Here is a 115,343-nt window from a genome sequence, read left to right on the forward strand (position 1 = left end):
TCGCAAGGCCTGTCATCAAGACGGTCCTAATAGGTACGTTGATTCCAACCCCTAGGGTATCGGTGCCACAAATTACCTTGAGAAGACCAGTCTGGGAGAGTCTTTCCACCAAGCGCCGATACTTGGGGAGCATGCCGGCGTGATGCACACCGATTCCCATACGTACAAGCTTGGAAAGGACGCGGCCAAACGACGTCGTAAAGCGAAAGTCGCCGATTTCGGCGCGAATCTGTTCCTTTTCCTCTTTAGAGAGCAGTTTCAGGCCTGTGAGAGCCTGTGCCTGCTCTGCGGCCTGGCGCTGGGAAAAATAAACAATATAGATGGGCGCTTTGCCGGAGGACAAGAGTTCCTGGAGGGTCTCATGAACCGGCGTGTAAACATAGTGGAAGTCAAGCGGAACCGGACGTGTTGTGCCGGTGACGAGGTTGACATCGCGGCCAGTGCGCTCCTTTAGATCCTCTTCAAACATGGAGGTGTCCCCGAGGGTGGCAGACATGAGTAGGAACTGACAATTGGGCAGTTCCAAAAGGGGAACTTGCCAAGCCCACCCTCGGTCGGGCTCTGCATAGAAGTGGAACTCGTCCATGACGACCTGGTCGATGTCGGCTTGAGCCCCATCTCGGAGCGCGATGTTGGCGACAATCTCGGCAGTCGCGCAGATGATGGGAGCGCCGCCATTGACGGTTGCATCACCGGTCATCATGCCGACGTTCTCGGCGCCGAAGATTTCGCAAAGGGAGAAGAACTTTTCGCTGACCAGGGCCTTAATAGGGGCCGTATAGAAGCTGCGCTGACCGCGAGCGAGCGCACAGAAGTGTGCTGCAATAGCCACCATCGACTTGCCAGAGCCAGTCGGGGTCGCCAGAATGACGTGGTCGCCGCTGGCCAGCCCCAAGGCCGCTTCTTCCTGCGCTGGGTAGAGCGTTATGCCCTTGTCTCGGGTCCAGGCAGTGAAGGAGTCTAGAATCGCGTCGTCAAAGAGCGATTCTGGAACTTCGGCTAGGTCGGGGAGCATTGCAGAAAGTGACACACCCACCACACTAGCCGGAAACTCAGGCTAGAAACGGAACCAGGGCTTCCATCCGCGTTTACGCCTCGGATTCTGTTCGCCATCAGTTTTCGGTGAGGCTTCGGGCCCCTCAGTCTCGTACGGCTCCGGCTCTGCCATTCGCGAGTCCTCTCCATCGGCTCCCGGTTCGCCGACTGGCGGTTCAGTTTCGGATTCCCGCTGCAGGAAATCATCAGCATTAGATGATGTAGGTTCTACCGAGGAACCGTCATCCTGGTGATCCTGAGCGTCTTTGCGCGGAGGTTGAGCGGCCAGAAACTTCTCAAACTCCGCACCAATCTCATCGGCCGAGGGCATCGTGCCGTCAGGGCCGAGCAACGGGGAAGACTTCAGCAGCTCCCTGCGTTTAGTCTCCTCGTCGTACTGCTCTTCGAGCAGATTGACCAGCTGCGAGATTTCCGAGGACTCGTTTGTCTGATTGGTTAGCAGTTCAGCTACGCGCGCGGATTCCCTCTCAAGCGCCTTTAGTGGCAGGTCAAGACCGGCAATCCGGGATACTTCCTGCAAAAGCCGAAGTGATGCCAAAGGATACTCCGACTGCGCGACGTAGTGGGGAACCTGCGCAGTAAGCCCTATGGGGCTGCGGCCGCGCTTCTGTAGCTCGAACTCAATATTAAGGCTTGCAGATCCTGGCACCGTAACACGGTGCCCCCAACCGTGGATATTGGAATCGGAGGAAACTTCGTCCCCGTGGCCAATTACACCGAGCGGACGGGTGTGCGGGACCGTCATCGGGGCCGAGTAGAGCGAGACCGCTCGACCGATGTCATACTGCTCCGCTAGGTCCGCAACGGCCCGGGAGAAAGCCTCCCACCGCATGTCTGGTTCCGGCCCCGAGAGCAGAAGGAAAGGCTTGCCGACATTGTCTCTCACGACATCGATTGACAAGGACAACTCTGATACGTCGACAATCTCATCGTGGTTCAAGGTGACGGCGGGCCTGCGGGAACGATAATCGACCAGTTCATCAGTCGAGAAAGTGACCAATGGCCGGTTCTCTAACGCTTCCAGCAGGTACTTCGCCGAGTCCGTTACGGCATGGCCGGCATCTGCATAGCCGCCGAGGGCAATGACCAAAGTCAGTCGGTCTTCAGTACCTGTGACATCAGGAACCGGGAAGACGACCTCGTACATTGAGCGCCGAGGATTGTCGGATGGATTATTCACAGCGACGGCCTCCTCATTCTCATACAAACCACGTGTGTCGCGTACCTGACGCATTGCCTCAAGAAGGCAGATGAGCCGTGTACGTCCATACTCAAATTGAGAAACCAGTTTAGCGCATCGAATATTCCGCTTTTCCACAATCATGGATTTATCCACAGCGGGCCTTGATCGGACCGTCGGGACGGCGCCGCACGCGTGGAAAGCCGGTAAGAGTATTGCCTTGTACGGGTTTACGCCGTGTTGAGATGGGGTTAGGAATCTACGGCGTAGCCGACCGTACAGATCACCAATATGTGGGTCGAATCGTCAATTTGGGGGAAACATGAAAAGCGATGACAGCATGTCCAGCGTTGAGATTGAACCGAGTGTATTTCTGACAAACTTGCCTGGCATCGTGGGGTTCTACCCCAAGGGGCATGCGATTATTACAGCATTTTTCGACGTTGATTGCGTTGAAGCCTTCGCAGCTGCAGGCGCGCCGTTCCCTACAGACTACGTGGGGCCGATGATGATTAAAGATTTGGCGGAACTGGAAGATAGCCCTGAGGCAATCTCTGCCGCAGCCGACTTCCTGATTGAAGAGGGCTGCACGCGTGCCGATGTGTACATCATCGACGAATCGTGGGGTTATGTCAGGACGACTTCGCCAATCGTAGACGGGTTGCTCGAAGGCGGGCTTGAGGAAGTGCATCTGGCCGGGGTGAGCAATATCGCACCGGGCGAAGTGGTTACCGATGGTGATGGAAACATCGTCGGCATAGTGGGGGACAGCCTGCTCACTCCGAGTGCCAAAAATTTACACGCGAGCGGAGGAAAGATTTTCGATACCTACGAAGAGTATCGGCATTGCTTCGAACGAGGGCAGTATGAAAATGCGGAAGATGAAAGACGGTTTGCTGATTTCCAACTAAAGGCAACAAACACGATCTTGCCGAGACCCTTCCGAATTGGAACGCACAATGCGCAATTAATAAAGTATTTTCAGGACTTAGTGGATATTGCGAACAGCGTGGCATCCGGAGAACTGGATGTCCGCACAGCGCTGCGGGATGACAGAGCTGGCTACGTAATCGCCGCGTCACTTACTAATGTCACACTGCGTGATATGTCGATGATGCTCATTTCATCGCCACTGCAAGACGCAATCTCGAGTATTTGGCTATCGAGCGCAGCCGTCTATACAGGCGAGGTGAGAGCAAACGCCCTCTCTTGCTACGCAATTTCCCAGTTTGCCAGGGGAATCGATGCCTATGGGCAGACGGCACTAAACGAGGCGGCGAAGGAGGTTCCTGAGCACTCTTTGACACAGCTTTTGGACATTGCCGTCGCCAACAAGATTGTCAACCGTTGCGTCGGCACGATATTGAATGCCGCGCACGAGGTCATCAGAAGAGTTTATGGGGCCAAAAATGCCCCGCCACGATGAAATCGAACGGGCGGGGCATCAGGCGCAAGACAGCGAGGTGTCTTAATTAATCTTTCGCCGAGCGGAGTGCGCTCGGGAACCTAGTGCCCGGGTGTACTCCCAAGCGTCGGCCACAATTGTTTCAAGATCTGTGAGCTGCGGCTGCCAGCCCAATTCCTGCATGGCACGAGCGGATGAAGCAATCAGCGTTGCAGGATCTCCTGCACGGCGCGGAGCGTCTTCAGCCGGAATATTTAGGCCAGTGACCTTGCGGCACGTATCGATGACCTGGCGAACAGAAAAGCCATCGCCAGAACCGAGGTTAAAGATTCGGTGCTGTCCCGGTTTGTTGGACTCTAATGCAAGCAAGTGTGCATCAGCGAGGTCCTTGACGTGAATGTAATCGCGAACCGCAGTGCCGTCAGGAGTTGGCCAGTCATCGCCGAAAACCATAATCTTTTCGCGATGGCCGAGAGCAACCTGGAGAACGAGCGGGATAAGGTGGGTTTCTACCTCGCGATTCTCGCCCAAGCCACCCCACGCTCCGGCGACGTTGAAGTAGCGCAGGCTAGTTGCCCCAATGTTGTAGGCCTTTGCGTAAGAAGAAATCGCGTAATCCATCGCCAGTTTGGTGGCACCGTACGGGTTAGTGGGTGAGGTCGGCATATCCTCCGTAATGGGAGTCTTCTCGGGTTCACCGTATGTGGCAGCCGACGAGGAGAATACGAGGTTTCGAGTTTCCGTATCGCGCATTGCATCAAGCAGGTTAAGAGTCTGGCCAACGTTATTACGCCAGTACTCCGCCGGTTTCTCGACGGATTCTCCAACCAGGGACATTGCCGCAAAATGGATTACTCCATCGAAAGAATCAGAAGACAAGACTTCGAAAGCCTTGCCCTCGACGGTTCCTTCGACGAGCGTTGCCCCTTCCGGGACTGCCTCAGCATTACCGGTGGAGAAATTATCGATGATAGTTACGTCATGGCCTTGGTCCAGCAGGACAGCTGAACATACGCTGCCGACGTACCCGGCACCTCCTGTTACGAGAAGTTTCATTTGACAACCACCATAATTGCGTGCGAGAGGGAATCAGGAATGTCGAGGGAATGATCGCCACGGAGCAACGTAACTCGACCCAGCGAAACTTCGGCTTCGGCATCGGCCCCGGGGAGAATTCCGGCCTTGTGCAAGCGCTTCATGTAGCTCTGCTCAACCTGAAGAATCTCATTGATCTGGATAACGTGAATGGAGTGTTCACCCACCGCCAAATCAGATAGGCGCTGGACGTTGTCGGGTGCTTGGGTCTCGTTCTCTCCACCAATTTCAGAAAGTCCGGGGATTGGGTTTCCGAAAGGCGATTCGGTGTGGTTGTCGAGAACCTTAAGAAGTTTCCGCTCCACCTCGTCGCTCATAACGTGCTCCCAACGGCAAGCCTCGTCGTGAACCTTGTCCCATTCGAGCCCAATAATGTCTGTAAGCAGGCGCTCCGCCAGCCGATGCTTACGCATAACTGCGGTAGCCTGCTTCCGGCCCTGTTCCGACAACTGGAGGCTTCGGTCTGGTGCGACGACCAGAAGACCATCGCGCTCCATGCGGGCGACCGTTTGGCTAACCGTGGGGCCCGACTGCTCCAGCCGCTCAGCGATGCGTGCTCGAAGCGGGGTGATGCCCTCCTCCTCGAGCTCGAAAATAGTACGTAAGTACATTTCCGTGGTATCGACCAAATCCCTCACGTTGTCCTCCGATAACGCAGTACTAAAATAAAAAGACTTATGTATAGGATAACCAAATTCCCGGGTGCCGGGAGTGAGACACCGGGAAAACGCCAAAGCGACGGCCCGAATCCGGAAATCCGAGTGCCGTCGCGATAAAGATTTAAGGTTTTTACTTGGCGTATTCGCGCAGTTTGGCAGCGCGATCACCGTCACGCAACTTGGCCATAACCTCGCGCTCAATCTGACGAACACGTTCGCGCGAAAGCCCGAAGTGTCGACCAATTTGGTCAAGCGTCCGGGGGAGACCGTCGTCCAAACCATAGCGAAGTTTAATAACTTCCTGCTCCCGGATCTCCAGAGTGGAAAGAACCTTGCGGACATCGTGATGGCGGAGCGACGCAACCACGGCCTCTTCCGCGTCGGTAGCCTCAGAATCCTCGATGAAATCGCCAAGAGGTGCTTCCTCATCGGTGCCAACCGGCATGTCTAGGCTCACCGGATCGCGAGACTGGCGCAGAAGCATCTCAATCTTGTTCTCGGAAATGCCGGACTCTTCAGACAGTTCCTCATTAGTAGCTTCTCTGCCAAGCTGCTGGTAGAGCTCACGCTTAATCCGCGAAATCTTGTTGACCTGCTCTACCAGATGGACTGGGAGACGGATGGTGCGCGACTGGTCAGCCATACCCCGTGTAATTGCCTGACGAATCCACCAGGTGGCGTAGGTCGAGAACTTGAAGCCCTTGGTGTAATCGAACTTTTCCATGGCCCTAATCAGTCCGAGGTTTCCCTCCTGAATTAGGTCCAGCAGGGGCATTCCGCGGCCGGTGTAGCGCTTAGCTAGGGAAACTACCAGCCTGAGGTTCGCTTCCAGGAGGTGTGAACGAGCTGCCTTGCCTTCCTTGGCGATGATCTTGACATCACGCTTCATCGCGCGAGTCAGCTTCGCCCCGGACTCCAGCAGGTGTTCCGCGTAAACGCCAGCCTCGATTCGTTTGGAGAGTTCAACCTCCTCCTCCGCGCTAAGGAGGGCCGTCTTGCCGATTCCGTTCAAATAGACGCGGACTAGATCTGCCGCAGGATTGCTGTTGTTGCCACTACGGCGGCCGCGGTCACGCGGCTGCTCTTCCAGTTCGTCCGTTTGAATGTCGGCATTTTTCATGAATGTGCCTCCTGGATGTCGATGAACTCACTATGTCTAACGCGCGAGTTAGTTCGATTGTTCCCGTTGAAGAAACTAAAAGTCAATAAAAAGGTTTTGATAGAGAAAGGGGTGGGGGTGGTCAGCATTCTACAAGGACTGTAAAGGGACCATCGTTGACCGATGAAACTTCCATCATTGCGCCAAAGGAGCCAGTCTCGACCTGAAGGCCGCGCTTCCGAAGCTCTTCGACGATTTTCTCAATCACTGGTTCCGCAACCTCACCCGGTGCCGCATTAACCCACGATGGGCGGCGACCCTTCTTTGTTTCACCCATTAAAGTGAACTGGCTGACAACAAGGACGGGCGCTCCTGCATCCACCGCGCTCAGCTCTCCGTCCAAGATTCGCAGCTCGGCGATTTTACGGGTCATGATCTCCCATGCGTCATCGGAATCCTGCTTGCCGACGCCGACAAGGGCGAGGATTGCGCCCGTCTCTGCGCCATCGACGTGGCCGACAACCTCGCCGTCGACGGTTACGGTTGCGCTTTTAACTCGTGTCAATACGGCTTTCATCAGTCCAAAACCTCCATCGGCAAAACAATTCCGTGGCGAATCAAATCCACAATCAACGGCACGACCGCCTCTTTGATCTCAGCGACACCTGAGTCGCCAAACGCGCCCAGCATGTCCATAATGTCGATTACGGACTCAAGCGCGGCGTCGGGATGAAGAGAGCCGATAACGCTGGCTAGGACTTCATCGATGGAATGGCTCCACGCAGGGCCATCCGTACGTGAAATTCGCGTGTCGTATTCGTTGAAGCCCTGAGCGTTTACAGCGTCGGCAAGCGAGACTCTCTCTATGGCCACCCCGGGGCGAACGCGGTAGCAATCTGTGAGTATCGACGCGGGAGTTTGGCGGCGCAGCCAGGCGGCGCGGCCGAGGTATTCTTCGGCCTCCTGCGCGAATGGGCCGGCGAGAGGTTGTGGCATCTCCTCGCAGAGTGCGGACGTCGGGCCGTCGATTTGCTGGACGGTGATGTATCCGAACCCAATTCCCGTTACTCCTTCGTGCTTGAAGTGGCGGAGCCACTCGGCGGCTCGGCGGCGGCCCAGGGGTGAGCGCGGATCGATGGATTCGTCGCGGAGCCAGGTGTCGATGTACTCGGTAGGCGAGGCGACATCGCGCTGAGTAACCCATACTTCTAGGCCGTCGGAGGGCAGCCAGGACGCAAGCCTGCTTTGCCAGGGCTCGCCCTCCCGGTGAACCCACGCACCGAGAAGGTGAGCGGTGCCGTTGTCGTTGAGGTGATCGGCAAGCGAGCGGAGCATCAGCTCGGTTGCGCCGTCGAGGTTTAGGCCGGAATCGCGGTACACGTGCTCAACGCTCGGCATACCGACGACAAAAGGTGGGTTAGCCACTATACGGTCGAAGCGCTGACCCTCCACAGGTTCGAACCACGAGCCTTCCTTCACTTCAATGTTGTTCAGTCCGGCGGCGGCGAAAGTTGCCCGGGCGTATGAGTTAGCGCGCGGATGCACATCTGTGGCAGTAACGCTATCGGCATCGAACTGTCCGAGGCTTTGTACTCCGCAGCCTGCACCGAGATCCAGTACGGTACCGACGTGGGAGTTGGGTGAAATATCCAACAACGAACGCGACGCGCGGCCCACGCCCAGGACATGATTGGGGCCTGGAACATGGTCGGACATAGAGGCATCGCGGTCTGAAAAGACCAGCCGTTCACATCCTGAGACTGTTACCGGTCTGACATCAATGCAGGCTACATGGCTGTTTTCCTCGGTGGCCAGAAGGATGCCCGAATCGACGAGATTTTCTAGAAGGCCGCTGTCGAAAATTGCTGAGCAGTCGACGGGATCGCCGAGTATGAATAGTCGAAAAGCGTCGATTAGCTTCCGGTCAGCCGACGCGTCGTCGAAAGAGGCCTCTTGCGAAGCGCAATCCAGCACGTAGGAGACTATCCCCGGTTCGCCCCGATTAAGGGCGCTGAGCCCCTCTTCGCCAAGTAATCGTTGCAGCCCCGCGGAGCTATAACCAATGGCTCCAAGTGCCGATGCTAAATCGAAGGAGAATTCGGCGAAGCGGTCTACCTGCTCATCCGTTGGGGGAATAAAAGCCAGGGAGCTTGAGGGCGTGGCTGCGTTCCGGGTGTCGCTCATAAGTTCCTTTGGGGTATTACATCGGTGGTCGCCAGCTTGTACTGGTTGCTCTAGGCTGCGCGGGAGCAGTTAGGCTTAGTCCGTCGCCTCGCTACCGGGCCCCGGCAAGTCCTCTGGCATGTCGATGACCTCACAGTCAGGAGGCTGAATCGTGCGGCCGTCGCGAGGGAAAGACTCGGCTGAGAAACCGGCATCGGAACCGTCGTTAGGTGGGGGTGGGGTGGGATTATTGGTAGGGGAGTCAGAGTCGATGTAGCCGAGAGCCAACGGCGTCTGCGCGACGAGGCCTTTCTTCCGCTGCTGTTCCTCCCAACGGCGATTCTGTTCCCGGACCACCGCCGGTTTGTACACACGGGGCTGGCGCTTGTCCGCAGGCTCCCCGACGCCGTTGGCAATCACGACTGCGATCCAGGGCATCGGTATGGAAACAATCATGAAAATGGCGGCCAACCAAGGCAGGTGCCACCACATGTAGAAAACGCCGGAAAGGAGAAGTAGAGGAATGCGGGACCACTGCAAAATGGCGTAGGTGTGCTTGCGGTGGTCGTAATTGCGAATCAGGGAGCCGCGCGCGTCGGTAATCAACGCGGCGGTGCTCTTTCTCCCTCTGCGATTTCTGATTCGCGCCATGATTTCTAACCATACGCCCCGCAGTCGCATCTACCGAGTTAAGACCCGCGAAGTGGGAAGCGTTTGACAGATGGGGCAAAATACTAAGGTGTGAGCACTCCACTTAAGACCACCAAGACGATTGAACGCACCGATACCCGCGTCGATGAGTCGACGAGGGATGACACTCCTAAGTTCTTCCACTACGTGAAGAAGGACCAAATTGTGAGCTCGGCGGTTTCTGGTGCCTATGTGGTTGCTCTCTGCGGCGAGACCTTCCCCGTGAAGAAGTCAGCGAAACCAGGATCGCCGGTGTGCCCCGACTGTGAGCGCATCTACAAGTCCCTACGTCGCAAGTGAGCGGGCTACGTAAATGGCAGCAGGAAGCACTCGATAAATACTTAGCCACAAACCCAAAGGATTTTCTCGCGGTCGCGACGCCGGGTGCGGGCAAGACGACGTTTGCACTTCGGATTGCGAATGAATTGCTGTCCCGTCGCATCGTCGAGCGCGTCATTGTCGTAGTGCCGACGGAACACCTCAAGGTTCAGTGGTCCGCTTCTGCCGCATTTTCGGGGATTGCGTTGGATCCCAACTTCACCAACGCAAAGGGTGTGGTTAACCCGGCTTACCAGGGAATCGTAGTGACCTACGCTCAGGTGGCGGTCCACCCATACAAACACCATGCGGTCGCCAACGCGCGGCCTACCCTGGTCATTCTCGATGAGGTGCACCACGGTGGTGATGCCAAGAGCTGGGGCGAGGGTATCTCTGAGGCCTACGGCGATGTCGAGCGCCGCCTTTGTCTTACCGGAACCCCGTTCCGCTCGGATGATGCCGCGATTCCGTTCGTCCGCTACGTCCCGGACGCCGACGGACACCTGAAGTCCGCGGCCGACTACACGTACGGCTACTCGAACGCCCTTGCTGACGGCGTAGTCCGTCCCGTGGTGTTCTTGGCGTACTCCGGTGAGGCCCGCTGGCGGGACAGTGCCGGCGAGGAGTTCGCGGCTCGCCTCGGTACTGTCATGAGCCCTGAAGAAACCACAAGGGCGTGGCGCACTGCTCTGGATCCCAAGGGAGACTGGATGCCCTCGGTCATTCGCGCGGCTCACACGCGTCTAACCCAGATGCGACAGCATATCCCGGATGCCGGTGGACTCATTATCGCCACCGATGCGGCGACGGCTCGCGCGTATAAAAAAATTCTCGAACAGGTCGCATCCACTCCGGTTGCGCTCGTACTCTCCGACGAACCCGGCTCTTCCGAGAGGATTAAGACTTTCTCCGAATCGACAGACGAGTGGATGGTCGCGGTCCGCATGGTCTCCGAGGGTGTCGATGTTCCTCGCCTAGCTGTGGGGATTTACGCGACGAGCTCCTCTACGCCCTTGTTTTTCGCACAGGCCATTGGCCGATTCGTGCGAAGCCGGATGCCAGGGGAAACTGCTTCTGTGTTCCTTCCGTCCATCCCCGTTCTCTTGGACCTGGCCTCGCAGATGGAAGTACAGCGTAACCATGTCCTAGGCCAGCCGGACCGCCCCTCGGAGGGGTGGGAAGACGACCTCGTCGCAGAGGCCAATCGCACTAAGGATGAGCCGGACGAACTACTGCCGTCGTATGAGTCCCTCGGCGCCGATGCGGAGTTGGACTATCTAATTTACGACGGCTCCTCCTACGGCACCGCGACCATCGCGGGCTCTGCGGAAGAGGCTGATTACCTGGGTCTTCCCGGCCTGTTGGACGCGGAACAAATGCGGACTTTGTTACAGCAACGCCAAGAGGAGCAGCTTAAAGCGGCCTCGGCACGTGAAAAGGAAGCGCGTAACGCCGAAGGTTCGGGCGCGTCTGCGGCGTCGTCAAGCGAAGGCCCGGTAACCCGGATTGAGGGGTCCGCCTATCCGCGTCCCCAGAAGGTGGCGAGCGAAGTGCTGCCGAAGTTGCGAAAGGAACTGAACACCTTGGTATCCATGACCGCAGCGCGAACGGGGCGACCTCACGGACAGGTCCACAATGAGGTTAGGCGGGCGTGCGGCGGGCCACCGACAGCGCTGTGCAGCGAGCAGCAGCTACGTGACCGCATTGACTACCTGCGCAGATGGTAGGGTAGTGCGATGGCGATGAACCGAAACAGGTCGAACGAAGAGCAGCTGATCGACGTTCGCGATACGTATGGTCCGGATGGAATTGATGGGTCGGCGGTCGGCCGGAATCTTGGACTGACCGCGCTCGTGCTCGGCATAGGCGGCCTGCTACTTTCTTGGGCTCTTATCGGCGGAGTCATCGGCGTGGTGGCGATTGTCTTGGGCGTCATTGCCATCGTTAAGTCTGTGGGGGCGAAGCGACGAGTCGCCGCAGCGGGCCGAGAGGCGCGAACTGCAGGCGCCTTTGGCTTGGGCCTTATTGGCGTAATCACTGGCCTGGCGGCCATCGCGGTGTCGGCGGCACTGCTTGTTGTGGCGAACGCGGCACTGCAAAAGTGCGACCACCTGGACCACACCGCGGCCGAGTACCAGCAGTGTATCTCCAATGAAACCGGTACAGATGGCCCCAAAAGATAACCGCTGATGCTGGGTGTGCGCCTGTGCTGGGGGCGCTTTGTGCCCAATGGCCGAGGGGCTAGAGTTCAACAGTTTTAAATTTCTAAGTCGGCTACCCCCAAATTTGCGAATGAACCAATATAACCTGCCATTTTATTAGACGCCTTTAATCCGAAAACAATCTTTTTCACAGTGTCCGATATGGTTATAGGGTCAGGTTTTACCCTCATTGTGGTACCTCCGGACTACCCAGTTCCGGAGAAATGGTGAACCTCCTACGAACGCCGATTAGGGGAGTGCAAAGTGGCACAAATGTCAGTGCGTGATGACGCATCAGAATTGTCCGAGGGACAGCAGGATCGAGGAGACCTGCCCCGCGATCTGTTCCGGAAGCGCACGGGGCTCGGCCTCGGAATTGTCTTAGCGCTTGCGGTATTTTTACTCATGCCGAGCGACTTGGCATACGAACTGCGCGCAACCGCTGCAATAACCGTGCTGATGGCGGTGTGGTGGATGTCAGAAGCGATTCCGATTGCGGTCACAGCGCTGCTGCCGTTGGCGCTGTTCCCAATAATGAATATCGCTGATATCAAGGACTTCTCCGGCAAGTACACCAGCCCGACAATCTTCCTATTCATGGGCGGCTTTCTCCTAGCGCTGGCCATGCAGCGCTGGAATCTGCACAAGCGGGTTGCGCTCTGGGTTCTCGTCATCATGGGGTCCTCACCCAAGATGCTGATTCTCGGCTTCATGATTGCAACGGGCTTCTTGTCCATGTGGGTGTCAAATACGGCCACCGCGGTCATGATGCTGCCAATTGGCGTTTCGGTGCTGAGTCTCATCGTTCGACTTCTGCACTCTGAAAAGAAAGCAGAGAGCCCGACCGACGTCGATTCCTCGAATTCTGCAGGCACTTCCGAGTCCTACGATCCTATGCCAAAGTCGAATTTCGGTGTCGGCCTGATGCTGGGTATCGCATACGCCGCATCCATTGGCTCCTTAGGTACCATCATCGGCACTCCACCGAACGCGATGCTCGCGGCGTATATGTCCGAGCAGGGTGTAAATATCGGTTTCGGACAGTGGATGCTAATTGGCGTCCCCGTAGCGGTTGTTCTCATGCTGGCGGCGTGGTTTCTGCTCACCAGTGTTTTGTTCAAACCGGAAATTGATCATATCCCCGGTGGCCGAGATCTGATGCGCAAAGAGCTAAAACGTCTCGGCAAGATGTCGGCAGGCGAAACTCGAGTGCTGCTCGTATTCTTTGTCGCTGCACTGGCATGGGTGTTCGTGCCCGTTGTACTCCCGGATACCAAGATTGCAGATGCCGTGATTGCCATGGCCGTGGGCATCGCGCTGTTCATCATCCCCGGAGGCAAAGATGGCGTGAAGCTGATGCGTTGGGAAAACGCTCTCGAGTTGCCGTGGGGCGTGCTGCTGCTCTTCGGTGGCGGTCTAGCGCTTTCCCACCAGTTCGGCGAGTCCGGATTGTCCGATTGGATTGGTGAGCAACTCTCCACGCTCGGCTGGATGCCGGTTGTCGCACTGATTGTCATCGTCGGCGCTGTTGTGCTTTTCCTGACCGAGTTCACCTCGAACACAGCGACCGCTGCTACATTCCTCCCGCTCGTTGGAGCGATGGCTATCGGCCTGGGCTACGATCAGATGCTCTTCGCAGTTCCAGTTGCGCTCGCTGCGACCTCAGCCTTCATGATGCCAGTGGCAACTCCGCCGAATGCAATCGCTTACGGCTCCGGTTACGTCAGCATGGCGAACATGGTCAAGGCTGGCGTTTGGCTCAACGTCATTGCCCTGGTCGTTATCTCGCTCGCATCCATGACCCTGCTCCAGTGGGTCTTCGGCGTCGCGTTTTAGCGTACCGGCCGGTCGGCCTCGTTTGGGGCCGACCTGGATAGAAAAAGGTGCTCCTGCCTCGGAATCTTCCCGGGGCAGGAGCACCTTTTGCGTTGTGAAAGCGCTAGTAAGCGCTGATTGTCGGTGAACTACTCCAGATAGTCACGGAGTACCTGGGAGCGCGACGGGTGGCGCAACTTGGACATCGTCTTGGACTCAATCTGCCGGATACGCTCACGAGTGACGCCGTATACCTGGCCAATCTCGTCGAGCGTACGTGGCATGCCGTCGGTAAGACCAAAGCGGAGTCGAACGACGCCGGCTTCACGCTCGGAGAGCGTCTCGAGAACGTCACCAAGCTGGTCCTGCAGTAGTGTAAAGCTGACCGCATCGACGGCGATAACTGCCTCGGAATCCTCAATGAAGTCGCCGAGCTGGCTATCGCCCTCGTCACCAATAGTCTGGTCGAGAGAAATGGGCTCGCGGGCGTACTGTTGAATCTCGAGGACCTTTTCCTCGGTGATGTCCATCTCCTTCGCCAGCTCCTCCGGAGTGGGTTCACGACCCAGATCCTGCAGGAGCTCACGCTGGATACGACCGAGCTTGTTAATGACCTCGACCATGTGGACCGGGATACGGATAGTGCGGGCTTGATCTGCCATAGCGCGCGTGATGGCCTGTCGAATCCACCAGGTCGCGTACGTGGAGAACTTGTAGCCCTTGGTGTAGTCGAACTTCTCGACCGCGCGAATCAAGCCGAGGTTGCCTTCCTGAATCAAATCGAGGAAAGCCATACCGCGACCGGTATAGCGCTTAGCGAGTGAAACAACGAGACGGAGGTTCGCCTCGAGGAGATGATTCTTTGCGCGTTGGCCGTCACGAGAGATTTCACGCAAATCGCGCTTCTGTGCATAGGCAAGGCGCTGGCCCGAATCTTTGGCCTCATCAATCTTGTATTGAGCGTACAAGCCGGCTTCAATCCGCTTCGCGAGGCTTACTTCTTCCTCTGCGGTCAGAAGCGCTACCTTGCCGATCTGCTTCAGGTAAGCGCGGACGGAGTCTGCGGAAGCGGTAAGCGCGGCGTCTTTACGAGCCTGGCGCAGGCGGGCGGACTCGTCCTCATTCCAGACCTCCTCGCCCTCGTCCTCGTCCTCGTCGTCTTCTTCGTCCTCATCGTCGTCGAGGTGCTCATGATCGAGGTCGTCATCGAGATCGTCGTCATCGAGGTCGTCATCGTCGAGATGGCCATGATCCAGGTCATCGTCCAGGTCTTCATCATCGAGATCTGGCGAGTAATCCTGCTCCAGGTCCTCGTCTTCTTCCAACTCGTCGTTCTCAGTTGCCTCGAGAGCCTGCGAGTCCTTGGCCTTTGCGGAGGTGGCCTCAGCAGCGGCCTTCTTGGCAGCGGCCTTCTTGGCAGCAGTTTTCCTGACGGCCTTCTTGGTCGTCTTCTTAGCCGCAGCCTTTTTAGCTGTTGTCTTCTTAGCCGTCTTCTTTGCCGCAGACTTCTTCGCGACCGTCTTTTTGGCCACGGCCTTCTTAGCGGTGGTCTTTTTGACGGCCTTCTTGATGGCCTTCTTCACAGCTTTCTTTGCAGGGGTAGCGGAACCGGTGCCACCTTCGGCGGTCCGGTCTTGTGCCTGCTCCGGTTCGTTGCCTGCCACGAACGCCCTTTCACGATCTACGTTGTGCGCCCAGAAACGCTTTCCTAGTTTTTGGGAGCTGTCCCTGTGCTTAAACTTCGTCTTCGGCCAGTGTCAGAGGTCTATGATTAGCTCTTTCACTGGCTCTTTGTCGTGCCACGGATTGATAGTTGCATTATGTTCCCGAGGTTTATTCGGAACCTGTTGATTATTCAATGATTATTCAACCTTGCCGTGAGTCAACTCCCCATTGTAAACCAATTGAGTTATTTGGCGCAGGAAGCGGCCACGACTGCTGTGGCTTGCAGATTTTGGCTTAGGGGTAAAGTCCCTGTTCAGCCGCCAATGCTGCTCCTGCGATTCCGGCGTTATTGTGCAGTGTCGCCGGTTCTACTGGAGTCTTACAGGTCAGCAGAGGAACCCATTTCTCATGCTTACGGCTGATGCCGCCACCCACAATGAACTTGGATGGCCAGAAGAGTGCCTCATACACCGAGAGCACCTTCGAAACTCTCTTCGCCCACTTCTTGTAGCTGAGGTCTTTGTCCTCCTTGGCCTTGGAGGAGGCATAATGCTCAGCTTCTGTGCCATCGATCACCAAATGGCCGAGTTCGGAATTCGGGTACAATTTTCCATCGTGAATTAGCGCAGATCCGATTCCAGTGCCGAATGTCAGGAGCATTACGGATCCCGTTTTGTTCTCTGGGTTGCCGAACTGTACTTCGGCAAGGCCGGCGGCATCGGCGTCGTTAAGCACATGCGCTGGGTTATTGGGTAGGTGGGCAGAGAAAAGCTTCTGGCAGTCGGTATTTACCCAGGAACCGTCGATGTTTGCGGCGAGAAGTGCTGTCTGGTTCTGGACCACCGAGGGCAGTGTAATTCCGACGTGGCCATCCCACTGCGCAATCTTCACAATTTCCGCGATTGTTTTTGCCACAGCATCGGGGGTCGCGGGTTTTGGCGTCAAAATCTTGATGCGATCGCCAATGAGGAGACCCGTGTCGAGGTCAACCCGGCCTCCCTTAATCCCGGAGCCCCCGACGTCGATACCAAATCCAACTCGTTGTGTCATAGCTAAAATTGTACGAAAGAGGCCACAATGGGTGGCATGGACCCGAGAAAAGACACCCCTGAACTTCCTGCTACTGCCCTGCGCGATATCGCGGTGGTAGTCGCCGGCGCCGCAGCTCGTCATATTGCTTTACGACGGAACGAACTGGGGCACGATGGTGTCAGCGCGACTGCTGCCACTAAGTCGTCTGACGTAGATCCGGTGACAGTGGTCGATAGGGAATCCGAGCAGTTAATACGTCGTCTGCTGTCCAACCTCGCCCCGGGCAGCGAGATTCTCGGGGAGGAAGAAGGTCGGGGAAGCGCCTCGGTGGCGGGGCGGAAGAGCCCAATAACCTGGATCGTGGATCCGATTGACGGCACAGTTAACTTTTTGTACGGGATACCCGCCTATGCGGTAAGTATCGCCTGTGCGGTTGATAGCGAGATTGTCGCCGGTGTTGTCGTCAATGTCGCTACGGGAGAGACCTATTCGGCGGCTGCCGGCAAGGGGGCCACTCTCACGTTTCCCGACGGGCGGAGGGAAACTTTGGGCTGTGGATCGGCTCTGAGTCTCGGGCAGGCGTTAATCGCCACCGGGTTTAGCTACTCGAGTGATCTTCGCCGGGTGCAGGGCGAAGTAGCAGCGTACTTGCTTCCACGATGTCGTGATATTCGCAGAATGGGCTCAGCGGCCTTGGACCTTTGCGCAGTGGCGCGAGGTGCCGTGGACGCGTATTACGAGCACGGAATAAAGATCTGGGATTGGGCCGCTGGCGCGCTAATTGCCAAAGAGGCCGGGGCGCAACTTAAGACGCCTGTCCTAGCGGGGGCGCTCAACGCGAAGGGGATTGGCGACGGTGATGCCTTGGAAAACGGGGTATTTGCCTGTGAGATAGGTATCGCAGAAACATTTCTAGACACTTGTGAGCAAGCGATTGACCGGGCGCGAAGCGTCTCGACTGGCAGCTAAGGGGAGATTATCCGCAAGTGTTTGGCGCGAGGTTTTCTAATGTCGCGCTGTCCACCTGCTCGCCGCGGTTAAGAGCTGACATCGCATCGGAAATCTGGCCTCCGGTCGGTAGAGCTTCGAAGCCCTTTCCCAAGGATACGTCGACACTGGGGTCCTGTCGCCCATCCTGGATCAGTTCAAAGCAGGGCAGCAGGCTGTGGAGGGCGACTACCTGACTATCGTTGCCAGCTCCGAAGCGAAGCTGGCCGAAGCATTCGAGGTTCTGCTCAGGTACTTGTGGGTCATTGCCGAAGGGGGTTTCGGAATCGGGCGTGAAACCGAGAGTGCGTAGCTGATCGGCGACGGTGGTAGCTTGACCGGTTGCACCGTTCGCGTTGAAGACTCGGACAGGTACTTCTGAAGGCGAGGAAAAATTCACGCCAACGAGACTCGTTGAGGAAACTGGCGTGCCAGCGCTGGGCATAGAACAGGAGACTGGGTACGACTTAGGCTGCTGCGAGAAAGCGAATACCCAGCTAACTACTGCCAAAGCAACGCATATTGCTGCGACCGCAATGTAAGGCAGGGGTGCTTTTCGAGGCATCTTGCGTGACGTACCGGTGCTCATACGCTTCGATGTTAGTGCTAAGGCAGCCGAGACGGCTAAAAAGGCTTTTCGACCTGGAGAGATGACAGATTGAGTGAATTGGCTTAATATCCGCACAGAAATGTTAAAAGCCGGCGCAAATATTCGTCTCGGCGCACCGCAATGAAGTCGAGCCAAATTCACCTGGTCGGAGAGTGGAAAGTAGGTTAGAGAGATGCCCGTTGATTACGATGCCCCGCGAGGACGCGAAGCGGAAGAGATCGAAGCCGATTCCCTCGAAGGACTGCAGGCAGCGGCCGCGGATAAGGAAATCGACGACACGGACGACGGGGAAATTGTAGAGCCCTTCGAGCTGGCGATCGCCGATATCTCCGGCGAGGAGTTCGATATCGATGTCGCTCCAAAAGGTGCGGACGAATTCACCTGCGGATCTTGCTTTATGGTGATGCACCGCTCGATGATTGCAATTGATAATGGTGACGGCTTCCCAATTTGCAAGGACTGCGCCTAGCTTGAGTTTGCTCGTAGACCCCAGAAGCCCGACAAATACTGTCTGTGGGGCAGACAGAGCAGGGCTGGGGTTTTCGAGATTTTAGGGCAAGAAGGTTTCCAGTAACTTTTCTGGATTCCTGGTGGAAACGAGCCAATACGGGGTCGGGTCGTCCGGATCATCGAGTACGAGAAGTACCATGGCCGGAATCCAGGTGTGGGTTACGAGGAAGGCTGCCGGATCTAGCTGCCGTCCGAGTGCGTTGCGCTGAGCGGACTTCGGCACAACGAGTGACTTTTCGACTACAGAGGCCGGCAGAACAGCAGAACCGGCGTGCAGCCAGCGTTCGCCCGTCGGATCAACCTCGACAGAAACCCTTGTCTTGGACATCGCCAGGAGAATCCAGATTCCCACCGCATAGCAGATGATGCCGCCCACGAAGAGCCAGATAGGCGAGCGATTAAAACCGATTTGAGCAGTACACACGAAGGCGCCTACCGCGCCGATTACCCAATACCACCAAGGCACCCAAAGTTTCTCGGAATAGGCGATTGTAGAACCCCGGCCAACATCTGCCCCGGGTGCAACTGGATTCTGCTTGTTTTCGTTTCCACTCACAGAACTTCATTCTAGGCTACGGATAGACTGATGCTGCGGACGACCGCCGCTGAGTGCAATCTTTACAACTGCGATGGAGAAAATAGGAAGTGAACCCGAACATTTCAGGATACGAGCCAGTGAAGGTCAAGAAACTCGTCGACGACGCAGTCATTCCGCAGCGGGCCCATCACGACGACGCGGGAGTCGACCTCAGCGCTATCGAGCCAGTTACGCTCCGCCCGGGGCGGCGTGCACTGGTAGGCACCGGGATTGCCATCGCCTTGCCGGCTGGAACGGTGGGACTCGTGCACCCGCGTTCGGGTCTCGCGTTCAAAAAGGGGCTTTCAATCGTTAACGCTCCTGGAACCGTCGACGCCGGGTATCGGGGAGAGATTAAGGTCTGCCTAATAAACCTGGATCCCGAAGAAGACATTGTCATCGCAAAGGGCGACCGCATTGCCCAACTTGTTGTGCAAAAGGTTGAACTGACGCCATTCGAAGAAGTGGACAGCCTTGACGAGACCGAACGTGGCGAAGGCGGACACGGGTCGACGGGCGTCGATTCTCCCCTGTAGGTTTAGAAGCAAATACTTGAAAAATTTGGGTCCAGAAGAAAAATCGGGCTGAGGAGTAAATAGAAGTCATGTGGCCATTTGGTAAAAAGTCGGAGGGATCGGCGAAAGACGCTGCTGAAGTGGCATCTGATAATCAAAACCCCGTAGCGCAGTCAGCCGTATTGCAGGAAAGCGACGCGACTGCGGAGATGAAGCAGGCCCCCGGAACCACAGACTCGATGTATTCCTTGGAGACCGTTCCTGGAGCGGAAGACGCAGAGATGCCACGACTGACGAAGTCCGGTGGCGGTCCTTTTGATGTCGAGGACGCTCACCCGGACCAGTACGATTTCTCGGACTTCGCTAAGGCCCGGCTGAACCTGGGGTCCGTTCTACTTCCAATCCCGCACGAAGGCGATATCCAGGTGGAAATGGGTCCGCAGGGCCCGACAATGCTGCATGTTGCTACTCAGTTCGGCCGGGTGACGCCAGTGGCATTTGCCGCTCCGACATCTGGTGGCCTGTGGGAGTCTTCCGCACAAGAGATTCGCGAAGGCCTGGAGAAAGACGGCCTCGAAGCAGACGTCGAACGTGGCCCGTGGGGCACCGAGGTTATCGGTCGTACCGGAGACATGGAGATGCGCATCATCGGAGCTGACGGCTACCGCTGGATGCTGCGCATGACCGCGTCGGGTCCAGCCGAACACGCGCAAGCGCTCGCTCACGTGGCACGCGGAATTCTAGCGCGCAGTTTTGTTTCCCGGGGAGAGGACCCGATGCCGGCAGGCCAGGCGCTGCCCGTCACGCTTCCTTCCGCTATGGCGGAACAAATTCGCGCTGCTTACCAGCAGCAGACTGCCGCAGCTCAGAACCCGGGTGAAGTGCCCGGCGCTCAGGGTATTAATCCCGACGGATCGACGAACTAATTGGCCTTCGCCAGTGTGGCACCATTTGAGAAAGCACGCTAAGTGATTATTGAGGCTAGGGTCGATCGGCCTGCCGCGGGCGGAGAATTCATCGCGCTTTACGACGGGCGAATCGTCCTCATTAAGGGTGGCATTCCGGGCGAAACCGTACGAATTCGCATCGCCAACCCGGATGCCAAACTATGGCGTGGCGATGTCGTGGAAGTACTCGAAGCGTCCGCGGGCAGGGTAGAGCAGCCTTGCGCTGCGGCGAAGGCTGGGGCCGGCTGTTGCGATTGGGGCTTTATCTCGCCGGTTTTCGCGTCCGATATTAAGGGAGAAATCGTTCTGGATTGTCTGCGGCGTCTCGGACGCTTCGATTCTGACTCGCTGCCCGAAATTGCGGTGAGAGCCCTCGCTCCAGCTGAGCACTGGAGGACACGCGTCCGACTGGGAGTAGACCACCTTGGACGCGCTGGAATTCGAAAGGCCGCATCTCAAGAACTGGTTATAGGACGAGACTGCGCCCAGGCCGACGAACGGCTGCTGGAAGGTCTTGACCGGCCGGGTTCGGTACTGCTCGAGCAGTCGGCTGGTAAGAGCCGCAGGCATCGTAAACCAGGTGAACTGCATGTGGCTATAGATACAGAGGGGCACCGCAGCGCTGTCCATGTACAGGGTAACGGTCGGCACAGGCGTCAGCGTGTCATTGAAGGCGGTGCCTCGTTGAAGGAGAACATCCACGGCATCACCTTCGATATTCCGACGACTGGGTTTTGGCAGGCGCACAGAGCCGCTCCAGCCTACTACACCGACAGAGTAGCGGAGCTTTTGGCGCCGTTTGAGCCCAGAATTGGTTGGGACCTCTACGGTGGGTCAGGCGTTCTTGCTGCAGGCCTACTCACAGCGATGGGCTATCCGGAAAATTCTGAGGTCAGTGTTGTTTCCGTGGAGAATTACGCCGCATCGTCGGCGGCCGGGCGCAAAGCTTTTGCAGGTTACCCTGTCGAGTTCGTGACAGGGGAAGTTGCCGGCGCAGCCCGAAAACTCGCCGCAGAGGCGAAAGCGGAGCACTGCTCGGTCGATGTAGTAGTTCTCGATCCGCCCCGTTCAGGTGCTGGTAACGAGGCCGTGGCGGCGATAGCGTCGGCAAGCCCGAAAGCTGTAGTGCACATTGGCTGCGACCCGGCGACCTTCGCGCGGGATGCTCGATTCTGGGCCGACGCAGGATATCGGATGACTCGCCTAGAGGCGGTCGATGCCTTTCCACTTACGCACCACGTGGAGACTATTTCTCTGTGGGAGCGCAAGGTATAGGCCGACTGATAGCTCGAGGAGCAACCCTAGCGCTGGCGCATAGGAAGTAGCACCTGTGCCCCGATAACCTCGGAGAGACATTCAGCCTGCCACGGGCGGGCACCCCGGCCACGGAGATGGTCGTAGATGGCGGTGACATTGGGGAGGCTGCGGGAATAATCGCGGTTGATGTGCGGTGGCCGGGAGTTCTCGGCTATCGAATGCATCCACCAAACTAGGTCGCGGGTCTGTGCGGAGGTAATCAGAATATCAGCACGAATGCCCAGGAAGTCTGTCGCAACCGAGATTGCCTCGTGGACGTTGTCATATAGTGCGGCAGCGCGGGGCTCATGCTCGATCCACCGCTTAAAATGCATCTCGCCACCCCGCTTCGAACGCTCTGGTAGCGGCCAATCAGACTGAGGCTCCTGCAAAGCAGATTCGACGACTCGGAGCCAGGCTGTCGTAGCCCCGCGCTTACGTCGGGGGAACCCCTTGATGGACGAGATTTCGCCGGGGGAACGTGGAACCTGCTCCGCAATAGTGCGCAATACCTGGTGACCGAGGATTTTGGTGGGAGATACGTCGCGGGCGCGGGCTATGCGGTCGCGCTCCCGCCACAGAGCCCTTGCGATGTTCAACTGTTTCGGTTGACGCAGCTTGCCCATACCCTTGAGCCTGCGCCAATCCTGGTCGATATCCAGGCCTTGGAGGTAGCGCCTATTTTCGTCAAGAATGTGATCGCATTCCTGCTGTAGCCATTCGAAACGGTCACGTTCTCTGAGAGCGTCGGTAAGCACCTGCGCCAACTCGTCTAACAGCTCCACGTCGAGAGCGGCATAGTCGAGCCAGTCGGAGGGTAACGGGCGCAGGGACCAATCCTCGCGGCCGTGGCCTTTTGCCAAGCCGATTCCGAGGAAATCCTCGGTGAGGGCAGCTAAATTAGCCCGCTGAACCCCGAGAATTCTGCCGGCCAGCTCGGTATCGATGAGCGAGCTCGGATAGAGACCGAGAGCTGCGAGACAGGGCAAATCAGACGGTGCCGCATGGATAATCCAAGTCAACTTGTTGAGGTACTCCGCCAGCTTGCCGACGGCCGACCTGCCTTTTTCAGGGTCGATGAGGAAAGTGCCGGCGTTTCGCCTTCGCAACTGGATGAGAAACGCGCGGTCATCGTACCGATAGGCAGATGCTCGTTCGGTGTCAACGGCGAGCCATCCGGTGCCTCGCGCCAGAGCTTGCCCTGCGGCGAGGATATCCGCTTCCTCGACCAGCACCTCAGGAGTGCCGTCCACGGGCTTTAACCGAACGGGAATTTTACGGACAGAAGGGCCGCTTCGCTCGGAGTCTGCGTTATACAAGGCGATATACAGTCGGGCGGGGACTACTTGCCTAGGACCGTGACGCCGACCGGCGGCAGCCCCGCGACATTTGCCAGTACCTGGGCGAAGGACTCGACGTGAGCTGTGAGGTCATTATCGCCCGCGGTCCAGGACGCGCGCATCTCGACCTGAAAGGCCTGGGGCTTACCGCCGATGTCTCCGTAACGGACAGAGTTCGTGGTGGTAACCGTACCGCCCAGGCTGCTGTACGAGGCCCCGTTTTCCTCGAAGGCTTCAGTAAGCCACTGCCAGGCAACCTGGGGGAGAAGGGGATCTTCAGCCAGTGCTGCATCCATGTCTGCCTGGATGTAAGCAACGAGGCGCATGGAACCATCCCAAGTTTCTTCCGAGCGGGGGTCATGCAGGAGGATGAGTCGACCGAAAGCATCGCCCTCCGAGGTCTCGGGAATGGCAACTACTTCAGGCTGAGCAACCTCCAAGCCAATTGCGTGGCTATAGGGCGCCAACTTCTGCGGTGGCCGGATTGTGCCCAGAGAGATTTCGGGGCGCAGTTGGGCGGCGTGCATCGTCTCAACTGCGTCGAGAAATGCCTGTGGCGTTGAATCGGTTCCAGTCACGGGCATGAACTTAGCTATCTGTCAAGCCCGGTAGTGGGAGGCGCGCCGAAAGTACACCCCACGTCGGCTCGCCGTGAAAAACAGTACTAACAATCGTTGCGAGAGAAGTAAACTTCTTACCCACCTGTATAAATTTTCTAAGCTGTTTGGGGCATGATGGTCGATATGAATAACCGTCGTGCTTTGAAAGACGCACCGATTATCGATGCGGCCTACGGCAGGTCGCCATCCCGTCGCCCCGTGTGGTTCATGCGGCAAGCAGGCCGTTCGCTTCCGGAGTACCGGCAGGTGCGTAAGGATATCGCGATGCTGGACTCGTGCTTCCGTCCAGATCTGCTTGCGGAGATCACCATGCAGCCCGTACGCAGGCACGATGTCGACGCTGCAATCTTGTTCTCCGACATTGTCGTCCCGCTCAAGGCCGCTGGCGTTGATCTGGATATCGTGCCAGGGAGAGGGCCGGTTGTCGAAAATCCGCTTCGTTGTTCGAACGATATCGAGGCACTTCCAGATGTCGCTGAGGAGCAGCTGGCGCCCATTGCCGAGGGGATCGGCCTGATTCTTGGCGAACTGAACGAATCTCAGGCTCTTATTGGCTTCGCCGGCGCTCCGTTTACACTCGCCTCCTATCTCGTCGAGGGTGGTCCATCGCGCAACCACGAGCAGACGAAGGCGTTGATGCATTCGAATCCCGAGCTGTGGCACAAACTGATGCAGAAGATTACCCCGATGGTGATTACATTCCTCAAAGCCCAAATTTCAGCTGGCGTCGATGCGGTTCAGCTATTCGATTCCTGGGCCGGATTCCTCACGCAGCGTGATTATCGTCGTTTTGTCTTGCCGTATTCGACGGAAATCTTCGCCGCCGTTGCGGACGCGGGGATTCCCCGCATTCACTTCGGAGTCGGCACAGGCGAACTGCTCGGGGCTATGGCAGAGGCGGGCCCAGAAGTAATGGGTGTCGACTGGCGAGTTCCACTCGATGCAGCGGCGTCCAGGATTCGTGCATCGCTGGCTGAGGCGACACCGGGTGCGGACCCCGAGTCCACCGCGTTAGCGCTTCAGGGCAATCTCGATCCAGCGATTCTCTTCTCGGGAGAAAAAGCGCTCGAAGCAGAAATCAAGAGGGTCTGCAGCGAAGCCGACCGCGCGATTGCTCGAGGCAATGCCCGCGGACACATCTTCAACCTGGGGCACGGAGTTCTCCCGCAAACTGACCCAGGCATGATTACTCGGGCGGTGGAGATAATTCACAGCAACTAGCCCCAATTACTCAATAAAGCCAAAAACAAACTGACCGCGCTGCTATGAGTGGCGCAGATAGCGTATGAAAAACCGTGGTTGTCAAACCTCAAACCGTCGCTGTAATCGGTGCCGGTATTTCCGGACTCACAAGTGCGTACGAGCTTCGCCGAAGATTAGGCCCGGGCGCTCGAATCGTAGTGGTTGACGGGGCAGAAAAAATCGGCGGCAAATTGAAGACCGTCCTTACCGAACGCGGGCCGCTCGAAGTCGGTGCCGAGGCTTACTTGGCTTTCCGTAAAGATGCCACCGACTTCTTCACCAAATTGGGGCTTGGCGACCAGCTAGTGCCCCCGTCGACGTACCCGTCGCAGCTCTACGTCGGAGGCAAGCTGCGCCAGCTGCCTCGCAACACCATTATGGGCATTCCCGCGAGCCCCGGGGGTCTCGAGGACCTTTTGCCGGCTAAGACGCTCGAGACTATCGCGAACGAATCCAATCTAGAACTCTCAGCCGGAATCCACTGGGTCCCGGGAGACGATATGAATGTTGGCCAACTGGTGGCTGCTCGCTTCGGCCCCGATGTAGTCGATCGGATCGTCTCGCCTCTACTCGGTGGCGTCTACTCGTCGACTGCCTACGACTTAGGCATCCGGGCGACCATTCCCCAGTTGGCGAATGCTCTGGACTCTATGGCTAGCGCCGGTGAGTTTGTCAGCCTTGGCGGGGCGGTAAAGAGAGTCCTAGACGGCCGCAAGCAAGCGCAACAGCCAAGGCTCGGATCGGAGGCCGTGCATTCAGAAGGCAAGGAAGGCAAACCGATTCCGAAACGCCCGCCAGTCTTCAAAACCTTCCGAGACGGGTTCGAGGTGCTTTATTCGACGCTCGCCGAGGAGTCGGGCGCGGAATTGATTCTCGGCACTGTGGGAACTGCGATTCGCAGGGTAGATACAGGTTTTGAACTCTCGTTGGAGCCGACGTCGGCAAGCGAAGAAAGCCACGAGAGCTTGCTTGCCGACGGGGTGGTCGTTGCGGCGCCGGCGAAGTCCACTGCCCAACTTGTGGCGAAATTGGTGCCGGACGCTGGAGAAATCATCGGTGGTGTGGATGCCGCGAGTTGTGCAGTCGTCGCGATGTGTTTTGATTCTGCCGAGGGGTTGCCGGAAATCAACGGAGTGCTGTGCGAAATCAACTCAGGGCTGTGCGCCAAGGCATTTACCATCTCGTCCCGGAAATGGCCGCATATTAGCGAGGGATACCCAGCGGTTGTGCGTGCTAGCTTTGGCCGGCTTGACGACGATTCCGCTGTGCACCTCTCCGACGAGGAACTGGTAGAGCACGCGAAACGCGATTTGGCACAGGCCACTGGATTTGCGGTGGAACCGGCCGAAACAATTGTCCAACGGTGGTGGAACGGAATTCCCAAGTTCGATGTTGGCCACGGTCAGCTGATGGACTTTGCGACCGCGGATGTAGCTACGGTGCCGGGATTGGCCTTAACGGGGGCTTGGCTGAGTGGCCCCGGAATCCCCGAGTGCATTGCCAACGCACGAGAGGCTGCGGCGAAAGTCGCTGCGGAAATCAATTAATCTTCTATAACCTTGAATTAGTAAGGAGCAAAGATGGCGAAGTTGGATTTTAAGAAGCTCAACGAAACCGTGCGATACACCATGTGGTCAGCCTTTAAAGTCCGCCCTGGACAGCTTGGTGAAGACCGCGTGGACGCAATAGCGAAGACCCGGAAATTCCTGGAGCGCTACGAGAATGAGGACCTAATCATTCGCGGTTTTTACGATATTTCTGGCATGCGCGCCGAGGCAGACTACATGTTCTGGATTCACGCAGAGAAGATGGAGGACCTCCAGGCCTTCTACAACGCCTTCCTTCGTGAGACGCCTCTTGGACAGGCCTCCACTGCGCACTGGTCGAACGCTGGTCTGCATCGACCGGCTGAGTTCAACAAGTCGCACCTTCCGTCGTTCATTATGGGCGAGGAACCCGGCCGCTGGATCGCTGTGTATCCGTTCGTGCGTTCCTACGAGTGGTACGTGATGGATTCCGCGAAGCGTCGCAAGATTCTGGCTGAGCATGGAATGGCCGGCCGCGACTACCCAGACGTTCGTGCCAACACCGTCCCCGCATTTGCGCTCGGCGACTACGAGTGGATTCTCGCCTTTGAAGGTCCTGAGCTCGATCGAATCGTCGACCTGATGTGGAAGATGCGCTACACAGAAGCTCGACTTCACGTCCGAGAGGAGATTCCGTTCCACACCGGTCGTCGCGTCGACGATATTGAGGAGATTATTAACGTTTTGCCGTAGCCGGAAAGGCTTTGGCGAAAGCGCAAAATGCGACAAGCTGGGTGCTTGTCGCATTTTCTATATCGGCCATGCGCAGTTTAAAGGATTAACTTGAAAGTACGACCTACTCGGCTTCTTCCAGGGTCAGCGAAATCGAATTGATGCAGTAGCGCAGATCGGTTGGGGTATCGTAGCCCTCACCCTCGAATACGTGACCAAGGTGGGAGTTGCAGCGCGCGCACAGGACCTCAGTGCGCACCATGCCGTGGCTGGTGTCCCGGCGCTCGATTACGCGATCCCCAGCTAGCGGCGAGAAAAATGATGGCCAACCGCAATGGGAGTGGAATTTCTCCGTAGAGCGGAACAGTTCAAAACCGCAGGCGCGACAGCGGTAGACTCCCGCGGTTTCCGTGTCCGTGTATTCGCCGGTAAAGGCGCGTTCGGTTCCGGCTTCACGAAGCACCTGGTACTCCGCGGCTGACAGCCGCTCGCGCCACTGTTCGTCCGTCAGGTTCCAGTCTTCGAATGTTGAGTCAGGCATGGTCATTTGTCTCCTAGCTCGATTGGGCGTTGGATGAGTTTGCGCCCGGAATCCATTTTCCGAGCCAGTCGAATCCGGACTTAAAGCTACGCCCGTTACGGACATCTTCAATAGTCATCCTGATTGAAGCGCCTGCGATAGTAAGAATCAGCAAACCCCATCCGAACGCCGCAATCGCAATAGTGAACCAAGAGGTGAGGAAATCCCCGGTTTCAACAATCCAGTTAGCCAGGAAGAAGCAGAGGACCACGGCAAGCCCTGCAGGCCAATTGAGCATCACGGTTCTGGCGACCGTCCCTTCTTCGTTCTTAGTGCCCAGCAGCGGTGGCAGGATACTCAGCACCAGAGGGAATAGCATCAGAGAGTAGTACTGCTGCCCGAGGGAGGACAGGAAAAATGCGCCAGTCAGGAGCAGCCCTGAGGTCGTGGTAAGCCAAAACTTTTCATCGCGTTCGAGCCAACGAAGAAGAAGTACAAGTGCGACGATTACGAAGGCCGCAAAGAAAACCTGCCAAAGCAAAATCAATTTCGGGTTCGCGCCGAACCAAACCAGCTGGCCGGGGAGTGATGCGTTAGCATAATCGCGCACGATGCCCAGGTAAGGAATTGTGATATCAATATAATCCCGCGGCTGCACCATGACCGGCCAGGCCGCGGCGTTAGCAGCAGTTACAACGGCAATCGCGGCAATCACCGTGGAAAATTGCCTGCGCATAAACGGCAAAAAGAGTAGTGGTAAGAAAACAGGTTTAATCGCGATAGCAAGCCCGATGATCAAACCTGCCAGAAGGCTCTTCCTCATATCGAGGAGAATCAGGAAGGCAACGAGCGCTAGGAAAAGCGAACCGTTGACGTTCGTGAAGTCGAGAGTATTTGTGACCGGCTCAGTCAAAAACGCAATAGCAACCAAACCCGGAATCAGTGGGCTCTGCTTTTCGACTCCAAGCCAGCGCAGCAGCATAACCAACGCCGCGACGATGGCGATGGCCTGAATTATTGCGAACCATAGTCGCCCCGAATCAATATCCCCGAATAGAGCCATAGGGGACAGCAGTAGTGTCGCACCGGGCGAATAGAGGTAGTGCGGATCCGTTGTCAGATAGTTTTCGGAATATACCGGAACCCCGGAAACAAAGCGATCAACGGCGGACCACACGGTCGTAAAGTCATCCGTTGACGCGAGATTGCTCGAAAGAATCCAGGCGCGGTGAATGATTTCGACAATCACAATCGGCCACAGGAAAGAACACAGAGCTCTAGAAAGGTTCTGTGGAATCCATCGGGGAGCAAAGGCGCCGCCGGTGAGCCTTTCATCCGAGGGAGTGGGGCATTGCTGCTGTGTCGGCGAAGAAGTCGAATTCACACTGTTCAGGTTATCGTTAGCGCTGCCGAAAATAGCGGAGGAATGTATGCGAGTCGTCTATTAAGGCATCCGCCAAGGTAAATTCGCGTGGTCGAACTTTCCTCTTTTTATCGTCTGCGGCGGGAGCCTGCCCGAACGTCGTTGGCCCGGCTCCGACCCAAAAAGGTGACACCGTGAGCAGCAGCTCGTCTACACAGTCCAAGCGCAATGCTTCCGCATACATAGTCGGACCGCCCTCAAAAGAAATATCGCAGTAACCCCTCGCTCCCAGCTCTCCAAGTGCTGCGTAAACGCTTGGCTCTATAAGGGGGACCACGTTGGCCCCAGCCTGCACGAGTGCTTTACGACGCTCACAGAATCGCTCTCGGTCATCTTTCGCTACGTTGCTGATTTCCGCCGTGAAAATGATGGGCTCCGGAGAGAGGTCGTTTGCTGCGGAAAAGAATGGCAGCGATGGGTCGATATCTAAGGATCGTGACAGCGTAGCCATGACGACATGCTCACGGCGTCCTTGCTCTTGTCTAACCTCCATTTGGCTATCGGTGATTTCGACGGGGCCATATTCTTCTGCCGCGATTGTTCCGGAGCCGGCGAAAACGACGTCGGAGAGCGCGCGATGGGTATTAAAGATTTCCGCGTCCATGGTGTTGCCGAGGCCGCCAGAGGTTCCCTCCATAGCGCCGCGCCCATCCAGGCTGGTGACGGCGATGGCTGAAACACGTGTCTGACCAGGTAAAAAGTGGGTACGAGAAGTGGGCGATGCATGGCCTAGAAACTTGAGAATCTCGGAGAAGGGCGGTTGCGTAGGCATGAAACAAAGCCTATGCGTCAATTAACTTAATAGGCAAGGCCTGGCTAAATTGAGTAGGTTCATAGTCCTTGCCGATTGTATTTTGCGCAATTATTGTATGAGTTATGCGACTTACTGACACTCTTGAAAAGGCTTTCAACGATCAACTGACCATGGAGCTGACCGCTTCCCACGTCTACCGCCAGTTGGCGATCGAGCTGGACCTGCTGGACCTGAGCGGTATGGCTACCTGGATGCGTGCGCAGGCTGAAGAAGAAGTTACTCACGCGAACATGTTCATTGCGCACCTGGACAATCGCGACAACCGTCCGCAGATTGGCACTGTTCCGGCCCCGGAGGTCAAGGTCACCAGCGCTCTCGATGCATTCCGTGCGGCTCTCGAGCATGAAGAGCGGGTCTCCGCATCGATCAGAGCACTGCGTAAGCTCGCAGACGAAGAAGGCGACATTGATTCCCGGCCGCTCCTCGACTCTTTCCTTTCTGAGCAGATCGAGGAAGAGGACACTGTCCGCACAATTATCGGCCGCCTGGAGCTAGTCGGCGATGACGGATCGGGGGTCCTGCGAATTGACCGCGAACTGGGCGGTCGTTCGGACGGGGCTGCGTAAAGCGCTTGAGGCACTACCTAGTTGGCACGAAAGTTGGGTAACTAGGTAGAGAATAAAAGCCGCACCTACATTTGCGTGGGTGCGGCTTCTCGCGTGGGCTACCGAAAAATAAAAGCCCTCCCGGTGAGGGGAGGAATGTTTGAGCGGATGACGGGACTCGAACCCGCGACCCTAACCTTGGCAAGGTTATGCGCTACCAACTGCGCTACATCCGCGTAACGTTCACCAATCGAAGATTGGTTAGACGTTGTGCGCGATACTGGGATTGAACCAGTGACCTCTTCCGTGTCAGGGAAGCGCTCTCCCGCTGAGCTAAACGCGCTGATATGAGTAGAACTCATAAGCAAAAGCCCTCTAGAGAGGGCGTCTGCAGAGCGGATGACGGGACTCGAACCCGCGACCCTAACCTTGGCAAGGTTATGCGCTACCAACTGCGCTACATCCGCGTAACGTTCACCAATCGAAGATTGGTTAGACGTTGTGCGCGATACTGGGATTGAACCAGTGACCTCTTCCGTGTCAGGGAAGCGCTCTCCCGCTGAGCTAAACGCGCTTATTCATGAAAATCGATTGAATTTTCATGTTGAGGTGGAAACGGGAATCGAACCCGTGTACACGGCTTTGCAGGCCGTTGCCTCGCCACTCGGCCATTCCACCGTGAGACATATTCACGCCTCTTTTGGCTGCTCAAAATTTTATATCATGCGATAAGCCATTTTGAAAAACCAGAGCGGATGACGGGACTCGAACCCGCGACCCTAACCTTGGCAAGGTTATGCGCTACCAACTGCGCTACATCCGCATTGCTTTTCCGAAGTAAGTGGGCTGCCGCCAGTATGACGGGAAGTAGCCACTTCCTTGCGGTGCGAAGAAAACATTAGCGCGGTTTCCGGTTTGATTACAAATCGCCTGTTGAGTGTTCTTTTTGCATTGGCGATGCTGTAAGATTCGGGGAGTTTTCACGTGTGCAAATCTCTCCGGTGTAATTTAAAGTCCCGTGGGCATTCTCCGTCTAAACTTCTGTGGCTAATTTTGGCGGAATGGAGGGCTCGCAGGCCAAGTCGTATGGTTTTTGTTGTTGGTAGGGGAACGTGCTAGTTTCTTCTTCGGACCCGTTGCGCCGACGTTTCATTTGCCTGGTGTAATGGTTAGGCAAGTTCTCTTGTTTGAAGTCCCATAGCTCAGTGGAAGAGCGTTCCGTTCACACCGGAAAGGTCGCTGGTTCGATCCCAGTTGGGACTACCAATTAAAAACCCTGCGTAATGCAGGGTTTTTTCTTTTTGCTGGGGCTGTGTCTCTGGATATGCCCAATTGAGGATTGAAGGTCAAGATTGAATCGGGCCACCCTGGTGCATTTGTGGGAGCGCAGTAGAGGCGCATCGCAAATGTGATGTGTAACTCATTTATAGTTCTCGGGAACTTTAGAGGAGGTTCCCCCGACTATAACTATAAGGGCGTGATGGTCATTGCGCCCTAGGTTGGTTGTCTCACTTTTTAGGAGTTGTACTGCCCTCGTGAGTCCCCGGATCAATACGCAACTTAGTGGAGACAGGTTCCACGGTGATTGCCGCGCTAACGTGCGCCGCAGTGTGGTCGGCGCGTTTGTCGGCCTGGCTCTAGGCGCTAATGCGTTCTATGTTGCTCCTGCTGCGCTCGCCCATGACGCTGTAATCTCCTCGGTTCCTGCTGACCGTCAGGTCGTGCAGGAGTTTCCCCGCGAAGTGGTTTTGAGTTTCTCCGGCGACCCGAAGGAAAATTTCAATACGGTCGCTGTCAGTGACAGTGATGCCCAAAAAGTGTTGTACTCTCACGAACCCACCGTGATGGGAAACCAAGTCACGCTTCCAATTCCTGATGATGTTAATCCTGGTCCCGGTAATTACCTCGTAGGGTTCCAGATCACCTCATCCGACGGTCACTCCACCCGAGGAAAGATTACCTTTAAGGTCGCGGATGGGGCTTCGGCGGATGCCGAAGGAAATCAGACCGAAGTTCAGAGTCGCGATGGCACCGCCGAAGATTCATCCGCCGTCCCGCTATGGGCCTATGGTCTGGGCGGGGGCTTGATTGTCCTCATCGCCGTTGTCGTCGTCGTTATTAACCGAAAGGCAAGATCATAATGAAGCTCAATCGCACCGCTAGTGCCCTCGTCGCAGGTTCTGCCGCGCTCGCTCTCGTCCTGGCTGGTTGCTCCGCTGACGATAAGGCTGCTACGGCTACTGAGTCGGCCTCGTCCAAAGCGACCGAAGCTACCTCCGAGATGAAGGGCGACGAGGCAGCTGTCACCCTGAAGGATGCCTACATCAAGGAAAAGCCGGCCGATAAGATGATGACCGGTATCTTCGGGACTTTCACCAACAGCACTGATAAGGACATCAAGATTGAGTCCTTCTCTGTTGAGGGGCTGAAGGACGGCACCAAGTTTGAGCAACACGACACCAAGGATGGCAAGATGTTCCCGGTTGAGGGTGGCCTGACCATTCCGGCTGGCGGTGAGTTGGTATTGGCTCCGGGCAGCAAGCACCTGATGATTATGGACAACGACGAGGCCATGGAGTCCGGCGCCGAGTACAAGCTCGTCGTGAAGCTTGCCGACGGATCCTCGGTGACCCAGGACATCCAGGTTCGTGTCCAGGCTGCTGGTGAAGAGAACTACGGTTCCGACGGTCAGCTCGAGAACCCAGGCCACAATGGCAGCATGGAGGGCAAGATGGATGGCGAAAAGGGTATGGATCACGAAGGCCATAACCACTAAGAATCGCTGAATTTTTCATCGCATCACGCATCGTGTCGTGATGGATTAATACAAGGCGTCGAAGGGTAGGGTGTGAATAAAGCACCGCTTTCGGCGCCTTTTCGTATCTGACGCTGTTTTCGCGTTTATGGAAGTGAAAGGTAATAGAGCAAAGATGTCTCCCGATCTGTCCCGGCGTCATTTCCTCGGAGGCCTGGGGGTCGCCGCCGGAGCTAGCGCAGCTGCCGCTGCCGGGGCGTCCCAGGCACATGCAATTGGATTGGAGCGTGAGCCGGAAAAGCCAAAGAAGCCGCCGCTGCAAACTGCCACGGTGGCTTTTGATGGAGTACATCAGGCAGGCATTGACACTCCTTCTCAGTCGCACCTCTGGTTAATTGCCTTCAATATCAAGAAGGACGTGGACCGGACCCGGCTGCGAAACCTCATGCGTGTTTGGACTGATGATGCGCGTCGGATGACGGCGGGCAAGGCATCGCGTACCGATCTCGACTACGAGCTGATGCAGGCGCCGGCGAACCTTACTATCACTCTTGGCCTGGGGGAGAGGTTCTTCGAAGTCGCCGAAAAAGAAGCAGAAAAGCCCGATTGGCTGAAACCTCTTCCCGCATATAAGACCGACGAACTGCGCGAAGAGTGGAACGGTGGCGATCTTTGTCTGCAAATCTGTGCTGACGATCCAGTGGTGGTCTCGCATGCCGCTCGACTGATGATTCGGAACTCGGCGCCATATTTGGACGTTCATTGGATCCAGGAAGGCTTTCTCAATGCCAAGGGGGCGCTGCAAGAAGGGGAGACTCCGCGCAACCTTTTCGGGCAGAAGGATGGGACCATCAATCCGCGCGCCCGCGAAGAGTTCAAGGACCAGGTCTGGATTGAAAACGGTGCCGATTGGCTGCGCGGGGGCTCCGCGCTAGTCGTCCGTCGCATCGAGATGGACATGGACGGCTGGGATATCCTCGACCGGATTAGCCGCAAGGTGGCAACGGGTCGAGAGATTGATACAGGTGCGCCAATCGGAGGCAAAGACGAGTTCGAAACTGTCGACCTGTCCAAGACTGACGAGTACGGTTTGCCGTTGACCGATCCCCAAAGTCACGTGGCTCTCGCGATGCCTCCCAAAGAGTTGCCAAACCAAAAGCTCCTGCGCCGCGTGTATAACTACGACCTCCCGCCCGAAAAGGACGGTCGATTCACTTCCAACACGGGCCTGGTGTTCGCCTGCTATCAAAAGAACCCCCTGGAGCAGTTCCACCCTATTCAGCAGCGCTTGGCCGAAGGTGACCGGATGAACCAGTGGATTTTCCATATTGGTTCTGCTGTATTCGTGATGCCGAGGGGAACGTCGGAAAGCGAGTACTGGGCGCAGGACCTCCTCGCGGACTAAGCGCCGAGTGTGCGGTAAGGTGTGTGTTCGACTGAAGAAAGTCACCAGGTATGTGACCTTCTAAGAATTGTGAAAAGGAGTACACGCCCGCCGTGTCAGAAGTATCAGCAACCCCAGCCCCATTTAACGTGTCCGCAGGTGTGTCTGCGGGCGAGGCTATGAGAGACCTGGGTTACCCCAACAAGGGTGCCGACGCCATCGTTTGCGTCCGTGATCCTGACGGAACCCTCCGCGATCTGTCCTACGTTCCCGAGACCGACACCGTAATGGAGCCAGTTCCGGCGAACACCCCGGACGGTCGCGATGTCATCCGCCACTCGGCTACGCACGTGATGGCGCAGGCCGTGCAAGCAGAGTTTCCAGGCACGAAGTTGGGCATTGGCCCGGCGATTGACAATGGCTTCTACTACGATTTTCGGGTCGCCGAGCCGTTCACTCCGGAGGATCTCAAGCGCATCGAAAAGCGCATGAAGAAGATCATTAAGTCCGGTCAGCGGTTCGAGCGTTTCGCTTTCGATTCTGTAGAGGACGCGCAAGAGGCGCTCGCCGACGAGCCGTACAAGCTCGAACTCATCCTGGAGAAGTCCAAGGGGCAGGTGTCCGACGACGACGAGGCAAACGTCGATGTCGGCGGTTCGACACTGACCGGGTACCGCAACATCAACCCTCGTACCGGTGAGGTTGAATGGTTCGATCTCTGCCGTGGCCCGCACGTTCCGACCACTCGTTACATCCCCGCTTTTAAGATCACCCGTTCGTCGGCCGCGTACTGGCGCGGTGACCAGTCCCGTGATGGCTTGCAGCGAGTCTACGGCACTGCGTGGGAGTCGAAGGAGGCGCTGGACGAGCACCTCGATCGCATGCTGGAGGCGGAAAAGCGCGATCATCGTCGTCTTGGCCAGGAGCTGGACCTGTTTAGCTTCCCGGACGAGATTGGATCTGGTTTCCCCGTGTTCCACATCAAGGGTGGAATCATTCGCAACGAGATGGAGCAGCACTCCCGTCGCCGTCACATCGAGGCGGGATACGACTTCGTCAATACTCCGCACGTGACCAAGGGCGATTTGTTCAAGAAGTCTGGCCACCTGGACTTCTACGCTGACGGCATGTTCCCGCCGATGCAGCTCGACGGCGAATACGACGAGCACGGTAATTGCACCAAGGCGCCGCAGGACTACTACGTCAAGCCGATGAACTGCCCGATGCACAACCTAATCTATTCCTCTCGCGGCCGCAGCTACCGTGAACTGCCTTTGCGCATGTTCGAGTTCGGTACGGTGTATCGCTACGAGAAGTCTGGCGTTATCCACGGCCTGACCCGTGCCCGCGGATTCACCCAGGACGATGCGCACATCTACTGCACCGAGGATCAGCTCGAGCAGGAGCTTACCGATGTGCTGGACTTCATCATTTCGCTGCTGCGCGATTACGGTCTGGATGACTTCTATCTCGAGCTCTCGACAAAGGACGATAAGAAATTCGTCGGCTCCGATGAAATCTGGGAGAAGTCGACCGCTATCTTGCAGCGCGTTGCTGACGCCTCTGGCCTCGAACTGGTTCCGGATCCGGGCGGAGCCGCATTTTACGGTCCAAAGATCTCGGTTCAGGCGCGCGACGCTATTGGCCGTACCTGGCAGATGTCGACGGTACAGCTGGACTTCAACCTGCCGGAGCGCTTCGAGTTGGAGTACACCGCTCCGGACGGTTCCAAGCAACGCCCGATTATGATCCACCGTGCGCTGTTCGGTTCCATCGAGCGTTTCTTCGGAGTCCTTCTGGAGCACTACGCCGGTGCTTTCCCGGCATGGTTGGCGCCTGAACAGGTCGTAGGTATTCCAGTGGCGGATGACTGCATTCCGCACTTGCAGGAGTTCACCGCGCAGCTGAAGTCCCGAGGCCTTCGCGCACATGTGGATACCTCGGATGACCGTATGCAGAAGAAGATTCGCAACCACACCCAGGCGAAGGTCCCGTTCATGATTCTTGCGGGTGCTCGCGACATTGAAGCTGGTGCAGTTTCCTTCCGCTTCCTCGATGGCAGCCAGATTAATGGCGTCGCGGTAGACAAGGCGGTCGAGATCATCGCCGAATGGGTCTCGTCGCGCAACAATGAGCAGCCGAACAAGGAAAACGTTTCGGCCGATTAGTCGGCGGGAATGTGTAGGCTCCACGGGACTGCCCGCGGAGCAATAGCGAAGGGGTACGTGGTGGAGAGCTCGAAGCACACCGGGGCATCGTCGGAAAGCGAAACGCAATATGTTGACCGTGGCTACGGCGAGCCCGATCGGCTCGAGCGGCTGTGGGCACCGTATCGGATGAACTACATCGTCGACCGGGGCGTGCACGTCAAGGCTGCGCCCCATAACCCCTTCGTTGAACTGCCGTCGCGCTCGGATGAGGATGCCCTCATCGTGGCGCGTGGCGAGTTCGTCTACGCGATTTTGAACCTGTTTCCTTACAACCCGGGGCACATGATGGTGATCCCTTACCGTGAGGTCGCCAACCTTGAGGACTTGACGGCAGAGGAATCAATCGAGTTGATGCAGTTCGCGCAGCATGCTATCCGCACCCTTAAAACGGTGTCACGTCCGCACGCGATCAACGCTGGATTTAACCTGGGGAAGGCATCGGGAGGCTCGGTTGCCGATCACTTGCACATGCATATCGTGCCCCGGTGGACCGGGGACGCTAACTTCATGACCGTGATCGACGGGACCAAGGTTCTTCCTCAGACGCTAAAGGCAACCCGACAGTTACTAGCAGATGGCTGGCGCGAAATCGCGGAATCAGACGCTGAGCAGGCCTCCCATCAGGAGGGGAACTCCTAGTGCTGAGTGTGCGTGGGCGAGCGCCCATCAAACCAGTTGTCGAACCGATTGCGAGGGCATTCAACAAAGCCGGGATTAGCCCTAATGCGGTGACCCTAGTTGGAACGTTTATTTCCGTTGCCATCGCAGTGATTCTCATCCCGACCGGTCATTTGGTCGCAGCCGCGGTTTTGATGGCCATCTTCACCGCGTTTGATTTGCTGGATGGCACCATGGCGCGGTTGCGCGGCGGAGGCACTAAATACGGCGCCACGCTCGACGCCTCCTGCGATCGTATTACCGATGCGGCTCTGTTCGGTGCGATTGCGATGTGGATTGTCTATTCATTCGGTGCTCCGAAGGTGCTACTTGCGCTGACGTTAATCACCATGGGGGCATCGCAAGTTATTTCCTACGTCAAGGCCCGCGCCGAGGCGAGTGGACTCAAAGTCGAGGGCGGCGTGGTCGAGCGCGCTGAACGTCTCATTATCGCGCTTCTGGGCATCGGCCTGCAAGGGCTTGGTGTCAGTTTCGCGCTGTCTGCAGCGATGTGGATTCTGGCGGTCGGGTCTGTATTTACAGTTGGCCAGCGCCTTTACATGGTTGCCAAGCAACCCGGGGCGCTTGATCGGATCGCTCCGCCGAAGGGCGCTAGCGACTCCGCGACTAATCCGAACTAAAAGGAGACGCAGTCCATGCCGCGTCTATTCTTTCCTCGTACTAAAAAGGACCTGATCGCCCTCGGCTACATCGCGGGGTGGAAGTTTCTCGGCTTCGTCCCTGAGAAATTGGCCTATCGACTAGGCGATGCCGTCGCCGCCCGTGTCTGTTCTGGTGGCGGTCCTGCGCAGCTTCGCGCAAACTTGGCGCGCGTCCTGAGCTGCTCCGCGGAGGCGGTTCCGCAGTCGCTCGTGGAGGCATCGATGCGTTCCTATATGCGCTACTGGGTCGAGGCTTTTCGCTTGCCGACGATTGCGTCCCCGCGACTGGCGGAGGCCTTGGAGAACTCTGGTCACGGCCTAGAGCGGATTGGCGAAGCGCGCGCTGCGGGTGACGGGGTGGTGCTGGTGTTACCGCACAGCGGCAACTGGGACATGGCGGGGGTGTGGCTAGTTTCCCGCCATGGCGAATTTACGACCGTAGCGGAACGCCTGAAGCCGGAGGTCCTCTATGACGCTTTCGTCGACTTCAGGCAGTCGTTGGGTTTCGAGATTCTCCCGTTGACCGGCGGTGAATCCGCACTACCGACTTTGCGCGAGAGGTTGAAAGACGGCGGTATTGTTTGTCTGCTCGGCGATCGGGACTTGAACTCCTCCGGCGTTGAGGTGGCCTTCTTCGGCGAAACGACGACTATGCCTGTGGGGCCTGCTCTCCTCGCGCAACAGACTGGTGCCAGGTTGCATCCAGTAGGATTGTCCTTTTATCGAGAAGGCTGGGGCTTGAAGGTGCATCGTCAGGTTCCGACCGAGGGGCGTGAGCTCGACGAAATTACTCAGGATGTAGCGCGGGCTTTCGAGAAAGATATTGCGGCGCATCCGGCCGACTGGCACATGCTGCAGCCGTTTTGGACCGCAGACAGGAGGAAATAGGTGCGCATCGGAATGGTTTGCCCTTACTCCTTCGATGTTCCCGGCGGGGTGCAGGTTCATGCAATCGACCTCTGCGAGGAACTCATAAGCCGCGGCCACGAAGTCAGCCTCATCGGCCCAGCCAGCGAGGAATGCGAACTGTCCGACTTCGTTGTTAAGGGCGGCGCGGCGATACCCATTCCATACAACGGTTCCGTCGCCAGGTTATCCTTCGGTCCCCGTACACGCCGAAAGGTGCGAAGCTGGATGCAAGAGGGAAACTTCGATGTCCTCCACATCCATGAACCAAACTCTCCCAGTTATTCCATGTTGGCGTTGGCCAATGCCGTGGGGCCGATTGTGGCGACATATCACTCCGCTGCCACGAATTCGTTGGCCCTGAAGCTGGCGACGCCATTTCTGCGGCGCTACCTCGAACGAATTCGCGGAGGTATTGCTGTCTCAGAGGTCGCTCGCCGATGGCAGGTCGAGCAGCTCGGCGGGGATCCAGTCCTCGTGCCAAACGGAGTCCGCGTGGCGGATTACGAGTCGACACAGCCTTCCACAGCGTTCCCGGAAATCCCGGCTCGCAGGACCGGCCATCCCCGGATTGTGTTTCTTGGGCGCTTCGACGAACCCCGTAAAGGCTTCGACGTCCTTCTCGGCGCGCTGCCAGAAATTCGACACCGATTTCCCCAGGTTGAAGTATGTGTGGTCGGAGACGGGGACGCCGAGGCGAGCCGTCGTAAAGCGGGAGAGAATGCGTCGGCTCTGCGTTTCCTCGGCAGGCTTTCGGAAGAGGCGAAGGCCGCGATTCTCGGCGACTGCGAAGCCTACATCGCCCCGCAGAGAGGTGGCGAGAGCTTTGGAATCGTGCTGGTCGAAGCGATGGCAGCGGGCGCGCCCGTCATCTCCTCGGACATCGATGCCTTTAGACTGGTGCTTGATGACGGAACCTACGGCCTGCAATTTTCCAACGGTAAATCTTCTGACCTAGCAGATGCCGTCATTCGGTTGCTTGAGGATGAGGGCCTGCGGTCCGAATTGAGGCAGCGGGGGCATCGCCGTGCATGGGAATATGACTGGTCGACCATTGCAGATAAAGTGCTGCAGGTCTACGACACGGTGCGATTGGATGGGGAACGGGTCGTGGTCACACCCTGACAGTCGCTCAGCAGGCAATGAATCGCTGGGCCGGGGTCAACCAAAATGAGGTAAGGGAGTAGAACGAATGGTCACGTTGCCACTGTGGGTAATCGTCTTGGCGGTTGCGTTATTTTTGGCGCTGTTGTTGGCTGTCGTGGCTTCGGCGACCGCTACAAGGCTGAACCGGATGCATATCCGGACTGACCTGGCGAGAGCTTCACTCGAGGCGGCCCTGGGGAGGCGCGCGGCGGTGGCGAGAGCGACTTTTCCCGAGTTGAGCCCGGCAGTGGCGAAAGCTGAGGCCGCCCCGGTGTCCGCGCGGGAGCTCAACCGCAGGGCCGATGCGGAAAACGAGCTGACAAGGGAAATCGTTCGGCTATCTGAGCGCCGACCACCCGAGAGAGCCTTCGCAATCGAGCTTGCGGACGTGCATACGCGCGTGGAATTGGCACGGCGTTTCTATAACGATGCGGTGACGGACACCAAAGCGCTGCGTGCGCTCCCTCTGGTTCGAGTTCTGCGCCTTGCCGGCACAGCCCCTGAACCCGAATACTTCGAGATGTCGGACGTTCTCGCGACCAGGTCAGCGACTGAATCGAAAGGATAGCGCGTCGTTCGCGGAATTCCCGGTAGGTAATGAACTGGACTGTCTACCTCAACGGCTATAGTGGTGCCTAGGCTTTTACCCCTCAAATGCGGTTCGCAATCGCCGCGAATAGTGGTTTTCGGGGTAAACAGCCGCATTATTAAACCAAGTAGGGAAGTAGGGTTCGTTGAGCACTGTTGATAACAACTCCGGTCAGGGCACAGCTCGCGTCAAGCGCGGCTTTGCAGAGATGATGAAGGGCGGCGTCATTATGGACGTCGTTACCCCGGAGCAAGCGAAGATTGCCGAAGATGCGGGCGCGACCGCAGTTATGGCTCTGGAGCGAGTGCCCGCGGACATCCGCGCCCAGGGCGGGGTCTCCCGCATGTCGGACCCGGACATGATTGAGGGCATCATCAACGCCGTCTCCATTCCCGTGATGGCTAAGGCTCGTATCGGTCACTTCGTTGAGGCCCAGGTACTGCAGTCCCTCGGGGTCGACTTCATTGACGAGTCCGAGGTGCTCACCCCGGCGGACTACTCCAATCACATCGACAAGTTCGACTTCACGGTTCCGTTCGTTTGCGGTGCGACGAACCTCGGCGAAGCCCTTCGCCGTATCAACGAGGGCGCAGCCATGATTCGCTCCAAGGGTGAGGCCGGGACCGGCGATGTCTCTAACGCCGTTACTCATATGCGCACGATTCGCGCGGAGATCAACCGACTGAAGTCGATGGCCTCGGATGAACTCTACGTGGCGGCCAAGGAGCTTCAGGCGCCGTACGAACTCGTTCGTGAAGTTGCGGAAAAGGGCAAGCTCCCCGTCGTCCTTTTCACCGCAGGCGGAATCGCTACCCCTGCTGACGCTGCGATGATGATGCAGCTTGGCGCTGAGGGCGTCTTTGTGGGATCGGGCATCTTCAAGTCTGGTGATCCGGAAAAGCGCGCTAAGGCGATCGTCCAGGCAACGCAGCACTACGACGATCCCAAGGTCGTCGCCGACGTCTCCCGAGGCCTCGGAGAGGCCATGGTGGGTATTAACGTCGACGATATTCCTCAGCCGCACCGCCTCGCGGAGCGTGGCTGGTAAGACACCTAGCGTCCGGAAAGATTAAGGTTTTCCGGGCGTGTTTTTTAAAAGAGAGGAAATCATGGCGGACATTCGCGAAGTGCTAGACCTCGAGCGCATCGATCGGGACATTTTCCGCGGTCCGGTAATTAAGTCGATTCTGCAGCGCACCTTTGGTGGTCAGGTTGCCGGCCAATCCCTTGTGGCTGCCACGCGTACGGTCGGCTCTACGTTCGCCGTGAATTCTCTCCACGCGTACTTCGTCGGCCCCGGTCGGCCGCACATTCCTACAGTTTACGTCGTCAAGAGGATTCGCGACGGGCGCTCTTTCTGCCACCGCTCGGTGGAAGCAGTCCAGGATGGTCGCACGATTTTCGTCATGCAGGTTAGCTTCCACCGCAAGGGGGATACCGGCATCGAGCACTCGGATATCATGCGTTCGGTGCCGAAGCCTGAAGATGTCGTCACCGATACCTCGAAGATGACGGATACGCGGCGTCTCCTGCTACGTGAGTGGGCTGATTGGGATATTCGAGTTATCGACGAGGGCGATTTCGAACATAACAAGTATACGAATTCCCAACAGCTGGTCTGGTTCCGTGCGAAGGACCGGTTGCCCGACAACGACACGTTCCACGTGTGCACCTTGGCGTACATGTCGGACATGACATTGCTGTCCTCGGCGCTCGTTCCGCATCCCGGCGTCGAGGTTCAGGAGGCGAGCCTTGACCACGCGATGTGGTTCATGCGCCCCTTCCGCGCTGACGAGTGGCTGCTTTACGATCAGATTTCCCCGTCCGCACACGCTGGACGGGCGCTCACCCACGGTCGCATTTTTAACCAGGCTGGTGAGTTGGTTGCGGTGGTCACGCAAGAGGGCTTGACCAGGACCCTGGCGCCCGGTGTGGAATCGGTGCCGCATACTGCAAACTTCGACCCCCAAAGCGAGAACCTCGATTAATGGCGAATGAAACGATTGGTATCCTGGCTCTTCAAGGCAATGTCGACGAGCATGGATACGTTCTCGATCAGCTCGGGGTAGCCCACCGCAAGGTCCGGCTGCCTCGGGACCTCGACGGAATCGACGGCCTCATTCTCCCCGGCGGTGAATCGACGACCATGAGTAAGCTGATGGTCTTCAACGAGCTCGAAGCTCCGCTGCGCCAAGCGCTTGCCGACGGCCTGCCCGCGTTCGGCACCTGCGCCGGGATGATCCTGCTTGCCGACGAGGTCTTGGATACCCGGCCAGATGCAGTCAGCCTCGGGGCCGTTGACATGACGGTTCGACGAAATGCTTTTGGACGGCAGGTCGACTCCTTCGAAACCGATCTTGAAATGCCGGCACTGCGAATCGCCGAAGGGGAGAAACCACTTCATGCGGCGTTCATCAGGGCGCCGTGGATCGAGCGTGTCGGCGACGAAATCGAAGTTCTGGCCCATGTGCCCGAGTCTGCGGGAGAAGCAGCAGGGGCAATGGTCGCGGTGCGGCAGGGAACGGTAATGGCGACGAGCTTTCATCCTGAGTCGACCGGGGAAACTCGCGTTCACCAATTTTTCCTCCGTGAGCTTGTCGGGTTTTAGCCGCACACTTTGTATAATCGACGATTGACGTTTCCCACGCACGTGGGACTTTGATGAGAGGAAACTAGGTACTAGCAAATGGCGGGTCACTCAAAATGGGCAACCACCAAGCACAAGAAGGCTGCTAACGACGCCAAGCGCTCCAAAGAGTGGGCAAAGATGATTAAGAACATCGAGGTCGCGGCGCGTACTGGTGGTGGCGACCCAGCTGGTAACCCGACCCTCGATGACATGATTAAAAAGGCGAAGAAGGCCTCTGTCCCGAACGATAACATCGAGCGCGCCCGCAAGCGCGGTTCTGGCGAGGAGTCCGGCGGTGCCGACTGGGAGACCATTGTCTACGAGGGTTACGCACCCGGCGGCGTGGCAGTTATCGTCGAGTGCCTGACCGATAACCGCAACCGTGCGGCATCTGAAGTTCGTTCCTCCTTTAATAAGAACAACGGAAATATGGCCGACTCCGGTTCCGTGTCTTACATGTTCGAGAAGAAGGGTGTTGTTGTCCTTCCCAAGGGCGAACTGTCCGAGGATGACGTCCTGATGGCCGTACTGGATGCTGGTGCTGAGGAGGTCAACGACCTGGATGAAAACTTCGAGGTCGTCTCTGCATTTACTGACCTGATGGCAGTACGCACCGCTCTGAAGGACGCGGAAATTGAGTACGACTCCGCGGATCAGGATTACCGCGCCTCCACCATGGTAGAGCTCGATGCCGAAGGCGCCCGAAAGTTCCTGCGCCTGGTTGACGCGCTTGAAGATTCGGATGACGTCCAGAACGTATACTCCAACGCATCCATCAGCGATGAAGTGATGGCCGAGCTGGACGCCTAAATCGTCACAAAGAAAAATAGGGGCACCGCAAGGAATGGATTCCTGCGGTGCCCCTGTTTCGCGTTTCAGAAAGGGTGGGAGGCATGGGCTTCGCAGGCTGCGGGGACCGTTGCCTCCGAAGGCTTGAGTTTCTAAGAGAACCACTGAGTTGGCGGACCCGCCATAAGTAGCAGAGAGAAGACGACGGCGAGGATAATCAAGATTGCCAATGCAGAAAGGAACGGGCGTCGAATGATGGTGGCGAGTGCCCACTCGAAAATTCCGTTCGGGCGCTCAGAGACATCGGTGAAGCGCCAGGGGCCTTCCAGCAGTCCTGCCTTGAGGGTGTTTTGCTCGAAGGGGTAGGTCATAAACGGGATGATCGAGGAAAAGAGTCCTGCGACACCGCGACCAAAGGTCCACTTCTGGTTAATCCACACCAAAATGGTGGTCGCAACATAGCAGAGGAAGGTGAAACCATGGATACCGCCGAAGATGGTCGTAGCCATTTCGGTTACCTTGAATACGTACTTGAGTGCGAGACCGAGGATTAGTAGCGCCCAGGTCACCATCTCTGCCAGCGCGAGCTTGCCGTAAAGGCCCTTTGGAGTATTCATGGTCATTAACCTATCAAAGTTTGGCCCGACTGCGAGCCAGGCCCTTATGCAAACAAATGTTCGGTAGCTGTGGTATTAGTTTAAGGGTGAATGAATGTGTCGGTGCAGTCCGGGTAATGGGCATTGACCCGGGCCTTACCCGTTGTGGTCTATCCGTTGCGGACGGCGGTCAGGGGAGAAGAGTCGTGCCTATTGCGGTCGGCGTCGCACGTACACCTTCTGATGCTCCGCTGGAGGATCGACTCCTGAGGCTTTCCAATGCGGCCGAACAATGGATGGACGAATACCAGCCGGATGTGGTCGCGATGGAAAGGGTATTCGAAAGAGGAAATGTTTCCACTGTGATGCAGACTGCGCACGCGGTTGGTGTCCTGGTTCTAGCGGCAGCTCGGCGCGGCCTCGAAGTCCATATGTACACGCCCTCTGAAGTGAAGAAAGCACTTACTGGAAACGGTCGTGCGGACAAAAAGCAGATGACCGCGATGGTCACTAGAATTTTGGGGCTGGGAGAGCCTCCAAAGCCGGCCGATGCGGCCGATGCGTTAGCAATTGCAATCTGCCATTGCTGGCGAGCGCCGGTCCTAAGGCGCCAGCGAATGACTATGGAAGCATTAGAAAAGCAACGCAGGTTAGCAGGGAAGGACTCGGAGCGGAAATGATTGCATCACTACGAGGTGAGGTCGTCGACCTTGGTGGAAACTACTGCGTTATCGAATGCGCGGGGGTTGGATACCTAGTAAGCATCACCGCGAGGCTTGCCTCAAGGCTGACTCGGCACGAGGAAACATTGTTGCTGACAACAATGGCTGTCCGCGAGGATGCAATGACGCTGTACGGTTTCGAGAACACGCAGGAACGTGAAATGTTTGCGCTCCTGCGTACGGTCTCGACCGTGGGGCCAAAAGTTGCAATGGCCATTTTGGCGGTATTGTCCCCGGCGGACATCGCTCACGCTGTCGCCACGAAAAACGCGAAAGCACTTCAGGCTGCAAGTGGCGTCGGCAAGCGGTTGGCAGAGCGATTGCTTGTCGAGCTCAAAGACAAAGTCGAGGTTTTCGAGGACCGGGCAGAGATTGCTGGCGAGGATTCCCAAGCGGGCGCGGGAGGCATCGCGGCAGCGGGAGTAGCGCTGAAGGCGGACATGGCTCAGGTTGTTGGAGCTCTTGTCGGCCTCGGCTTCCCGGAGGTGGAGGCCAACTCGGCTGCGGAAGCAGTAGTCGCGGCAGATCCGACACTGGACACGTCGATGGCGCTGAAGGCTGCGCTCAAGGTGCTCGGCAACTAGGCGGCGAGTCCGGCGAATGGTTTTTGTGGAATAGGATTAGGGGACTATGACGGACATCGAACGCACCGAATTCAACGTGCAGGATACCTCCTTTCCCTCGGCGAATGACCGCTTCGGGCAGGCGGGGAGAGATGTCGACGCCAGGGCGCAGTTCGAAGAACTCGATGCGGAGTCGAATCTCAGGCCGAAATCCTTAGATGAGTTCATTGGTCAGCCGAAGGTTCGCAAACAGCTCGACCTTGTTCTGGCAGGAGCCAAAGGCCGCAAAGTGGCCCCGGACCATATCCTGCTTTCGGGTCCGCCCGGGCTGGGCAAGACAACGATGGCGATGATCATTGCACAGGAGATGGGCACGTCGCTGCGAATGACGTCGGGGCCGGCGCTAATTCGGGCAGGAGACCTAGCCGCGATGCTGTCGAACCTGCTCGAAGGGGACATCCTCTTCATCGACGAGATTCACCGCATAGCCAGGCCTGTTGAGGAAATGCTCTACATGGCGATGGAGGATTTTCGCATCGATGTCATCGTAGGCAAGGGGCCTGGCGCGACCTCGATACCGCTGGAAATACCGCCGTTTACCCTGGTAGGGGCCACGACGCGTTCGGGTATGCTAACTGGCCCGCTGCGAGACCGCTTCGGCTTTACCGCTCAGATGGAGTTCTACGAGGTCGAGGACTTAACCAAGGTGGTCACTCGTGCGGCGGGAATTCTCGGGGTGGAAATCAGCGCGGATGCGGCTGTAGAGATTGCATCTCGTTCCCGCGGAACGCCCCGTATCGCGAACCGGCTGCTGCGGCGCGTACGCGATTTCGCTGATGTGCACGCTGGCGGAGTTATTGACCTGGGTGCCGCACGGGCAGCTCTAATCGTATTTGATGTGGACGAGTCTGGTCTGGATCGCCTGGACCGCGCGGTGCTCACCACACTGATTAAAGGCCACGGCGGTGGACCTGTCGGAGTGAACTCACTGGCGTTGGCGGTAGGTGAGGAGCCATCGACAATCGAGGAAGTTTGCGAGCCCTACCTGGTACGTGCCGGCATGATTGCGAGAACCTCGCGGGGACGAGTCGCTACGTTGTCGGCCTGGCAACATCTGGGGCTGCAAGCTCCTCCCGGAACTCTTGGCTCTTAGTTTTTCAACTTGATAGTCGAGAAGTCGAAGCTAAAGGGCCTGTCTGGATGCAACCCAGGCAGGCCCATTGGTTAAACTCGTCATTTATGGATCCAATTATTCTTCTAGTGCTCCTGCTGCTGTTTTTGGCCCTGCCACTGTGGCAGATTGTCAAGCAGAACAAGCAGGTTCGCAATATCCGCGAAATGCAGTCTCGTCTGGTTCCCGGAGCTGAGGTCATTACGGGCTCGGGGATGCATGGCATCGTCGTCGACACCACTGAGACTACGGTCGACCTGACCATCGCCGACGGCGTCGTTACCCGCTGGGAAAAAGCAGCAATCGCGCGTAACCTCTCCGACGGTACAGGTGCTGACTACGCACAGCGTGATCTTCGCAAGACGGACAACTCGGAAGAATCAGCCGAGACCGCGGTATCGCCTTCGCCTCGTGACGGCGTTGAAGAAGAAAAATAGCCTTCGAGCATAGTCCACATATTCCTCATTAGTTTTCAGTCAGGAGCCTTGCTTTGAACAGCAAATCCAGAGGTGGCTCGAGTACTTTTCAGCGTCATTGGCCCCAATGGCTTTTGGCGCTGTTTGCTGCTTTCCTCGTCCTTACTTATGCCCTCGTCCTGTTTACGGGTGGGGGATCGCTTAAGCCCAAGTTAGGCATCGACCTTCAGGGCGGTACCCGAGTGACCCTGGTTCCGCAGGGGCAGCAGCCTACTCGCGAACAGCTAGACCAGGCTCGCACAATCCTCGAGAACCGTGTCAACGGTATGGGCGTCAGCGGAGCCCAGGTGGTCACGGACGGCGATACCCTCGTAATCACAGTTCCGGGCGAAGACTCGCAAGAGGCTCGTTCGCTCGGCCAGACTTCGCAGTTGTTCTTCCGTCCCGTCGCTCAGCCTCAGCAGGGGCCGGACGAGGCACGGTTCGCAGAGGTTGTGAAGAAAGTCGCCGAAGACTGGGTTTCGGTGGGCATTCTTTCTAAGGAAGAAGCGACCGAGCAGGTTAATAAACTCTTCGAGTCGATGAAGCAGCAGCAGGAGCAGACGATTAAGTCTCTCAAAGCACAGAACCCGGACCAGCCCATCCCACCGGAGCTCGAAAAAAGCCTGGGTGAGGCCCCGAAGCTGGACTTGAAGGAACCGGCGAAACCTGCGAACTCCATCGAGGCCGCAGAGCTTCGGACAAAGGTCCGAGACGTGCTGTTGGCTACGCGCCAGTCAGAAGATGAAACTACCCAGGTTGCTGCAGCGGCCATGATGCGCTGCACCGATCCAAATGCGCCTGACCCGCTGCAGGGTGCAGATGACCCGGCCAAACCGCTTGTTACCTGCTCCCCAGATGGTGGCCAGACTCTTGTTTTGGACAAATCGCCACTGCTTAACGGACAGACCGATGAGGTCAAGGGCAAGCGTCTTTCCGGTGACGATATCGATACCAATGCTCCCATCGTGGGCGGTTTTGATCAGCAGTCCGGCGAAATCCAGGTCTCCTTTAGCTTCAAGTCGGGCCCGAACGATGCAGGCGGCGCAACTTGGGCGAAACTGACCCAGGATTACCTGCAGCGCCAGGTCGCTATTGTGCTGGACTCGAAAGTAATTTCTGCGCCTGTTATCCAGGCTGCAACGCCAGTCGGTAATGCAACTCGAATCACCGGTGACTTCAGCGTCGACGAGGCTCAGACTTTGGCCAACAACCTCCGCTATGGCGCGCTTCCGCTGTCGTTCGCAGGAGAAGACGGCGAGCCAGGCGGTACGACCACGACGATTCCGGCGACTCTCGGTAGCGCCTCTCTCCAGGCTGGCCTCATTGCAGGCCTGATTGGTATCGCTCTCATTTTCGTCTACGCGTTGGCCCTCTACCGTGGATTGGGCGCGATTTCGATCGTTTCTCTTGCCGCTGCGGGCGCAATGATTTACGGCGTGCTCATCCTTCTCGGCCGCTGGATTGGTTACTCCCTGGATCTCGCGGGTATCGCAGGCATCATCATCTCTATCGGTACTACGGCGGACTCGTTCATCGTCTTCTTCGAGCGCATCAAGGACGAACTGCGGGCCGGCCGGACGTTCCGTTCTGCTGTCCCGCACGCATGGCGCCGTGCTCGCCGCACGATTCTGTCGGGTAACTTCGTTTCGATTATCGCAGCTGTGGTGCTCTACATTTTGGCGATCGGTGACGTTCGCGGTTTCGCCTTCACCCTGGGCTTGTCGACATTCTTCGACATCGTGACCGCGTTCTTTGTCACGGCACCACTGGTCATTCTGGCTACTCGCAAATGGCCCGCGCTTTCCAAGCCCTCCATGAACGGATTCGGTTCCGTGATGGAGTTGGCCCGAGCAACCCGCAGTAGCGACAAAGAGGGGAAGTAAGAGTCGATGACTACCAAGCAAGTTACGCAGACTCGCGAGTCCATCGCGGAGAAGAAGTCCTTCTTCCGTCGCCTCTATACCGGTGTCGGTGGCATCGATATCGTCGGAAAGCGGAAGCAGTGGTATCAAATTGCGGCCGGAGTAATCATCGTGGCGTTGGCCGCGATGCTGATCCGAGGGTTCAGCCTGGGCATCGATTTCGAAGGCGGAACCAAGATAACCATGCCTCCGGCCGAGGTCACGACGTCGCAGGCTGAAGACGTGTTCAAGGATGCGACCGGTAAAACTCCGGAGCTGGTGCAGATCATCGGCTCCGGCGATGGCCGCATCCTGGAGATCACATCCGAGCGTCTGACTCAGGAGGAGATCAATAACGCTCGGGTGGCGCTGAACAACGCCTTCAAGCCCGTCGACGCGCAGGGCACTCAGACACCGGACGCGATTGGTGACTCGACGGTTTCGGAGTCCTGGGGCGAGTCGATTACGAACCGTATGCTCTTGGCCGCGGTTGTGTTCCTGGCGCTGGTCTTCGCCTACATTGCCGTGCGATTCGAACGCGATATGGCTATCTCGGCGATTTTCTCGTTGCTAATCGACGGCATCGTGATCATGGGAATCTACGCCCTGATTGGACTCGATGTCACCCCGGCGACCATCATCGGTTTGCTAACGGTGCTGTCCTTCTCGCTCTACGACACCGTCGTGGTCTTCGACAAGGTCGACGAGAATACAGCTGGATACCGGCAATCGACGAGAAAGACCTACGGCGAGCTGGTGAATCTCGCAGTCAACGAAACGATTATGAGGTCGATTAACACGACCGTCTCCACCCTGTTACCGATTGCGGCACTGATGATTATCGCAGTGGGATTGCTCGGTGTGGGCACGTTGAAGGATCTTGCGCTCGTGCAGTTGATTGGTATTGTCCAGGGCACCTTCTCGTCAATCTTCCTCGCCGCGCCTTTCGTTGTGTCACTGAAGGCGAAGCAGCGCAAATACCGCGAGCATGACGAGGCGGTAGCAAGAGTGCGCGCCGCAGTTGCAGACGATCGTGCGGATGGGGAACAGGCGGTAGCCGAGAGCGTCGAAACTTCGACAACTGATACTGCTACGCCTGCTGTACCGCAGGGAGATACTAAGCGGGTAGTGACAACGCCGGAGCCTCCGGCGAAGCCATCGCGGAATTCCTCGGCAGGTGAAGGGCCTCTGACGTGGCGTCCGGGGAACCGCTAGATAAGCGGTCACCTCGGGGGTAAAAACCTTCAAACCTGCAGCTCGTGAAGTTGCAGGGGTTAAGGAAAAATATAGGAAACTATAGGGAATAGGCACAGTGCGGGTATCTTTTACATATACCCGCACTGTGCCTATTTGGAAGTGAGCTACCCCAGTGTCGTATGCGAACGCGCGCGAAGCGTTGGCCGAAAAGATTCGCCTCGTCCCCGACTTTCCAGTCGACGGTGTCCTCTTCGAGGATCTGACACCTGCCTTGGCGGACCCCGAGGCTTTTTCCCTGGTCGTGGATGAAGTCGCAGCGAAGGCGAAGGAATACGGTGCCGAACTAATTGGCAGCTTGGATGCCCGCGGATTCCTTATCGGGTCCGCAGTCGCGTACAAAGAGGGGCTCGGCGTGCTCGCGATTCGCAAGAAGGGCAAGTTGCCGCCGCCCGTACACACTGAGTCATACGCACTCGAATACGGTGAGGCCGCGTTGGAGATTCCGGCAGAGGGCATTGACCTTACTGACAGAAAAGTAGTACTGGTCGATGACGTGCTAGCCACGGGCGGAACCCTGTGTGCAGCCCGTAAACTGTTGGAAACAGCCGGCGCCAAAGTCACTGGACTGTGCTGTGTATTGGAGGTTGAGGGGCTCGGCGCGCGTGAGAGGCTGGCCGATCTTCCCCTTTTCATTGTCAATAAGGGGTGAATCAGATAATGGCTGACGTTTCTGCGCGCCGCTACGGAGCACGCCTCGCCCGTAGCCTCACTGGAAACCGGACTAAGATTCGTCCGGTGCTCGACCCTCTTGTGGCTGTCCACCGACAGGTGCATCCGCGGGCCGACCTCGCTGTTTTACAGCGCGCATATGACACCGCAGAACGTCTCCACGCGGGTGTCTTCCGTAAGTCCGGTGAGCCCTATATCACCCATCCGTTGGCGGTAGCAACGATTGCAGCCGAGATCGGTATGGATACAACCACGCTGGTGGCAGCCCTTCTGCACGACACAGTGGAGGATACCGACTACAGCCTCGAGGATCTGACTCGAGACTTTGGGCCGGAGGTAGCACGCCTGGTCGATGGCGTAACGAAACTGGACAAGGTGGCGCTCGGCTCCGCTGCAGAAGCGGAAACTGTGCGGAAGATGATTATCGCGATGAGCCAGGATCCGCGTGTTCTGGTAATCAAGGTCGCCGATCGCCTTCATAACATGCGAACCATGCGCTTTCTGCCGCCTGAAAAGCAAGCAAAAAAGGCGCGCGAAACCTTGGAAGTTATCGCACCCCTTGCTCACCGCCTGGGTATGGCTAGCGTCAAGTGGGAGCTCGAGGACCTCTCGTTCGCCATCTTGTACCCGAAGAAGTATGACGAAATTGTGCGGTTGGTAGCGGACCGAGCACCACAGCGTGACCGCTATATCCGCGAAGTTTCGGATTTGATTCTAAAAGACCTGCGCGAGTCTCATGTCGCCGCCGAGGTACAGGGACGCCCGAAGCATTATTGGTCGATTTACCAGAAAATGATTGTCCGTGGTCACGAGTTCGACGAGATTTTCGATCTTGTCGGCCTGCGTATTCTGGTGGACACCACAAAGGACTGCTACGCAGCGATGGGCGCGGTCCACTCACTGTTTAAGCCGATGCCAGGAAGGTTCAAGGACTATATCTCAGCACCTCGCTTCGGGGTGTATCAGTCACTTCACACCACTGTTATCGGTCCCGGCGGAAACCCGTTGGAGGTGCAGATTCGAACGCACGAGATGCACTACAACGCCGAATACGGAATTGCAGCGCACTGGCGCTACAAGGAGACGAAGGGCTCCCATAAGGGCGATTCCGCAGAGGTTGACCAAATGGCGTGGATGCGCCAGTTGCTGGACTGGCAGCGAGAGGCCGCGGACCCGAACGAGTTCCTCGACTCCCTGCGCTATGACCTCGCCTCGACTGAGACCTTCGCGTTTACGCCGAAGGGTGACGTCATCACCCTGCCGGCCGACGCAACTCCGGTGGACTTCGCCTATGCGGTGCATACTGAGGTGGGGCACAGGTGTATCGGCGCGAAGGTCAACGGCAAATTGGTTGCCCTCGAGTCTCACCTAAAGACCGGCGATCGAGTCGAGATTTTCACATCTAAAGACGCGCACTCTGGTCCTTCGAAAGACTGGCTTAAGTTCGTCAAGACTCCTCGCGCGAAAGCGAAGATTCGGCAATGGTTTGCGAAGGAACTCCGCGAGGAAGCCCTTGATGCAGGCCGTGACGCGCTGGCGGCCGAGGTCCAACGTGGTGGCCTACCTATGCATCGCCTGTTCACTCCGGCTTCCATTAAGCAGATTGCCTCGGAGCTGCATTATGGCGATGTCGACGCTCTCTACACCGCTATCGGCAAGGGGCAGGTGTCGGCTCGGCACGTGACCAACCGTCTTGTGGCGCAGTTCTCGGGCGAAGAGGATGCGGAAGACCAACTAGTAGAGCGCACCCCGATGTCGAAGATGCAGCCGCGTCCGGGTTCTCGCCGTGGTGACCGAACGGGAGTGCTTGTCGCAGGCGATGCAGATCTTGCCGCAAAACTCGCCAAGTGTTGCACCCCTGTGCCCGGCGATGACATCTTCGGCTTTGTCACCCGCGGTGGTGGCGTGAGCGTTCACCGCACCGACTGCACTAATGCTGAGAAGCTGCACCAGGAGCCCGAACGTATCATCGAGGTTTCCTGGGCCACGGATTCCTCCGGGGCAGTGTTTATGGTAACCGTCCAAATCGAGGCTTTGGACCGCCATGGTCTGCTATCCGAGATTACGCGCACGATTTCGGATCAGAAGGTCTCGATCCTGGCAACGTCTTCGCACACCTCCGATGACCGCGTGGCTGTCATGCGTTTTAGCTTCGAGGTATCGGACACTAAGCAGATGGGATACATCCTCAATGTGTTGCGCAGTATCGAGGGGGTTTTTGATGTCTACCGAGTTACCAGTGGCCAGTAATCGCTTTCCGACGACCACATGGTCTCGATAACCCTTCGCCCTTGGGGCGATGGTTGCATTGAAACTAAAAGCTCCGTGGCACTGAGGTAACTCCTCGTGCCACGGAGCTTCTGCGTTATCGCGCTGTTGCCCCTTAGGCCTTGACCTCGGCGGTCTGGATACGAACTTCCTTAGCGGGCTTGCCGTCGGAGGTTCCGCCTCCTTCGATGCCGTTCTTGGCAATGCCTTCGACCGTCTTCGTGCCCTCCTCAGTCATGGAACCTAGGATGGTGTACTGCGGGGGCAGCTGGGAGTCTGCCCAGTTGAGGAAGAACTGGCTGCCGTTGGCATCCGGATCGCCCGGGTTTGCCATCGCAATGGAGCCCTTCGGGTAGACGACCGGAGCATTCTGGTCCAACCCGGAGTCCTTGACCGGCCATTCGCCGGCGAACTTGAATCCCGGGCCGCCGGTGCCGGTGCCCGTCGGGTCGCCACACTGCAGCACATTGAGCCCGCCGCCGGTGACGCGGTGGCACACGGTGTCGTTGAAGTAACCGGACTGAGCCATCGTTTCGATTGCGTTTACGCCGCAGGGGGACAGGGAGCGATCGAGTTCCATAGGAATGTCACCTTGATTTGTCTTCAAAGTGACGGTCTTCGTGCCGGTCGCTGGGACGTTATCGGTGCGTGGCTTGTCGACTGCCTTCGCGGCCTCGCCATCATTCGGGTACTCGCAAGTAACGGTCTCGGGAAGGGCTTCAGCTCGTTTCATCGGGGCGGCGTCACCACTGACCGGAGTAGCAGTTAGAGCCACGGGTTGGGTTGCAGTGTCGGTAGCAGAGTCCGCTTCTGTTGACTCGTCGCCGCCTGCAGTGGTGAGCAGGTAGATGCCGCCGCCGATGGCGAAGAGAATCGCCAGGGTTGTTATGACTACGCCCAGCGGCTTTAGCTTCTCGTTGCGTTCGCGGCGGGACAGTTCCCGCTCCAGCTTGCGCATCGCGTCTTTGCGCCTCTGCTCGTTATTTGCCACTTGTTTTCTCCGTCTCTATCAATCGGTCACGATCGAAGGGTCTGTAATAACTAAACATCTATTATGCCCGTCGTTAGGCGGTAGTGGGGAAAGTGGTTCCCGTAGGAGTTTCTGCACAATTTTGATGACAGGCACTACAATTTAGGGCTATGGAGATTTTTGGTTTTCCCGCGGGCCCATTTCAGACAAACTGCTACGTTGCCACGGGCACAGCAGCTATGGAGGGAATTGAAACCCCGTGCGTCATCATCGACCCGGGTTTCGGTGCCTTTAACGTTGTGCGCGCCGAAGTGGAGAAGCGGCGTTGGAAGCCTGAGGCGATTCTGCTGACTCACGGCCATATCGACCACATTCGTGACGTCGCTGAGGCTGCGAAATACTGGGATATTCCGGTAATGATTCATAAGGCGGACAATTCCCTGTTGTCGGACCCGTCAAGTGGAGCTTCCTGGTTCGGTCACCTCTTCGACATGGAGTCGATGGAAGCGTATCGGGACGCGCAGTTTTTTGATGACGGTGACGAGGTCAAGTGGGCTGGGTTGAACTTCGCGGTGTCTCACGCCCCTGGGCACTCTCCGGGCTGTGTCATGCTGCGTGCTTTTGACGGCGGAGACGAGGTTCTCTTTGCCGGTGATGTTGTTTTCAATGGCTCGGTGGGGCGAACGGACCTACCGGGGTCCAGCCCGGAGCAGATGCGTCTTTCTTTGAAGAATAAGGTGCTCACTCTTCCGGATGAACTCATTATTCTCCCGGGCCACGGCCCGACCTCGACGATTGGGGATGAACGGAAGAATAACCCCTTCCTTCAGAACTTGGATTAAGGGGGGGCAAGGTTGGTGGGCGCCCGCTGCGCAATATCGGGTATGCAACCGGCGACGAATACCGCTGTGGAAATGACGGCCAGGTAAGGTGGTTTGGGTGAACTCGAGCCAGAAGCCCAAGAAGATTAAGCCCTTTTCCGCGCCGAAAGGCGTGCCGGACTACGTACCGCCGATTTCCCGTGAGTTCGAGGCGGTACGAAACTCTTTCCAGCACCGTGCCCGCCTCGCCGGGTACGAGCATATTGAGCTGCCTATTTTCGAGGAGACGGGTCTCTTTGCGCGCGGCGTTGGTGAATCTACTGATGTAGTCAGCAAGGAGATGTACACCTTCGCGGATCGCGGTGAGCGCTCGGTGACTCTGCGCCCGGAGGGCACCGCCGGTGTGATGCGCGCCGTTATCGAGCACAACCTCGACCGCGGCCAGCTCCCCGTTAAGCTTTCTTACGCCGGCCCCTTCTTCCGCTACGAGCGCCCGCAGGCTGGCCGCTACCGTCAACTTCAGCAGGTGGGTGTCGAAGCGATTGGCGTGGACGACCCGGCACTGGATGCTGAGGTTATCGCGCTTGCCGACGCCTGCTTCCGCGGCATTGGCCTGACGGGTTTTCGCTTGGAGCTGACCAGCCTCGGCGATAACACCTGTCGCCCGGAGTACCGCAAGAAGCTGCAAGAGTTCCTGTTTTCTCTCGATTTAGACGAAGAGACCCGGCACCGCGCGGACATCAATCCTCTGCGGGTATTGGATGACAAGCGACCCGAGGTTCAGGAACAGCTCGTAGACGCTCCGCTGATGTTGGACTACCTTTCCGATAGCAGCAGGGAGCACTTCGAAACGGTGACAGGCCTCCTCAATGCCATGGGGGTTGAGTACACCATCAACCCGCGCATGGTTCGCGGCCTCGATTACTACACGAAGACCTGCTTCGAGTTCGTGCACGATGGCCTAGGTGCGCAGTCCGGTATCGGTGGCGGTGGCCGCTATGACGGCCTGATGGCGCAACTCGGTGGTCAAGAACTTTCCGGTATCGGTTTTGGGCTAGGCGTCGACCGCGCGTTGCTGGCCTTGGAAGCGGAGCAGAAGCAGGCTTCGGATGGCCGCCGTGTAGATGTCTACGGCGTTGCACTGGGCGAGGACGCTGCCCGCGAGATGGCGATTCAGATTAACAAATTGCGCCAGGCTGGAATTCGCGCCGACATGTCCTATGGAGGCCGGGGACTAAAGGGCGCGATGAAGGGCGCAGACCGCGCCGGCGCGCGCTTTGCACTGGTTCTGGGCGAGTCCGAACTCGCCGAAGGTCAGGTGCAGGTCAAGGATCTCACCGAGCACGCTCAGCACGCGGTGGCGCTGGAAAATCTCGCAGAAGAATTGCGCGGCCTGCTCCAGTAATTTTGGGGAGCTAGGCGTGGGCGATTACTATGCTTAGCACTCCGTCATATTAACTCGCAGCCCCAGCGTCGCTGCGAGCCCGCCGGCTGCAGTCTCCTTGTACTTGCTGAGCATATCGCGGCCGGTCTCGTCCATAGTCTTCATGACCTGGTCCAGGCTGACGGAATGCGTGCCATCTCCGAGAAGGGCGAATCGAGCGGCATTAATGGCTCCCACGGAGGCCATCGCGTTGCGTTCGATGCACGGAATTTGAACCAATCCTCCTACCGGATCGCAGGTGAGCCCCAGGCTGTGCTCAAGCGCAATCTCGGCGGCGTTTTCTACTTGCTTCACTGACCCGCCGAGGAAGCTGCACAGGGCGGCGGCAGCCATTGCCGATGCGGATCCCACCTCGCCTTGGCAGCCGACCTCTGCCCCTGAAATGGATGCGTTTTCCTTGATTATGTTTCCCACGGCCGCCGCGGTTAGAAGGAATTTTCTCGCTGCTTCTCGGTTGAATCCGGGTCGGAAATTCTTGGCATAGTGCATCACCGCTGGGATGATTCCCGCTGCGCCGTTAGTCGGGGCAGTCACTACTCGTCCTCCCGCCGCATTCTCCTCGTTAACGGCGAGCGCAAAAACATTGACCCACTCCATTGCATGCAGTGGATCGAGGGAGGAGAAGGTGTTTTCGTTCCTCTCTCTTGCCGCTTCGCGTAGCTTAGCGACGACGGTTGGCGCCCGCCGAGGTACTCCGAGCCCGCCGGGCAGGACACCGTCGGTATGCAAGCCCCGATCAATGCACAGTTGCATGGTTTCCCAGACGGTGTCTAGGTGGGAGTGGATATGGTCGCGGGCGGCGGAGTCGGCCAAAAAATGGTCGTTGTCGCGAGCGAGCGCGATCTCATTGGCCAGCATCGTGTCAGCGATAGACAGATTCTCCCTCTGACAGACATCGACCAAATCGGCGGCGCATGTGAAGGGGAAGGGGACGGCAACCTCGGCGTCGTTTGCAAATCGCGCGCCGGGGCCGGCCGTCGCACTGTCGGCGTTGGCCACTGCGCGACGGTATTCAGTGTCAGAGACGATGAAACCGCCTCCGACCGAATAGTACGTTTCGGTGGGCTCTGCTGAGCCGTCGGCGAAAAAGGACACCGCGTTGGGGTGTGCCGGCATCGCGGTGGCATCGAATTCTATGCTGTATTCAAGTTGTCCGTTGGGCGCGTCCACTGATCCGGAAACTGGAATGGCGGCGCCAGGAGGGAAGAGCGCTTCGGGGTCGACGGATGCCGGTTCGTATCCTGCAAGGCCCAGGACCACGGCTCGGTCGGTGCCGTGGCCCCGGCCGGTAGCGGCAAGCGACCCTCGCAGAACAATGCGGCCGCTGGTGGGCGCATGTTTATGGACGAAAGCCCCCGCAGCCCTCATCGGGCCGACGGTGTGGGAGGAGGACGGCCCGATGCCGATACTGAAAAGATTCAGCGCACTAATCGTCATAGCGCGCAAGGTTACCTTCTAGTCTGCGTGTGCTCTAGCGGTACACGCCGCGGTCGAGAGTGTCGCACTGGGCCATCTGTCCGGACTTGTAGCCGGCGAGGAACGAGTTCATGCGGTCCTCTGAAGAACCGTGAGTCCACAGGTCGGGCTGGATGTCGCCGCCGTTGTGCTTCTGGATGGTGTCATCGCCGATAGCCCGGGTTGTTTCGAGGGCGTCGGAGACCTGCTCGTCGGAAAGCGGTTCGAGAATGCGGTCTGGGCCCTCGTCCGCGTAGTGGGCCCAAATGCCGGCGTAGCAGTCGGCTTGCAGCTCGAGCTTCACGGCATCGGATTCCGGGCCGGGATTGTTGTAGTCGATACGGCCGAGTGTGCCCTCCAGCTTCTGGATGTGGTGGCCGAACTCGTGAGCTACTACGTACTCTTGTGCCAGCGGACCGGAGCCGCCACCCATCTGTGCCAGAGTGTCGAAGAATGTCGCATCGAAATAGGCGGTTTCGTCGGCAGGACAGTAGAACGGGCCGGTGGAAGAGGAGGCGGTGCCACAGCCCGTACTCGTGCCGCCGGAGAAGAGGACTATCTTTGGCCGGGTGTATTCGATACCGGCCTGGTTGGCTAGTTGGTCTTGCCAGACGCGGTCGAGGGAAATGCCGGTAAATTCGATACGGCAATCGACGCTGTTGTTCGCGTCCTCGCCAGTTTTGCAGTTGTCTTGAGTCTGCGACTGCTCGATTGCGCCCTGGCTGCTGTCGCCACGCGTGAGCTGGTTGAGCTGGCCAGGGTCTCCTCCGAGCAGGAGGTAGAGTCCGATAAGCACGATACTTCCGAGGCCTCCCCCGCCAAGAGCGATGGTGCGCCCGCCGCCTCCGCGACGCTCCGCGCGCGCCTCAGTCTTTTCAAAGTCATTCCTGAAGGTCATAACAGCGATTATTCCATCTCACAGGTTGCATATCTGCGTAATGAAGCATCGGCGTGGGGTTGGGCTCACTAAGCCTTGAGCCATAAAGCACCTCGTGTTCATTGACGGTCGACGACAGGGTAGACTGCTTTGACGAAACATTAGGGACTTCCTGGAAAGGACTAGCCCCACACAAATCCTTGGCCGTTGGCACACCAGGTCCGCGGCCGGAGCTTGAAGACCTATTGGAAGGATCAATTCGCAGTGCTTCGTACGCATCTTGCCGGAGATCTCCGCGCTGACCTCGCAGGCAGCACAGTAACCCTGACCGGTTGGGTGGCGCGTCGCCGTGATCACGGTGGCGTCATCTTCATCGATATGCGTGACCGCTCGGGTCTCGCACAGGTCGTATTCCGCAATAGCGAGGTCGCGGAGCGCGCGCACCACCTGCGCAGCGAGTACTGCATCCAGGTCACCGGTGTTGTCGAAAAGCGCCCGGAGGGCTCCGAGAACCCGAACCTCGCGTCCGGTGAGATTGAGGTCAATGTCACTGAGCTGACCATCCTGAACGAGTCCGCAGCGCTGCCTTTCCAGCTCGAGGACGTTTCTTCTTCCGGCAAGGTGGGCGAGGAAGCCCGCCTGAAGTACCGCTACCTGGATCTGCGCCGCGAGGGGCCGGCGAAGATTATGCGCCTGCGCGCTGCCGTCAACCGTGCTGCGCGCAAGGTTCTGGACAGCCACGACTTCACCGAAATTGAGACGCCGACTCTTACTCGTTCGACCCCGGAAGGCGCTCGCGACTTCGTCGTTCCGGCTCGCCTGAAGCCGGGTACCTTCTACGCTTTGCCGCAGTCCCCGCAGCTGTTTAAGCAGCTGCTGATGGTCGCCGGTATGGAGCGCTACTACCAGATTGCGCGCTGCTACCGCGACGAGGACTTCCGCGCTGACCGTCAGCCGGAGTTCACCCAGCTCGATGTCGAGATGAGCTTCGTGGACCAGGAGGACATCATCGCCCTGGCCGAGGAGATTCTGGTCGCAATTTTCGCAGAGGCGGGCGTTACCGTCTCGACTCCGATTCCGCGCATGACCTTCAAGGAGGCCATGGAGAAGTACGGTTCGGACAAGCCGGACCTTCGCTTCGACATCCCGCTTGTTGAGTGCACGGATTTCTTCAAGGACACCACTTTCCGCGTTTTCCAGAACGACTACGTCGGTGCCGTAGTGATGGAGGGCGGGGCATCGCAGCCGCGTCGTCAGCTCGACGCATGGCAGGACTGGGCCCGCCAGCGCGGCGCGAAGGGCCTCGCCTACATCCTGGTTGGAGAGGACGGCGAGCTGGGCGGACCCGTCGCTAAGAACATCACCGATGCCGAGCGCGAAGGTATTGCAGCCCATGTCGGTGCTAAGCCGGGCGACTGCATTTTCTTCGCCGCCGGCGATGCCAAGTCTTCCCGCGCCCTTCTAGGCGCAGCCCGTGGCGAGATTGCCAAGAAACTCGACCTAATCAAGGAAGGCGACTGGGCCTTTACTTGGGTCGTCGACGCTCCGATGTTCGAGCCGGCCGCCGATGCGACCGCCTCGGGTGACGTGGCGCTGGGCCACTCGGCGTGGACCGCAGTCCACCACGCATTCACCTCGCCGAAGCCGGAGCACCTCGACACCTTCGACAAGGATCCGGGAAGCGCCCTGGCCTACGCGTATGACATCGTCTGTAACGGCAACGAGATCGGTGGCGGCTCGATTCGTATCCACCGCCAGGATGTTCAAAAGCGCGTCTTCGACGTGATGGGCATCGGCGAGGAAGAGGCGCAGGAGCAGTTCGGCTTCCTCCTCGACGCCTTCCAGTACGGCGCCCCACCACACGGCGGCATCGCCTTCGGCTGGGACCGCATCGTCTCGCTCCTCGCAGGTGTCGAGTCGATTCGCGAAGTTATCGCTTTCCCGAAGTCCGGCGGCGGCGTCGATCCACTGACCGACGCTCCGACCCCGATCACCGCGCAGCAGCGTAAGGAGACCGGCATCGACTTCAAGCCGAAGGCTGCAGCGGCAAAGGGCGATCAGAAGGCAAATCAGAAGGCAGAGCCGAAGTAACCCCGAAAATTGGAAGGGCATCCAATGACCTACCCGGATGAAACTGCTGAGGAGGCAGTTGCCGAGGTCGTCTCCGCGGCGGCGGAACTCATTTCCGCCCGTTTCGGCGGCCAACCCGTTCTCTCCGACCCGGAGATCCTCAGCGGTCAGTCCGACGCCCTCGTGGTAAGGGTTCGCGTTGGGGTAAACCCCTTTCTGCCGCACAGGTCAATCGTCGTCAAGCGGATTGCCAAGACTGGTGAGGGCAGTGAGCCCGCCATGCTGCGTGAAGTGGTCGCTTACCAGTTCGCGAACACCCTTCCGGACGAAGCGCGGCCTGGACCCGAGCTTCTCGCCTACGACATTTCGCAGCGGCTACTTGTGCTGAGCGATAGCGGGGTAGTCGATACGCTTGCCGACATCCTCGCCAACGGTGATGAGGAGCAGCGGCTGCGTTCCTTCCGCGCACTCGGGGCGGCGCTGGGCAAGATGCATATTCAGACTCATCACCGCGAGGATGGGTTTGAAACTCTGCGCCGTCGGGTTTGGGCTAAAGGCGGGGTAGAGCGGGAGTCGATTTACGCCCGCGATCGCGGCATCGTTTCCGCAATCCGTTTCGGCATTCGGGCGTTCGAAGGCTCGGGGCTGGAGGTTCCGGATGCCGTGAGATCTTTCGCCGGTGATGCCGCCCGCCGTATCGAAAAGGGCACTCATCGTGCGTTTACCCCATTCGATTTGGCCCCCGACAACATCCTGATGGCGGATAAGGTCCAATTCCTCGACTACGACTGGGCCGGTTACCGGGATGTACTCTTCGACGTCGCGAGCGTTGTAGCGGGCTTTCCGCTGCATGTGTTCGTAACGCGACCGTCGCGCGCCGAGGTCGAGGCCTTCATCCGGTCATGGACCGAGGAGATTCGCGATCACTGGTACCGCGCCACTGACGAACGCCGGCTTTTAGCCTTCATCGCAGCGGCTCTTGTTGGCTGGCTGTTCATCTCGGCGACGATTGCCTACTTCGGTTCTCCCGAGCGCGCCCTTTCCTTCGACAGTGAAACTGCGGCGAACGAGGAGCCCACGGTCGGTGGTCCTGCGCTGGTCTTGCGGGACATGGCTAATACCGCCCGTGCAGTAGCGGAGTTCGCCGAGCACTGTGAAGACGAACGTGCCGATCAATTGCGTGACTTCGCCATCAAAGTCATCGCTTACCTCGAGTCAGGGGAAGAGCTCGCCCAGTAAAATGCCCGCCGACGACCCCACCTCAGCAACGCCCGGCCTTTTCGACCAGCCTGACCCAAATGCTCCGGGGAGCGAATCCCCCTCTGGTGGGCAGGCCGCGGCCGACACCTACTTTCATCCGGGCGCGCACGCGCCCCTGGCGGTTCGAATGCGCCCCCGCAATCTCGACGAGGTCGTCGGTCAGTCGCATCTGCTGGGGCAGGGAACGCCGTTGCGGAGGCTCGTCGAGGGCGGAGGCGACACCTCGGTGATCCTTTTCGGTCCTCCCGGCACCGGTAAGACGACTCTTGCGAGCCTTATTTCCTCCGCCACGGGCCGCCGTTTCGAGGCTCTCTCCGCGCTCAACGCCGGCGTCAAAGAGGTTCGAGCGGTGATTGACACTGCTCGCAAGACCCTCGTGCGCGAGGGTATCCAGACCGTCTTGTTTATCGACGAGGTGCACCGGTTTTCCAAAACCCAGCAGGATGCGTTGCTCGGGGCCGTCGAGAATCGCACGGTTCTTCTGGTCGCTGCAACTACCGAGAATCCGTCCTTTTCGGTCGTCTCACCTCTGCTGAGTCGTTCTCTCCTGCTGCAGCTCCGCCCGCTTGACGACGCCGCAATCGGCGAAGTCATCGACAGGGCCATCGCGGATGACAGGGGCCTGGCCGGTCGCGTAAATATTGCTTCGGACGCCCGCGACCAGCTGATTGCGCTGGCGGGAGGGGATGCCCGGCGCTCGCTGACTTATCTGGAGGCCGCAGCTGAGGCTGTCGCTGACGGCGAGGAGATTAGTGTCGAAACTCTGGCAACGTCTATCAACCGCGCCGTGGTTAGGTACGACCGCGATGGCGATCAGCACTACGACGTCACCAGCGCTTTTATCAAGTCTGTTCGCGGGTCTGACGTGGACGCGGCGCTGCACTATCTCGCTCGCATGATTGAAGGCGGCGAGGATCCTCGGTTCATCGCGCGTCGCATCGTGATTCTTGCGAGCGAGGACATCGGCATGGCCGACCCTACCGCCCTGCAAACCGCGGTAGCAGCGGCACAAGCGGTGGCGTTAATCGGTATGCCGGAGGCGCGGCTCACGCTGGCGCAGGCAGTCATTCACCTCGCCACTGCACCGAAGTCGAATTCGGTAATCGCCGCAATCGATGCCGCTCTTGCCGACATCCGACAGGGCAAAACCGCGCCCGTCCCGCCGCACCTGCGGGATGGTCACTACAGCGGGGCGAAGGACCTGGGACACGCAGTGGATTACGTGTATCCGCACAATGACCCAATCGGCGTTGTGCCGCAGCAGTACGCTCCGGACGGCCTGCAGGAAGTTGATTACTTCACTCCGTCCAACCACGGTAGGGAAAAGGGTATGGCCGACTACCTCGCAAAGATTCGCCGCATCGTGAGAGGAAAGCGTCGGTAAGCGGGGCTTCTGGTCGGCGGGTCGGTTTTAAGCATGGTGGACTCTAACAGGTAGACTGCTAGTTTTGTACAAACATCTCGGACGCTCGACGTGAAACGAGGAATTAGAACACCGTGCAGACTCATGAGATTCGAAATCGCTTCATCCAGCATTTCGTGAAGGCGGGGCACACCGAGGTCCCCAGCGCATCGCTCGTTTTGGATGACCCGAACCTGTTGTTCGTCAACGCGGGTATGGTTCCGTTCAAGCCATACTTCCTGGGCCACCAGACTCCGGAGTTCAACACTGCCACGTCGATTCAGAAGTGCGTGCGCACCCTCGACATCGAAGAGGTGGGTATCACAACTCGCCACAACACGTTCTTCCAGATGGCTGGCAATTTCTCCTTCGGTGACTACTTCAAGGAAGGCGCCATTAAGCACGCCTGGTCGCTGCTGACCGGCTCCATCGAGGACGGCGGTTTCGGTATCCCGGCGGAGAAGCTCTGGGTCACTGTATACCTTGATGACGACGAGGCCCACGACATCTGGGCGAACAAGGTCGGCGTTCCCGAGGACCACATCCAGCGCCGCGGCATGGCGGACAACTACTGGTCCATGGGCGTGCCCGGCCCCTGTGGCCCCTGCTCCGAGATCTTCTACGACCGCGGCCCGGAATACGGCGTTGACGGCGGCCCGGAGGCGGACGAGGACCGTTACATCGAGATTTGGAACCTCGTCTTTATGCAGAATGAGCGGGGAGAGGGCACAGGCAAAGACTCTTTCGAGATTCTCGGCCCACTGCCGAAGCAAAACATCGACACCGGTATGGGAATCGAGCGCGTGGCTTTCCTGCTCCAGGGCGTCGATAACGTCTATGAGACCGACCTGCTTCGCCCGGTCATCAACGCGGCGGAGGAGCTCACCGGTTCTACATACAACGCCAACCACGCTGATGACATCCGCTTCCGTGTCATTGCGGACCACTCGCGCACAGGCCTGATGCTGATGCTCGACGGCGTGACTCCGTCGAACTCTGACCGCGGCTACATCCTGCGCCGCCTGCTGCGCCGCATCGTCCGCTCGGCCCGCTTGCTGGGCGCCAAGGGGGAGGTCCTCGACCGACTGATTGGCGTCGCCGCGGAAACCATGACCCCGTCCTACCCGGAGATTGCCGACAACTGGGAGCGTATCCGTCGCGTCGCTGTCGCCGAGGAGAAGGCCTTCACCAAGACCCTGGCAGCCGGCGAGGAACTCTTCGCCCAGGCCGCCACCAAGGCTAAGTCCGAAGGCAAGACGATTCTCTCCGGCCACGACGCCTTCACCTTGCATGACACCCACGGCTTCCCAATTGACCTGACCATCGAGATGGCCGAGGAGGCCGGTCTGACCATCGACCGTGCTGAGTTCGACCGGGAGATGGCCGAGCAGCGCGCCCGCGCGAAAGCCGACAGTCAGGCCAAGAAGAAGTCTCACACCGACCTCCATGTCTACCGCGAGTTCATCGACAACAACCCGACCGTGTTCACTGGATACGACCGGCTTGCCGACGAGTCGACCGTGGTCGGCATCGTCTCTGGAGGAGAGAAGACGTCCTCGGCTTCCGAGGGGGAGGAAGTTGAGCTCATTCTCGACCGCACCCCGCTCTACGCGGAATCGGGCGGCCAGATGGCCGACCGCGGCCGCATAGTCACCGCCGACGGCGCGATCGTTGACATTAACGACGTCCAGAAGGTCGGTAAGAAGCTCTGGCTGCATAAGGGCATCGTCACCGCCGGCGAGTTCGCCGCTGGCGTTGCCGCGGAGGCACAGGTTGATGAGAAGTGGCGCCACGGTGCACGCCAGGCCCACACCGCGACTCACCTGATTCACGCAGCGCTGCGTGAGGTTCTCGGCCAGACAGCAACCCAGGCTGGCTCGATGAACAAGCCGGGCTACCTGCGCTTTGACTTCAAGTACGGCGAGCAGCTGACCGCTGACCAGCTCCGCCAGATTGAGGAGATTACCAACGAGGCTGTCGACCGCGACTGGGCTGTCAATACCACGGAGATGCCGCTGGAGGAGGCCAAGGCCGCTGGCGCTATGGCTCTGTTCTCCGAGAACTACGGCGACGTTGTTCGTGTCGTTGAAATTGGTGGTCCCTTCTCCATGGAGCTCTGCGGTGGCACCCACGTTGCGCACTCCTCCCAGATCGGACCTGTTTCGGTGCTGGGAGAGGCGTCGGTAGGCTCCGGTGTCCGTCGAATTGAGGCCTACTCGGGCTTGGATTCTTTCCGCTACCTGACTACCGAGCGTCTGCTCGCTGAGCGCCTGGCGACGGAGTTCAAGGCCCCGTCCGCGGAGTTGCCGGATCGCATTGCGGCTCTGGCCGACAAGCTCAAGGCTGCCGAGAAGCAGCTCGCCGACTTGAAGGCCGGACAGCTGCTGGCCAATGCGGCTTCGCACCTTGACAGCGCTCGCACGATTGGTGATGTGACCTACCTCGGCCTCAACCTCCCGGCGGGCACCGGCATGAAGGACATTCGTTCCCTTGCTACGGATCTGTCGAAGCGCCTGGCGGACCGTCCCTCGGTCGTCGCGCTAATCGCTGACGGAGGCCAGAAGGTCCCGTTCGTGGTCGCTGTGTCGGATCAGGCGGTCGACAAGGGCGTCAAGGCCGGCAACCTCGTCAAGCTGATGGGCGAGAAGGTCGGCGGCAAGGGCGGCGGCAAGCCCTCTATGGCGCAGGGTTCCGGTTCCGACGCCTCTGGCATTGAGGCAGCGCTCGCAGCTATCGAGTCCGAGCTGGCTTAAGGCTAGAGGGATTTTCATTGGCTCGTTTAGCACTGGACGCCCCCGGAATTGATGACCCCGGTCGGGGGCGACGGCTTGGGATTGATGTAGGTGACGTCCGAGTCGGAGTAGCTGTGTCCGACCCGGACGGAATCCTCGCCACGCCCGTCGAGACTGTTGCACGTGCTACCCGCCGAAAAGATCCCGATGGGCCAGACATTGACCGTTTGGTTGAACTCGCCCAAGAGTACGAAGTAGTCGAGATTGTGGTCGGCTTGCCCATCATGCTGGACGGATCCTTCGGATCTTCGGCCCGTAAGGCTGGTGACGTGGGGTTTCGGCTGAAGCGGCGCCTTGGGGACGCCGTCGCAGTGCGTTACGCGGACGAGCGCATGACGACCGTACTTGCACAATCTCGGCTGCATGACGCCGGGATTGACGTCCGCTCCGGGCGAAAGGTTATCGACCAGGCGGCAGCGGTAGAGATTCTTCAAGCATGGCTGGATAACCGGAAAAAGTACTTGGCTGAGCAGACCGATTCGGAATAAAAAGCAGATTTTGATTTCCAATCGGACATGCCAAAGTAACGAAAAGGTGACAATTGCCCTAGAAATAGGGAATTATTGTAAGGGATTATGTCTGCCTTGTGGGCGGGCGTAGTACTACGTTGATTATTGGTGGATTGACCGTTCCCAGCAGTACGAGGCTTTCACAATAGGCGCTCGCGAGCTGCAAGCGATAACCAATCCGCGATCGAGGAGCTATCGATGACTAAAGATGCCTTGTCTGCGCGCCGCCCTAAGGCTCGCAAGGGGAAGAACCGCATTCGCCGCCGCCAGACGACTATGGCGATAAACGTCACCTCGATCCTCCTCTGCGTTTTAGTGGTCGCCGTGATCGGTCTGATTTGGAAGCGAGGCGGCATTGTGGACGACTACGACGGTCGCAATCCCGGTGAGGTAACAGTCGTTGAGGTCGCCGCGGGCTCCTCCCTGACGGATCTGTCAAAGGCACTCGTGGACAAGGATGTCGTTAAGTCCTCTCAGGCTTTCGTCGAGGCTGCCAATAACAACTCCCGTTCGAGCGAACTGCAGCCGGGCTTTTACCGTCTGCGGGAGCACATGTCGGCGGACTCTGCAGTCCAGGCACTGCTCGATACCGATAACCAGGCAGGGCGCGTAGACATCCCGACGGGTGCGCGCTTTGCCGATACACGCATCGTGTCCTCCTCGGATGTTCGCAAAGGCATTTTCAGCCTTATTTCCGAAGCGTCCTGCCTCGAGCAGGACAATTGCGTGACCAAGTCCGAGCTGGAGAAGGCGGCTGGAAGCGCAGACCTCGCAAAACTGGGTGTCCCTGAGTGGGCGATGCGGGAGGTCCAGGCCCGCGGAAATGACCCCCGTCGCCTGGAGGGCCTCATCACGCCGGGTATCCACCATATTGACCCGCAGCTATCTGCCGAAGAGATGATTGCTTCGTTGGTCCGCGAGTCCGTCAAGAACTACGAGTCGACCGGCCTAATTGAGTCAGCGAGCATGGTCAAGCTGTCTCCTTACCAGCTGATTACCGCTGCGTCTCTGATTCAGATGGAGTCTCCGGACGGTGACTTCGACAAGGTCGCCCGCGTCATCTTGAACCGTCTGGCCAAGCCGATGATGCTTCAGTTTGACTCGACAGTTAACTACGACCTGCCTGATCAGGAAATCGCTACAACCGACGAGGATCGTGCCCGAAAGACCCCTTGGAACACCTACGCCAAGGAGGGGCTGCCCGACACGCCAATCGCCTCGCCGTCGATTGAGGCAATCAAGGCGATGGAGAATCCTGCGGACGGTACTTGGCTCTACTTCGTAACCGTCGACAAGGACGGCCGGACTGTATTCAGCACCACCTTCGAGGAGCACGACGCCGCGATTGCCGAATCCCGTGACAACGGCGTTCTAGATTCGAACCGCTAGGGAAGTAGGACCCCGCCAATGCTTATCACTCACCGTGCCGCAGTTCTGGGCGACCCCATCGAGCATTCGCTGTCACCGGCGATTCATAACGCAGGTTACGCGGCCGCGGGGTTAACACAGTGGGAGTACTCCCGAATCCGCTGTAATGCCGAAGAACTGCCCGGCGTGGTAGGTAGCGCGGACGAATCATTCCGGGGCTTTTCCGTCACGATGCCCGGAAAATTTGCAGCACTCGAATTCGCTGATGTATCCAGCGAGCGGGCCAAACTGATTGGTTCGGCGAACACGCTCGTCCGGCAAGGCTCCGGATGGTTTGCGGACAACACCGACTGCGATGGGGTGCTGGGAGCCCTAGCTGAGATTGGTGTGACTGAATTGCCAAACGGCAGGGCGGTTCTCGTCGGTGCAGGAGGCACCGCACGCCCGGCTCTATGGGCGCTGGCCAAACTCGGCATGAAGCATGTCTCAGTCGTAGCCCGGTCGGAACGCGTTTACGCGCTGGAACCGTTGGCCGCCGCGTTGGGCATCGAATTCGTTTGGGTAAAGTTTTCTGCTCCGAATCTCCACGATATCGCGGGCGCGTCCGACGTTTTGGTCTCCACTGTGCCCTCGGCTGCGCTGGAATCCGTCTACACATTCCTCGCACGGGCGCCGAAGATTCTCGACGTCATTTACAATCCGTGGCCAACTCCGCTGGTCAAAGCTGCTAAGGACCGCGGCGCGGAGGCCGTGGGTGGGCTTTCCATGCTGTTGCACCAGGCTGTCGGGCAATTTGAGCAATTCACCGGCCGTAGACCGGACGTCGACTCGATGCGGCAAGCACTGCCTATGTAACGCGGGTACTGTAGCCTAGTCGGCTATGGGGTGGGGAAACGAAATTTCTTGTGTATCAGTCGACGGGCTCTTCCTTTTGGCCCTTGCGGTATGGATTATCGCGGGAGTCTGGTATGACTTTCGGTCCAGACGGCTTCCCAATCGATGGCTCCTGTTGGGCGCAGTTCTGTGGGGTGCCGCAGCAGCGGTAAGGGCGCTTGGCCTGTTCTGGCCCACTTTGAGTCACACCTATCTAGGGTCGCTCGCGCTCGTGCCGGGTATCGTAGGCGCCCTGACCTGGTTCGTGCTCTACCTCTCGGCATTTCTCTGGGCGCCGGAATCGATCGGGGCCGGCGACGTCAAGCTGGCGCTTCTCGCCGGTGCCGCCGTCGGTGCCCACTCCGCAAGGCCTGTGGGCGCCATCATCATGGTGCTCGCCGCGGTCGTGGCCGCCAGCTTGGCGACGCTCCTGCTCGCCGTTACCGCTCGAATCCGGAGTTCTGGACTTTCTACGACTGGTGCCGCCAGGCGGGAGAGCATGGCGATACCGCATGGACCGCCGATGTTGTTTTCCATGACACTGTGCGCCTATCTGGCGTCTACTTAGAAGCGGGCGTTCGCGCCGTCGGTAAGCGATGGCGAAGCTGCCCCTGTTTGCCGTGTTTCGACACGACTAGCAAAGTTAGTGCCCCTATTGCACAAAGTTTTAGGCAAACGTGCCATTATGTTACCTATGCTTCGTTGGACTACCGCAGGTGAATCGCACGGCCAGGCCCTCATCGCATTGATGGAAGGCGTTCCGGCTGGCGTTCCTGTCTCTACAGATGATGTATCGCACCACCTAGCGCGCCGTCGCCTTGGTTACGGTCGCGGGTCGCGCATGAAGTTTGAGGCAGACGAGGTTACTCTGCTCACAGGTGTCCGGCATGGAAAGACCTTGGGGTCGCCACTGTCGATTATGGTTGGCAACACGGAGTGGCCGAAGTGGACCACGGTGATGAGTCCCGACGCAGTTGACCCAGAGGAGCTCAAGACGGCTCGCGGTGCGACGCTGACGCGTCCACGTCCCGGCCACGCGGACTTCAACGGCATGCTCAAGTACAACCACGAGGATGCTCGCAACATTTTGGAGCGTTCCTCGGCGCGAGAGACCGCCGCACGAGTAGCAGCTGCTACCGTCGCGCGTTCAATTCTGCGCGAGACGCTCGGTGTGGAGGTCGTCAGCCACGTTATTTCGATTGGCCGGTCCAAGTCCTACGAAGGCCCGCTGCCGACGTATGAGGACATCGACGCTATCGATGCCTCCCCGGTGCGTGCCTTTTCGACCGAAGTCGAGGAATCGATCATTGAGGAGATTAAGACCGCGAAGAAACAGGGCGACACACTCGGCGGCATCGTCGAGGTAGTGGTGCACGGGCTTCCGGTCGGCCTGGGCTCGCATATCTCCGGTGATACGCGTCTTGATGCACAGCTGGCTGGCGCGCTGATGGGCATCCAGTCGGTCAAGGGCGTCGAAATTGGCGACGGTTTCGAGGAGGCCCGACGCAGGGGCACCGAGGCGCACGACGAAATGGTGCGCACCGAAGACGGGGTCAATCGAGAGACAAACCGCGCCGGTGGCCTGGAGGGTGGCATGACCAACGCGCAGCCACTCGTGGTTCGCGCCGCCATGAAGCCAATTTCCACAGTGCCCCGCGCGCTTAAGACCGTGGATATGGCGAGCGGCGAGCAGGCGACTGCTATCCACCAGCGCTCCGACGTCGTCGCTGTCCCCGCTGGCGGTGTGGTCGCAGAGGCGATGGTCGCGCTTGTTCTGGCCCGCGCTGTTATGGAGAAGTTCGGCGGCGACAGCTTGGAGGAAACTAAGCGCAACGTCGAGGGCTACCTCGAGCAGACGCGCCGCCGCCTCGACTGGAATTAGCCATAAGCGTGAGTAGGGAAGAAGGAGAAAAGGCTTACATGACCGCTCCACGCATAGTTCTCGTTGGCCCGCCCGGTGCGGGTAAATCCACTATTGGCCGTCGCCTGGCTCGGGCACTGAATACGTCACTCACCGATACCGATGAGATGATTCAGCAGCGCATGGGTAAGCCCTGCGGCGAAGTCTTCGCTTCCCTGGGGGAACCCGAATTCCGCCGTATTGAAGAAGAGGAAGTCGCCAAAGCACTGACTCGCGAGGGAATCGTTTCCCTCGGCGGCGGCGCAGTCATCTCAGAGCGGACCCGCGACCTGCTCGCCGACCACAACGTGGTCTACCTCGAAGTGAGCGTTAAGGAAGGCGTGCGCCGCACCAGCGGCAATGATTCTCGTCCCGTGCTGGCCGCAGAAGATCCGGAGGCGCACTACCGGGCCCTGTATGAATCGCGCCGCGATTTCTATGAATCTGTGGCCAGCTTCAAGGCCCGCTCGGACGAACGCTCTCCGCAGCGAGTCGTCGCCGAAATTTTAAGCTACTTGGACGACGCCTGCGACGAAGGTATCTAGGCCCTCATAGAGCTTGAATCAGAGTCACTCGAGAACAGGAAGATTTCATGGATCTCACTCGGACAATTCCCGTCGAAGGCCCCGCGCCGTACTCGGTGACGATGGGCTACGGGCTGACCGACCGCATCGCGGAGTCGGTTTCGTTTGCTTCTCAGGTGGCAGTAATCCACCAGGGTAGCGTTCAGGAGCTCGCCCTCGGTGTCATCAACGAACTGGCCAATCGCGGCATTGACGCCTTCGCGATTCAGATTCCTGACGCGGAGGAGGGAAAGACCCTCACTGTCGCCGAGACCGTCTGGGACACTTTCGGCGAGCGTGGCATGGGACGAAAGGACGCCGTGGTTTCGATCGGCGGCGGCGCCGCGACCGATTTCGGCGGCTTCGTCGCCGCGGCATGGATGCGCGGCATTGCCGTGGTGCAGGTGCCAACGACGCTGCTTGCGATGGTCGACGCCGCGGTTGGCGGCAAGACCGGTATCAACACCGCCGCCGGCAAGAACCTGGTGGGTGCCTTCCATGAGCCGACTGCCGTATTCCTGGACCTCGATGTTCTGCGCACTCTGCCTTCCGACGAGATGATCGCCGGCTCTGCAGAAATTATCAAGGCCGGATTCATCGCCGACCCAAAGATTCTGGACCTCTACGAGTCCGATCCCTCGGCCTGCCTAGATGTGGACGGGGCGCTCCCGGAGCTTATCGAACGCGCAGTCGCAGTGAAGGCTCGAGTCGTCTCGGAGGATCTGAAGGAAGCAGGCCTGCGAGAGATTCTGAACTACGGACACACCTTCGGGCACGCGGTCGAACACTTCGAGAATTACCGTTGGCGGCACGGGCACGCGGTCGCAGTCGGTATGGTCTTCGTCGCAGAATTGGCGAAGCTCACAGGCCACATTGACCAGGATTTGGTAGACCGACACCGCGCGATCCTCGAGTCCATTGGCCTGCCGACCACGTACGACGCCGGGCATTTCGAGGAACTCTACAGCGCGATGACGCGCGACAAGAAGAACCGCAAGGGCACAATCCGCTTTGTCGTCCTCGACGACGTGGCTAAAACCTCACGGTTGGAGGGGCCGTCTAGGCAAGACCTCGAACGCGCCTACGAGCTCGTCTACAACAGCGGCCGCCCGGCAACAGAGGAGTCCGCCCGCTCATGACCACTCTTCGTGCCGCCACGGAACCGAGCTCCGTTGTTCCAATCGTCCTAGTCCTAAACGGACCAAATCTCGACCGGCTGGGGAAGCGTCAGCCGGAGGTCTACGGCTCCACGACGCTCGCCGAAGTCGAGGCACAGCTCCAGGCGCTCGGCTCCGAGCTGGGAGTCGCCGTCGATTGCCGCCAGTCCAACTACGAAGGCCAGCTGATCGAGTGGGTCCACGAGGCCGCCGACGCAGGCTGGCCCGTTATCATCAACCCGGGAGGGTTGACCCACACCTCGGTGTCTCTGCGCGATGCGCTCTCCGAGGTCTCAGACGGCGCCGGCTTCCACGAGGTTCACATCTCCAACATCCACGCCCGCGAGCCGTTCCGCCACCACTCGTACCTATCTCCGCTTGCCGACGGAGTAATCGTCGGTTGCGGTATCGATGGCTACGGCATGGCGCTGAGAAGGGTAAGCACTAAGCTATGAATGATTTTCCCGACCGCAGGCGGGTTCTTACCGAACGCCTTGCCGAATACGAGGTTGATGGATTCCTGACTGTCGACCCGGCCCACGTGGCCTGGCTCACCGGTTTCAGCGGTTCGAACGCTGGAGCAATCATCGCTTCCGACGGGCAGAGTGCCATTTCCACCGACGGTCGTTACACTGTCCAGGCAGGAAAGCAGGCGCCCGATGTTCCGCTCGTCAGTGCTCGCAACACTGGTGCAGCACTGCTCGAACGAGCTCCGCAGATGGGTGTCACCCGTCTGGGCATTGAGTCCGACTTGCTGACGCTGGCTGCGTATGAGGACCTGAAGTCGAAAACGCCGGCCGCTGTCGAGCTGGTTGCGACCGAGGGATTCGTCGGCAAGCAAAGGGTGGTCAAGTCGGAGGGTGAGCTGACGGCGCTGCGTGAGGTTGCTCTCATTGCTGTGCGCGCCTTCGAGGATATGCTCGCCGCGGAGGTGGTCGTTCCGGGGCGCACCGAGCGGCAGGTGGCAGCGGAGCTCGAGTACCGGATGCGCATGCACGGGGCCGATCGGCCAAGCTTCGACACGATTGTTGCCTCCGGCCCTAACTCAGCTAAGCCTCATCACGGCGCGGAGGACCGCGTCATCGAGGCCGGCGACCTGGTCACCATCGATTTCGGCGCGTACTCGGGTGGTTACAACTCGGACATGACTCGGACCCTGTTCGCTGGAGGTGCTCAGGCGGCTCCTGCGAAGGCTCGCGAAATTTACAACGTGGTTCTCGAATCGCAGCTGGCTGGAATTGATGCCGCGGTGGCAGGCGCGAGCCTGGTCGATGTGGACGGTGTCTGCCGCAAGGTCATCTCCGACGCAGGTTATGGAGAGTACTTCGTGCACTCGACCGGCCACGGCATCGGCATCGAGGTTCACGAGTTGCCTTTTGCCGCGCAGACCGGCAAGGGGCACCTTGCGGAGGGAATGACACTGACAATAGAGCCGGGAATTTATATCCCGGGCTTCGGAGGAGTTCGCATCGAGGACACCCTGGTGATTACCTCGGAGGCTCCCGAGATTATTACGCCGCTGCCGAAGCCTTCCGCGTAAGCTACCGGCGAAAACTACGAAGCCCTCATGCGGCGTTTCATTTTTCAATGGACGCTCGTGGGGGTATCGTGGTTTCGTCAGAGACGCTTTTTAACAACTTCAGGAGAATCTAGTGGCTTCCACTTCCGATTTTAAGAACGGCCTTGTCCTCAAGCTGGACAACAAGCTGCAGCAGATTGTCGAGTTTCAGCACGTCAAGCCGGGTAAGGGGCCCGCATTCGTGCGCACTAAGCTGAAGGATGTCGTCTCCGGCAAGGTTGTCGACAAGACCTTCAACGCTGGTGTCAAGGTCGAGGTTGCGAACGTGGATCGCCGCGACATGACCTACCTGTACCATGATGGCGACGGCTACGTCTACATGGATGCCAAGACCTTCGACCAGCTCACCATCCTGGACGCTCAGATGCCGGAGGGCGCTAAGTTCCTGCTCCCGGAGACCGTCTGCCAGGTTTCCTTCAACGAGGGCAACGTTTTGTTCGCCGAGATGCCGGTTTCCGTCGAGCTTAAGGTCGAGCACACCGACCCGGGTCTGCAGGGCGATCGCTCCACTGGTGGCACTAAGCCGGCCAAGCTCGAGACCGGTGCCGAGATTCAGGTTCCGCTGTTCATCGAGACCGGTGACACCCTGAAGGTCGACACCCGAAACGGTGCCTACCTGTCCCGCGTGAACAACTAACAGCACCCATAGCTCTAAAGACGGCGGTTTTTACACACCTATGACTGATCAAGATTCGTCCTCCGAGCAGAAGGACCAGGCAACCGGTTCGCGTCGCGAGCCCTCCTTCAAGCGTCACGGATCGCGCTATCGCGCCCGTCGTCGCGCTGTCGATTTCCTCTTCGAGGCCGAGCAGCGCGGTATCGACGCGGTAGAGCTCCTCGAGGAACGTCTCGAAATGGTCGTCGATCCCGAGTTGGATATCAAACCAATTGCTGAGTACACCGAGGCCATTGTCCGTGGTGTCGCAGCTGAAATCGTCGGAATTGACGCCACAATCGCTGAGTACCTGTCGGATGAGTGGCCACTGCGCCGAATTCCCGCCGTCGACCGGGCCATCCTGCGTCTGTCTACGTGGGAGCTTTTCCACAATTCGGAGATTCCTCCGCGGGTCGCGGTTGTGGAAGGCGTCGAGCTTGCTAGCGAATACTCCACTGATGTGGCCCCTCCGTACATCAACGCGGTGCTGGACGCAGAAGCCGAGGTCGCAGATCAGGCACGTCTCGCCGCGGCAGCGGTCAGCGTGAGCATTACCGCGGAGCCCTGCGAGTCTAGTTCTTTCGCCCAGATTGCCCAGGAGCAATTGGCGGACGATGCCGCTCGCGACGTGCTCGCTAACGGTGACACGGAGGAATTCAAGGTCGTCGAAGAACCCGCTGTAAGCGACGATGCCGCACAGGTTGCCGACAAGGAGTCTAACAATACGCCGGCCAGCGAGTAGCCTGGTTCGTTCAGCCTTGAAAAGGGGCTTTCCCGTCTCCGGGGGAGGGCCCTTTTTGCTGTAAAAGTGCCTAACATACGGGTGTAGCCTGTTTAACTACGCGCGCAACAGGTGCTAGGCTAGCGACGAGTTTTATACGACTTGATAATTCAATATTTCATTGGTTCTTCATCACTGTTTATTTATTGAACTAGAGGACATCCTTTAACGGACCGCACTGTGAGGCGGGGAAGGAGGTCACGATGAGCGAAGGCACTGGCCAAACGACCGAGCTGCTTAATGCAGACGATGTCGCAAGGACGGTCGCGCGCATCGCGCACCAAATTATTGAAAAGACTGCTCTTGATAGCGAAGATTCGCGCAGGGTAGTTCTGCTGGGCATTCCGTCGGGCGGGGCGCCTCTGGCCGAAAGGCTGGCATCGCTGATTGAACAGTTCTCCGGTGTACGGCCCGAGACTGGCTCACTGGACATTACGCTTCACCGCGATGATCTGCGGGAGCGCCCGCACCGGGCTTTGCAGCCCACTAAGATTCCCGTCAACGGCATCGATGGCACCACGGTCATCCTGGTTGACGATGTTCTATTCTCAGGCCGAACCATTCGCGCAGCGCTAGACGCGATTAACGATATTGGCCGCCCCCGCAGGATTCAGCTCGCAGTCCTGGTCGACCGCGGTCACCGAGAGCTGCCGATTCGCGCGGACTACGTCGGCAAGAACCTGCCGACATCTCTTGATGAGGATGTCACGGTCCTCGTCGAGGACATCGACGGCCGCGACGCCGTTATCCTGACCCGGGTGGAGGACTAAATGAAACACCTGCTCGATATTGCAGACCTTTCGGTCGATGAAATCACGGAGCTGATGGACGAGGCGGATCGTTTCCACGACGCGCTCGCAGGCCGTGAGATCAAAAAGCTGCCTACGCTACGCGGCCGCACCATCTTCACGCTCTTCTACGAGAACTCCACTCGTACGCGCGCCTCTTTCGAAACCGCGGGTAAGTGGATGAGCGCTGACGTAATCAACATCTCCGCGTCGTCCTCCTCGGTGAAGAAGGGGGAGAGCCTTAAGGACACCGCTCTGACCCTGGACGCGATTGGCGGTGACGCTATCGTCGTGAGGCATCCATCTTCAGGCGCGGCGAAGCTGATTGCTGGCTGGACCGACGAGTTCGGAAACGGCCCGTCCATTATCAACGCCGGCGACGGCAAGCACCAGCACCCGACCCAAGCGCTGCTTGACGCGGTTACCCTGCGCCAGCGCCTTGGTGAAATCAAGGGCCGTAAAATCGTCATCGTCGGAGACATCCTGCACTCGCGAGTCGCCCGTTCGAACGCGGATCTGCTGTCGAAGCTGGGCGCCGAGGTCGTCTTCGTCGCACCGCCGACGCTGCTACCTTTCGGTGTGGAGAACTGGCCTGTCCGCGTTGCCTACCGCATGGAGCCTGAGCTTGCCGACGCCGACGCGGTCATGATGCTCCGCGTCCAGCAGGAGCGTATGAATGGTGGGTTCTTCCCCTCGCACCGCGAGTACGCCGCTCGTTACGGCCTGTCCAAGGCCCGCGAAAAGATGCTGCGCGATGACTGCATCGTGATGCACCCGGGCCCGATGCTCCGCGGCATGGAAATCAACGATTCCGTGGCCGACCTGCCACGCACTGCTGTTTTGCAGCAGGTCTCCAACGGTGTCCACGTCCGGATGGCCGTACTCTTCACACTGCTGACCGCCGGAACCGACCTGGAAGGACGCGCATAGCAATGACTACCGCTAAAGAAAATTACTGCGACGATTCCTCCTTTCCGTCGGTAGGCCCGCTTGCCGCACCACGCTCCGGTAACCTGCTCCTGCGCGGAGTGCGCCCCTACGGAGAGGGGGAGGACGTCGACGTCCTCGTCCGGGACGGTGTTATCGCAGAGATCGCTGCTGGCATCGATGCGCCGGAGGGTGCCGAGGTTCTTGAGTTCGACTCCCTGGTTCTGCTCCCCGGTCTGGTCGATATCCACGTCCACTTGCGCGAGCCGGGGCGAGAGGACACCGAGACCCTGGCCACCGGTTCCGCCGCAGCCGCCAAGGGCGGTTTCACTGCGGTGTTTACCATGGCAAATACTGCGCCCGTCACCGACGATCCCTCCATCGCCGAGTCCGTGTGGCTCAAGGGCCAGGCACTAAACCTGTGCGACATCCACCCGGTCGGTTCCATCACTAAGGGGCTCAAAGGCGCGAACCTGACGGAGTTCGGTATGATGGCCGACTCCCAGGCAAAGGTCCGCATGTTCTCCGATGATGGCAAGTGCGTCGACAACCCGCTAATCATGCGCCGTGCAATTGAGTACGCGAAGGGTGAGGACGTTCTTCTGGCTCAGCACTGCGAGGATCCACGGCTCACCGCTGAGGCTGTGGCGCACGAGGGGCCGACGGCCGCTCGACTTGGACTCACCGGCTGGCCTCGCGTTGCCGAGGAGTCTATCGTCGCGCGCGATGCGATTATGGCTCGCGATTACGGCGGACGCATGCACATTTGCCATGCCTCCACTGAGGGCACAGTTGAGCTGGTCAAGTGGGCAAAGGAGCACGATATTCCGCTTACCGCTGAGGTCACCCCGCATCACTTGATTCTCACAGATTCTGTGCTGGAGACCTACGACGGCGTCTACCGCGTGAACCCGCCCCTGCGCGAGCAGCGCGACACCCTTGCCCTTCGCCAGGCGCTGATCGACGGAATCATCGATTGCGTGGCGACCGACCACGCCCCGCACGGGTCCGAGGAAAAGTGCTGCGAGTTCGAGCACGCGAAGCCCGGAATGCTGGGGTTGGAGACGTCTATGTCGATTATCGCTGAGCAGTTCGTTCTAGACGGAACGTGCGATTGGCGCTGGCTGGCACGCGTGATGAGCGAGCGGCCGGCGGAGATCGTCAAACTTCCGGGACACGGACGGCCGATTGCAGTCGGAGAGCCGGCGAACCTGACCGTCGTGGACCCGAATAAGAAGTGGACGGTACACGGCGACGACTTGGCATCGAAGTCGGACAACACACCCTACGAGGACATGGAGATGGCAGTGTCCGTTGCAGCGACAGTTCTGCGCGGCAAGGTGACGGCCCTCAATGGAGAGGTAGCTGGATAATATTCATGTCACTGCATAAATATTCGCAATCTTCCCGTATTATTGACCCTAATTCAGTGCAGACACCCGATTTGAAAGGCAACAACGTGAGCAACGAGTCTCTGGACAAGGCCTCTAATTCCACGACAGCCTCCGTACCGGCCGTCCTAGTTCTCGCCGACGGCCGAATCTTCCGCGGTCGCGGTTTTGGTGCCACCGGCACGACTCTGGGTGAGGCGGTGTTCACCACCGCAATGACCGGATACCAGGAGACCCTGACCGACCCGTCGTACCACCGCCAGCTCGTCGTCGCTACGGCGCCTCAGATTGGTAATACCGGCTGGAATGACGAGGACAACGAGTCCCGCGGCGACAAGATCTGGGTCGCAGGATTCATCATTCACGACCTGTCGCGCGTGGCTTCGAACTGGCGCGCAAAGCGCACCCTCGAAGAAGAACTGGTCAAGCAGGGCGTTATCGGTATCCGCCAGGTCGACACCCGTGCGCTGGTGCGTCACCTGCGCGATAACGGCTCGACCGCCGCTGGCATTTTCTCCGGCGCCGATGCCGAGCAGCCCGTCGAAAAGCTTCTGGAGATTGTCCGTGCGCAGCCGTCGATGAAGGGTGCAGACCTCGCGCGGGAGGTGAGCACCGCGGAGGCTTATGTAGTTGAGGCACAGGGGGAGAAGGTCGCCCGTGTTGTCGCTTACGACCTCGGCATCAAGTCGAACACCCCGCGTGAGTTGTCCAAGCGCGGCCTAGAGGTTGTCGTCGTGCCGGCGAATACGCCGTACGAGGAGATTAAGAGGGAGTACCAGCCCGAGGGCGTCTTCATGTCCAACGGCCCGGGCGACCCGGCGACCGCGGACGAGATGGTCGCCGTTGCCAAGGCAGCCCTGGATGACAATATGCCGCTGTTCGGCATCTGCTTCGGTAACCAGATCCTGGGCCGCGCACTGGGCCTGAACACCTACAAGATGGTTTTCGGTCACCGCGGCATTAACGTCCCGGTCAAGGACCACAGGGACGGCAAGATTTACATCACCGCTCAGAACCACGGCTTTGCTCTCGAAGGCAAGCCGGGCGAGAGCTTCGACACCCCGTGGGGCGAGGCAGAGGTCACTCACACTTGCCTGAACGACGATGTCGTGGAAGGTGTCGCGCTGCGCAACGGAATGGCGTTCTCTGTCCAGTACCACCCGGAGTCTGCCGCCGGCCCCCACGATGCGCGCACTCTGTTCGATGACTTCGCCGAGCTGATTGCGAAGGTCGATTTCAACAACACCGCTGCCGAGAAGAAGAACAAGTAGGAAAGGGCTAAGGGAACCAACTCATGCCACGTCGTAACGACATCAACCACGTACTGGTTATCGGCTCCGGCCCGATTGTGATCGGACAGGCCTGCGAGTTCGACTACTCCGGCACCCAGGCGTGCCGCGTCCTGCGCGAAGAAGGACTGCGAGTCACCCTCGTCAACTCCAACCCGGCGACGATTATGACCGACCCGGAGTTCGCCGACGCCACCTACATCGAACCAATCGAGACCGAGTACATCGAGAAGATTCTCGCCAAGGAGGAGGCCGAGGGACACCCGATTGATGCGGTACTAGCGACCCTGGGCGGGCAGACCGCGCTCAACGCCGCTATCAAGCTCGACCGCGAGGGCATCCTCGAGAAGTATGACGTCGAGCTCATCGGCGCCGACATTCCCGCTATCCAGCGCGGTGAGGACCGCCAGAAGTTCAAGGACATCGTCGCCAAGATTGGCGGCGAGTCCGCTCGCTCCCGCGTCTGCCACAACATGGACGAGGTCCACGAGACCGTCGCCGAGCTCGGCCTTCCCGTCGTCGTCCGCCCTTCGTTCACCATGGGTGGCCTGGGCTCTGGCCTTGCGTTCAACCAGGAGGACCTGGACCGTATCGCCGGCGGCGGCCTGGCTGCTTCTCCGGAGGCGAACGTCCTGATCGAGGAGTCCATCCTCGGTTGGAAGGAGTTCGAGCTGGAGCTCATGCGAGACGGCGCCGACAATGTCGTCGTTGTGTGCTCGATTGAGAATGTCGACGCCCTCGGTGTCCACACGGGCGACTCCGTCACCGTCGCTCCGTCGATGACCCTGACCGACCGCGAGTACCAGACCATGCGCAACCAGGGCATCGCCATCCTACGTGAGGTCGGCGTCGACACCGGTGGATGTAACATCCAGTTCGCCGTCAACCCGAAGGACGGTCGCATCATCACCATCGAGATGAACCCGCGCGTGTCCCGCTCCTCGGCGCTGGCCTCCAAGGCGACCGGCTTCCCGATTGCGAAGATTGCCGCGAAGCTGGCAATCGGCTACACCCTCGACGAAATCACCAACGACATCACCGGCGAGACCCCGGCCGCCTTCGAGCCGGTTCAGGACTACGTAATCGTCAAGGCTCCACGCTTTGCTTTCGAGAAGTTCCCCGGCGCCGACGACACCCTGACCACTACGATGAAGTCCGTAGGCGAAGCCATGGCCATCGGCCGCAACTACATCGGCGCCCTCGGCAAGGTTATGCGTTCCCTGGAGAATAATCCCGCCGGCTTCTGGACCGTCCCGGACGAAGCCTTCGCCGGCGAGCGCGCGAACGACCTCGACGCAGTTCTCGAGGACCTGAAGCGCCCGACCGAGGGCCGCATCTATGACGTCGAGCTGGCTCAGCGCCTCGGCGGCACCATTGAGCAGATTCACGAGGCATCTGGCCTGGATCCGTGGTTCATCGCCGAGATGGAGAACCTGCAGGACATTCGCAAGCAGCTTATCGACGCGCCTGTGGTCACCGCTGATCTGCTCCGCGAGGCGAAGTACTGGGGCCTGTCCGACCGTCAGATTGCCGCTCTGCGTCCGGAACTGGCCGGCGAGGATGGCGTCCGCGAACTGCGCTGGCGACTGGGCATCCACCCGGTGTTCAAGACCGTCGATACCTGTAGCGCCGAGTTCGAGGCGAAGACCCCGTACCACTACTCAGCCTACGAGCTCGACCCGGCAGCCGAGTCCGAGGTTTCGCCGCAGACGGAGAAGGAAAAGGTCATCATTCTGGGCTCCGGTCCGAACCGCATCGGCCAGGGCATTGAGTTTGATTACTCCTGTGTTCACGCAGCGCTCGAGCTCTCCCGCGTCGGCTACGAGACCGTCATGGTCAACTGCAACCCGGAGACCGTCTCCACCGACTACGACACCGCAGATCGCCTGTACTTCGAGCCGCTGACCTTCGAGGACGTCCTCGAGGTCTATCACGCCGAGAGCCAGTCCGGCACCGTCGCGGGCGTTATCGTCCAGCTCGGTGGTCAGACCCCGCTGGGCCTGGCCGAGAAGCTCGAGGCCGCCGGTGTTCCGATCGTCGGCACCTCTCCAGCAGCAATCGACCTGGCCGAGGACCGCGGCGAATTTGGCAAGGTTCTGGAGGCCGCGAATCTGCCGGCCCCGCAGTTCGGCACCGCGACCTCCTACGAGGAGGCCCGCGCCGTAGCCGCAGGTATCGGCTACCCGGTGCTGGTCCGCCCGTCCTATGTCCTGGGCGGCCGCGGCATGGAAATTGTCTACGACGAGGCCACTCTGGAGGACTACATCGACCGCGCAACCGAGCTGTCCAACGAACATCCGGTTTTGGTCGACCGCTTCCTCGACAGCGCCATCGAAATTGACGTTGACGCGCTGTGTGACGGGGAAGAGGTATACCTCGGCGGAGTCATGGAGCACATCGAGGAGGCCGGTATTCACTCGGGCGACTCCGCCTGTGCTCTGCCTCCGATGACCCTGTCCGGCAGCATTATCGATAAGGTCCGCGAGTCCACCAAGGCCCTCGCTCACGGCATCGGCGTGAAGGGCCTGATGAACGTTCAGTATGCGCTGAAGGACGAGACCCTCTACGTCATCGAGGCGAACCCGCGTGCCTCGCGCACTGTTCCGTTCGTCTCCAAGGCGACCTCGGTGCAGCTGGCGAAGGCAGCCTCGCGCATCATGATGGGTGCCACCATCGCGGAGCTGCGCGCAGAGGGCATGATCCCGTCCGACATGGACGGTGGCTCCCTGCCGGCGGACGCACCGATTGCGGTAAAGGAGGCTGTGCTCCCGTTCAACCGCTTCCGCGACTTTGAGGGCCGGGCGCTCGACAGCCTGCTGAGCCCGGAGATGAAGTCCACCGGCGAGGTTATGGGCCTGGCCAACAACTTCGGCGCGGCCTTCGCCAAGGGCGAGCTGGCCGGTTTCGGCGAGCTGCCGACCGAGGGAACCGTGTTCGTGTCGCTGGCCAACCGCGACAAGCGCACCCTGGTGTTCCCGATCCTGTCGCTGGCCGGAATGGGCTACCGCATTCTGGCTACCGAGGGTACGGCGGAGATGCTGCGCCGCAACGGTGTCGATTGCGAGGTAGTCGCCAAGCGCACCTCCGAGTCCGCTACCGATTCCGGCGAGCGTGACATTGTCGACATGATTCGCGACGGCGAGGTCGACATCATCATCAACACCCCGTCCGGTTCCGCCGGTGCTCGCTCCGACGGGTACGGGATTCGCGCCGCGGCTGTCAGCCAGGGCATCACCAGTGTGACGACCGCTCAGGGAGCTGTTGCAGCTCTGCAGGGCATCATTGCGTTGAAGAAGGGCAACCTCTCTGTTCGCGCGCTGCAGGAACTGCACCCGAGCCACAGCGCTGCCGAGAAGAAGGCCTAGGCGATGGCGGGCAATTCCGTGACGGGATTTGGCGACAGGCTCGCCGCGAAAGTCGCCGAGCGCGGTCGGCTCTGCGTGGGCATCGACCCGCACCCGGCCCTCCTCGACGCCTGGGGGCTGCCCCGTTCGGTCCAAGGTATCGAGAAATTTGCCAGGACCTGCGTTGAGGCCTTCGGGGACGTTGTGGCCGTCGTCAAGCCTCAGGTTGCCTTCTTTGAGGCGTACGGGGCGGGTGGTTACGCGGTGCTGGAGCGGACGCTTGCCGACGTGCACGCGGCCGGTGCGCTGTCGATTGCGGATGCAAAGCGCGGCGACATCGGTTCGACAATGGCCGCCTATGCGCAAGCCTGGCTGGCGGACGGTTCTCCCTTGGCTTCGGATGCGCTGACGGTGTCTCCGTACCTGGGGTTTGGGGCGCTGGATCCGGCGGTCGAGCTGGCTCAGGCGACCGGTCGTGGACTCTTTGTGCTGGCTGCGACCTCCAACCCGGAGGGCGCGTCCGTGCAGAAGGCCGTGGTGGAGTCGAAGGGGAGTATGCGCACCATCGCGCAGTCCATGGTCGACCGTGCCGCGGAGCTGAATGCTCAACAAATCAACAGCGGCGCTGCGGCTGGCAGCTTCGGTGTGGTCGTCGGCGCCACTCTTGAGAACCCGCCGGTACTTGATCACCTTCGCGGAGCGGTTCTCATGCCAGGAGTGGGGGCGCAAGGTGGCTCTGCGGCCGATGTAGAGCGCATCGCGGGGCAGTCGGCGGCACTGGCGCTGCCGAACGTTTCACGGGGCATTCTGGGCGCCGGTCCAAACGTGTCGGCCCTGCGAGCGGCGACCGAGGAATTTGCCGCGCAATTCAACTGACATGCCGGGAAATTGGCCTAAAATCCGTGGTCAATTTCCATTCCTCACTGCAAACGGTGCTACAATCGCCAAAGTTGACCGGCCAAAGCCGAAAAGATGGGACCGATAAAGTCCCAGGTGCGAAATTCTTCGACACCCCGGCAAGCATTTGCATCGCAGCGGTGTATATGCGGTACGGTCGCATGCGATTTATGTGGACGCCCGCGCTGGTTACGGCGCGGCGGACATGTGAACATCACATCTAATTCAAGCAATCTACTTTTAACGGAGGAACCCGTGGCCCTTCCGCAGTTGACCCCGGAGCAGCGTGCAGCAGCACTCGAGAAGGCAGCTCAGGCTCGCAAAGTGCGTGCAGAACTGAAGGACAAGCTCAAGCGTGGTGCTACTGACCTGCCAGAGGTCCTGAAGCAGGCTGACGAGAACGAAATCATCGGCAAGATGAAGGTTTCCGCTCTGCTCGAGGCCCTGCCGAAGGTTGGCAAGGTCAAGGCCCAGGACATCATGAACGACCTGGAGATTGCTCAGACCCGTCGCCTCCGCGGCCTCGGCGACCGCCAGCGTCGCGCTCTGCTGGAGCGCTTCGGCTACTCCGTGGAGGACTAGTCACCGTGGCCGGGAATGGTAAAGCTGCGTTGGTCGTCCTCGCCGGTCCCGCCGGCGTAGGAAAATCCACCGTGGTCAGTCGGCTGCGAGCCGAAGTTCCCGGACTGTACTTCAGTGTCTCCATGACCACCCGGTCTCCGCGACCGGGCGAGGTCGATGGGCGGGACTACTTCTTCGTCTCTCCCGAGGATTTCCAGGAACGGATTGACGCAGGAGAAATGCTCGAGTGGGCTGAAATCCACGGTGGCCTCCAGCGCTCCGGTACTCCTCGCCGCCCGGTGGAGGAGGCACGTGAGGCTGGTCGGCCGGTATTGGTCGAGGTCGATCTCGCCGGTGCACGTTCAATCCGCGAGGTGGAGCCGAACGCGCACCTGCTGTTCCTAGCCCCGCCCAGCTGGGAGATTCTCGTAGAGCGTCTAACCGGCCGTGGCACGGAGACTGAAGCACAGGTAAAGCGCCGTCTGGAAACGGCTCGGGTAGAAATGGATGCCCAGGGCGAGTTCGATCAGGTCGTTGTCAACGATGATGTCGACAAGGCAGTCGAGGCCATCGCTCGAGCACTCACAGCGTCCGGCAACTAGCATTGCTCCTTGCCGGGCACGGCCGATTGGGTCTTTGCTAAAGATTTAAGCGGCCGACACTTTCAGCAATTTTAATCGTAGGAAAGATTTCTCGTGACCCAGGAAAATACCGCCACCGAGGCCGTGTTCGATCCGCCAGTTGGAATCACCAACCCGCCGATTGACGAGCTGCTCGATAAGGCTTCGTCCAAGTACGCGCTGGCTATTTTCGCCGCGAAGCGCGCACGCCAGATTAACGACTACTACCAGCAGATCGACGAAGGCATGCTGGAGTACGTGGGCCCGCTGGTAACCCCTGGCGTCGCCGAGAAGCCTTTGTCCATTGCTCTGCGTGAAATCAACGCTGGTCTGCTCGATCACACCGAGGGCTAAGCGAATTCCGCAAGTTTTCCGTTCAGGGAGATTTTTCATGAATGCCGCCGGTCATTCTGACGTATCCGATTCTCTAAAGGTTGTCGTCGGGGTAGCCGGCGGCATTGCTGCGTATAAGGCCGCCCACGTGGTGCGCAGGTTCAAGGAACTCGGCCACGACGTGCGAGTGGTCCCGACAGAATCCGCACTGAACTTCGTTGGAGCCGCCACATTCGAGGCGCTTTCGGGCCACCCAGTGTCGACCACCGTCTTCGACGCCGTCGACGAGGTTCAGCACGTGCGCATCGGGCAAGAGGCCGACCTAATCGTGGTCGTCCCCGCGACTGCCGATTTCATGGCTCGTGCGGCACAGGGCAGGGCGGATGATTTGCTCTCCGCAACGCTGCTCGTAGCAACCTGCCCAGTGGTTTTGGCGCCCGCTATGCACACCGAGATGTGGCATCACCCAGCAACGCGGGACAATGTAGCGACCTTGCGTCGCCGCGGCACAATCGTCCTCGACCCCGCCCACGGCCGCCTGACCGGCAAGGACACCGGCCCCGGCCGCCTACCGGAGCCGGAGCAGGTCGTCGACCTCGCTCTTGCTGTAGCGGCTAACCCAGCCCATTTCCGCAGGGACCTGGAGGGCGCGCGGGTGCTCATTACGGCTGGTGGTACGCAGGAGGCCATCGATCCGGTACGGTTTATCGGCAATCACTCTTCCGGCCGCCAGGGTTTTGCGTTGGCGGAGATGGCTGCTCAGCGCGGTGCCGAGGTAACGGTCATCGCCGGTATCACCGACGCGCTCCCGAATCCGCTCGGCGCCGAGGTTGTCAACGTGGTCTCTGCCCGCGATATGGCGGCGGCGGTTGAACGGCACGCGGGCCAGGCTGATATCTGTATCTTCGCGGCCGCCGTGGCTGATTTTAGGCCATCGCAGGTTGCCGATTCGAAGATGAAGAAGGGTAAATCGGACGATGCTCTGTCCCGCATCGACCTCGTCGAAAACCCCGACATTCTGGCGACCACTGTGAAGCGTCGAGCCAGCGGCGAGCTCGCCGCTGGCACAACCCTGGTCGGATTCGCAGCGGAGACCGGCGACGCCGACTCCTCGGCGCTTGAGCTTGCCCGCCAGAAGATCGTTCGAAAGGGATGCGATCTGCTGATGTGCAACGACGTATCTGGCGGCCGTACCTTCGGTTCGACGGACAACGTCGGCTGGATTCTCTCCAAAGGCGGGGAGGAGACTGTCGTGCCTCTGGGCTCGAAGTTCGCCGTCGCAGGCGCAATCCTCGACGCCGTGGTCAAGGCGCGGGGCTAGTACCGGTTACTGAACCGCTTGGTCTATAATCGGGACGTTAACGTTAAGCGCTGGCGACCCCGCGGCGCGGCAATCCCCTCTACAGGGCGCCTTTTTCGTACCCCGATAGGGCATGGCAGTCGCGCGGCGTCGTAAAGCGAAAAAAGATTAAAGGAAGTTGTAGGAACTCGTGGCCACCAATCTTCGGCTATTTTCCAGTGAGTCCGTCACTGAGGGACACCCAGACAAGATCTGTGACTCCATCTCCGATTCGATCCTCGACGCGATGCTCGCCCAAGATTCGGCCTCGATGGTCGCGGTAGAGACCGTCGTGACCACGGGCCTGGTTCACGTCGTCGGTGAGGTCCGCACCAAGAGCTACGTCGACATCCCGGGTATCGTGCGCTCCCGCCTGAACGAGATTGGATTTGATTCCTCCGAGAAAGGCTTCGACGGCAAGACCTGCGGTGTTTCCGTTTCCATCGGCGAGCAGTCCTCCGACATCCACGACGGCGTGCACACCTCGCTCGAGGCCCGTTCCGCCGACGGGGAGGTCGAGGTCGAAGACCTGACCGGCGCCGGCGATCAGGGCCTGATGTTTGGCTACGCGACCAACGAGACGCCCGAGTACATGCCGCTGCCAATCGCGCTGGCACACCGTCTGGCCCGCCGCCTGACCCAGGTGCGCAAGGAGGGCCTCGTCCCGCACCTCCGCCCGGACGGCAAGACCCAGGTCACTTTTGCTTACGACGACGACAACCGCCCGGTATACCTCGACACCGTGGTCGTCTCTACCCAGCATGACCCGGACGTTAGCCAGGAGTGGATTACCGAACAGATTAAGACCCACGTCGTCGACTGGGTCATCGCGGACGCCGACCTGGGCCGCTACGTCACCGAGGAGCTGAAGCTCCTGGTCAATCCTTCGGGCCAGTTCATCATCGGCGGCCCGATGGGCGATGCGGGCCTGACCGGTCGCAAGATTATCGTCGACACCTACGGCGGCATGGCTCGCCATGGCGGCGGCGCGTTCTCGGGCAAGGACCCGTCGAAGGTGGACCGCTCGGGCGCCTACGCCACCCGCTGGGTCGCGAAGAACGCCGTGGCCGCAGGTCTCGCCGACCGAATTGAGATTCAGGTGGCCTACGCCATCGGTCGCGCACGCCCGGTGGGGCTCTACGTGGACACCTTCGGCACCGGGCACGTCCCGGCCGAGGTTATCCAAGAGGCAATCAATAAGGTCTTCGACCTACGCCCGGCCGCCATCATCCGCGACCTGGACCTGCTGCGCCCGATTTACGCGAAGGCCGCTACTTACGGCCACTTCGGACGCACCGACCTTGACCTTCCCTGGGAGCGGCTGGACCGTGTCGACGCCCTTCGCGCCGCCGCCGGACTGGGATAGTCCACCGAATGAGGTTTAGGTAGAGTTTGTCTCTATGACTAGCACCCGCCCTACAGCAGCCGCAGAAACGCAGCCTGTAGCGCGGGTGCTTCCGCTTTTGGGGCTGCCGCAGTTAGACCGGCCCTTCGACTACCTCGTTCCGCGCGCGCTATCCGAAGATGCCAAGGTCGGCTGCCGGGTCCGTATCAGATTCCACGGCCAGCTGGTCAACGGACTCATCCTGGAACGCACAGACACTCCTGCGCATGAGGGAAAACTTTCCTATCTAAAGGATGTCATCAGTCCGGAGGTTGTATACCCGGCGCATATGCGGCGTCTGGTGGATTCCCTCGCCGAATACTACGGTGCGACGCGCTCCGACATCATCCGTGCGGCGATTCCTAGTCGTCATGCACGGGCGGAGCGGATTCGCAACGAAAAGCTCTCGCCGAGCTGGGAGGAGCTGGGCAAGCTCGCGGTCGACGATGTGGACTTAAGCGCCTGGCAGCGCTACGTTTTCGGCGCTTCCTACGTCGACGCGGTCGTCGCCGGTACTCCATCGAGGGCCGCGTGGGCGCCGGTACCGGGCGAGCACTGCGAGGAGATGGTCGCGGCACTATCAGTGGCGGTAGCGCGCGCCGGCGGGGGAGTCGTGGTCATTGTTCCCGATTCCCGTACCCTTGGGCGCTACGAGTCGGCATTCCGGGAATTGATCTCCGCCCGTCAGCTGACAGTCCTGGGCTCCGGACTCGGCCCCGAGTCTCGCTACCGGCGCTACCTCGATATTCTCCACGGCCAGGGGAGGATCGTACTCGGGACCAGGTCGGCGGCGTTTGCTCCGGTGAAAAACTTCCAGCTCGCGGTCATCGTGGATGACGGCGACGACAACCTCGTCGACCCACGGGCGCCCTATGTTCATGCCCGCGAGGTCCTGGTAACCCGCTGTGCGCAAGAGAGCGCCTCGCTGCTGTTCGCATCCGCAGGGCGTACCGCGGAGGTCGCGCTTCTCATCGCATCCGGATGGGCTCATAACCTCGTGGCCTCGCAGGAGGCACTCGGCGAGGCTATGCCGGAGATGCTCAGCTCCGTCGATACCTCCGAGGATCCGGACGATTCCAGTCGCGGGCGCCTGCCTGCCGCGGCGTTCCGCCGGGCGAAGCAATCGTTGCGCGATGAGCTACCCGTGCTTGTGCAGGTCCCGCGCAAGGGCTACGTGCCTACACTGTCCTGTCGCAGTTGCGGCACCGCGGCCCGCTGCCGCTGGTGCAATGGTCCGCTTGGCATCCCGCCTTCCGACGACCCGAACGCTCCCGCTCCTCCGACATGCAGGTGGTGCGGCCGCATCGATGTGCACCACCGCTGCCACAGCTGCGGCTCGACCAAGATTCGCCCTACCGTCATCGGCAGCGACCGTACTGCGGAGGAATTTGGACGCATCTTCAGTCCGTTTCCCGTTGTTGCTTCGTCCGGGGAGCGAATCACTGACGAGATCGCTCCGGGGCCCCGTGTTGTCGTCGCGACCCCCGGGGCGGAGCCTCGCTCGCCGTCTGGCTACGGAACGGTGCTCCTGCTCGACACCTGGGCGATGCTCGGACGACAGGATCTGCGTGCCGACGAGGACGCCTTTGCTTCCTGGGCGCATGCGGCCAGCCTCGGGCGCTCGAAGGAGCAAGGTGGTTCGGTGGTCATCGATGCGGACGCGGCACACCCGACGGTGAGCGACCTGCTCGCCTGGGATTCCGTCGGCGCCGCGGAGCGCGAACTGCACGATCGCCAGGCGGCGCAGCTGCCGCCGGCATTCCACGTCGCAGCGGTCGACGGCACCGAGGCGGGCCTGCGCAGCTTCATCGAGACCCTCGAGCTGCCGGGTGGCGCCGAGATCCTCGGGCCCGTGGATTTGCCCAGGGGAGCCAGGCCCCCGGCTGGCGTGGAACCAGGCACTCCGATCCAGCGCTTGCTAGTCAGATGTGAGCGTCGGAAAGCGAGGGCGGTGGGAGCGGCGCTGAAGACCGCGCAGGCGGTCCGTGCGACCAAGAAGGATCCGGAAACCGTGCGAGTCATCGTCAATCCGATCAGGTTCGGCTAGCTGCTACACTGAGCGGGTCAATTAGGACCAACCTTTTTCATCTATTTCCACAGGAGAGCGCGAGTTTATGGCAATCCGCGAGGTTCGAGTTTTTGGCGATCCGGTACTGCTGTCCAAGGCTGATACGGTCACCGACTTTGATGGGACCCTGTCGCATTTGATCGACGACATGTTCGACACGATGGACGACGAGCAGGGTGTTGGGCTCGCTGCTAACCAGGTCGGCGTGCTGCAGCGGGTTTTCGTCTACGACTGCGAGGGGACGCGCGGGCACATCGTCAACCCGCAGTGGGAGGCAATCGGGGAGGAGACGGTCCACGAGACCGAAGGGTGTCTCTCTATTCCCGGTGTCAACGGCGCGGTGACGCGTTTCGCTAAGGTCCGCGTGACAGGACAGGACCGCACTGGAACGCCCGTCAGCTTCGAGGCCGACGGTCTTTTGTCCCGCTGTGTTCAGCACGAGTCCGATCACCTGGATGGCGTGCTCTTCCTCAAGCGCCTGACCGGCGACGAGCGCAAGACCGCTATGCGCAGCCTCCGTGAACAGGATTGGTTCAAAAACCGCGGTTAATTACAGAGGCGTGTGGGGTGAACTGCCCGCGCCAATCGAACAAGTGAAGGATTGAATCTCCCGTGCGCCTGATTTTCGCCGGAACCCCGGAACCCGCCGTGGTCGCTCTACAGAAGCTTCTCGACGACGGCCGCCACGACATCGTTGCAGTTTTAACGCGCCCCGATGCCCGCCGAGGCAGGGGCAAGACGCTGTCCCCGTCGCCGGTGAAGGCGCTGGCTCAGGAGCACGGAATCCCGGCACTGACGCCGACTTCGTTGCGCGACCCGGAAGCTCAGGAGGCAATCCGCGAGCTGAACCCGGACTGCATCCCCGTGGTGGCCTACGGAAACCTCGTGCCCCCGGAGCTTCTCGAGGTCCCCGAGCACGGCTGGGTTAACCTACACTTTTCTCTCCTGCCCGCGTGGCGCGGCGCCGCCCCCGTCCAGGCGGCAATCGCGGCCGGCGACGAGATTACAGGCGCCAGCACCTTCCGGATCGAAGCGGGGCTCGACACCGGCCCCGTCTTCGGAACTGTCACCGAGTCCATCAAACCTACGGACACCGCCGACGATTTGCTCACGCGTCTTGCTTACTCGGGCGCGGACCTTCTGTCTGCAACGATGGACGGCATCGCCGCCGGTGCCCTTCGCCCCACGGCTCAGCCTGAAGACGGTGTGTCTTACGCCTCCAAGTTCTCGCCGGAAGATTCCCGGGTTAACTGGTCGCAGCTGCCGCACCTAATCAACCGCCGCAGCCGAGCGTTCACCCCCGCGCCAGGGGCCTGGACGACGCTGGAAGGCAGCCGCGTCAAGGTCGCCGACCTGACACCGCTTTCCGACGACGCCTCGGCTGCAATCGAAGCGAGGGCTGCGGTCGACGCTGCGGGTAGCGCACAAAATTCGCAGCCGGGAACGATTTTCGTCGAGAAGCATCGCGTCGTGGTGCGCTGCGGTCAGGGCTTTGTGGAGCTCGGCCGGGTTCAGCCGCAGGGTAAAAAGATGATGGCGGCACAGGATTGGGCGCGAGGTGCTCAACCGGGTGGAAAGGTATTCGAGTAAATGAGTGGGCGCGACGGCAACCACAACGACCGCAACAAGCGCAACGGTCAAGGCGGTCAGGATAAATATGACGGTCGGGGCAAGCAGGGCCGACGTAGCGACAATGCCGAGCGCGGAAATCGCACAGGTCGCCGCGGCCAAAATGGCCAGCGGGGTCGCGACGGAAATTCTGGTGCACATAAGGGCGGTGGGATTGATCAGCCGCGCAAGGTCGCGCTGAAGGTCCTTGCCGAGGTCCGCGAGAACGAAGCATACGCGAATCTTCTGCTGCCGAAGCTACTCAAGACGCATAACCTGAAGGGCCGCGACGCTGCTTTCGCCACCGAGTTGACCTACGGTACTCTGCGCGCCGAGGGGCTTCTCGACGCCGTCATCGGTGCGGCATCGTCGAGGCCGCTGACGGATATAGCGGGACCGGTCCTGGACGTGCTGCGCCTCGGCACCTACCAGCTGCTGCGCACCAGGGTTGACTCCTACGCCGCAGTGGATACCTCGGTCCGCGCGGTGGCCAAGGTTGCAGGCTCAGGCGCCCGAGGCTTTGTCAACGCTATCCTGCGCAAGGTCTCGGCGAAGTCGGAGGCGCAGTGGGTTGCGGAGGTCGCGCCGGACCCGGCGAAGGATCCGATCGGTTACGTCGCCCTAAAGCACGCGCATCCGCGCTGGATCGCAGAGGCGTTCGCGCTCTCACTCGGCTCCGAGGCCAGCCAGTTACAGGAGGCGCTCGCTGCCGACGACGCGCGTCCCACCGTCCACTTAGTTGCGCGCCCCGGCGAACTGACCGCTGAGGAACTGGCTCTCATCACCGGCGGCGAGGAGGGCCCGTGGTCACCCTATGCCGTGCGCCTGGAATCCGGTGCTCCGGGAGAGCTGGAGCCGGTGCGCCAGGGACTCGCCGCGGTACAGGACGAGGGCTCGCAGCTTATCGCGCGCGCGGTTGTCACTGCGCAAGTCCAGGGAGAAGATTCCGGACGCTGGCTGGATTTGTGCTCCGGCCCAGGAGGAAAGACCGCGTTCATCGGCGGGATTGCCTCCATCGAAGGAGCGCATGTCGATGCCGTCGAGCTGTCCGAAAAACGCGCCGGCCTCGTAGAGAAGGCCACCTCTGGGCTTCCCGTCACCGTCACCGTCGCCGATGGCCGCAGCAGCGGCCTCGAGCCCGGCTTCGACCGTGTGCTCGTGGATGTACCCTGCTCGGGGCTGGGATCGCTACGTCGACGTCCAGAGGCGCGCTGGCGAAAGTCGGCCAATGACATTGCAGGTCTCACCAAGTTGCAGCTCGAGCTGCTGACAGAGGCCGTGCGCCTTACCCGCCCAGGTGGCATCATCGTCTATTCGACTTGCTCACCTCATCTGCGCGAAACCCGCGGGGTCGTGGACAAGGCCGTCGGCAAGCTCGACGTGACGGAGCTCGACGCGCACGCGCTGGTCCAGCCCATGAGCGACGTCGGTGCTTTCAAATCGGTGCAGATGTGGCCGCACCGCCACGGCACCGACGCGATGTTCTTCGCTGTACTGCGCAAGAACGGCTAGGCTTTTGAGCTATGAACGCTCCGATTATTGCCCCGTCCATTCTCGCCGCTGATTTCGCCCGCCTGGACCGCGAGGTTGAGGCCGTGTCGAAGGCGGATTGGCTGCACATCGACGTCATGGATGGCCACTTTGTCCCGAACCTGTCTTTCGGCGCTCCCGTGTTGGAAGCCGTCGCTAAGGTCACGGACAAATTCCTGGACGTGCACCTGATGATTGAGGCGCCGGAGAAGTGGGTCGACACCTACATCAAGGCCGGCGCTTCCTCCGTTATTTTCCACGTCGAGGCCGCCGATGACGCGATTGCTCTGGCGCGCCATATCCGCGAGCAGGGCGTCAAGGCCGGTTTCTCGCTCCGCCCGGGCACCCCGATCGAACCGTGGCTGGATCATCTCGCGGAGTTCGACGAGGTGCTGGTCATGAGTGTCGAGCCGGGCTTCGGAGGCCAGTCGTTCATGCCGGATCAGCTGGACAAGGTGATCAAGCTGCGCGAGCGTATCGATGCTGACGGTCTCGACACCATCATCGAAATCGATGGCGGTATCTCCGCCAAGACTATCGAGGCCGCGGCCGCCGCCGGCTGCGACGCGTTCGTCGCTGGCTCCGCGGTCTACGGCGCCGAGGACCGCAATGCGGCCGTCGAAGAGCTCCGCGCCCTCGCTACTGCCGCAGCCAAGTAGCTAGTTTCATCCGAGACACAGTGTAAAAAGACATGGCGGTTTTCCCAGACCTTCTGACTGCGACCCCGCTTTCCGACGCCGCCGCAATGCGGCTTGCCATCGAGGCGGGGCAACGCGTGCGAGGTACCACCTACCCGAATCCTCCGGTGGGCTGTGTCGTCCTCGACGCAGCAGGCATTGCGGTTGGCGCCGCGGGGACTCAGCCCGCAGGCGGTTTGCATGCCGAGCCCCAGGCGTTGGCTATGGCCGGGCAGCGCGCCCGCGGCGGAACCGCAGTTGTGACGCTGGAGCCCTGTAATCACCAGGGGCGCACTCCGCCCTGCACGGCGGCGCTGCACCGCGCAGGCGTCGCCCGGGTCGTGTTTGCGGTCTCCGACCCGAACCCGGTCGCCGCGGGAGGATCGGCGTGGCTCCAACAGCAGGGAATTGAGGTTGTTGCCGATTATTCCCGACCCGAAGTTGCGGACGGATATTTGCGCCCCTGGCTGCACTGGCAACGAACCCGACGGCCGCACATCACATTGAAGACCGCAGCTACCGTCGATGGCTTCGCGGCTGCTACCGATCGCACTTCCCAGTGGATTACCGGAGCCGAAGCGAGGGGCCGCGTTCACGCCGATCGCAGTCGTCGGCAAGCGATAGTGGTGGGCACTGGCACCGTTGCTGCCGATGACCCGCGACTTTCCGCTCGTTACGATTCGGGCGAACTTTACGATAATCAGCCCTTGCGAATCGTCGTGGGCCGTACCGAGGTGTCGCAGGAAGCGAGAATCCGCGGCGAGAACTTCCGGCAAATCCGCACCCACGACATTGGGGTCGCGCTGGAGGTTATGGCCGATATGGGACTAATTGATGTGCTCGTCGAAGGCGGCCCTCGTTTGGCGGGAGCTTTCCTGCAGGCCGGAGCAGTAGATGCCATCGAGTCATACGTTGCCCCTGCGTTTCTAGGGTCGGGGCTGCCGGTGACAGCGGGCCCGGAGCACACCAGTATCACCGATATCACGCGATTCCGCACTGTTTCTGTGGAGCAACTCGGAGCAGACGTGTTGATACGGGCCGTGCGAAGTTAAAAGACAGCTACAGTCAAGGGCAAATCAGTTATTCATATCCGCATCAGCACACGGGAGAATTGACCAGGCTATGTTCACCGGAATCGTCGAGGAACTAGGGCAAATCGCCGCCATCGACCGCGGCGCCGACTCCATCACCCTAACCATTCACTGCCGTACGGTGCTCTCTGACGCCCGCCACGGCGACTCCATCGCGGTCAACGGCGTCTGCTTGACCGTCGTCGACCAGGGTGAGGACTTTTTCACTGCCGACCTGATGCAGGAGACGCTGGATCGTTCCTCCCTGGGGCAGGTTAAAATCGGTTCGAAGGTAAACCTAGAACGGGCCACCGCCGTCGGGCAGCGTCTCGGCGGTCACATCATGCAGGGCCACGTCGACGGGACCGGAACCGTGCTCTCCCGCACGCCCGGCGAACGCTGGGAAGTAGTACGGATTGCCCTGCCAGACAATTTGAGCAAATACGTCGTGGAAAAAGGCTCCATTGCCGTTGACGGAACCTCGCTGACTGTGTCAGCCGTAGGGGAGGGATTCTTCGAGGTCAGCCTCATTCCGACGACCCTCACTGACTCCATCGTGGGTCAGGCACCGGTCGGCGCGACTGTCAATCTGGAAGTCGATGTGCTGGCCAAGTACGTCGAGAAGATGATGGAAAGATAAGCTACAAGACTGTGATTACTTTCGACTCCATTGAGAAGGCCATTGCCGACATCGCGGCAGGTAAAGCGGTTGTCGTCGTCGACGACGAGGATCGGGAGAACGAAGGTGACATCATCTTCGCCGCCGAAAAGGCTACCCCTGAACTAGTTGCCTTCATGGTTCGTTATTCCTCCGGCTACATTTGCGCCCCGCTCACGGGCGAAGATTGCGACCGGCTGAACCTTCCCCCAATGGTTTCCCAAAATGAGGACGCGCGAGGAACTGCCTACACCGTCACCGTCGACGCCAATACGGGTACGACCGGTATTTCTGCGGTGGATCGCGCGAACACCATTTTGCAGTTGGCCGACCCGGAATCGAATCCGCACGACTTCACTCGCCCTGGCCACGTCGTACCGCTGCGCGCGCGGGATGGCGGTGTACTCGTTCGTGCGGGACACACCGAGGCCTCCGTGGATCTTGCGCGACTGGCCGGTCTCCGTCCCGCAGGCGTCCTGTGCGAGGTCGTATCCGAGAAGGACCCCACGGGCATGGCCCGGTCTGAGGAGCTTCGGGAATTCTGCGACCGTCACGGCCTGTGCCTGATTTCTATTGAACAGATTATTGAATACCGCCGACATAACGAACAGTTGGTGGAAAAGGTCGTCGAAACGCGCCTGCCCACGGACTACGGCGAGTTTAAGGCGGTGGGTTACCGCAGCCTGGTCAACGGCGTAGAGCATGTCGCTCTCGTCGTGGGCGATGTCTCCTCCGACGGGGGCAAGGACGTGCTCGTGCGTGTCCACTCCGAATGCCTCACCGGTGACGTATTCACCTCCCGGCGTTGCGATTGTGGCCAGCAGCTGCACAAGTCCATGGAAATGGTGCAAGAAGCAGGCCGCGGTGTCATCCTGTACATGCGCGGTCACGAGGGTCGCGGAATTGGTCTCATGCCGAAACTTCAGGCCTACCACCTGCAGGATGAAGGCGCGGACACCGTCGATGCAAACCTCGCGCTGGGCCTGCCTTCCGACGCTCGCGAATACGGTACCGGTGCCCACATCCTGCGCGATCTAGGGGTGACCACCATGGCGCTGCTGACAAATAACCCGACCAAGCGCGCAGGCCTTGGCGGTTACGGCCTGGAAATGAGCCGGAGGGTGCCAGTGCCTGTTGAAGTCAACGAGGACAACTTGAAATACTTGACTACTAAGCGTGAGCGCATGGGGCACGAACTGCCCTGGTTGGACGACTACATCGCCGCCCACGGCGAATAGAGCGGAACTTAGAGCGAAGGAGCAACAATCATATGAGTGGCGCAGGATTGCCTGAAGTCACCGTCCCGGTCTCCACGGATGTCAAGGTCGGTATCGTTACCTCGCACTGGAATGAAAAGATTACCGGGAAGCTTCGTCAGGAAGCACTAAAGCAGGCAGAGGAAGCTGGCGCGGCCGTGACGGATGTGACGGTCGTAGGAGCCCTCGAAATTCCGGTAGTCGTTCAGGAACTAGCTCGGACTCACGATGCCGTCGTCGCACTCGGATGCGTCATCAAAGGCGGTACCCCGCACTTCGACTACGTCTGTGACTCCGTCACCGAAGGCCTTACCCGAATCGCGCTGGACACATCTACCCCGATTGGTAATGGTGTTCTGACCTGCAACACCGAGCAGCAGGCCATCGAGCGTGCTGGTGGTGAAGGCGCCTCCGAGAACAAGGGCCGAGAGGCCATGGCCGCCGCGCTGCACACGGCGGCGGTATTGAAAGATCTTCGTGCAGCAGGAGGCAAATAATGAGTGACTCTGCCGGGGGCGGCCAGTGGCTTCAGATTATTACCTCCAAAACGCTGACTATATGGGCTGCAGTCGCCGCAGCTGTGGTCTTCGCCATCCACCTATTCATGGGCATCGTCGTCGATTTCGGTGATACCGGAGCCTCTGTGACTCTCATTGACCGTCTTGCCTTTCCCGTGTTGGGCGCTATCATTGCAGCGGTTTTCCTGCTTCTGACCCGCGCGCGCGTGCGCGTAAGCGAGCGTGGCGTGGAGGTCCGTAACCTGCTGACTGCGAAGTTCTACCCTTGGAGTGACATCTACGGCCTGAGCTTCCCGAAGAAGGCAAAGTGGGCTCGTCTCGAGCTGCCGGACTTTGAATTCGTTCCCATGCTTGCTGTTCAGTCCGCGGATGGTGCACGCGTCGTCGAGGCGGTGCGAAAGTTCCGCGAGCTCGAGGACAAGTTCATGCCGGAGGATTAACCCGATATTATGACCGATCCCTCTAGGTATCGTCCTGCCCCCGGCACCATTCCTGTGGAGCCGGGGGTGTACCGTTTCCTCGACTCCACGGGCCGTGTTCTCTACGTCGGCAAGGCGAAGAATCTGCGCGCAAGGCTTTCTAATTACTTCCAAGACCTAACTCGTCTTCATCCGCGCACTAGGCAGATGGTTCAGTCCGCGTCTAAGGTGACGTGGACAGTCGTGAAGAACGAGGTTGAGGCGCTACAGCTCGAGTACACCTGGATTAAGCGGTTCAATCCGCGGTTCAACGTGATGTACCGCGACGATAAAACCTATCCCATGCTCGCTGTGAGCGTAGGCGAGGTCTTCCCGAGGCTATTTCTCTACCGCGGCCCACGCCGCAAGGGCGTGCGCTATTTCGGCCCCTATTCGCATGCCTGGGCAATCCGTGAGACCCTTGACCTACTCACGCGGGTTTTCCCGGCCCGAACTTGTTCTAAGGGAGTTTTCAACCGTCAGCAAGCGCTTGGCAGGCCGTGCCTCTTGGGCTATATCGACAAGTGTTCGGCGCCCTGTGTGGGAAGGGTGAGCGCCGATGAGCACCGCGAGATTGTCAAAGGTTTCACTAGCTTCATGGCGGGCAACACGGGCCCCGTGACGCGCCGGATTAAGCGAGAGATGACGGAAGCGGCCGAGGCTCTAGACTTCGAACGCGCGGCAACCCTACGCGACCATCTCGGGGCAATCGACAAGGTCATGGAGCGCCAGTCTGTTGTGCTTTCCGACGCCGCCGATGCGGACTTCATCGCATTTGCGACCGATGAGCTAGAAGCTGCTGTACAAATCTTCCATGTACGTTCCGGTCGAATTTATGGTCAACGCGGTTGGGTCGTAGAAAAGTCTGGAGAATACGCCTCCGCGGACTTCCACCAGGGAGAGGAAGACCCAAGCTTTGGTGGGCTGCTCGCGCAGTTCCTAACGCAGTTTTATGGCGATGCAGCAAAGCATGCGGATTCGGACGGTGACGATTCCACCTCAGCCGCGAATGTGGTTCCCCGGGAAATTCTCGTTCAGGCCGAACCCGAAGATCTGGGTGAGGTCGTCGTATTCTTGGAGGACATTCGTGGCTCCCACGTCGATATCCGGGTGCCACAGCGCGGCGATAAGCGCGCCCTCATGGACACGGTCAAACGCAATGCGGCAGAGGCACTGAAGCAGCATAAGTTAAAGCGCAGCGGCGATTTGACCACGCGTTCTCAGGCACTATCTGAGCTTCAAGATGCCCTTTTCATGAACGAGGCTCCGTTGCGTATTGAGTGCACCGATATTTCCCATATCCAGGGCACGGATGTGGTTGCATCGCTTGTGGTTTTCGAGGATGGCCTTCCGAAGAAGTCGGATTATCGTCGATATCGGATTAAGGATGCGGCAGGTGATGGCCATTCGGACGATGTCGCCTCTATCGCTGAGATCGTTCGGCGCAGATTCCTTCGCCACAACCAGGACAAACTCGATGTGCCGGACGACGAATCCGATATATTCGTCGAAGAAACGACAGACGCTGTCGAAGCGCAATCTGGGACCGCCAGGAAGTTTGCTTATCCTCCGCAACTCTTCATCGTCGACGGCGGTGCACCGCAGGTAGCCGCCGCGCAGGCCGTCCTGGACGAGCTGGAGGTCACTGACGTCACTCTTGTCGGCATTGCTAAAAGGCTCGAAGAGATTTGGGTTCCGGGCGATGATGAACCGGTAATCCTGCCTCGAAATGCCGAGGCGATGTACCTTATCCAGCGGATCCGCGACGAGGCGCACCGCTTCGCCATTACCTACCATCGCCAGCAGCGTTCGAAACGGATGCGCGCTTCCGTCCTGGACGGGGTTAAAGGGCTGGGCCCTGCGCGTCGCAGCGAACTGGTGAAACATTTCGGGTCCGTCAAAGCCCTCAAGAGTGCCTCTGTTGAGGAAATTGAACAAGTACAGGGTTTCGGCCCGGCGCTTGCGCAAGCGGTTTACGATTTCCTGCACTCGGATTCCAGCGGATAAGTCACCAACTTGTATTACAGTGAGGGGCATGAGCAACCAAGCCCTTTCTCCCCAAGCTGAAAAGTCGCTTGTGCTGATTACCGGCATGTCCGGATCAGGCCGTAACACTGCAGCCAGCGTGCTCGAGGAGATGGGTTGGTATGTTGCGGACAACCTTCCCCCCGAGCTGATTATGCGAATGGTGGAGTTGACGTTTGAGGCTGACTCGCCTGTAGAGAGGCTAGCCATAGTCACCGACGTCCGTTCCCGGGCCTTCGCCGGAAATCTGGGGGAGGTGCTCGACGGTCTGAGAGCAGAGGGCCGCCAGCCTTACGTCATCTTCTTCGACGCGAATGACGATACGTTGATCGCGCGCTACGATTCCGTGCGCCGCATGCATCCCCTGCAGGAAAACGGCACGCTTACTCAGGGCATTGCGGCAGAGCGTCAGATGCTGTTGCCGATTAAGGGCATGTCCGACCTTGTTGTCGATACATCTGATATGAGCGTTCACGACCTGCGGCGCGAGCTCGAGCACCAACTGTCGGATTCGAAAGACAAGGTTCAGCACGTCACCATCGAGTCCTTTGGGTTCAAGCACGGTGCACCACGAGATGCAGACATGCTTTTCGACGTTCGCTTTTTGCCGAATCCATACTGGGTGCCGGAATTGCGTGCCGGGAGAGGAACGAATAAGCCGGTCGCGGATTACGTGCTGGGCCAGCCCGAAGCACAGGGCTTCCTCGATCGAGTTGCATCCCTGGTAGAGCTCGTCCTGCCGGGGTACCGGCGCGAAGGCAAGAGCTTCATGACTATTGCGATTGGCTGCACGGGAGGACATCATCGCAGCGTCGCGGTGACGGAGGCGTTAGCGACCAGGGTTGAGGGCCTGCAGGGCATCGAGCTCAATGTGGTCCACCGAGATATCGACCGGAACTAGATACAGATCGCAGTGGACGCCAATCGAACACCGAAGGCAACCGGAGTCAGGGCCACCGGTGTCCGTCGTTTCAACCGAATTTTTCCTAAATCAACTGTAAAGGAGGCTGAGGGTAGTGACCTCGATAACCAGCTTGGGTGGTGGTCACGGCCTGTTCGCCACTTTGCGGGCGGCTCGCCAGATCGCGGATGAAGTGACCGCCGTCGTCACTGTTGCAGATGATGGAGGATCGTCGGGACGGTTGCGCAGGGAATTGGGTCAGATTCCCCCAGGCGATCTCCGCATGGCGTTGGCTGCGCTTTCCGCAGATACTGAAAAGGGAGATTTGTGGGAGACGACTCTGCAGCACCGCTTCGGCGGTAGCGGAGCTTTGGCTGGCCATGCGATTGGCAACCTGATTATTGCCGGACTGACCAGCGTCATGGGCAGTGAGGTTGCCGCATTGGATGAACTAGCACGGCTGCTCCAAATTAAGGGGCGAGTTGTGCCAATGTCCCCAATTCCGTTGGAGATAGAAGCCGAAGTAGTCGGGCTAGAAGAAGATGCGCGGGTTGTTCGGCAGGTCAGGGGACAGGTCGCAGTGGCGACCACACCGGGGCAGGTACGCCGCATTCGTTTGATTCCCGAACATCCGCCAGCTGCCCCAGAAGCGGTCGAAGCAATACATAACGCTGACCTCGTCACCCTCGGACCAGGTTCTTGGTTCACATCCGTGTTACCTCACCTTCAGGTTCCCGGTCTCGTCGGGGCGCTGCAGGAAACCTCGGCTACTACTGCGGTCGTGTTGAATCTTGTTGCCGAACCAGGGGAGACCGCTGGGTTCTCTGCAGAACGGCATATTCACATGTTGTCTCAGCATGCGTCGGAGCTAAAGGTTGACCACATTGTGATCGATAACAACACTCCGCTAGCTCCATCGGAAAAGAACTATCTCGCACGCGCGGCGCAGACCCTACGCGCAGAGGTGACATTCGCCGACGTGCAGGAGCTGGGGGAGCACGACTGTCTGACTGGTCGTCACAGCCCGGAAAAGCTTTCACAAGCGTTGCAGACTTTGCTCTGATGAACTGCGGAAATCCTCTCGCCGCCACCACGTGGGCTACTATCTTTGAAACGTTCCACCGATACCGTTCGACAACAGATTAAGGGTGACCAACCGTGGCATTGACGGCCAAAGTCAAAGACGAGTTAGCTCGCGTTAATGTTGCCCAGGAAAGTGCGCAGGCTGCAGAGATTGCGACCATTTTCCGGTTTTCGGGCGGATTGCATCTCATAGCGGGGCAAATTGTCCTTGAAGCGGAGCTCGACTCGGGTGCTGTAGCCCGTCGCCTGCGCCAGATGCTGTCGTCGCTATACGATGTGCAGGCCTCGCTCAACGTGCTTTCGCCCGGCGGCCTCCGCAAGTCGTCCCGCTACATAGTTCGCGTGACCGATGGGGCGGAACTCGTCGTTAGGCAAACTGGCCTGGTGGACTCGGCTGGGCGACCTGTGCGCGGGCTGCCACGCAAGCTGATTATGGGACACACAGTCGATCAGGAAGCGGCCTGGCGTGGCGCATTCCTGGCACACGGTTCTTTGACCGAACCAGGTAGGTCCTCTTCTTTGGAGGTAACCGCACCGTGCCCAGAAGCCGCCCTAGCGCTAGTGGGTTGTGCTCGTCGGCTCGGGATTGCGGCCAAGAGCAAGGAGAATAAGTCTAGGGGCGGAGACCGCGTCCTGATTCGAGAGGGAGACGCGATAGGAGCCCTGCTGACCCGAATGGGAGCGCAGACAACCCGTCTCGAGTGGGAAGAACAGCGGATGCGCCGCGAGGTCCGGGCGACTGCTAACCGGCTTGCCAACTTCGACGATGCCAACCTGCGTCGTTCCGCGCGGGCCGCAGTCATTGCGGCGGCGCGAGTCAGCCGAGCTTTGGAAATTCTTGGCGACGATGTTCCGGATCATCTAGTATCGGCGGGCCAGCTCCGCGTGGAACACAAGCAGGCCTCACTGGAGGAGCTAGGACAGCTCGCGAATCCACCGATGACGAAGGATGCGGTAGCCGGCCGAATCCGCCGGCTACTCTCCATGGCCGACCGGAGAGCAAAGGAAATCGGCATTCCGCCTACTACGGCGGCTGTGACAGACGATCTTTTTGACGCATCTGACGAAGAAGAATAGCTACATTCGCCCTTGTAAAGGGCTATATTTGGTTAATGTGCCCGTCTCTGCCCGAGTATTTTTGAAAATTGGTGCCTGCGCGATTGGAAAACCACACGTACACTCTCTAGTGAACCTGTTAGGGCGCTACCTGTGCGCTGACAGTGGCATTCTTTCGCCAATCCATTAAGGAGATTATCGTGACGGTTCGTGTAGGTATTAACGGTTTTGGCCGTATCGGCCGCAACTTCTTCCGCTCTCTGCTGGCCTCGGGTGCAGACCTGGACGTCGTTGCCGTAAACGACCTCACTGACAACAAGACCCTGGCTCACCTGCTCAAGTACGACTCCATCATGGGCCGCCTCGACGCAGAGGTCACCTACGACGATGAGTCCCTCACCGTCAACGGCAAGCGCATCCTGGCTTTCGCTGAGCGTGACCCGAAGAACCTGCCGTGGGGTGACAACAACGTTGACATCGTGATCGAGTCCACCGGCTTCTTCACCGATGCCAACGCAGCCAAGGCTCATATCGACGCAGGTGCCAAGAAGGTCATCATCTCTGCTCCGGCCAAGAACGAGGACGCTACTTTCGTTGTCGGCGTCAACCACACCGACTACGACCCGGCTAAGCACAACATCATCTCGAACGCATCTTGCACCACCAACTGCCTGGCTCCGATGGCAAAGGTTCTGGACGAGAAGTTCGGCATCGCTCGTGGTCTCATGACCACCGTCCACGCATACACCGGTGATCAGCGTCTGCACGACGCTCCGCACAAGGACCTGCGCCGCGCCCGCGCCGCTGCACTGAACATCGTTCCGACCTCCACCGGCGCTGCAAAGGCAGTCTCCCTTGTTCTCCCGCAGCTCAAGGGCCTGCTCGACGGCTACGCACTCCGCGTTCCGACCCCGACCGGCTCCGTCACCGACCTCACCTTCGAGGCTAAGAACGAGGTTTCCGTAGAGGCTGTTAACGCCGCTATTAAGGAAGCAGCGGAGGGTGAGCTCAAGGGCGTTCTGGGTTATAACGAGGACCCGATTGTGTCCAAGGATATCGAAGGCGACCCACGTTCCTCCATCTTCGACGCACCGCTGACCAAGGTTATCGGCAACCAGGTCAAGGTTGTTTCCTGGTACGACAACGAGTGGGGTTACTCCAACCGCCTCGTCGATCTCACCGTCTACGTTGGCGAGCGCCTCTAACTTCATAACTGGTTAATCCCAGACCCCGAACGGGCCGGGGTGGCTGTGCCTGAGGGGCACCCACCCCGGTCCGTTTTCCATCTATTTAGCCGAAGGAATTTCACAGATGTCCGTCAAGACTGTTAAGGACCTCATCGCGGAAGGCATCGAGGGCCGTTACGTACTCGTTCGTTCTGATTTCAACGTCCCACTTAAGGATGGTGCTATCACAGACCCGGGTCGCATTGACGCCTCGCTGCCGACCCTGTCCGCCCTGGTCGAGGCCGGTGCCAAGGTCGTTGTCATGGCCCACCTGGGTCGTCCTAAGGGGCAGGTCAACCCCGACTTCTCCCTTGCTCCGGTCGCAGAGGCTCTTTCTGAGCGCCTAGACCAGTACGTCGCGCTGGCAGGAGATGTCTCCGGCGAAGATGCCCACGAGCGTGCCAACGGTTTGACCGAAGGCGACGTCCTGCTGCTGGAAAACGTCCGCTTCGACCCGCGCGAAACCTCCAAGGACGAGGCCGAGCGCGCCGAGTTTGCAGCTGAGCTCGCTGCACTAGTACCGGACGGCGCATTCGTATCCGACGGCTTCGGCGTCGTTCACCGCGCGCAGGCCTCCGTTTACGATGTTGCGAAGAAGCTGCCGCATTACGCCGGCTCTCTGGTTCAGAATGAGCTCGAGGTTCTGCGTAAGGTCGCGGAAGCTCCTGAGAAGCCGTACGCGGTCGTGCTTGGCGGCTCCAAGGTCTCCGACAAGCTAGGCGTCATTGAGGCCTTGGCGCCGAAGGTTGATTCTCTGGTTATCGGCGGCGGCATGTGCTTCACCTTCCTCGCAGCACAGGGCTACTCTGTCGGTGGCTCCCTGCTGCAGGAGGAAATGATCGATACCTGCAAAGATCTGCTGGAACGCTACGGTGACAAGATTGTTCTGCCTACCGATGTCGTAGTCGCGGACAAGTTCGCTGCAGATGCTGAGCACAAGGTCGTCGAAGTCAACGAGATTCCCGAGGGCTGGATGGGCCTGGATGTCGGACCGGCCTCTGCGAAGGCGTTCGCTAAGGTCCTCGGCGAGGCCAAGACCGTCTTCTGGAACGGCCCGATGGGTGTCTTCGAGATGGAGGCTTTCGCCAACGGCACCCGCTTCGTCGCCCAGGCAATTATCGATTCCACAGCCGGCGGTTGCTTCTCCGTCGTTGGCGGCGGTGACTCTGCGGCTGCTGTCCGTACCCTAGGCCTCGATGAAGAGGGCTTCAGCCACATTTCCACCGGTGGCGGTGCGTCGCTGGAGTTCCTGGAGGGTAAGACCCTTCCGGGTGTCGACGTCCTCGAAGGTTAAAGCGTGGTAGATCAGTCTCGGCCTAGTTGAGCCTGATCTTCCCACCGATCTTTTTGCACATTTCTCTACTAGAAAGTGAAACCATAACTATGGCACGTACACCTTTCATCGCAGGTAACTGGAAGATGAACCTGAATCATCTGGAGGCTATCGGCGTCGTGCAGAAGCTGGCCTTCGCTCTGCCGAAGGAGTACTACGACAAGGTCGATGTCGCGGTTATCCCACCGTTCACCGATTTGCGTTCGGTCCAGACCCTGGTTGAGGGCGATAAGCTTGCCGTTACTTACGGCGCACAGGATGTTTCCACGGAGGAGTCCGGAGCCTTCACGGGTGAAATTTCCGCGGCTATGCTGGCGAAGCTGGGCTGCACATGGGTTGTCGTCGGTCACTCCGAGCGCCGTGATATGCACGGTGAGACTGACGAGTTGGTAGCCAAGAAGGCGAAGGCCGCCCTGAAGGAAGACATCAAGCCGATCGTCTGTGTCGGAGAGCCACTCGAGGTTCGTGAAGCCGGCAAGCACGTCGAGCACGTTGTCGCGCAGGTCAAGGGTTCCCTGGAGAACCTGACTGATGCTGAACTGGCTAAGACGGTCATCGCATACGAACCCGTTTGGGCTATCGGTACCGGCAAGGTCGCCTCCGCTGCCGACGCACAGGAAGTCTGCGCGGCGATTCGCAAGACTGTTGCGGAGATTTCCAACGACAATGTTGCCAAGGACATGCGGATTCTCTACGGTGGCTCGGTCAAGCCGGAAAACGTTGCTGAGATTGTTGGCCAGGAGGACGTCGATGGCGGCCTCGTGGGCGGCGCTTCGCTCGACGGTGAGGCTTTTGCGAAGCTGTGCGCTCTCGCTGCTGATGCATCCGTCTAAACGCCGGATGGCTCAGCGCCCATTCTGAAGCATTCCAGTTTAGGGCGTATTGTAAACCTCGGTTGGTATTCATCGTGTTTGCCAATCGGGGTTTTCCTTTTGCAACAACATTCAGGGAGGACAGTTCTTTTGAACGAATCAAAAGCAAGCCACAGCACGCCCGCCGAGAAGGACCTTCTCTGGGAAGATATTCGGCATCTGGGCCGAATCCTCGGCCAAGTCATACGAGAGCAGGAAGGCGATGATGTCTTCAACCTCGTCGAAAACGCACGGCGTGCTGCCTTCCAGTTGCACCGCGGTACGGCGGAGGTCGAAGAACTAACCAGTCTCTTCCGAGATATCGACCCGGAGGAGGCAAACCCCGTAATCCGGGCCTTTACCCATTTTGCTCTGCTCGCGAATCTGGCAGAAGACCTTCACGAAGAACTCGGCATTGAAGCACGCCTTGATGCTGGTGAGCCTCCGGCAGATTCGACTCTAGAGGCAACTTGGCAGAAGCTTCGCGATGCCCATGTTCCTTCAAATAGGTTGTGCGAGCTGATGGACAACATCGAGGTAGTGCCGGTACTGACCGCACACCCGACTGAGACGCGTCGGCGGACCGTTTTCGATGTTCAAAAGCACATCACTAAGGCAATGCGCCGCCGCCATGAAATTATCGCGCTGCCTGTCAACGCGCGCACTGCAGACAAATTAGCGGAAATTGATGCCGACATTCGCCGTCGCATTCTCACGCTGTGGCAGACTGCTTTGATTCGCATGAATCGTCCCGACATCCGCGACGAGGTTGAGGTAGGACTCCGCTACTACCAGCTATCGCTGCTGGAGGCGGTTCCACGCCTTAACCGCGACGTCGTAAAGCACGTGCGTGAGCTCGGCGGGGAGAAGGTGCCGGCGAAACCGACGATTCGGATGGGGTCATGGATCGGTGGAGACCACGACGGCAATCCGTACGTGACCGAGGAGACGCTGCGGTACGCCTCTGACCGAGCCGCCGGCACCATCCTGCGCCACTACCTTTCTGAACTGCATATTTTGGAACGAGAACTAAGTCTCAGCGACCGCCTCACGAAGGTCACCGTCGATCTGGTTTCGCTGGCAAGTAGAGGACAAAACGACGTTCCAAACCGTGCTGACGAGCCTTACCGCCGCGCAATCCACGGTATTCGCGGTCGAGTAGCGGCCACCGCCATCTCACTGTTCGGGCACTCCGTCGTCGAGGGCGACTGGTCCGGATTCGAGCCGTACTCCTGCGCCGAGGATTTGCTAAGTGACCTCTCGGTGGTCGACACCTCGCTGCGCGCCAGCCACGACGATTTAATCGCTGATCACCGGCTAAGGGACTTGATCGCGGCGGTCGAGGTATTCGGATTCCACCTCTATTCCGTCGACATTCGCCAGAATTCGGACAGCCACGAAGAAATCTTGACGGAGCTCTTCGCAGCGGCTGGGGTTACCGCAAACTACGCGGCTCTGGGGGAGGACGCCAAAGTCGCCCTGCTGACGGCCGAGCTGCAGTCGTCTCGGCCGTTGGTTCCGGCTCGCGCGGACCTTTCAGAGCCGACCACACGTGAGCTCGGAATCATGCGGGCGGCGGCCGAGTCCGTGCGCAAGTATGGATTCCAGGCAGTTCCTCACTGCATTATCTCCATGTGCACGTCCGTATCCGATCTCCTCGAGCCCATGATTCTCCTCAAGGAGGTCGGGCTCATTCACCCGCAGGACGGCCGTCCCGAGGGCTCGATTGACGTTATTCCGCTCTTCGAGACCATCGAGGATCTGCAAGCCGGCGCGCTGGTACTCAAGGATGCCTGGGCTATTCCGGCCTACCGCTCCTACGTGGCCTCGCGTGGTGATCTCCAAGAGGTCATGCTCGGTTACTCGGACTCAAACAAGGACGGTGGCTACTTCGCTGCCAACTGGGCGCTTTATGACGCTGAACTTGCCATTGTGGCTGCAGCCAAGGACGCTGACATCCGTCTCCGGCTCTTCCACGGCAGGGGAGGAACAGTGGGCCGTGGTGGAGGCCCCTCCTACGATGCAATTCTGGCTCAGCCCTCCGGCGCAGTCCAGGGCTCGGTGCGCATCACGGAACAGGGCGAAATAATCTCGGCCAAATACGGTCACCCGGCCTCGGCCCGCCGAAACCTAGCGGCCCTGGTATCTGCGACAATCGAGTCTACGCTCTTGGATGTCGAGGGTCTCGACGACCCGGCTCGCGCGAATCAGATTATGGCGGAGATTTCGGAGTTGTCCCGTGAAGCATACGCGTCGCTTATGCACGAGGACCCGGGGTTCATCGATTTCTTCAAGTCATCCACCCCGGTCGATGAAATCGGCAGCCTAAACATAGGTTCGCGCCCGACCTCGCGAAAGCAGACAAAGACAATCTCTGATCTCCGGGCCATCCCATGGGTGCTTTCCTGGTCGCAGCAGCGCTCGATGGTTCCGGGTTGGTTCGGCGTCGGTAGTGCGCTGCAGCAGTGGATTGGTGAAGACCCAGACGGGTCTCGCCTTGCGGAGTTGCGCCAGCTAAATGAGGACTGGCCCTTCTTCAACTCGGTTCTCTCCAACATGGCGCAGGTCATGTCAAAGGCCGATATGAACCTCGCACGCGCTTACGCCCAGCTCTGCCAAGACAAGGAAGATGGCGAACGAATTCATTCGGTCATTCGCGACGAATTCGAGTTGACCCGCGAGATGTTCCTGAAGGTCACCGGGTACGACTCGCTTCTCGACGACAACCCGTTGCTGCGGCGTTCCGTCGACATGCGATTCCCGTACCTTATGCCGCTGAACGTCATCCAGCTGGAGATGCTCCGCAGGTTCCGCGCCGGAGATAACCGCGACAAGGTTCGCCGCGGTATTCAGTTGACGATGAACGGTCTTGCCACCGCGCTTCGCAACTCCGGTTAAAACCGTGGTCGCAGCCGTCGGAAAGCATGGGCAACCGGCTGCGAATGTCAGGTGAGTCGAGGCGACCTGGCAACTTCGCCACGCGTGATGGGTGTAATGCGCGCGATGGGCACGCGGTAAGATAGGCTAGGTTGTTGTCTCTGTCGCCCGCCGGCTAGGGCAGAGAATTCAAGCAGTATTCGAAAAGGAAGTTCAACGTGTACCTCGCCATTCAGATTGTCCTGGTCATCACATCGATTCTGATGGCGCTGTTTATCCTGCTCCACAAGGGTAAGGGCGGCGGTCTTTCCAGCCTCTTCGGTGGCGGTATGCAGTCGAACCTGTCGGGTTCCACGGTTGTGGAGAAGAACCTCGACCGCGTAACCATCGTGACGGTGATTATCTGGTTGCTGTGTATCGTTCTTCTTCTGCTGTTCAAGACTTTCGGCTGGTAGAATGGTCTTAACAGACAAAATAAACCCGGTCTCCCTTATCTCAGGAGGCCGGGTTTGTGCGTATCTAGAATCCTACAGCTGTTTAAGTATGCAGCTCAGTCGCTGCAGAATCATCTACGAAAACAATAGTCTCGCTACGTCCCCGGACGCCCGCCGCGGGCCACTGGGTCGGATCGGCGGCACGGTTAATCGCGCCAACAGCCTCAGCCTTCTCTGCACCGGTGACGAGAAGCCACACTCGAGAAGCGCTTTCAATAGCGGGCACGGTTAGCGTAATGCGAGTCGGCGGTGGCTTAGGGCAATCATGGACATCGACCACGGACAGTTCCTGCTCCGCGAGAGCCGGACTGTGCGGGAAAATCGAGTTGATGTGCCCCTCGCCACCCATCCCAAGAAGGTGGAGATCGAATCCGTGCGGGGCGTACAGTTCAAGGACACGAGCGTACTCGGCCGCGGCATCGGCGGCAGTAAGACCTTCGCCTGCGGCCGCGAACTCGAAGATGTTTTCCTCTGGGACGGCCATCGGGTCGAGCAACCGGGTACGCGCGGCAAGAGCGTTACGGTCTTCGCTGTCGCGCCGTACAAAGCGCTCATCGCCGAAGAAAACTAAGACGCGGGACCAATCGATCGCCCCCGAGTTCTCAGCCAGCGCCGACAACAGCGCAGTTCCTGCGCCGCCGCCAGTCAGGACGATTCGGACATAGCCGTCCGCATTGACCGTAGAATCACCGGCATTGGACTGTAATTGCTCGACAACAGTGACGAAACGGGCGCGAGCGGCCTCGACTACATCGGCGAGTCCGCGCTGCTGTTCAAAAACGGGAAAGTTCGCGTTCGTGGAAGGGTTCGCACTCACTTTGCCGACACCCCCGGCTCTGCCTCGAAACCGAATGCCGCGCCGGGGGCCTCATTGACCCCGATGGTCCGAATGCGGCTAAGGCCGCGCAGCGCACGCCCATACGCAACATCGGGGTCGAGGTGGCGAAGTTCTTCGGCGAGGCACTCAGAGCGCGATGGACGCGCCAGAGCAACCTTGAATGGAGGAAGATCACCATTGGTCACAACAGCAGTAGTTGCGCTCTCGATGTCCACACGCAGGCAAGCTGAATCGGAACGTTCGAAGACTACTGAGGTCACCGGAGGCTTTGGGCGGCCCTTCGCGTCGAGTGGAATCTTTTCCTCGCCAGTTGAAGTCCTGCGCACGGGTACGCCCAGACGATCAGCAAGCCAGCCTGCGGCGACCTCGACCGAAGGAGACTCAGACGGGCCTGAGACAGTGACCTCAGTGACTGGCACGTGCGGCGAAAGATCGAAGGCCGACGCCAGAACGCCACGCCATGAAGTAATCCGAGACCAGCACAAATCCGAGTCGCCCGGCGTGTATCCGGTACGACGCAGATAGACGGCGTTTTCGTGCGGATCAAAAAGGGAGTCGGTAATCCTGCGCTGAGCGATACGGCCAATCGCAGTTGCCGCGGGCACCTGTGGGGCCTCCGACGGCCACCAAGCAACGACCGGGGTATCGGGCAACAAAAGCGGCGTGACCACGGAACTTGGATGCTGGCCCACTTCGCCGGCCATATGCATCACGACGATCTCCGCGGCACCTGCATCACCACCGAGGCGGAGCTCAGCGTCTAGGCGATTGTCCAGCCTCGGATCGCCTGAAACCAGCACCAGGACGCGAGAGGGGTGCTCACGGGACACTGAGTTAACGGTATCGATGATGGATTCAAGGTCGTCATCGCTTTTCGCCAGGACGATGAGCGTAAGAACTCGGCCGGTAGTGACAATGCCGCCTTGCTCGCGCAGCTTAACCAGTTGACGGGCGATGCTACCGGTATCGGTATCCGGCAAGTTGATGATCATAAAATGCTCTTTCCTAGTTCGATGCTTGCGTTTGCACTGTTAAGGACGACGCCACGCGCGCCCGTCGCGTTCTAGCATCTGGTCGGCCGAGGCCGGACCCCACGTACCCGCTGCGTATTCCTCCGGCAGCCCGCGCTTAGCCCAATAGTCGATAACCGGGTCGAGAATCTTCCACGACAACTCGACCTCCTCATTGGTGGGGAACAGGCTTGCTTCGTCGAGAAGCGCATCCAGAATCAGGCGCTCGTAGGCCTCTGGGGACTGCTCGGTAAAGACCTCCGAGTAGGAGAAATCCATGTTCACGTCGCGGACTTCCATGGCCGAACCTGGCACCTTGGAACCGAAGCGCATCAGCACGCCCTCGTCAGGCTGCACTCGAATGACCATCGCATTCTGGCCTAGGGCAGTCGTCATCGTTTCGGCGAACGGCAGGTGCGGTGCCGACTTGAAAACGAGCGCAATCTCGGTGACGCGCCTTCCAAGACGCTTACCGGTGCGCAGATAAAACGGTACTCCCGCCCAACGACGCGAGTTAATTTGCAGCGTACAGGCCGCGTAGGTCTCGGTCGTGGACTCCGGATCGAAGCCTTCTTCCTCACGCAGGCCCGGGACGTAGTTGCTACCTTGCCAACCTGCTGCGTACTGGCCACGGGCCGTCGACTTTGACAGCGGGCGGACCGGTTCGCAGGCGCGGAGCACCTTGATTTTCTCTGCCTGCAGCTCCTCGGGGGTGAAAGCGACCGGCTCCTCCATGGCGACGAGTGCTAGCAGCTGGAGCAAGTGGTTCTGAATCACGTCACGGGCAGCACCGATGCCATCGTAGTAGCCCGCGCGACCGCCCAGACCGATGTCCTCAGCCATGGTGATTTGGACGTGGTCAACGTAGTGGGAATTCCACAGCGGGTCGAAGAGCTGATTGGCAAACCGCATCGCCAGAATGTTTTGAACCGTCTCCTTGCCCAGGTAGTGGTCGATGCGGAAGACCGACTTTTCCGGGAATACAGAGTTGACAATGCGGTTCAGCTCCTTAGCCGAGACCAGGTCATGTCCGAAGGGCTTCTCGATAATAACTCGGCGCCAGTTATCCTCGCCCGCCTGAGCCAGCCCCGCACGGTCGAGCTGGTGGCACACATCCGGGAAGCTATCCGGCGGAATGGACAGGTAGTAGGCCCAGTTGCTGGCGGTTCCGCGGGAATGGTCGAGCTCCTCGAGTTTCGCCGCAAGACGGTCGAATGCCTCATCGTCGACGAAGGTACCGGTAACGAAGTGGATGCCTTCGGCCAGGCGGTTCCAGACGCTCTCCCGGAAGTCCGTTCGTGCGCCGCTTTCAACGGACTTTCGCACGTAGTCCTCAAATTCCTGCTTGCTCCATTCGCGGCGGCCATAACCGACCAGCGCAAACGAAGCTGGAAGCAAGCCGCGGTTAGCAAGATCATAGATTGCGGGAAGGAGCTTCTTCCTGGCAAGGTCACCGGTGACACCGAAAATCACCATACCGCCGGGGCCAGCGATGCGGGGCAGTCGCTTGTCGTGGGTATCCCGGAGCGGGTTGACGTAAACCTCTTCAGAGCCGTCCTCGGCTCCGGAGAAATTCTGGTGTTGGTCTTTAGCGAATTTGCTCACGGTGTACATATTCTCATACGAGTAAAGCCCGGCCGGGTATTTCTACTCCCGCCGGGCTTAACTTCGCAGAAAAATTGCGCTACTGGCTCTTCAACTGCTGCATGCGCTCCTCGATAGAGCTCAGCAGACTGTTCCAGGAATCGACAAACTTTTCAACACCTTCGCGCTCGAGGACATCGATGACGTCGGCGATGTCGATACCGACCACCTCGAGAGCCTCGAGGGTATCCTGCGCATTCGCGCCCTGGCCGGAGACCGCGTCAACAACCTCCCCCTCGAAGGCCGCCGCAGCGCGGAGGGTCTTCTCGGGCATCGTGTTGACGGTGAGCGGGGCCGCCAGCTCAGTCACGTACATCGTCGCCGGGTACTCAGGGTTCTTCACACCCGTCGACGCCCAGAGGAGACGCTGCGGGTTGGCACCCTTGTTCTCTAGCTGGGCCCAGCGAATATTCTGAGAGGCAAAAGCTTCCTCGAATTTCGCGTAAGCTGCGCGTGCATTAGCAAGACCGGCCTTGCCGCGAAGCGCCAGCGCGTCGTCCGAGCCGATCGCCTCCAGGCGCTTGTCGACCTCGGTGTCGACTCGGGACACAAACAGCGAAGCTACCGAGTGAATGTTCTCGAGGTCGAGGCCGTTGTCCTTAGCACGATCGATGCCGTCCATGAAGGCCTCGATGACCTGCTGGTAGCGCTCGACCGAGAAGATCAGGGTGACGTTTACCGAGATTCCCTCTGCTAGTGCATCGGATACGGCCGGCAGAGAAGCGTCGGTCGCGGGGATCTTGATCATTGCGTTGGACTTGCCGACTCGCTGCCACAGTTCACGAGCCTGCGCGATGGTCGCCTCGTAGTCGTCTGCGTAACGAGGGTCTACCTCGATGGACACACGTCCATCGAGACCTTCGGAGTCCTCGTAAACAGAAGCGAAAACTTCGCACGCG

At 59.2% G+C, this 115,343-nt stretch carries 107 protein-coding genes and 7 tRNA genes (2 of these 114 running past the window's edge); 83 read left to right on the forward strand and 31 right to left on the reverse strand.

The genetic code is table 11. From position 1 onward, the window contains the following. Together CLAC_RS05535 and CLAC_RS05540 are read right to left on the reverse strand one after the other, a co-directional pair. A protein-coding gene (locus CLAC_RS05535) for a DEAD/DEAH box helicase (RefSeq protein WP_053412049.1) crosses the window boundary here: on the reverse strand, positions 1-1,015 show its beginning. It extends 1,505 nt beyond the left edge of the window; 1,015 of the gene's 2,520 nt are visible here — the first part of the coding sequence; its start codon is at positions 1,013-1,015; its stop codon lies off the left edge, out of view. Between the two features lie 42 nt (positions 1,016-1,057). Beyond that, positions 1,058-2,236, reverse strand: a complete 1,179-nt coding sequence (locus CLAC_RS05540) for a PAC2 family protein (protein WP_053413299.1) — start codon at positions 2,234-2,236, stop codon at positions 1,058-1,060. Between the two features lie 322 nt (positions 2,237-2,558). On the opposite strand from CLAC_RS05540, the gene CLAC_RS05545 reads away from it, so the two are divergent. Further along, a complete protein-coding gene (locus CLAC_RS05545; RefSeq protein ID WP_053412050.1) occupies positions 2,559-3,662 on the forward strand; it encodes a DUF4192 family protein in 1,104 nt (367 codons plus the stop codon). Between the two features lie 42 nt (positions 3,663-3,704). On the opposite strand, the gene galE is transcribed toward CLAC_RS05545, so the two are convergent. From galE to CLAC_RS12935, 6 genes are all read right to left on the reverse strand, one after another. Beyond that, positions 3,705-4,697 carry a UDP-glucose 4-epimerase GalE gene (gene galE / locus CLAC_RS05550; RefSeq protein WP_053412051.1) on the reverse strand — a complete coding sequence of 331 codons (993 nt, stop codon included), beginning with the start codon at positions 4,695-4,697 and terminating at the stop codon, positions 3,705-3,707. Continuing rightward, positions 4,694-5,374: an iron-dependent transcriptional repressor DtxR gene (locus tag CLAC_RS05555; RefSeq protein WP_053412052.1), complete on the reverse strand. Its 681-nt coding sequence runs from the start codon at positions 5,372-5,374 to the stop codon at positions 4,694-4,696. The genes galE and CLAC_RS05555 overlap by 4 nt, the downstream gene beginning before the upstream one ends. 151 nt (positions 5,375-5,525) lie before the next feature. Next, positions 5,526-6,515 (reverse strand): sigma-70 family RNA polymerase sigma factor, encoded by a 990-nt coding sequence (locus CLAC_RS05560; RefSeq protein ID WP_053412053.1) that lies wholly within the window; start codon positions 6,513-6,515, stop codon positions 5,526-5,528. Between the two features lie 121 nt (positions 6,516-6,636). Further along, on the reverse strand, positions 6,637-7,071 hold the full coding sequence (dtd, locus tag CLAC_RS05565; protein WP_053412054.1) for a D-aminoacyl-tRNA deacylase: 435 nt from the start codon (positions 7,069-7,071) through the stop codon (positions 6,637-6,639). After that, the gene (locus tag CLAC_RS05570) at positions 7,071-8,678 is read right to left on the reverse strand and encodes a DUF7782 domain-containing protein (RefSeq protein ID WP_053412055.1); all 1,608 of its coding nucleotides are present in this window, start codon (positions 8,676-8,678) and stop codon (positions 7,071-7,073) included. Before CLAC_RS05570 ends, dtd begins: the two co-directional genes overlap by 1 nt. A gap of 75 nt (positions 8,679-8,753) precedes the next feature. After that, the gene (locus CLAC_RS12935) at positions 8,754-9,308 is read right to left on the reverse strand and encodes a DUF3099 domain-containing protein (protein ID WP_082313148.1); all 555 of its coding nucleotides are present in this window, start codon (positions 9,306-9,308) and stop codon (positions 8,754-8,756) included. Between the two features lie 90 nt (positions 9,309-9,398). Here CLAC_RS12935 and CLAC_RS05580 point away from each other — a divergent pair, with 90 nt between their 5' ends. The 4 genes from CLAC_RS05580 to CLAC_RS05595 all read left to right on the forward strand — a co-directional run bounded on the left by CLAC_RS05580 (position 9,399) and on the right by CLAC_RS05595 (position 13,702). Next, entirely contained in the window at positions 9,399-9,647 is a 249-nt protein-coding gene (locus CLAC_RS05580) for a DUF3039 domain-containing protein (RefSeq protein WP_053412056.1), read from the forward strand. Continuing rightward, a complete protein-coding gene (locus CLAC_RS05585) occupies positions 9,644-11,392 on the forward strand; it encodes a DEAD/DEAH box helicase (RefSeq protein WP_053412057.1) in 1,749 nt (582 codons plus the stop codon). The genes CLAC_RS05580 and CLAC_RS05585 overlap by 4 nt, the downstream gene beginning before the upstream one ends. Before the next feature lie 15 nt (positions 11,393-11,407). Then, positions 11,408-11,848, forward strand: coding sequence for a hypothetical protein (locus CLAC_RS05590; protein ID WP_156324782.1), 441 nt, complete (start codon positions 11,408-11,410; stop codon positions 11,846-11,848). 291 nt (positions 11,849-12,139) lie between these two features. Further along, positions 12,140-13,702 carry an SLC13 family permease gene (locus CLAC_RS05595; RefSeq protein ID WP_245621993.1) on the forward strand — a complete coding sequence of 521 codons (1,563 nt, stop codon included), beginning with the start codon at positions 12,140-12,142 and terminating at the stop codon, positions 13,700-13,702. Between the two features lie 128 nt (positions 13,703-13,830). Here CLAC_RS05595 and CLAC_RS05600 read toward each other — a convergent pair whose 3' ends face one another. Together CLAC_RS05600 and ppgK are read right to left on the reverse strand one after the other, a co-directional pair. Beyond that, on the reverse strand, positions 13,831-15,345 hold the full coding sequence (locus CLAC_RS05600; RefSeq protein ID WP_053412060.1) for an RNA polymerase sigma factor: 1,515 nt from the start codon (positions 15,343-15,345) through the stop codon (positions 13,831-13,833). Positions 15,346-15,640: 295 nt separating this feature from the next. Continuing rightward, complete coding sequence (gene ppgK / locus CLAC_RS05605; RefSeq protein ID WP_053412061.1) at positions 15,641-16,396, reverse strand: polyphosphate--glucose phosphotransferase; 756 nt, start codon at positions 16,394-16,396, stop codon at positions 15,641-15,643. Positions 16,397-16,432: 36 nt separating this feature from the next. On the opposite strand from ppgK, the gene CLAC_RS05610 reads away from it, so the two are divergent. After that, on the forward strand, positions 16,433-17,347 hold the full coding sequence (locus CLAC_RS05610; protein WP_082313530.1) for an inositol monophosphatase family protein: 915 nt from the start codon (positions 16,433-16,435) through the stop codon (positions 17,345-17,347). 7 nt (positions 17,348-17,354) lie between these two features. Here the strand turns inward: CLAC_RS05610 and cei are convergent, their stop codons facing one another. Continuing rightward, positions 17,355-17,954 carry an envelope integrity protein Cei gene (cei, locus tag CLAC_RS12295; protein WP_082313150.1) on the reverse strand — a complete coding sequence of 200 codons (600 nt, stop codon included), beginning with the start codon at positions 17,952-17,954 and terminating at the stop codon, positions 17,355-17,357. Positions 17,955-18,147: 193 nt separating this feature from the next. On the opposite strand from cei, the gene CLAC_RS05615 reads away from it, so the two are divergent. After that, a complete protein-coding gene (locus CLAC_RS05615) occupies positions 18,148-18,444 on the forward strand; it encodes a DUF4193 family protein (RefSeq protein WP_053412063.1) in 297 nt (98 codons plus the stop codon). 81 nt (positions 18,445-18,525) lie between these two features. On the opposite strand, the gene CLAC_RS05620 is transcribed toward CLAC_RS05615, so the two are convergent. After that, a complete protein-coding gene (locus CLAC_RS05620; protein WP_053412064.1) occupies positions 18,526-19,041 on the reverse strand; it encodes a DUF3093 domain-containing protein in 516 nt (171 codons plus the stop codon). Positions 19,042-19,142: 101 nt separating this feature from the next. Here CLAC_RS05620 and dut point away from each other — a divergent pair, with 101 nt between their 5' ends. The 3 genes from dut to CLAC_RS05635 all read left to right on the forward strand — a co-directional run bounded on the left by dut (position 19,143) and on the right by CLAC_RS05635 (position 21,799). Then, entirely contained in the window at positions 19,143-19,598 is a 456-nt protein-coding gene (gene dut / locus CLAC_RS05625; protein WP_053413300.1) for a dUTP diphosphatase, read from the forward strand. Positions 19,599-19,666: 68 nt separating this feature from the next. Further along, the gene (locus CLAC_RS05630; protein WP_053412065.1) at positions 19,667-20,503 is read left to right on the forward strand and encodes a DUF3710 domain-containing protein; all 837 of its coding nucleotides are present in this window, start codon (positions 19,667-19,669) and stop codon (positions 20,501-20,503) included. A gap of 42 nt (positions 20,504-20,545) precedes the next feature. After that, on the forward strand, positions 20,546-21,799 hold the full coding sequence (locus tag CLAC_RS05635; protein WP_053412066.1) for a class I SAM-dependent RNA methyltransferase: 1,254 nt from the start codon (positions 20,546-20,548) through the stop codon (positions 21,797-21,799). 26 nt (positions 21,800-21,825) lie between these two features. On the opposite strand, the gene CLAC_RS05640 is transcribed toward CLAC_RS05635, so the two are convergent. Beyond that, the gene (locus CLAC_RS05640) at positions 21,826-23,073 is read right to left on the reverse strand and encodes an HRDC domain-containing protein (protein WP_245621994.1); all 1,248 of its coding nucleotides are present in this window, start codon (positions 23,071-23,073) and stop codon (positions 21,826-21,828) included. An 89-nt stretch (positions 23,074-23,162) separates the two neighbouring features. Further along, entirely contained in the window at positions 23,163-23,744 is a 582-nt protein-coding gene (locus CLAC_RS05645; protein ID WP_053412068.1) for a DUF3000 domain-containing protein, read from the reverse strand. Positions 23,745-23,891: 147 nt separating this feature from the next. On the opposite strand from CLAC_RS05645, the gene hemE reads away from it, so the two are divergent. The 3 genes from hemE (at position 23,892) to hemQ (ending at position 27,301) form a co-directional block, all read left to right on the forward strand. Further along, positions 23,892-25,001, forward strand: a complete 1,110-nt coding sequence (hemE, locus tag CLAC_RS05650; protein WP_053412069.1) for a uroporphyrinogen decarboxylase — start codon at positions 23,892-23,894, stop codon at positions 24,999-25,001. Positions 25,002-25,075: 74 nt separating this feature from the next. Next, positions 25,076-26,569, forward strand: a complete 1,494-nt coding sequence (gene hemG, locus CLAC_RS05655) for a protoporphyrinogen oxidase (protein WP_053412070.1) — start codon at positions 25,076-25,078, stop codon at positions 26,567-26,569. A gap of 33 nt (positions 26,570-26,602) precedes the next feature. Then, positions 26,603-27,301 (forward strand): hydrogen peroxide-dependent heme synthase, encoded by a 699-nt coding sequence (gene hemQ, locus CLAC_RS05660; RefSeq protein WP_053412071.1) that lies wholly within the window; start codon positions 26,603-26,605, stop codon positions 27,299-27,301. 103 nt (positions 27,302-27,404) lie between these two features. Here hemQ and msrB read toward each other — a convergent pair whose 3' ends face one another. Genes msrB through CLAC_RS05675 form a run of 3 tightly spaced genes read right to left on the reverse strand, consistent with a single transcriptional unit; the run spans position 27,405 to position 29,995 of the window. Then, entirely contained in the window at positions 27,405-27,821 is a 417-nt protein-coding gene (gene msrB, locus CLAC_RS05665; RefSeq protein WP_053413301.1) for a peptide-methionine (R)-S-oxide reductase MsrB, read from the reverse strand. A 13-nt stretch (positions 27,822-27,834) separates the two neighbouring features. Next, positions 27,835-29,184, reverse strand: a complete 1,350-nt coding sequence (locus CLAC_RS05670; RefSeq protein WP_245621995.1) for a glycosyltransferase family 87 protein — start codon at positions 29,182-29,184, stop codon at positions 27,835-27,837. A gap of 16 nt (positions 29,185-29,200) precedes the next feature. Continuing rightward, positions 29,201-29,995 carry a dihydrofolate reductase family protein gene (locus tag CLAC_RS05675; RefSeq protein ID WP_053412073.1) on the reverse strand — a complete coding sequence of 265 codons (795 nt, stop codon included), beginning with the start codon at positions 29,993-29,995 and terminating at the stop codon, positions 29,201-29,203. A 104-nt stretch (positions 29,996-30,099) separates the two neighbouring features. On the opposite strand from CLAC_RS05675, the gene CLAC_RS05680 reads away from it, so the two are divergent. After that, positions 30,100-30,603 (forward strand): ferritin, encoded by a 504-nt coding sequence (locus tag CLAC_RS05680; protein WP_053412074.1) that lies wholly within the window; start codon positions 30,100-30,102, stop codon positions 30,601-30,603. 142 nt (positions 30,604-30,745) lie between these two features. Here CLAC_RS05680 and CLAC_RS05685 read toward each other — a convergent pair. The 6 genes from CLAC_RS05685 to CLAC_RS05710 all read right to left on the reverse strand — a co-directional run bounded on the left by CLAC_RS05685 (position 30,746) and on the right by CLAC_RS05710 (position 31,405). After that, positions 30,746-30,818: transfer RNA gene (locus CLAC_RS05685), tRNA-Gly, on the reverse strand. A 35-nt stretch (positions 30,819-30,853) separates the two neighbouring features. Further along, positions 30,854-30,925, reverse strand: a tRNA-Val gene (locus CLAC_RS05690). A gap of 51 nt (positions 30,926-30,976) precedes the next feature. After that, positions 30,977-31,049 (reverse strand) — tRNA-Gly (locus tag CLAC_RS05695). Between the two features lie 35 nt (positions 31,050-31,084). Beyond that, positions 31,085-31,156: transfer RNA gene (locus CLAC_RS05700), tRNA-Val, on the reverse strand. A gap of 33 nt (positions 31,157-31,189) precedes the next feature. Beyond that, positions 31,190-31,260: transfer RNA gene (locus CLAC_RS05705), tRNA-Cys, on the reverse strand. 72 nt (positions 31,261-31,332) lie between these two features. Then, positions 31,333-31,405, reverse strand: a tRNA-Gly gene (locus CLAC_RS05710). A 368-nt stretch (positions 31,406-31,773) separates the two neighbouring features. Here CLAC_RS05710 and CLAC_RS05715 point away from each other — a divergent pair. From CLAC_RS05715 to CLAC_RS05780, 14 genes are all read left to right on the forward strand, one after another. After that, positions 31,774-31,848, forward strand: a tRNA-Val gene (locus CLAC_RS05715). Positions 31,849-32,117: 269 nt separating this feature from the next. Then, positions 32,118-32,723: a copper resistance CopC family protein gene (locus CLAC_RS05720; RefSeq protein ID WP_053412075.1), complete on the forward strand. Its 606-nt coding sequence runs from the start codon at positions 32,118-32,120 to the stop codon at positions 32,721-32,723. Continuing rightward, positions 32,723-33,358 (forward strand): copper chaperone PCu(A)C, encoded by a 636-nt coding sequence (locus CLAC_RS05725; protein WP_053412076.1) that lies wholly within the window; start codon positions 32,723-32,725, stop codon positions 33,356-33,358. Before CLAC_RS05720 ends, CLAC_RS05725 begins: the two co-directional genes overlap by 1 nt. Before the next feature lie 154 nt (positions 33,359-33,512). Then, on the forward strand, positions 33,513-34,742 hold the full coding sequence (locus CLAC_RS05730; RefSeq protein ID WP_053412077.1) for a Dyp-type peroxidase: 1,230 nt from the start codon (positions 33,513-33,515) through the stop codon (positions 34,740-34,742). 158 nt (positions 34,743-34,900) lie between these two features. Continuing rightward, on the forward strand, positions 34,901-36,889 hold the full coding sequence (gene thrS / locus CLAC_RS05735; protein WP_245622020.1) for a threonine--tRNA ligase: 1,989 nt from the start codon (positions 34,901-34,903) through the stop codon (positions 36,887-36,889). A 60-nt stretch (positions 36,890-36,949) separates the two neighbouring features. Beyond that, entirely contained in the window at positions 36,950-37,570 is a 621-nt protein-coding gene (locus CLAC_RS05740) for an ATP adenylyltransferase (RefSeq protein ID WP_053413302.1), read from the forward strand. Then, positions 37,570-38,229 (forward strand): phosphatidylinositol phosphate synthase, encoded by a 660-nt coding sequence (pgsA, locus tag CLAC_RS05745; protein ID WP_053412079.1) that lies wholly within the window; start codon positions 37,570-37,572, stop codon positions 38,227-38,229. Before CLAC_RS05740 ends, pgsA begins: the two co-directional genes overlap by 1 nt. A gap of 15 nt (positions 38,230-38,244) precedes the next feature. Beyond that, the gene (locus CLAC_RS05750; RefSeq protein WP_053412080.1) at positions 38,245-39,138 is read left to right on the forward strand and encodes a phosphatidylinositol mannoside acyltransferase; all 894 of its coding nucleotides are present in this window, start codon (positions 38,245-38,247) and stop codon (positions 39,136-39,138) included. Beyond that, entirely contained in the window at positions 39,139-40,281 is a 1,143-nt protein-coding gene (locus CLAC_RS05755) for a glycosyltransferase family 4 protein (protein ID WP_053412081.1), read from the forward strand. It begins immediately after the preceding gene. A 67-nt stretch (positions 40,282-40,348) separates the two neighbouring features. Beyond that, positions 40,349-40,870: a LemA family protein gene (locus CLAC_RS05760; protein ID WP_053412082.1), complete on the forward strand. Its 522-nt coding sequence runs from the start codon at positions 40,349-40,351 to the stop codon at positions 40,868-40,870. 166 nt (positions 40,871-41,036) lie between these two features. Continuing rightward, positions 41,037-41,939, forward strand: a complete 903-nt coding sequence (gene pdxS / locus CLAC_RS05765) for a pyridoxal 5'-phosphate synthase lyase subunit PdxS (RefSeq protein WP_053412083.1) — start codon at positions 41,037-41,039, stop codon at positions 41,937-41,939. Positions 41,940-42,000: 61 nt separating this feature from the next. Continuing rightward, complete coding sequence (locus tag CLAC_RS05770; RefSeq protein WP_053412084.1) at positions 42,001-42,879, forward strand: acyl-CoA thioesterase; 879 nt, start codon at positions 42,001-42,003, stop codon at positions 42,877-42,879. Beyond that, a complete protein-coding gene (gene pdxT / locus CLAC_RS12300; RefSeq protein WP_082313154.1) occupies positions 42,879-43,499 on the forward strand; it encodes a pyridoxal 5'-phosphate synthase glutaminase subunit PdxT in 621 nt (206 codons plus the stop codon). Before CLAC_RS05770 ends, pdxT begins: the two co-directional genes overlap by 1 nt. A gap of 78 nt (positions 43,500-43,577) precedes the next feature. Continuing rightward, on the forward strand, positions 43,578-44,330 hold the full coding sequence (locus tag CLAC_RS05780; protein ID WP_053412086.1) for a YebC/PmpR family DNA-binding transcriptional regulator: 753 nt from the start codon (positions 43,578-43,580) through the stop codon (positions 44,328-44,330). A 131-nt stretch (positions 44,331-44,461) separates the two neighbouring features. Here the strand turns inward: CLAC_RS05780 and CLAC_RS05785 are convergent, their stop codons facing one another. Further along, positions 44,462-44,926, reverse strand: coding sequence for a DUF3817 domain-containing protein (locus tag CLAC_RS05785; protein WP_053413303.1), 465 nt, complete (start codon positions 44,924-44,926; stop codon positions 44,462-44,464). A 116-nt stretch (positions 44,927-45,042) separates the two neighbouring features. Between CLAC_RS05785 and ruvC the strand changes: the two genes are divergently transcribed. From ruvC to CLAC_RS05825, 8 genes are all read left to right on the forward strand, one after another. Beyond that, complete coding sequence (gene ruvC, locus CLAC_RS05790) at positions 45,043-45,585, forward strand: crossover junction endodeoxyribonuclease RuvC (protein ID WP_082313156.1); 543 nt, start codon at positions 45,043-45,045, stop codon at positions 45,583-45,585. After that, positions 45,582-46,211 (forward strand): Holliday junction branch migration protein RuvA, encoded by a 630-nt coding sequence (gene ruvA, locus CLAC_RS05795; RefSeq protein WP_053412088.1) that lies wholly within the window; start codon positions 45,582-45,584, stop codon positions 46,209-46,211. Before ruvC ends, ruvA begins: the two co-directional genes overlap by 4 nt. 46 nt (positions 46,212-46,257) lie before the next feature. Beyond that, the gene (gene ruvB, locus CLAC_RS05800; RefSeq protein WP_053412089.1) at positions 46,258-47,343 is read left to right on the forward strand and encodes a Holliday junction branch migration DNA helicase RuvB; all 1,086 of its coding nucleotides are present in this window, start codon (positions 46,258-46,260) and stop codon (positions 47,341-47,343) included. A gap of 86 nt (positions 47,344-47,429) precedes the next feature. Continuing rightward, a complete protein-coding gene (gene yajC, locus CLAC_RS05805) occupies positions 47,430-47,798 on the forward strand; it encodes a preprotein translocase subunit YajC (RefSeq protein ID WP_082313158.1) in 369 nt (122 codons plus the stop codon). A gap of 53 nt (positions 47,799-47,851) precedes the next feature. Beyond that, positions 47,852-49,702, forward strand: coding sequence for a protein translocase subunit SecD (secD, locus tag CLAC_RS05810; RefSeq protein ID WP_053412090.1), 1,851 nt, complete (start codon positions 47,852-47,854; stop codon positions 49,700-49,702). A gap of 6 nt (positions 49,703-49,708) precedes the next feature. Next, entirely contained in the window at positions 49,709-50,935 is a 1,227-nt protein-coding gene (secF, locus tag CLAC_RS05815; RefSeq protein ID WP_053412091.1) for a protein translocase subunit SecF, read from the forward strand. A 154-nt stretch (positions 50,936-51,089) separates the two neighbouring features. Beyond that, the gene (locus tag CLAC_RS05820) at positions 51,090-51,626 is read left to right on the forward strand and encodes an adenine phosphoribosyltransferase (RefSeq protein WP_053412092.1); all 537 of its coding nucleotides are present in this window, start codon (positions 51,090-51,092) and stop codon (positions 51,624-51,626) included. An 8-nt stretch (positions 51,627-51,634) separates the two neighbouring features. After that, positions 51,635-53,896, forward strand: coding sequence for a RelA/SpoT family protein (locus CLAC_RS05825; protein WP_053412093.1), 2,262 nt, complete (start codon positions 51,635-51,637; stop codon positions 53,894-53,896). A 133-nt stretch (positions 53,897-54,029) separates the two neighbouring features. Here CLAC_RS05825 and CLAC_RS05830 read toward each other — a convergent pair whose 3' ends face one another. Continuing rightward, entirely contained in the window at positions 54,030-54,905 is an 876-nt protein-coding gene (locus CLAC_RS05830; RefSeq protein ID WP_211255380.1) for a peptidylprolyl isomerase, read from the reverse strand. 149 nt (positions 54,906-55,054) lie between these two features. On the opposite strand from CLAC_RS05830, the gene CLAC_RS05835 reads away from it, so the two are divergent. Both CLAC_RS05835 and hisS read left to right on the forward strand, forming a co-directional pair. Next, positions 55,055-55,726, forward strand: a complete 672-nt coding sequence (locus CLAC_RS05835; RefSeq protein ID WP_053412094.1) for an MBL fold metallo-hydrolase — start codon at positions 55,055-55,057, stop codon at positions 55,724-55,726. 97 nt (positions 55,727-55,823) lie between these two features. Beyond that, positions 55,824-57,110 carry a histidine--tRNA ligase gene (hisS, locus tag CLAC_RS05840; protein ID WP_053412095.1) on the forward strand — a complete coding sequence of 429 codons (1,287 nt, stop codon included), beginning with the start codon at positions 55,824-55,826 and terminating at the stop codon, positions 57,108-57,110. 33 nt (positions 57,111-57,143) lie between these two features. Here hisS and CLAC_RS05845 read toward each other — a convergent pair whose 3' ends face one another. Next, the gene (locus tag CLAC_RS05845) at positions 57,144-58,586 is read right to left on the reverse strand and encodes an L-serine ammonia-lyase (protein ID WP_053412096.1); all 1,443 of its coding nucleotides are present in this window, start codon (positions 58,584-58,586) and stop codon (positions 57,144-57,146) included. Between the two features lie 34 nt (positions 58,587-58,620). Further along, positions 58,621-59,502 carry a KPN_02809 family neutral zinc metallopeptidase gene (ypfJ, locus tag CLAC_RS05850; protein WP_053412097.1) on the reverse strand — a complete coding sequence of 294 codons (882 nt, stop codon included), beginning with the start codon at positions 59,500-59,502 and terminating at the stop codon, positions 58,621-58,623. Positions 59,503-59,745: 243 nt separating this feature from the next. Between ypfJ and aspS the strand changes: the two genes are divergently transcribed. From aspS to secG, 45 genes are all read left to right on the forward strand, one after another. Continuing rightward, positions 59,746-61,572, forward strand: coding sequence for an aspartate--tRNA ligase (gene aspS, locus CLAC_RS05855; protein WP_053412098.1), 1,827 nt, complete (start codon positions 59,746-59,748; stop codon positions 61,570-61,572). A 24-nt stretch (positions 61,573-61,596) separates the two neighbouring features. Next, positions 61,597-62,790: a phosphotransferase family protein gene (locus CLAC_RS05860; protein ID WP_053412099.1), complete on the forward strand. Its 1,194-nt coding sequence runs from the start codon at positions 61,597-61,599 to the stop codon at positions 62,788-62,790. Between the two features lies 1 nt (position 62,791). Then, positions 62,792-64,195 carry a replication-associated recombination protein A gene (locus tag CLAC_RS05865; RefSeq protein WP_053412100.1) on the forward strand — a complete coding sequence of 468 codons (1,404 nt, stop codon included), beginning with the start codon at positions 62,792-62,794 and terminating at the stop codon, positions 64,193-64,195. 113 nt (positions 64,196-64,308) lie between these two features. After that, positions 64,309-66,966, forward strand: a complete 2,658-nt coding sequence (alaS, locus tag CLAC_RS05870) for an alanine--tRNA ligase (protein ID WP_053412101.1) — start codon at positions 64,309-64,311, stop codon at positions 66,964-66,966. 17 nt (positions 66,967-66,983) lie between these two features. After that, positions 66,984-67,493: a Holliday junction resolvase RuvX gene (gene ruvX / locus CLAC_RS05875; RefSeq protein ID WP_053412102.1), complete on the forward strand. Its 510-nt coding sequence runs from the start codon at positions 66,984-66,986 to the stop codon at positions 67,491-67,493. 219 nt (positions 67,494-67,712) lie between these two features. Then, positions 67,713-68,903: an endolytic transglycosylase MltG gene (mltG, locus tag CLAC_RS05880; RefSeq protein WP_053412103.1), complete on the forward strand. Its 1,191-nt coding sequence runs from the start codon at positions 67,713-67,715 to the stop codon at positions 68,901-68,903. Between the two features lie 18 nt (positions 68,904-68,921). Beyond that, positions 68,922-69,737: a shikimate dehydrogenase gene (locus CLAC_RS05885; RefSeq protein WP_053412104.1), complete on the forward strand. Its 816-nt coding sequence runs from the start codon at positions 68,922-68,924 to the stop codon at positions 69,735-69,737. Positions 69,738-69,762: 25 nt separating this feature from the next. Beyond that, on the forward strand, positions 69,763-70,323 hold the full coding sequence (locus CLAC_RS05890; protein WP_053412105.1) for a prepilin peptidase: 561 nt from the start codon (positions 69,763-69,765) through the stop codon (positions 70,321-70,323). Positions 70,324-70,449: 126 nt separating this feature from the next. Then, a complete protein-coding gene (aroC, locus tag CLAC_RS05895) occupies positions 70,450-71,637 on the forward strand; it encodes a chorismate synthase (protein WP_053412106.1) in 1,188 nt (395 codons plus the stop codon). A 38-nt stretch (positions 71,638-71,675) separates the two neighbouring features. Beyond that, on the forward strand, positions 71,676-72,200 hold the full coding sequence (locus CLAC_RS05900; protein ID WP_053412107.1) for a shikimate kinase: 525 nt from the start codon (positions 71,676-71,678) through the stop codon (positions 72,198-72,200). 47 nt (positions 72,201-72,247) lie between these two features. After that, positions 72,248-73,357, forward strand: coding sequence for a 3-dehydroquinate synthase (gene aroB, locus CLAC_RS05905; RefSeq protein ID WP_053412108.1), 1,110 nt, complete (start codon positions 72,248-72,250; stop codon positions 73,355-73,357). Next, positions 73,354-73,830 carry a type II 3-dehydroquinate dehydratase gene (gene aroQ, locus CLAC_RS05910; RefSeq protein ID WP_053412109.1) on the forward strand — a complete coding sequence of 159 codons (477 nt, stop codon included), beginning with the start codon at positions 73,354-73,356 and terminating at the stop codon, positions 73,828-73,830. The genes aroB and aroQ overlap by 4 nt, the downstream gene beginning before the upstream one ends. Then, positions 73,827-74,915 (forward strand): aminopeptidase P family protein, encoded by a 1,089-nt coding sequence (locus CLAC_RS05915; RefSeq protein WP_053412110.1) that lies wholly within the window; start codon positions 73,827-73,829, stop codon positions 74,913-74,915. The genes aroQ and CLAC_RS05915 overlap by 4 nt, the downstream gene beginning before the upstream one ends. A 112-nt stretch (positions 74,916-75,027) precedes the next feature. Beyond that, positions 75,028-75,591 (forward strand): elongation factor P, encoded by a 564-nt coding sequence (gene efp, locus CLAC_RS05920; protein ID WP_053412111.1) that lies wholly within the window; start codon positions 75,028-75,030, stop codon positions 75,589-75,591. Between the two features lie 40 nt (positions 75,592-75,631). Next, positions 75,632-76,351, forward strand: coding sequence for a transcription antitermination factor NusB (gene nusB, locus CLAC_RS05925; protein ID WP_053412112.1), 720 nt, complete (start codon positions 75,632-75,634; stop codon positions 76,349-76,351). Positions 76,352-76,593: 242 nt separating this feature from the next. Further along, positions 76,594-77,160 (forward strand): bifunctional pyr operon transcriptional regulator/uracil phosphoribosyltransferase PyrR, encoded by a 567-nt coding sequence (gene pyrR, locus CLAC_RS05930; RefSeq protein WP_053412113.1) that lies wholly within the window; start codon positions 76,594-76,596, stop codon positions 77,158-77,160. Further along, positions 77,161-78,108: an aspartate carbamoyltransferase catalytic subunit gene (locus CLAC_RS05935; protein WP_053412114.1), complete on the forward strand. Its 948-nt coding sequence runs from the start codon at positions 77,161-77,163 to the stop codon at positions 78,106-78,108. 2 nt (positions 78,109-78,110) lie between these two features. Then, the gene (locus CLAC_RS05940; protein ID WP_053412115.1) at positions 78,111-79,478 is read left to right on the forward strand and encodes a dihydroorotase; all 1,368 of its coding nucleotides are present in this window, start codon (positions 78,111-78,113) and stop codon (positions 79,476-79,478) included. Between the two features lie 86 nt (positions 79,479-79,564). Further along, positions 79,565-80,767: a glutamine-hydrolyzing carbamoyl-phosphate synthase small subunit gene (carA, locus tag CLAC_RS05945; RefSeq protein ID WP_425388808.1), complete on the forward strand. Its 1,203-nt coding sequence runs from the start codon at positions 79,565-79,567 to the stop codon at positions 80,765-80,767. 23 nt (positions 80,768-80,790) lie between these two features. Next, a complete protein-coding gene (gene carB / locus CLAC_RS05950) occupies positions 80,791-84,150 on the forward strand; it encodes a carbamoyl-phosphate synthase large subunit (RefSeq protein WP_053412116.1) in 3,360 nt (1,119 codons plus the stop codon). 3 nt (positions 84,151-84,153) lie between these two features. Next, positions 84,154-85,005: an orotidine-5'-phosphate decarboxylase gene (pyrF, locus tag CLAC_RS05955; protein WP_053412117.1), complete on the forward strand. Its 852-nt coding sequence runs from the start codon at positions 84,154-84,156 to the stop codon at positions 85,003-85,005. A 276-nt stretch (positions 85,006-85,281) separates the two neighbouring features. Continuing rightward, complete coding sequence (gene mihF / locus CLAC_RS05960) at positions 85,282-85,608, forward strand: integration host factor, actinobacterial type (protein WP_053412118.1); 327 nt, start codon at positions 85,282-85,284, stop codon at positions 85,606-85,608. A gap of 5 nt (positions 85,609-85,613) precedes the next feature. After that, the gene (gene gmk / locus CLAC_RS05965) at positions 85,614-86,189 is read left to right on the forward strand and encodes a guanylate kinase (RefSeq protein ID WP_053412119.1); all 576 of its coding nucleotides are present in this window, start codon (positions 85,614-85,616) and stop codon (positions 86,187-86,189) included. A gap of 93 nt (positions 86,190-86,282) precedes the next feature. Continuing rightward, on the forward strand, positions 86,283-86,561 hold the full coding sequence (gene rpoZ, locus CLAC_RS05970) for a DNA-directed RNA polymerase subunit omega (RefSeq protein WP_053412120.1): 279 nt from the start codon (positions 86,283-86,285) through the stop codon (positions 86,559-86,561). Positions 86,562-86,598: 37 nt separating this feature from the next. Then, positions 86,599-87,861, forward strand: a complete 1,263-nt coding sequence (coaBC, locus tag CLAC_RS05975; RefSeq protein ID WP_053412121.1) for a bifunctional phosphopantothenoylcysteine decarboxylase/phosphopantothenate--cysteine ligase CoaBC — start codon at positions 86,599-86,601, stop codon at positions 87,859-87,861. Between the two features lie 169 nt (positions 87,862-88,030). Then, a complete protein-coding gene (metK, locus tag CLAC_RS05980; protein ID WP_053412122.1) occupies positions 88,031-89,245 on the forward strand; it encodes a methionine adenosyltransferase in 1,215 nt (404 codons plus the stop codon). Positions 89,246-89,279: 34 nt separating this feature from the next. Then, positions 89,280-91,310 carry a primosomal protein N' gene (locus CLAC_RS05985; RefSeq protein WP_053412123.1) on the forward strand — a complete coding sequence of 677 codons (2,031 nt, stop codon included), beginning with the start codon at positions 89,280-89,282 and terminating at the stop codon, positions 91,308-91,310. Positions 91,311-91,377: 67 nt separating this feature from the next. Beyond that, complete coding sequence (gene def / locus CLAC_RS05990; protein WP_053412124.1) at positions 91,378-91,881, forward strand: peptide deformylase; 504 nt, start codon at positions 91,378-91,380, stop codon at positions 91,879-91,881. A gap of 62 nt (positions 91,882-91,943) precedes the next feature. Further along, positions 91,944-92,921, forward strand: coding sequence for a methionyl-tRNA formyltransferase (gene fmt, locus CLAC_RS05995; protein WP_053412125.1), 978 nt, complete (start codon positions 91,944-91,946; stop codon positions 92,919-92,921). Next, entirely contained in the window at positions 92,922-94,451 is a 1,530-nt protein-coding gene (locus tag CLAC_RS06000; protein WP_053412126.1) for an RsmB/NOP family class I SAM-dependent RNA methyltransferase, read from the forward strand. An 11-nt stretch (positions 94,452-94,462) separates the two neighbouring features. Next, positions 94,463-95,128 carry a ribulose-phosphate 3-epimerase gene (gene rpe, locus CLAC_RS06005; RefSeq protein ID WP_053412127.1) on the forward strand — a complete coding sequence of 222 codons (666 nt, stop codon included), beginning with the start codon at positions 94,463-94,465 and terminating at the stop codon, positions 95,126-95,128. Between the two features lie 32 nt (positions 95,129-95,160). Continuing rightward, positions 95,161-96,198 (forward strand): bifunctional diaminohydroxyphosphoribosylaminopyrimidine deaminase/5-amino-6-(5-phosphoribosylamino)uracil reductase RibD, encoded by a 1,038-nt coding sequence (ribD, locus tag CLAC_RS06010; protein ID WP_053412128.1) that lies wholly within the window; start codon positions 95,161-95,163, stop codon positions 96,196-96,198. A 70-nt stretch (positions 96,199-96,268) separates the two neighbouring features. Beyond that, positions 96,269-96,856, forward strand: coding sequence for a riboflavin synthase (locus tag CLAC_RS06015; RefSeq protein WP_053412129.1), 588 nt, complete (start codon positions 96,269-96,271; stop codon positions 96,854-96,856). An 11-nt stretch (positions 96,857-96,867) separates the two neighbouring features. Next, positions 96,868-98,112, forward strand: coding sequence for a bifunctional 3,4-dihydroxy-2-butanone-4-phosphate synthase/GTP cyclohydrolase II (locus CLAC_RS06020; RefSeq protein WP_053412130.1), 1,245 nt, complete (start codon positions 96,868-96,870; stop codon positions 98,110-98,112). 32 nt (positions 98,113-98,144) lie between these two features. Then, positions 98,145-98,627 carry a 6,7-dimethyl-8-ribityllumazine synthase gene (gene ribH, locus CLAC_RS06025; RefSeq protein WP_053412131.1) on the forward strand — a complete coding sequence of 161 codons (483 nt, stop codon included), beginning with the start codon at positions 98,145-98,147 and terminating at the stop codon, positions 98,625-98,627. After that, positions 98,627-99,088 carry a PH domain-containing protein gene (locus tag CLAC_RS06030; RefSeq protein WP_053412132.1) on the forward strand — a complete coding sequence of 154 codons (462 nt, stop codon included), beginning with the start codon at positions 98,627-98,629 and terminating at the stop codon, positions 99,086-99,088. Before ribH ends, CLAC_RS06030 begins: the two co-directional genes overlap by 1 nt. 9 nt (positions 99,089-99,097) lie before the next feature. Next, on the forward strand, positions 99,098-101,113 hold the full coding sequence (uvrC, locus tag CLAC_RS06035; protein ID WP_053412133.1) for an excinuclease ABC subunit UvrC: 2,016 nt from the start codon (positions 99,098-99,100) through the stop codon (positions 101,111-101,113). 28 nt (positions 101,114-101,141) lie between these two features. Further along, the gene (rapZ, locus tag CLAC_RS06040) at positions 101,142-102,032 is read left to right on the forward strand and encodes an RNase adapter RapZ (protein WP_053412134.1); all 891 of its coding nucleotides are present in this window, start codon (positions 101,142-101,144) and stop codon (positions 102,030-102,032) included. 115 nt (positions 102,033-102,147) lie between these two features. Next, the gene (locus tag CLAC_RS06045) at positions 102,148-103,095 is read left to right on the forward strand and encodes a gluconeogenesis factor YvcK family protein (protein WP_053412135.1); all 948 of its coding nucleotides are present in this window, start codon (positions 102,148-102,150) and stop codon (positions 103,093-103,095) included. Between the two features lie 95 nt (positions 103,096-103,190). After that, the gene (gene whiA / locus CLAC_RS06050; RefSeq protein ID WP_053412136.1) at positions 103,191-104,192 is read left to right on the forward strand and encodes a DNA-binding protein WhiA; all 1,002 of its coding nucleotides are present in this window, start codon (positions 103,191-103,193) and stop codon (positions 104,190-104,192) included. A 179-nt stretch (positions 104,193-104,371) separates the two neighbouring features. Then, positions 104,372-105,376, forward strand: a complete 1,005-nt coding sequence (gap, locus tag CLAC_RS06055; protein WP_053413306.1) for a type I glyceraldehyde-3-phosphate dehydrogenase — start codon at positions 104,372-104,374, stop codon at positions 105,374-105,376. Between the two features lie 106 nt (positions 105,377-105,482). Beyond that, a complete protein-coding gene (locus CLAC_RS06060) occupies positions 105,483-106,691 on the forward strand; it encodes a phosphoglycerate kinase (protein WP_053412137.1) in 1,209 nt (402 codons plus the stop codon). A gap of 89 nt (positions 106,692-106,780) precedes the next feature. Continuing rightward, on the forward strand, positions 106,781-107,563 hold the full coding sequence (tpiA, locus tag CLAC_RS06065; RefSeq protein ID WP_053412138.1) for a triose-phosphate isomerase: 783 nt from the start codon (positions 106,781-106,783) through the stop codon (positions 107,561-107,563). Positions 107,564-107,692: 129 nt separating this feature from the next. After that, complete coding sequence (gene ppc / locus CLAC_RS06070) at positions 107,693-110,479, forward strand: phosphoenolpyruvate carboxylase (protein WP_053412139.1); 2,787 nt, start codon at positions 107,693-107,695, stop codon at positions 110,477-110,479. A 197-nt stretch (positions 110,480-110,676) separates the two neighbouring features. Beyond that, positions 110,677-110,913 (forward strand): preprotein translocase subunit SecG, encoded by a 237-nt coding sequence (gene secG / locus CLAC_RS06075; RefSeq protein ID WP_053412140.1) that lies wholly within the window; start codon positions 110,677-110,679, stop codon positions 110,911-110,913. Positions 110,914-110,995: 82 nt separating this feature from the next. On the opposite strand, the gene pgl is transcribed toward secG, so the two are convergent. From pgl to tal, 4 genes are all read right to left on the reverse strand, one after another. Next, positions 110,996-111,769: a 6-phosphogluconolactonase gene (pgl, locus tag CLAC_RS06080; protein ID WP_053412141.1), complete on the reverse strand. Its 774-nt coding sequence runs from the start codon at positions 111,767-111,769 to the stop codon at positions 110,996-110,998. Further along, a complete protein-coding gene (locus CLAC_RS06085) occupies positions 111,766-112,782 on the reverse strand; it encodes a glucose-6-phosphate dehydrogenase assembly protein OpcA (protein WP_053412142.1) in 1,017 nt (338 codons plus the stop codon). The genes pgl and CLAC_RS06085 overlap by 4 nt, the downstream gene beginning before the upstream one ends. Positions 112,783-112,821: 39 nt before the next feature. Continuing rightward, on the reverse strand, positions 112,822-114,303 hold the full coding sequence (gene zwf, locus CLAC_RS06090) for a glucose-6-phosphate dehydrogenase (protein WP_156324876.1): 1,482 nt from the start codon (positions 114,301-114,303) through the stop codon (positions 112,822-112,824). 181 nt (positions 114,304-114,484) lie between these two features. Beyond that, positions 114,485-115,343 carry the 3' portion of a transaldolase gene (tal, locus tag CLAC_RS06095; protein ID WP_053412144.1) on the reverse strand. It continues 263 nt past the right edge of the window, so 859 of the gene's 1,122 nt are visible here — the last part of the coding sequence; the start codon falls outside the window, past its right edge — the gene reads right to left on this strand; it ends in the stop codon at positions 114,485-114,487.

Source organism: Corynebacterium lactis RW2-5, from assembly GCF_001274895.1.
Lineage (GTDB): Bacteria > Actinomycetota > Actinomycetes > Mycobacteriales > Mycobacteriaceae > Corynebacterium > Corynebacterium lactis.

Excerpts from the sequence above, each read along its gene's own strand:
- CLAC_RS05680 (WP_053412074.1), top strand. The coding sequence starts at position 30,100 with ATGCGACTTACTGACACTCTTGAAAAGGCTTTCAACGATCAACTGACC.
- CLAC_RS05865 (WP_053412100.1), top strand. The coding sequence starts at position 62,792 with ATGCCCGCCGACGACCCCACCTCAGCAACGCCCGGCCTTTTCGACCAG.
- ribH (WP_053412131.1), top strand. The coding sequence starts at position 98,145 with ATGAGTGGCGCAGGATTGCCTGAAGTCACCGTCCCGGTCTCCACGGAT.
- tpiA (WP_053412138.1), top strand. The coding sequence starts at position 106,781 with ATGGCACGTACACCTTTCATCGCAGGTAACTGGAAGATGAACCTGAAT.
- galE (WP_053412051.1), bottom strand. The coding sequence starts at position 4,697 with ATGAAACTTCTCGTAACAGGAGGTGCCGGGTACGTCGGCAGCGTATGT.
- ribD (WP_053412128.1), top strand. The coding sequence starts at position 95,161 with ATGGCGGTTTTCCCAGACCTTCTGACTGCGACCCCGCTTTCCGACGCC.
- CLAC_RS05545 (WP_053412050.1), top strand. The coding sequence starts at position 2,559 with ATGAAAAGCGATGACAGCATGTCCAGCGTTGAGATTGAACCGAGTGTA.
- ruvC (WP_082313156.1), top strand. The coding sequence starts at position 45,043 with ATGGGCATTGACCCGGGCCTTACCCGTTGTGGTCTATCCGTTGCGGAC.
- CLAC_RS05630 (WP_053412065.1), top strand. The coding sequence starts at position 19,667 with ATGTGGCCATTTGGTAAAAAGTCGGAGGGATCGGCGAAAGACGCTGCT.
- dtd (WP_053412054.1), bottom strand. The coding sequence starts at position 7,071 with ATGAAAGCCGTATTGACACGAGTTAAAAGCGCAACCGTAACCGTCGAC.
- aroB (WP_053412108.1), top strand. The coding sequence starts at position 72,248 with ATGGATCTCACTCGGACAATTCCCGTCGAAGGCCCCGCGCCGTACTCG.
- carB (WP_053412116.1), top strand. The coding sequence starts at position 80,791 with ATGCCACGTCGTAACGACATCAACCACGTACTGGTTATCGGCTCCGGC.
- CLAC_RS05725 (WP_053412076.1), top strand. The coding sequence starts at position 32,723 with ATGAAGCTCAATCGCACCGCTAGTGCCCTCGTCGCAGGTTCTGCCGCG.
- CLAC_RS12935 (WP_082313148.1), bottom strand. The coding sequence starts at position 9,308 with ATGGCGCGAATCAGAAATCGCAGAGGGAGAAAGAGCACCGCCGCGTTG.
- coaBC (WP_053412121.1), top strand. The coding sequence starts at position 86,599 with ATGAATGCCGCCGGTCATTCTGACGTATCCGATTCTCTAAAGGTTGTC.
- uvrC (WP_053412133.1), top strand. The coding sequence starts at position 99,098 with ATGACCGATCCCTCTAGGTATCGTCCTGCCCCCGGCACCATTCCTGTG.
- CLAC_RS05985 (WP_053412123.1), top strand. The coding sequence starts at position 89,280 with ATGACTAGCACCCGCCCTACAGCAGCCGCAGAAACGCAGCCTGTAGCG.
- def (WP_053412124.1), top strand. The coding sequence starts at position 91,378 with ATGGCAATCCGCGAGGTTCGAGTTTTTGGCGATCCGGTACTGCTGTCC.
- CLAC_RS05570 (WP_053412055.1), bottom strand. The coding sequence starts at position 8,678 with ATGAGCGACACCCGGAACGCAGCCACGCCCTCAAGCTCCCTGGCTTTT.
- CLAC_RS05590 (WP_156324782.1), top strand. The coding sequence starts at position 11,408 with ATGAACCGAAACAGGTCGAACGAAGAGCAGCTGATCGACGTTCGCGAT.
- thrS (WP_245622020.1), top strand. The coding sequence starts at position 34,901 with ATGAGAGACCTGGGTTACCCCAACAAGGGTGCCGACGCCATCGTTTGC.
- CLAC_RS06085 (WP_053412142.1), bottom strand. The coding sequence starts at position 112,782 with ATGATCATCAACTTGCCGGATACCGATACCGGTAGCATCGCCCGTCAA.
- CLAC_RS05730 (WP_053412077.1), top strand. The coding sequence starts at position 33,513 with ATGTCTCCCGATCTGTCCCGGCGTCATTTCCTCGGAGGCCTGGGGGTC.
- CLAC_RS05760 (WP_053412082.1), top strand. The coding sequence starts at position 40,349 with ATGGTCACGTTGCCACTGTGGGTAATCGTCTTGGCGGTTGCGTTATTT.
- CLAC_RS05615 (WP_053412063.1), top strand. The coding sequence starts at position 18,148 with ATGCCCGTTGATTACGATGCCCCGCGAGGACGCGAAGCGGAAGAGATC.
- CLAC_RS05935 (WP_053412114.1), top strand. The coding sequence starts at position 77,161 with ATGAAACACCTGCTCGATATTGCAGACCTTTCGGTCGATGAAATCACG.
- CLAC_RS05785 (WP_053413303.1), bottom strand. The coding sequence starts at position 44,926 with ATGAATACTCCAAAGGGCCTTTACGGCAAGCTCGCGCTGGCAGAGATG.
- ruvB (WP_053412089.1), top strand. The coding sequence starts at position 46,258 with ATGACGGACATCGAACGCACCGAATTCAACGTGCAGGATACCTCCTTT.
- CLAC_RS05885 (WP_053412104.1), top strand. The coding sequence starts at position 68,922 with ATGCTTATCACTCACCGTGCCGCAGTTCTGGGCGACCCCATCGAGCAT.
- pyrF (WP_053412117.1), top strand. The coding sequence starts at position 84,154 with ATGGCGGGCAATTCCGTGACGGGATTTGGCGACAGGCTCGCCGCGAAA.
- CLAC_RS05750 (WP_053412080.1), top strand. The coding sequence starts at position 38,245 with ATGCCGCGTCTATTCTTTCCTCGTACTAAAAAGGACCTGATCGCCCTC.
- aroQ (WP_053412109.1), top strand. The coding sequence starts at position 73,354 with ATGACCACTCTTCGTGCCGCCACGGAACCGAGCTCCGTTGTTCCAATC.
- pyrR (WP_053412113.1), top strand. The coding sequence starts at position 76,594 with ATGAGCGAAGGCACTGGCCAAACGACCGAGCTGCTTAATGCAGACGAT.
- hemQ (WP_053412071.1), top strand. The coding sequence starts at position 26,603 with ATGGCGAAGTTGGATTTTAAGAAGCTCAACGAAACCGTGCGATACACC.
- CLAC_RS05915 (WP_053412110.1), top strand. The coding sequence starts at position 73,827 with ATGAATGATTTTCCCGACCGCAGGCGGGTTCTTACCGAACGCCTTGCC.
- pdxT (WP_082313154.1), top strand. The coding sequence starts at position 42,879 with ATGGCGAATGAAACGATTGGTATCCTGGCTCTTCAAGGCAATGTCGAC.
- CLAC_RS05835 (WP_053412094.1), top strand. The coding sequence starts at position 55,055 with ATGGAGATTTTTGGTTTTCCCGCGGGCCCATTTCAGACAAACTGCTAC.
- secF (WP_053412091.1), top strand. The coding sequence starts at position 49,709 with ATGACTACCAAGCAAGTTACGCAGACTCGCGAGTCCATCGCGGAGAAG.
- CLAC_RS05560 (WP_053412053.1), bottom strand. The coding sequence starts at position 6,515 with ATGAAAAATGCCGACATTCAAACGGACGAACTGGAAGAGCAGCCGCGT.
- CLAC_RS05780 (WP_053412086.1), top strand. The coding sequence starts at position 43,578 with ATGGCGGGTCACTCAAAATGGGCAACCACCAAGCACAAGAAGGCTGCT.
- hemE (WP_053412069.1), top strand. The coding sequence starts at position 23,892 with ATGATGGTCGATATGAATAACCGTCGTGCTTTGAAAGACGCACCGATT.
- nusB (WP_053412112.1), top strand. The coding sequence starts at position 75,632 with ATGACTGATCAAGATTCGTCCTCCGAGCAGAAGGACCAGGCAACCGGT.
- ruvA (WP_053412088.1), top strand. The coding sequence starts at position 45,582 with ATGATTGCATCACTACGAGGTGAGGTCGTCGACCTTGGTGGAAACTAC.
- CLAC_RS05940 (WP_053412115.1), top strand. The coding sequence starts at position 78,111 with ATGACTACCGCTAAAGAAAATTACTGCGACGATTCCTCCTTTCCGTCG.
- yajC (WP_082313158.1), top strand. The coding sequence starts at position 47,430 with ATGGATCCAATTATTCTTCTAGTGCTCCTGCTGCTGTTTTTGGCCCTG.
- CLAC_RS05845 (WP_053412096.1), bottom strand. The coding sequence starts at position 58,586 with ATGACGATTAGTGCGCTGAATCTTTTCAGTATCGGCATCGGGCCGTCC.
- CLAC_RS05770 (WP_053412084.1), top strand. The coding sequence starts at position 42,001 with ATGGCGGACATTCGCGAAGTGCTAGACCTCGAGCGCATCGATCGGGAC.
- CLAC_RS06015 (WP_053412129.1), top strand. The coding sequence starts at position 96,269 with ATGTTCACCGGAATCGTCGAGGAACTAGGGCAAATCGCCGCCATCGAC.
- ppgK (WP_053412061.1), bottom strand. The coding sequence starts at position 16,396 with ATGACACAACGAGTTGGATTTGGTATCGACGTCGGGGGCTCCGGGATT.
- CLAC_RS05825 (WP_053412093.1), top strand. The coding sequence starts at position 51,635 with ATGGCTGACGTTTCTGCGCGCCGCTACGGAGCACGCCTCGCCCGTAGC.
- rpe (WP_053412127.1), top strand. The coding sequence starts at position 94,463 with ATGAACGCTCCGATTATTGCCCCGTCCATTCTCGCCGCTGATTTCGCC.
- rapZ (WP_053412134.1), top strand. The coding sequence starts at position 101,142 with ATGAGCAACCAAGCCCTTTCTCCCCAAGCTGAAAAGTCGCTTGTGCTG.
- mltG (WP_053412103.1), top strand. The coding sequence starts at position 67,713 with ATGACTAAAGATGCCTTGTCTGCGCGCCGCCCTAAGGCTCGCAAGGGG.
- CLAC_RS06030 (WP_053412132.1), top strand. The coding sequence starts at position 98,627 with ATGAGTGACTCTGCCGGGGGCGGCCAGTGGCTTCAGATTATTACCTCC.
- CLAC_RS05675 (WP_053412073.1), bottom strand. The coding sequence starts at position 29,995 with ATGCCTACGCAACCGCCCTTCTCCGAGATTCTCAAGTTTCTAGGCCAT.
- cei (WP_082313150.1), bottom strand. The coding sequence starts at position 17,954 with ATGAGCACCGGTACGTCACGCAAGATGCCTCGAAAAGCACCCCTGCCT.
- CLAC_RS06060 (WP_053412137.1), top strand. The coding sequence starts at position 105,483 with ATGTCCGTCAAGACTGTTAAGGACCTCATCGCGGAAGGCATCGAGGGC.
- aroC (WP_053412106.1), top strand. The coding sequence starts at position 70,450 with ATGCTTCGTTGGACTACCGCAGGTGAATCGCACGGCCAGGCCCTCATC.
- CLAC_RS05610 (WP_082313530.1), top strand. The coding sequence starts at position 16,433 with ATGGACCCGAGAAAAGACACCCCTGAACTTCCTGCTACTGCCCTGCGC.
- CLAC_RS05900 (WP_053412107.1), top strand. The coding sequence starts at position 71,676 with ATGACCGCTCCACGCATAGTTCTCGTTGGCCCGCCCGGTGCGGGTAAA.
- ypfJ (WP_053412097.1), bottom strand. The coding sequence starts at position 59,502 with ATGACCTTCAGGAATGACTTTGAAAAGACTGAGGCGCGCGCGGAGCGT.
- msrB (WP_053413301.1), bottom strand. The coding sequence starts at position 27,821 with ATGCCTGACTCAACATTCGAAGACTGGAACCTGACGGACGAACAGTGG.
- CLAC_RS05890 (WP_053412105.1), top strand. The coding sequence starts at position 69,763 with ATGGGGTGGGGAAACGAAATTTCTTGTGTATCAGTCGACGGGCTCTTC.
- CLAC_RS06000 (WP_053412126.1), top strand. The coding sequence starts at position 92,922 with ATGAGTGGGCGCGACGGCAACCACAACGACCGCAACAAGCGCAACGGT.
- CLAC_RS05645 (WP_053412068.1), bottom strand. The coding sequence starts at position 23,744 with ATGCCCGTGACTGGAACCGATTCAACGCCACAGGCATTTCTCGACGCA.
- CLAC_RS05595 (WP_245621993.1), top strand. The coding sequence starts at position 12,140 with ATGTCAGTGCGTGATGACGCATCAGAATTGTCCGAGGGACAGCAGGAT.
- CLAC_RS05860 (WP_053412099.1), top strand. The coding sequence starts at position 61,597 with ATGACCTACCCGGATGAAACTGCTGAGGAGGCAGTTGCCGAGGTCGTC.